Source organism: Mucilaginibacter sp. P5_A6 (assembly GCF_056400585.1).
On record NZ_JBFUKZ010000022.1, the window covers coordinates 1 to 115,343 of the forward strand.

Below are 115,343 nucleotides of genomic sequence, written 5' to 3' on the forward strand. Positions count from 1 at the left end.
ATTTACTTCTGATACAAAAACTGAAACTCCATCTAATCAAAGTACGGCTTTCACCGGTGGCCCGAAAAAAGACTTAGGCACTGCTGACTTTGCTTTCACCGGCGGTCCGAAAAAAGATTTAGGTACTGCTGATTTCGCTTTCACCGGCGGTCCGAAAAAAGATTTAGGTACTGCTGATTTCGCTTTCACTGGCGGCCCGAAAAAAGATTTAGGTACTGCTGACTTCGCTTTCACCGGCGGCCCGAAAAAAGACTTGGGTACTGCTGATTTCGCTTTCACAGGTGGTCCGAAAAAAGATTTAGGTACTGCTGACTTTGCTTTCACCGGTGGCCCGAAAAAAGATTTAGGTACTGCTGATTTCGCTTTCACTGGCGGTCCGAAAAAAGATTTAGGTACTGCTGACTTTGCTTTCACCGGTGGCCCGAAAAAAGATTTAGGTACTGCTGATTTCGCTTTCACTGGCGGTCCGAAAAAAGATTTAGGTACTGCTGACTTCGCTTTCACTGGCGGCCCGAAAAAAGACTTGGGTACTGCTGATTTCGCTTTCACTGGTGGTCCGAAAAAAGACTTGGGTACTGCTGATTTCGCTTTCACAGGTGGTCCGAAAAAAGATTTAGGTACTGCTGACTTCGCTTTCACAGGTGGTCCGAAAAAAGATTTAGGTACTGCTGACTTCGCTTTCACTGGCGGTCCGAAAAAAGATTTAGGTACTGCTGACTTCGCTTTCACTGGCGGTCCGAAAAAAGACTTAGGTACTGCTGACTTTGCTTTCACTGGTGGTCCAAAAAAAGATTTAGATACTGCTGATTTCGCTTTCACTGGCGGTCCGAAAAAAGACTTAGGTACTGCTGACTTTGCTTTCACTGGTGGTCCGAAAAAAGACTTAGGTACCGCTGATTTTGCAGCATAATAAAACTATCTGCAGCCAACAATTTCAACAACGTACTAACGCAACATCATCATGAAAAAGATCATCATCGCAATAGTCATCATATTAACTTCGGGCATAACTGCTTATTCATTAAGCACTAAAGAAAATACCAATACAAACTCAAAGGTAAAAACCGAAGCCGAGTCATTTACAGCCAAAGCAGGCCACGGCCCCAAAGCTGACCTTGGCACTGCCGATTAATTTTAGCATGTAGTAAGCTGCAGGTTGATGTGTTCTTCAACCTTTAACGGGCACCGGTGCGCTATGAAGCGCTAACACCTTTCTCTCTTAACAGCCGGCAAATACATCAAGCTCCCCCCTGGTTTATACGGTGTTACCTTTCATGATGGAAAAATACAAAACAAGCCCCGCCTTTAACGCGTTGTTTACCTATTTGGAAATTGTGCCGGTTGGCATCGTGATATCTTTAATAGCTGCGCTCATACTTAAAAAAAATCGAAACCAATTAACGTAAACGCATAGATCTAAACATAATTGATTAAATATGAAAAAAGTAACGGGCCTGGGCGGCGTATTTTTTAAATGCGATGACCCAAAAGGTATGAACGAATGGTACGCCAAAAATCTTGGATTGCCTGCCAGTGAATACGGAACTACATTTGAGTGGCGGCAAGCCGATGATCCGTCGAAAACAGGATCCACATCCTGGTGCACGTTTCCGCAGGATACCAAATATTTCAATCCCTCGACTAAGCCATTTATGATTAATTACCGGGTGGAAAATATCGCTGCGCTGGTAGATGAACTAAAAAAGGACAACGTGACCATTATTGATGAGATTGCGGAATATGACTATGGCAAATTCGTCCATGTGCTCGATCCGGAAGGGAACGTTATTGAGCTTTGGGAACCAAAAGATGAGTTGGATCAGGATAACGTGGCAGAGTAAACATAGCTCACATATCGAATACAGCGATGCTTTTGCCCCCATCGCTGTACTCGATATAAGGGGGAGATAATCCCTTTAAGATTTGCCTTTATCCACTGTTTGATTTTCTTTAATTCGCCTCCGGGGACTCGTCCCGACGGTACTTTTCCTGTTTGCAGATATAAACCGCCCCCTTTTTACCTGACCCGCACTAACGTCGAATGCTGCCAGGCTATCCTGCCAGGTAACATTTTCCGGGGCGGCTTTTTAATCCCACTACACCTTATATATACAGCACATAAAGCAGCCCTGTCAATTCCTGCCACCTAAATCAATAAACATCAATATATTTGCCGCAAACTTGATAATATGCAGCACATAAAGCAATATGTTGATGAGCACAGGCAACGTTTACTCGACGAATTATTTGCCCTATTGCGTTTCCCATCGGTTAGCGCCGATCCTAAATACAAAAACGATGTATTAAATACTGCCGACTATGTTGCGCAAAAACTACGCGATGCCGGTGCCGATAATGTGGAGATATGCCAAACGGCAGGCTACCCTATAGTTTATGGCGAAAAAATAATTGATGCCGGCAAACCCACCGTTTTGGTTTACGGTCACTACGACGTGCAGCCTGCAGATCCGTTGGAGCTGTGGAAAACTCCCCCCTTTGAGCCTACCATTCGCGATGGCAAAATTTATGCCCGTGGCGCCTGTGATGATAAGGGCCAGTTTTACATGCACGTAAAGGCATTTGAACTGATGATGCAAACCGATACCCTGCCCTGCAATATCAAATTCATGATTGAAGGAGAGGAAGAAGTTGGCTCATCTAACCTTGAAATTTTTGTAAAAGCAAATAAAGAAAAGCTAAAGGCCGACGTGGTGCTGATATCTGATACATCGATGATCAGTATGGAGCATCCATCCTTAGAAACCGGCTTACGCGGGTTATCATACCTTGAGGTTGAAGTAACCGGCCCCAACAGGGATTTGCACTCGGGCGTGTATGGTGGTGCAGTGGCCAACCCAATCACCATCTTATCAAAGATGATAGCCTCTCTTCATGATGAAAACAACCACATCACCATCCCCGGTTTTTATGATAGCGTAATTGAGCTTACACCTGCCGAACGTACCGCCCTTAACAACGCGCCATACGATGAAGCAGCATACAAAACCGACCTTGATGTGGCCGAACTTTGGGGCGAAAAAGGATATACCACCTTTGAACGCACCGGTACGCGCCCTACTCTTGAGGTTAACGGTATATGGGGTGGCTACATTGGCGAAGGCGCCAAAACTGTATTGCCATCAAAGGCTCATGCCAAAATTTCGATGCGCCTGGTGCCAAATCAAACATCAGATGCCATAACCGAACTATTTACCAAACATTTCCTAAGCATAGCGCCGGCCAATGTGAAGGTAAAAGTAACCCCGCACCACAGCGGCGAACCGGCGGTAACACCAACCGACAGCATTGCTTACCGGGCGGCCCAAAAAGCCATTACCGAATCGTTTGGTAAAGAGCCAATCCCCACCCGCGGCGGGGGCAGTATCCCTATTGTTGCCCTGTTTGAGGCTGAGCTTGGCCTTAAAACTGTGTTGATGGGTTTTGGCCTGGATAGCGATGCCCTGCACTCGCCCAATGAAAAGTATGACATTTTCAACTACTATAAAGGAATTGAAACAATACCATTGTTTCATAAGTACTTTGCGGAACTGAGCAAGTAGTTGGCTTTGGACAAAATATTTTTAGATAAAGGAAATTACTGCCCCTAAGTTAATCCTGAACCCTATTTAGAGCCAATTTTGGATAATGATTGATAAGATTTATTATCTAAAATTGCCTCTATAGCAGCTGCAATGTCATAGACATTTCCTTGCCGTTGGTTAGTGAGGATAATGATCGTTCTATCTTTGCTGGTCTTAGTTAACTCCAATGCCTGGTAATGCAACGCCGTGCCGTCATGTATATGGTTAATTACTTTATCGCCCTCCATACTACCTCCACCCAAACCGCATTGCCTGTCGGGCTCTACGGGTGTAATTATTTCATGAGTCGATGCAGCATTGATTAGGCAAAATTTAGTAATACATTGCGACCATTTATAAAAATCATCTACCGTTAAACAGGTCCAACCAGATATTGGCACTTCAAGGCCGTCCTGTTTAAAGTCGTTATTAAAAGATTTAGCTACTAATAAATAACTATCAGTCGGATCAATCACACCATTGTTAATACCGGCTGCTTTTAGCATGTTTTGTTGCACAAATTGGTTAAACGATATACCTGTTACTTTTTCAATTATCCTTCTGCGTAAGAAAGTGTTGTTGTTATTATAAGCATAGCTACTTCCAGGTTCAAAATCCAGCCGTTGTAACAATTGAAGATCTTTCCAGTTATCTGCATCGCTATGAACTGTCTGCCATTTTATTTCAGGTAGTCCGCTGGTATACTGCAATAAATTTTTGATGCTTATTTTTTCGGCCCATGAAGGCAATCCAGGAAAAAACTTAGATACTTTATCGTTTACACTTAGTTTGCCCTGCTCTTGAAGCATCATGATTCCTACTGCATCAAATTCTTTAGCTATTGATCCTATGTGAAAGCGGTATTCTATATTCAGAAGATTTTTCTTTGATGCATCTGCATATCCTATTGCTTTCCTGATAATTACTTTTCCGTGATCAGCTATCAATATATTACCATTGAAAAGGCCTGATTGATGTGCTTCGTATAGATACTTATTTATTAAGGCTAAATTATTATTTTGAGCACATGCCCGTATCCCTATTGATAAGGTAGCGAGAAAAATTAGTATACTGCTTTTATAAAATATGTTCATAACCCTTTTATTTATCGTTAAGACGCGGTATAATTTTATTCGTTACATCATTCATGAATTATAAACAGCCATTTTCCTGTCATCCAAATCGTTAGGCAGCATATCCCGCCTGATTAAAAAAAATAAGTTTCCTCTGCGTTCTCAGCGAACAAGCCTAGTTGTTATCTACAGATTTGGCAGCTTAGGTTTCATACTTTTTATTCTATTACCTTTTCCGTCCTTTTAATGTTTTTCAATCATTATGGTTTGAGGCCATKATAGCTGTGCTTATGATACAATGCGGCTTTGGTCTGCAAATCAATAAAATGAGCAATTCCTTTTTTCTTTGTAAACAGCAAGAGTCTCCAATGTTTTGTAAACCACCTTAAGCATCTTCAATTACTTGCTATTTCATAAATATCTTCGTTAATTATATATAAAGTACATTTTTATAAGCCCTGGTATTTTTAAATCATAAAACTTAGGTTAAAGAAAACTACCAAAGTTTTTCACGCAAAGACGCCATGACGTAAAAAAAACAAGCAAGTTGCTTTGCGTCTTCGTGTTTTTGCGTGAAACCTTTTTAATTTAATGATATTACGCGGCACTCCGCCGCAGAACATATCGCCATCATACATGTGGACTTTCGAAATAAATCATTTTTGTTTGAGTTAAAATTAAAAAAAATTAAAAAGCTGCCCGCCTTACTTAAAAAAAAATTTACCGTATTCTTCATGGTAAGCTGCCATGATTATTTATAGGCATATATTAAAATTCTTATTTCGGCCTTTGAATAATCGCTGCTTATTTATTATAGATTTTTATAATCAAAATACACTTATTTTTCCTCTTTTTATCGTATTTTATTATAACTATCCAGTTCCCCGTCAGTTTGACATATATACTCTTTCCAGCCTTTAAATTAATTATTTGAAAAAAAATTAATTTAAAAAACCGTAAATAGAATATTTTTAATTAAATTTAAGCAACCGATATAATATATTATTTCAAAAAGTTAATTGCATCGATTTAGCAATAATATGAAATCGATTGCGGAACATGTGTTTAGTGATAGCATAAAACATTAGCCTAAAATTGTGTCGGCGACGAATTTTGCAGGGGCCGAACGCATAATAATACCTTTTATTGCTTCATGACAATAAAATGACAATTATATCCTACTAATTAAAAACAAATTAACCCTTAGATAACGTATAAGAGTAAACACTTTAAAACCTGCTATTATGGAAACCACAGAAAAAACTAAAACTGAAGCTACTAAAGAAATGCACGACCCTAAAACAACTAAAAAGGGCCAGACTCCGAAAGTTATTAATAAATGGAAGAGGAAACCTCTGCTATAAAGAATAACGCGTCGCAAAAAGTTCGTTAATAAATTTCGCGAGCTTTTTGCTTTAGCTCCGCAAATGTTCTGCGGAGGGAAAGTTTCAATTGCAGGGGCTTTAAAGTTCGGCTGTATGCTAACTTATGCACACATCTTCTTTCTTAGGAATAAAGATTGGTGCATAGGTTAGATTTATTGTGAAGTAGTATCCAACCCTACCCGCATTTCTACCATGTGCTTCTGAAAGCCGGTTTTTTCATACGCTTTTACAGCAGCCCCGTTATCACTATACACCTGTAACCTCAATTCGGTTAATCCCTGTTTACGCGCCCATTGCTTTAGCTCCCCAATAATCATTTGGTTAATGCCCTTACCCCTGTGCTGTGGCGATACATACATAAAACCCAGGTAGGCATAATCCGAATAATTAAAATAAGGTTTCTCACTTTTTTTGATCCTGGCATAGCCGCTGCCAACCAATTCGCCATCCAGCTCGGCCACTAAAAGTTCAACATCAGGAGAGTTAATAAACATCTCCAGGTCGTAGTACTTAATTGCACCCGCAACAAGTGTGCTGTCAAAGGGGCGTTCGGCGGTAATCACACCCTGTTCAAATTGCAGCAGCGTGGGTATATCGTTTAATGTTGCTTGTCGTATCAGCATAAGCAGTATTATATTAAATGCGAAAATGTTCGCAGCTTTTCAAAAATTCATTATCAGCATCAGCACCTATACCTGGGCTATCATCAATGTTTAGCTTATACCCATCATAGGTAACGCCACCAATGCAGGGATCCTGCAGATGGCCCAGCATACAGGTATCCATATCATAAAACCGGATATTAGGACTTGCATATACAAAATGCAGCTTGGCACTCAAAGCAATACGGCTTTCCAGCATCCCTCCCATCATGCATGCAATGCCCTTTGAGGCCGCTTCGTCATGAATTTGCTTAGCCTCAAACAAGCCACCCGATTTTGACATTTTGATATTGATGAAATGGCAGCTTAAGCTATTGATCTGCTTACGGGCATCGTGATGATTGTATACACTTTCATCAGCCATAATTTTCACCGGCGATAACTGCATCAGCCCGGGCAGCAAATCGTCGTACCAGGTACGCATAGGCTGTTCGCAAAATTCAATATCATATTGCCCCAATGCCTGCAGGGCAAAAACAGCATCGCCAAAACTCCAGCCCTGGTTGGCATCAATGCGAATCGTCATCCCGGGACCAACAGCCTCACGGATCTGCCTGATGCGCTCCACATCCTCTACTGCATTTTTACCAAGTTTTACCTTCAGGATATTTGCCCCCGACGCCTTAAAATCCAAAGCCTTCAAAGCCATGGCCGCCGGCCCGGCAATACCTATGGTTATATCTGATTCAATTACCCGCCGCTCGCCACCTAATAACCGGTACAAAGGTAAACCTGCATTTTTGGCGGCTATATCAAATAAAGCCATATCAAATGCACTTTTAATGGTGGTGTTACCAGCGGTAAAACCGTGCAGTTGCTGCAGGCGCGCAGGAATATCCAGTGCATCCTGCCCTATCCATAGCTTTGCAAATTCGCGGGCCATTACCAGGCAGGTATCCTGCGTTTCGCCCACTATCATGGGGAAAGCCGAGCATTCGCCAACGCCGTAAAAACCGGCGCCGGTATGTACCCGGATAAACACATTTTGCGCATGATCCATTGTGCCGGTTGCAATAGTGAACGGCTCCATAGGGATACTGAAACGGTAAATATCTATATGGGTGATGGTTGTTTTGTTTTGCATGACATAAATAGCCTCACCTAAATGGCGTAGCTTCATGAGTACAATAATATAAAATACATTGCGAATAATCCTCTCCAACAATGAGGACTTAACATACAAGGCGGATTAAACTGAAATACCAATCTCCTTATTAAACTTCCTTTTAAAACCCTCCTCAGTTGGAGAGGGTTGGGTGAAGCCATAAATTTTATTTGCACTTTAATACTATTACGTTATATTTGCGTTACTACAATACAGTTACAATTCAATTTTAGCCTCCTGGGCCCTCAATTATGCAGGGAAAAGACGCATGGCTAATTTAAAACTTTCTTAATACAGCAATTACATGGCACAAGAAAACACGCCTGCAACATTTGATTATAACTCAACCAGGAATAAACTTATCCTGTCGGAATATGGCCGCAACGTACAAAATATGGTAAAATATATTGTAGCGCTGCCCACTAAAGAAGAACGCAACCGCTACGCCCAGGTTGTAATAGACCTGATGGGTTTTTTAAACCCTCACCTGCGCGATGTGGCCGATTTTAAGCACAAACTTTGGGATCACCTGCATATTATATCTGATTACCAGATAGATGTAGATGCGCCCTACCCAAAACCAACACCCGAGGCCATCCACCTTAAGCCACAGCCTTTAAGGTACCCGCACCAGCGTATTAAATATAAGCACTATGGCAAAACCATTGAGCTGATGATTGAAAAAGCAAAAAGCATTGAAGAGCCCGAGCGCAAACGCCACATGGTGCAGGCCGTTGCCAACTTCATGAAAATGGCTTACGTTCAATGGAACAAGGATTCTGTAAGCGACGAAAGCATTCTTGCCGATCTGTATGCCTTATCAGGCGGTACCTTAAAATTGGAAGAGAATATCAACCTTAACCGTGTTGAGTTTCGTCCCAACAACCATCCTCAAAACAACAACCAAAACAACCGCGGGCGTACCAACAACCAAAGCAACCAAAACAATCGCGGGCGTAGCAATAACAACCAGAACAGCGGTCCGCGTAATAATCAAAACAATCGTAACCGTAACCCGGGAGCGAAGAAATATTAAGATCCAGGGATCTTTATTTAATTGATCAGATAAAATCAAAATATACAAAAGCCCGGTTTTTCCCGACGAAAAACCGGGCTTTTTTTACAGGCTTTTTCAGAACTTTTTAAACCAAAATAATTATTGATTTTTCTAAATTAATCGTACATTTTTCTACAATTATTGTGCATTTTTTATTGCTTTATAAGCATTTAAGAAGTGATTTCTACTCAAAACCGGCGCTTTAAAAAGTTTTCGGCGGTAATTATCCAATCTTACAACTTCAAACAACATCAATCAATAAGTAAACTAATGAACTGATGAACAGTCAGGAAATTTTATAATCTTTGCCGGGAATCAACGCTCATTTAAAAATTGAGTATTAACGGCATTGAATTATTGATCTATCAATTATAACCACCTATGACTAACGCATTTGTGATAAACGGCGGGAAACCGCTAAAGGGCGAGATTACTCCACAGGGAGCAAAAAACGAAGCATTACAGGTAATTTCGGCGGTATTACTTACCGAAGAGAAAGTAACCATCAGCAATATACCCGATATTAAGGATGTTAATAAACTCATTGAGCTACTGGGCGATATGGGGGTTATCACCGAAAAAACCGCTCCCGACACTTATACCTTTATAGCCAAAGATATCGACCAGGACTTTTTCCAGTCGGAAGCCTTTAAATCCAAAGGTGGCGGTCTGCGTGGGTCTATCATGATCGTTGGGCCGCTGCTGGCCCGGTTCGGTAAGGCGTCTATCCCTAAGCCCGGTGGCGATAAAATAGGCCGCAGGAGGCTGGATACCCACTTTTTAGGATTCGAGAAGCTGGGAGCCCGGTTCGATTATAACCCCGAGGATGGCTTTTTTAATGTAGATGCCTCCAACCTGCAGGGCACTTACATCCTGTTAGATGAAGCTTCGGTAACCGGTACGGCCAACATTGTGATGACTGCTGTACTGTCAAAAGGAATAACTACGATTTACAACGCCGCCTGCGAACCCTACCTGCAACAGCTGTGCAAAATGCTTAACCGCATGGGCGCTAAAATTAGCGGTATAGGCTCAAACCTGTTAACCATTGAGGGTGTTACCAAACTGGGCGGTACCGATCATCGCTTACTGCCCGATATGATCGAGATAGGATCGTTCATCGGTCTTGCTGCTATGACAGGGTCTGAGATCACGATAAAAGATGTTCATTATAAGGAGCTGGGCATGATCCCCGACGTATTTAAACGACTGGGAATCAAGCTTGAACTACGTGGAGATGATATTTATATCCCAGCACAGGATCATTATGAGATAGAGACCTTTATTGATGGTTCTATCATGACCATTGCCGATGCGCCATGGCCTGGGTTCACCCCAGACCTGCTGAGCATCGTTCTGGTAGTAGCCATACAAGCTAAGGGCTCGGTACTCATCCACCAAAAAATGTTCGAGAGCCGTTTGTTCTTTGTGGATAAGCTGCTGGATATGGGCGCCCAGATCATCCTTTGCGACCCGCACCGTGCAACTGTTATCGGGCTCGACAAACAGGTACAGCTTCGCGGGATCTCTATGACCTCGCCCGATATCCGCGCCGGGGTATCCTTGTTAATAGCTGCCCTATCAGCACAGGGTAAATCAACCATCTACAACATTGAACAAATTGAACGTGGCTATCAGCATATTGATACGCGTTTAAAAGCTTTGGGCGCCGATATAACACGAATTTGAGCTAAATTTGAGGTAAAAGGTTAAAGGCGAAAGGCAAAAGGTTGCCATTGGCAGCGAAAAAAACTTCGCCTTTAACCTTTCTTTTCACCTCTTCTTAAAAACTTTGGTCTTTAACCAAAATCATTACCTTTAGCTTCTGTTAAACCACATTATAACCAATGACCTACAAAAACCGGAAGTCGACATACGTTTATTTCATATTGATTTTTGTATTTATTAAGGTTATTTTAAACCTGTTTGCCATAAGTCATTTCGGGTTTCACCGGGATGAGTTTTTGCACTTGGTGCTTGCCGATCACCTGGATTGGGGTTATAAGGAGGTACCACCATTGATAGCCCTGCTGGCCAGGCTGTCTATTACACTGTTTGGTGATTCGGTTTTTGCAGCCAGGCTCTTCCCTACTATTTTTGGTGGTTTAATTATCTGGTTCACCGGGCTTATCGTAGTTGAGTTTGGAGGGCGCAGGTTTGCCATTACTTTGGCCTGTTTAGCCATGATATTTTCGCCTGCATTTGCAGCCAGCGACTATCTCTTTCAACCCGTGGTATTTGATCAGTTTTGGTGGGTTTTAACAGTTTGGCTATTTATTAAATACCTCAACACAACCGATGTAAGATACCTTTACTGGCTGGGCGCAACCGTTGGCCTGGGGATGCTTACCAAGTATACGATGCTATTTTTTACCATAGCCCTTATAGTTGGTATACTTATTAGCAAACAGCGTAAACTACTGTTTAACCGGCACATATTGGGAGCAATGGCCCTGGCCATGCTGATATTTTTGCCCAACTTTATCTGGCAGGTGACTCACCATTTCCCGGTAATTACCCACATGAACACACTGCGTAAAGAGCAACTGGATTACATTACCCCCGGCGAGTTCATTAAGCAACAGCTTACAGTTCATGGCATTGCGTTATTTGTTTGGCTTACCGGTTTAGCATTTTTGATCTTCTCGTTCAGGCTGCGTAACTTCCAGTTTCTGGCTATTGCTTATGCGCTCATCTTCATTTTTTTGTTACAGATGGATGGCAAAAACTATTACCTGTTTGGGGCCTATCCAATGCTTTTTGCCGCCGGTGGCTTTGGTTTCGAACGCTGGTTAAAAACAAGCGGTTATGTCCTTCGTACATTAACTATAGCCCTTTTTACCATACCCAACATGATCTTATTCCCGTTGGTATTACCTATTTTGCCGCTGCAGCAAACATTGGCATTTTTCAGGTTCACCAGCAAAAACATCCCTGCATTAAAATTTGCCGTAACCTGGGAAGATCAAAAAGTACACGCTACCACACAGGATTATGCCGACATGTTCGGCTGGGATGAGATGGCCAAAAAAGTGAGCGATGTCTACCATAGCCTTACACCCGAACAGCAAAAACAAACCCTTATTTATGCCGATAATTACGGCGAGGCGGGGGCCTTGCACCATTATCGCAAGCAATATAATTACCCCGATGTAGTATCATTAAACAGCAGTTTTACGCTGTGGGCTCCGGACTCCCTTAATTGTAAATACATGATCCATGTGGACGACAGTGGCGGCGAAAACATCCGTGAATTTGTAGCCGGGGGCATGATTGGCAGCTATAAAAAACTTGGTGAAATAGTAGCTCCCTACGCTGTGGAGAAAGGGACGGGTATTTACCTTATTACCGATATTAAGTTTCCGTTACAAGAAAGGTACCGGAAAGAGTTGATGAGAAAAAGGATGCAGTAATAGTCTCCTAAATCTACCTTAAGGAGGAGACTTTAAAGCTTTTAGCCGTAATGCAAGTGTTCTACCTGAATACCATTTACAATAAATGCCCAGCATTTATTGTAAATGGTAAATCAACAACTATCACACCGGCTTTAACTTTTACTATGCTCCCAAAATGGGAGTGGAGGAAGACCATAAACTGGTAAGAGCTCTAATCATGATTTATTTCTCTTCAATTAATGAGTAACGCTTTTTAGTTTGAGATGACATTATTCCTGTTGATGAAAAGTCGATCAATCCATTATAACTTACCCACTTACCTTTTTCTACAGAAAATTCAGCTAGCCCCTGAAAGTTCATAGCCATGGTTGTTTTTATCGGTGACTGCCCCATTGGTGAGTTAAAATCTCCTTTAATGTATTCAGCAACATCGTATTGGAGTGTTACAATATGCTCACCTCCCCTATTTTCGATTTTAAGCACCTTTACCCGGTTTTTATGGTAAGAACTATCGCAGATAAAGCTTTGATCAGCAGTAAGTAAATTTACGGTTAGCGAATAGGTATCGCCTTGTTTAACAGCCTTTCCCGGCAACTCAAACAACATTGCTATCATGTTCTTTTGCTCGCCTTTAGTGTAAAAACTTTCAATAGTTCCATCCTCATATATCGCCCCACGCAGCATTACACCTGCCGAAAACTGGTTCATCAGCTTTTGCATTTCAGTTAGATTACCAACTTTACTATCCTGAGTCTTTGATTTATCGGGCTTTGATACCATTGCAATATCAATAATACCTTTTCGGTTTTCGGTTAAGCTGGTCACTAAATTAGTTTGCTGCATAACTGAGTTAAGTTCCTTAAATATCTGCTGCATTTTATCGGCATTTGCCGAATCGATACCCATAGATTTAAACATCCCATTCACCCCAAAATTCACCCGGCTGGCAGTATCTATTTCTTCCATGACGGTTTTGTAGGATAGCACTTCGTTAGGCTTCAGCTTCCATTTCAAAAACACATGGTCGGCTGTTTGTGCAAAGGAAGATGAACTAACTGTTATAAAGACACTTAGAAAAAGGAATTTAATTTTGGTCATAGCGTTTAGATTAAATTTAAATGTAGGTATTTAAATTTAACTAAAAAAAGGTGCCATGCCACAGCACAACACCTTCTGTCTTTTATCCAAAGATCCTTTATCCTTGCTCCAAACTAAGCTGATATCGCGTTTATAATATCGTACTGCGTAATAATCTCAATTTTACCGTCTTCGCTCTCCGCAAGTACGGCGATGTTATCCTTGTTTATCATAGTCGAAATCTTATCGATCGACGTATTCAGGTCAACAAAGGGGAATGGCGCTGTGGTGATATTTTTGATCGGTTGAGATTTGATGGATGGGTTTTCAATCAGCGAAGCAAGGATATCACTCTCGGTAATCTTACCTATCACCATACCTTTTTGAGTAACCGGAATCTGCGAGATGTTGAGTGATTTGATAGTATTTATAGCTTCCAGTACCGATTTTTCGCAATCAATGGTAATAATCTCCTGAACCTCTTTTTTACTGATAATATCACGGGCAGTCAGTTTTTCATCTTTCAGGAAACCGCGATCGCGCAACCAGTCATCGTTATACATTTTGCCAAGGTAACGTGTACCATGGTCCGGGAAGATGATCACCACCACATCGCCTTCTTTAAACCTGTCTTTCATCTGGATGGTACCAGCCACAGCCGAACCTGTAGAGTTACCGGCAAAAATACCTTCCTTGCGGGCTATTTCGCGGGTCATGAGGGCAGCATCCTTATCGGTCACTTTTTCAAAGTGGTCAATCAGGCTAAAATCAACATTCTCGGGCAGAAAATCTTCACCAATACCCTCGGTAATGTATGGATAGATCTCGTTCTTATCCATAATACCCGTCTCTTTGTATTTTTTAAATACCGAACCATAGGTATCAATCCCCAAAACCTGGATGTTTGGATTTTTCTCTTTTAAATATCGTGCAGTACCAGATATGGTACCACCCGTGCCCACCCCTACTACCAGGTGCGTGATCTTGCCTTCGGTTTGCTCCCATATTTCGGGACCGGTTTGCTCATAATGCGCCTCGGAGTTGCTCAGGTTATCATACTGGTTAGGTTTCCATGAATTTGGCACCTCACGTTCCAAACGCGATGAAACCGAGTAATAAGAGCGGGGATCTTCCGGCTCTACATTGGTTGGGCAAACAATTACCTCGGCGCCAAAGGCGCGCAGGGCATCAAACTTTTCTTTCGACTGTTTATCGGTACTGGTAAAAATACATTTGTAACCTTTTATCACAGCCGCAATAGCCAGGCCCATACCGGTATTGCCCGATGTACCTTCAATAATGGTTCCGCCAGGTTTAAGCTTTCCGCTTTTTTCGGCATCCTCAATCATTTTAAGGGCCATACGATCTTTTATGGAGTTGCCTGGATTGGTTGTTTCAATCTTGGCCAAAACTGTTGCAGGTATGTCTTTAGTTACCTTATTTAACTTCACCAGCGGCGTATTGCCAATGGTTTCTAATATGTTATTATACCACATAAATTTAAAATCTACTAACCCGGTGTACTAAGCGGGATTACAGCTCAAAAATAGTTTTTATAAAGCGATATTTCTTTATGGAAAAGTAAATAGATGTGCATCTTATAAAAGTACAGGCACAAACATTATATTTAAACCAGGAGCTGGGCTCCTAACTCAACCTATAACATGTTATCATATTATAAAAACGTATCCACCCTTTTATTGTTGTTAACCTTTTGCTTAAGCACCGCTTTTGCTCAAAAGCTCCTGAAGCCCATCCGAAAGAAGGAATGAAGAAGGTGATTATTGGTCATTAGCTTAACGGATACCTGGTTGATTGAATGGGATTATTAATGGTAAGATTCAGTGAAACTTTGAAAGGGGAAATAACGTAAAAAAGACTGTCATTCTTGAGCATAACGGAGAATCTGTTTGCAGACTATACAGGGCAAGAAGCATGGTGGATAATAGGTCCTTCACTACCACTCAAGAATGATATATTTTTTTTAAACACGTTCATAGGTAAAATCCTGGATCCTGAAGAAGGAATGGCAGTGATAGAAAAGCAAACCCCAAAAGGCCTGTCAATCTGAACCCTTCGAAGCATAGCAGGTGAACGCCCCCGCGCAACCCTTCGACAGGCACAGGGTGACAGGCCAATTACGCGCATAAGTAAACACGTCATCCGCATTTTTTTCCAGGATTACCTTGGTGTATACTCCCAACGAAGCTTTTTTTCTTTACCTCTTACGGATTCTTGGTAAACTCCTTCTGGTACATCAGCGGGCTTTTGCCGGTTACCAGTTTAAAATGTTTGTGGAAGGTTGAAAAATTATTAAACCCGCTATCGTAACATAACTGTTTGATATTGAGCTTATTTTCTATCAGCAGTTTACAGGCATGGCCAACTTTTATTTCGATAATGAATTGCGAAAAGGTTTTGCGGGTTTTTGATTTAAAATACCTGCAAAAAGAGTTGGAGCTTACGCCGGCAATTTCGGCTATCTCATCCAGGTAGATCTTTTTTCTGAAATTCTGCATCGAATATTCATAAATATTATTCAGGCGGTCGTTTTCAGAATCATCATGATCATACTTAAAACCAATGGATGCCAGGTAGTGTGAGGGAACGCTGGTAGCAATAACATTTAACGCTTTTAGCAGCATAACAATGCGTTCGGCGCCATCTGTATTTAGCATTGCTGCCATTTGGTTTGTTACCTGCTCCTTGGTACTGCCAAAAATTTGTAAACCACGCTTTGATTTTTCGAGCAGAATTTTTATCAGCTTATTTTCTGGCAATTGTAAAAACTGCTCGCCCCAGAAGTTTTCGCAAAAATGTATTACAAAAACTTCAACCCCGGCAGTTTCATCCTGGCCAAAATACGTATCGTCAAAACGCCAGTAGTGTGGTAAGTTTGGCCCTACCAAAACCATATCACGGGCTTTAAACTGTTTAATGCTATCGCCTATAAACTGGGTGCCACTGCCCTTTTTAAAATAAATAAGTTCCAGTTCGGGATGGCAATGCCAGCGATTATTGATATCGGGTAATACATCGTACCTAACACTAAAAGAATGTGCAGGACCAGAAGAAACTTTTAACAACAGCGGCTTCATTCAGCTTAATTTACAATTGATAAGGTAAATATAATCAATATTTGTAAAAAAAGCTGATTAACTTACAATTTTATACTGTTAACAAATGGGTTGTTATAATTTTAGAATAAGATTATATAATTTTTATATCTTGTTCCTCAATTAAACCTTATCTCTCAAAATGAAATATTCCTTCAAATTATTGATGCTATCAGCACTGCTGCTGCCACTTTTTACTTTTGCACAAAGCAATTACAAACCCGCCTATGTTGTTACTACTAACGGCGATACTATTCGTGGTGAAATAAACCAGAAAGAATGGTTTGGCAACCCAAAAAGTGTAGAATTTAAAGGCACTACCGGAGTTAAAACTTACACGGCAGACGATATCAGCTATTTTGAACTACTTAATTCGTCCATTTACCAACGTTATTCCGGCGAGATCAGCATGGATGAAACCAATCCTTCAAAATTGCAAACAGGAGTTGATTCAACTAAAAAGCAGGGTGTTGTATTTTTAAGAGTGGAACAAAATGGCCCTAACGTAACCTTATATTCTTATATCGATGCAAAAAAAACCAGGTTTTTTATCGCCGACAACAAAACCGGCCAGGTTAAGGAACTGGTTTACAGGATTTACTATTTGCCAGATCATGGCGTACAAACCCGGAGCGAAAATATTTATATACCACAACTATATGACCTGGCCATTAAATACAACCCGACATCGGAGAAATTAAAAACTGAGATAGAAAATGCTACTTATAGTTTCCCCGACCTGAAAAGCATCTCCCAAAAAATTAACAATCTGACTGTTGACAAGAAAACCTATGGTGGTAAGCCGGCATGGAAATTTTTTGCCGGAATAGCTGCCAATTCAAGCGTGTTTACAAGTGATGGACGGGCTAAATTTCGCAGCACCAAAACTACCAATTCGGTAACTCCGGCTATTGCTGTTGGCGTAAACTTATATCCCAATCCAAGTGTTGGCAAGCTGATAGTGAGGGGCGAAATAATGGTTACCGGAGCAACTTATAAAAACTCTGTAGAGTTGTATTTCAATCAACCTGAAAAACCGAAGGCCGATTTTAATGTGAAAGAGTTTTTGGTAATTGTTAATCCACAGGTTATCTACAATATTTATAATACCAAAACCTTCAAATTTTATGCTGATGCAGGTTTATCCTACACGTTTGTAAAAACTACCGGTAATTCTATCTATAACGGCTATCTGAAATCAACTACTGATAACTATCTTTCCCTGTCGTCGGGCCTTATAAGTTTTCCGTTGAAGCTGGGCATCGTTGTAAACAAGAATATAGATATCTATGCATCTTATTCAAGTCCGGCCGCTATTACCAACAGCAGGGATTATACCATTAATGAAACCAGTATAAAGGCAGGCATCAATTACCAATTTTAATAAAATAAAAGCGTTCCGGTATCTCAACCCCGGAACGCTCGGTTATTGCCTTAAATCAATAACATCAACTAAATCAAGATCAACCTCATTTTTGATCTTTTCTTTCCATCTTTCTCAGGGATGGCAAGGTTTTAAATATCATTTACAAGTTCACATTATATTAAAACGGAGGAGGACCGCCAGGACCCGGGCCGCCACCCGGAGGAGGGCCACTGCCCGGACCACCCATATTTGGTTTTTTGCCTGCGAATTTCTGCAGCTTAAGTGTAAAGCTTAGCAGGTAATACCTGCCCAGCCTGTTACTGCTGGTTTGTGTTACATAACTGCCGCTTTGGGTGCTGGTATAACCGGTATTTTGGTTAAAAACATCCATTGCCGATAAGCGGATAGTACCCATATTCCCTTTTAAAAAGCGGCGCTCAACGTATGTGTTCAGTATATTAGGATTGGTTGCCCCGGTATAACCATAGTACAATACTTTTGAATAATCGTAACTAAGTGTCCAGTCTTTCCAAACATAGTTTTTACCATTAATGCCTAAGGTTAACGAACTGAAGTTATTGTTGATATTAGCCTGGGTAAGCGAGTTATTTGACTTATTTACGCTATACGTTGTACTGGCTTCGGCATCAATAACATTTTCGATACTTACCCGAAATTTTACCCCCTGGGATAGCACCAGGTTTTTAGCTATATTTTTTGCTGTGGTCATTAAATAACTTGCCGAATCAACATTACTTATGTAAGAGATGTTATTATTGTAGGCAACGTTGCCTATAAAGAATAAATTATATTTACGTTTTGCCCATGGCTTGGCAAAAACATAAAATCCCTGCGCCGAATAATATCCGTCGGCATTTAAATAGCGGGTTAAAATACTTCCGGCAAGTTTACTGTTGGGGGCATAGTTTTTGGGATATGTGATGCTGTTGGCTACTATTTTATTATCGGTAGTGGTGAAGGATAAATTACTGAAAAACACATTTCCGGTCTCGAAATTGAACTTGTTATACCTGATAGACAGGTTGTTATTAAACTCGGGCTTCAAACCGGGATTACCTTCAACCGGGTATGATGCATTGCTGAAATCGGTAACGGGCTGCAGCTCGGTATAAGTTGGCTGGTTACTGGCCCCGTTATAGTTTAAGCTTAATGATTGGTTGCGCGAAAAATTGTAAATAAACCTGGCATTGGGCGCAAAATTAAATGTGTGGCTATCGGTTGGCTCACTTGCCGCGCTCATTAATGACCTGCCGCGTAATATGGTTGGCTGGGCAACCACACCCAGGGTATAGTTATATTTTTTATCGATAAAACGATAGTTTAAGCCAAACCTGTTGGTAATAAAAGTAGAGGTGTAATTGTTACTCAGCAAATCGTATTGATTCCTGGTTACCCCGTCGGCACTAAGCGTGTCTGTCAGCTTATCGGCAGTGGTGTAGGCATAGTGGTAGGCATAAGTAAGTTCCAGGTAACCTTTTTTACTCACCGGTTCTAACAACGACACGCTTGTACCCACACTATCTGTACGGCTATCGGTATTGATGAATTGGTTTAAAGGCGCGTTTGCAGCCCCTTCTATATATGTGTATACCGGGTTTTGGTATTTGTTGATGCTATATGAACCTGCCCCAACATTGATACTCAAATTACGGCCACGCTTGCTAAAACGGTGGTTAAATAAAATGTTGGCCCCATAATTTGGTTCGCTTTGGTTGCTTAGGGTATTAAAGTTATAGTTTGATACCGTTTCGGAATTATTTACCAGCAAACTATTACCTATTTGTGTAGTATTCACCTTTGCATAAGCAAACGATGGTGTAATTTTTATGTAGTTAACCGTATCCGGCTTATACTCAATATTGAAGTTAAAGCGATGGTTCAGTTTTTCGTCGGTTTGGGTATTGTTATTGGTATTGGTGCTTGGGTTTGTTGCCGATATATTGTTTTGAATGGTATTGCTTATGGTAAATATGGAGTTATTGGCAAAGCTATAGCTACCGTAGGCGGTAATTTTTTTACCCCAGCTATCGCGGTAATTAAGCCCGAAGGAGCGTGCGGTTGTTATACCATTGGCGCTGCTGCTGTTATTACCCGGACGGCCACCCGGACCACCGCCCCTTGGCCCCCCGCCGTTAAAAGTAAACAGGTTGGTATTGGTATTATTTAAATTACCTAAAAAAGCCAGCTGCCTGTCGCCGCTAAAACTAAAAACATTTGCAGAGGCTACATAGCGGCTGCCTTCCTGGCTGTTTGATATACCGGGAATGGCATCCCTGCCGCCACCTAAACTGGCCTGCCCAAAATAGCCGTAGTTTTTACTTTCTTTAATGGTAATGTTCAAAACCTTTTCGGGCTCACCGCTTTTTACACCGGTAAGGTTGGCCTGGTCGCCGTAATCATCTATTATCTGTATATTTTGTACAATATCAGCAGGTAAATTTTTTGTTGCCGATTTTACATCACCTCCAAAAAAATCCTTGCCGTTTACCCTTACTTTGGTTACGCTTTTACCCTGGGCGGTAACATTACCGTCTTTATCTACGTCAACCCCTGGCAGTTTTTTAATTACATCCTCTACCGGGGCATTATCGCGCACTTTATAGGCGCTTGCATTAAACTCAATCGTATCCTCCTTTAGCTTTACCGGGTTTACATCGGTAATGTTAACGGTGTTGAGCATATAGGTATCATTTTTTAATACGATGGAATTAAGTAAAACAGGTGTGGCGGCTTTATCCAAAATAAACCGGCGCTTTAATGGCTGGTAACCTATGGAGTTTAAAAGCAGGCTAAACTGGTTAACTTTTACATCGTTAAATGTAAATCCGCCAGTGTTATCCGTCATTACCGTACTGCTATCGGTTCCGGTTAAAAGCTTAACGGTGGCGCCCGGTAAAGTTACCCCTGTTGAATCTTTTACAAAGCCTTTTATCTGCCTGCCAGTTTGGGCGTAGGTGCTAAGGCTAAACATTATAGCCAGGGTTATTAAGTATGTAGATTTAAGTTTCATAGTTGCGGCTTTCTTTAACAGCCACAAAACAATAGCATCGGCATTACTATAAAAAACAGAATAGACCGGGATAAAGCAAACGTAGACGAAGGCATGCTTTTTACCTATAAACCTATGTATTTGCCCATCGTAGTAGCAGAGAGCCTATTTAACGGTCAATTTTCGCCCTTTGTCGGCAAGTTCTGCCTGTTAGGCGATTATGGTTACTTGATAACGATATGGTTTAGTAATATTGAAAGATTATTAAACCGCAATCGAAAATCTCAGGTCAAGATTTTCTGTCGAAAAATAATAAACACAAATAGTCTTGATTCTCGTATCTTGACTCCTGATTATAACCCAAAATGAGTCTCAAATCAAAAAGCACTACTATCACTATTCTAATCCACGTACTAACATGGGCTGTACTCATTTTTGCACTGCTTTTATACCAGCCCCTTACCTGGAATATTGTGTTACCCTACCAATTCTGGATAAAACAGGGCTTGGTTATCATTATGCTGGTAGCGGCCTTTTATATCAATTCTGTTATACTTGTGCCGTTATATCTATTGAAAAACCGCACCGGAATGTACTTTCTGATTATAATTGGCCTGATAGTAGCGGTATATTTTTTAAACAATCTTTTTGACAGCGCGCTAAATATGCACCAATTAATGGATGCAGCTACGCACAAACACATCAGGCCGCCAAAACCGGGAGGGAAAAACCATATTTTTGATTTTGTAATTGTATTCATCATGGCCCTGGTGTTGGGCATCAGCACCAGCATTACCGCCATACAAAAATGGCAGGCAGATATCAGGCTGCGCGAGGCTTTGGAGCAGGATAAGATAAGCTCTGAACTATCGTTCCTTAAAGCGCAGATCAACCCGCATTTCTTTTTTAATACGCTCAATAATATTTATGCCCTTACGCATGTAAATGCCGATACATCGCGGAAGGCTATCCACCAGCTTTCGCGCATGATGCGCTATGTGTTATACGATACACAGCATGGTACCGCTTTACTTAGCCAGGAAATAGCCTTTATAAAGGATTACATCAGCCTGATGGAATTACGGCTTACCGACAAGGTGACCGTAACATTTAATTCGCCGGCCAAAGTAAATGATATGAGCGTAGCACCTATGATATTTTTACCTTTTGTAGAGAATGCTTTTAAACATGGCATAAGCGCCACCGCGCCCAGCAGCATCCTCATAAGCGTTGAGCAGCATGCCGAAAAGCTTGAATTATGTGTAGAGAACAGTATTTATAAAGACCAAAACGTTAATCTTGAAGAAAATAAAGGCATTGGTTTAACCAATACCCTGCGCCGGCTTGATTTGCTTTATGCCGGCAAATATACTTTGGATATTCAGGAAGATCCTGTTGCCAATGCGTATAAAGTTCACCTAACGCTCAACCTGTCATGATATTAAATTGTATAGCCGTTGATGATGAGCCACTGGCCCTTGGCCTGGTTTGCAGCTTTATTGAACAAACGCCATTTTTGAAACTAACAGGCCGGTACAGCAGCGCGGTTGAAGCACTGGTAGGCTTGCAGGATCAAAAGGTCGACCTCATATTCCTGGATATTCAAATGCCCAATTTAAATGGCATTGAACTGGCACGGGTACTGGATAGCCGCGGCGCCAATAAACCACGCATTATTTTTACCACCGCCTACAACCAGTTTGCACTTGAGGGGTACAAAGTTGACGCTTTGGACTACCTGCTTAAACCTTTCAATTATGAAGAGTTTTTGCACGCGGCAAACAAAGCGCTTAGCTATGCCGAATTGCTGCAGCGCTCAACCAATACTGCACCCGTATCCGCAGCTGCCGATGAACACCGCATTGAAGACGATTACTTGTTTTTAAAGATTGAATATCAGCTGGTGCGTATAGCGTTAAAAGATATATTGTACATTGAGGGCTTAAAGGATTATGTAAAAGTATACCTGCAGGGTATCGAAAAGCCCTTACTTTCGCTCACCAGCTTAAAAGCGCTGGAAGAAAAACTGCCGGCAAAACGTTTTATGCGGGTACACCGCTCGTTCATCGTATCGCTTGATAAAATCAATTCCATCACCCGCAATGCCCTCCAAATTGGCAAGGTGAACATCACCGTTGGCGATCAGTATAAAGAAGCCTTTGGGGTGTTTTTGAGTAAGTGGGTGTAGAGCCTCACCCAACCCTCTCCAAAGGAGAGGGCTTTTGATTTGCATGACCGATATTTTTTTACCCGACTTATAGAACCCTCTCCTTTGGAGAGGGCAGGGTGAGGCCTTTACCCCTGATTTCACCTTATTGCAATTTTTTCCCCTTCCATTCTACTATTAAATAATAATCCCTAATTTTATTTTATGCAAAAGGTAACCGTGTCCTGGCTTAAATCGCTTGAGGCTTTAATAAATGTTCCGGACGATCAGCTGCAATGGCTGATAGATGTTAGTGAAAACCAGGTATTTGAAAATGGCACATTATTGAATGAGCCGGGGAAACCCATGACAGGCCCTCATATAATTGTGGAGGGAAGTTTGCGTTTTTATATGCTGCAAAACCGGGGAGTCCGGGATTTTGTAAATGTGGGGCCGGGTAGTATTACGGGATACCTCCCCTTTTCCCGTGGAATGATAGCTAAAGGTTATGCGGAGGCCATAGGCGAGCTGCACGTACTTAGCTTCCCAACCGAACGCATAAACGAAATGATAAAAAATCATTTTGAGCTTACCCAGGCGCTGGTACATATCATGACCACCCGCGTGCGCGATTTTACCGCCCTGCAGCAGCAAAACGAAAAAATGATGGCATTGGGTAAGCTGTCTGCCGGATTGGCACATGAGCTTAATAACCCGGCATCGGCCATTGTGCGCGATTCTATATCTTTAAGCAAGCACCTGCGCCTTGTGCCTCAAAATCTTAAAAGCATATTCACCGTAAAAATGGATGCTGACCAGATTGATGGGATCACAAATGAATTATTTAAGGTATTATCAAACAAAGACCATACCCGTTTAAGCCTTAAACAACGCACCCAGCTGGAAGATGAAATAAGCGAATGGCTTGATGAGAACGAGATTGAAAACAGCTATGATATTGCTGAAAGTTTTGTTGATTTTAAATTTAAAGCCGATAACCTGGAGACTTTTAAAAAGTATGCACCAAAAGAATTTTTATCAACCTTAATTAACTGGATAAGCAGCAAGCTGATAGCCGAAAAAATGATAGAGGATATCCAGGAATCATCAAAACGGATAGCCGAACTGGTAACTTCTGTTAAAACCTTTACCCATATGGACCGCGGGCAGGATAAGCAGTACGCCGATATCCACATTGGTATTACCAACACGCTTACTATGCTGGGGTACAAAATAAGAAAAGGAAATATAGCCGTTGTTGAAGATTTTGACCGAACTTTGCCCGAAGTTAAGGCGCTGATAGGCGAACTTAACCAGGTATGGACAAACCTGATAGATAATGCCCTTGATGCCATGGAACCGGCAGGCAAAGGCACACTAACTATAAAAACCCGCCGCGACCGTGAATTTGTGGAGGTTTTTATAATTGACGATGGCCCGGGCATTCCCGAAGAAATCCAGGGCCAGGTATTTGATCCGTTTTTTACCACTAAAGAGATGGGCAAAGGTACCGGGATGGGCCTTGAGGTGGTACAACGGATAGTAAAACAGCACCGCGGATCGATCAAAGTAAAATCGAAGCCCGGGCATACCGAGTTTAGTGTTTGCTTCCTGATTGATGGGTAGTAAACATTTTTTAGAATAAAGCATTAAAAATTTACCTGTAGCATTCCCTATGAGCCGACCTATTATATTTTCAATTGATGATGACCCGCAGGTACTCCGGTCAATCAGCCGCGATATGAGATCGCATTACGGTAAAGAGTACAAAATACTAAGCACAACATCAGCAAATGAAGCCCTTGAAAGCCTTACCGAACTAAAAAACAGTTCGGATGTGGTAGCGCTGTTCCTTTGCGACCAGCGCATGCCCGAAATGGAAGGCGTTAAGTTTTTAGAGAAAGCAAAGAAAATATTCCCTGATGCAAAGCGTGTACTGCTCACCGCTTATTCAGATACTGAAGCCGCCATTAAAGCTATTAATGATGTGCAGCTTGATTATTACCTCATGAAACCATGGGATCCACCCGAAGAAAAACTTTACCCGGTAATAAACGATCTGCTGGAAGACTGGCAAAACAACTATATCCCCGAATTTGTGGGTATAAAAGTAATTGGTTATCAATTTTCGCCGCAATCACATGTAATTAAAGATTATTTGGCCGGTAACCTGATACCCTACCGTTGGCTGGATATTGAAAGAAACGTTGATGCTGGTAGTTTATTAGCCCTTAACAGCCTTACAACAGATTGCCTCCCTACTGTTTTTTTTGAAGATGGCAGCTTTTTGCAAAAACCATCTATACAAGGGATAGCGGCAAAACTCGATAAAAATCCGCAAACCCTTACCGATGTTTACGATGTGGTAATTATTGGTGCAGGCCCGGCAGGGCTTGCAGCCGCAGTGTATGGCGCATCCGAAGGATTAAAAACCTTACTGATAGAACGCAAAGCACCCGGCGGACAGGCAGGAACCAGCTCGCGGATTGAAAACTATTTAGGATTCCCGGCAGGTCTGAGCGGGGCCGATCTTACCCGCCGTGCCATTAGCCAGGCCATGCGTTTGGGCGCCGAATTCTTATCGCCGCAATCTGTTAGCGATATCAAACAAAAGGATGGCTATAAAACCATTATACTGGATGACGGTCCCGAGATCATCAGCCGTACCGTGGTTATTACCACGGGTGTTGATTACCGCAAGCTTGATGTTAAAGGAGTTGAAAACTTTACCGGGGCCGGCATTTACTACGGGGCCGCAACTACCGAAGCTTCGGCCTGTACCGGTAAAGATGTATATGTAATAGGTGGCGGAAACTCTGCCGGGCAGGCGGCTATGCACTTGTCGAAGTATGCCGATAAGGTGCATATCGTTATCCGGCGCGAGGACCTGGTATCAACCATGTCGGCCTACCTGATAACACAGATAAGCGAAACGCCTAATATTGAGGTTGTACCCGATACCGAAATTACTGAAGCTCACGGGGGTAACTGCCTTGAAAAACTAACATTAAAAAACTGTAAAACGCAGGAAACAGTTACCAATAAAGCCGCTGCCTTGTACATATTTATAGGCGCCAAACCTTATACCGACTGGATAAAACTCGACATTATAAAAAACAATAAAGATTTTATTGAAACCGGCCGTGACCTGCGCACCTATGAACACTTCAACAAGATCTGGAAGCTTAAACGCGATCCGTTTTTATTGGAAACCAGTTGCTCGGGCATATTTGCTGCGGGTGATGTACGTGCAGGGGCTATGAATCGCGTGGCATCTGCCGTGGGCGAAGGCTCAATGGCAATTAGTTTTGTACACAAATATTTAGCTGAAGTTTAAAATTACCCTCATGCAGGAAGATGAAATATGCCGGCACCTGGAAGCCGTTACTGATATAAAACAACCAAAGGAATATGTATGCGAAGAATGTATGAAAACACATTCAACGTGGATGCACCTGCGCACCTGCCAAACCTGTGGAGTAACACTTTGCTGCGATAGCTCGCCCAATACCCACATGACCAAGCATTTTAAAGCCACAAGCCACCCGGTAGTGATCTCGGCCGAACCCGGCGAGCGCTGGCTTTGGTGCTATGTGGATGACCTGGCGATAGGGTATTGATTAGATGTGCAGATTTCAGATTATAGATGTGCAGATGATTCTTCCGCCTGAAATTGTCTGAACCGGAATTAAACGAATTAAGGAATTCTCAGAATTTTTCCGCTGCTTGTGTCCTCACAAGCAGCGCTTGTTCCCGTATTGCCTGAACCCGATTAAACAGATTAAAGGATTACCGCGATTTCTGACTAAATTGTGTGGCAATTTTACATACCACTCACCACTCACCACTCACCACTCACCACTCACCACTCACCACTCACCACTCACCACTCACCACTCACCACTCACCACTCACCACTCACCACTCACCACTCACCACTATCTATACCCCGCCGCCTGCAGATCGAATAACCCGGCATAACGCCCGCCTTTAAGCAGCAACTCTTCGTGACTGCCAATTTCTACCAGTTCGCCCTTTTCCAATACAAGAATCCTGTCGGCCATACGTACCGTACTAAAACGGTGCGATATCAGCACTGCCGACCGGCCCTTGGTAAGCTCGGCAAAGCGTTCAAAAACGTTAAATTCGGCGCGGGCATCAAGTGCCGAGGTTGGCTCATCAAGTATCAGCAACTGCGCATCGCGCATGTACGCACGGGCAAGGGCAACCTTTTGCCATTCGCCGCCCGATAGTTCAACACCATCGGCAAAGCGTTTACCCAATTGCTGGTCATAAGCGCCGGGTAATTTGGCTGCAAGCACATCAGCAAGACTTTGCCTGGCCGAATTCACTATCAACGGCCTGTTATCCTGCTCGCTTATTTTACCAACAGCTATATTCTGCGCAAAACTCATCTGGTAGCGTAAATAGTCCTGGAAAATGATCCCTACATTAAGCCGCAGATCGGCAAGGTCATAATCACGCAGATCAATACCATCCAGCAAAATACGGCCTTCTGTGGGGTCGTAAAGGCGGGATAGTAATTTTACCAGGGTGGTTTTCCCAGCTCCGTTCTCGCCTACCAGGGCAAGTTTTTCGCCGGGATAAAGTGTAAAATTCAAATGCCGGTTGGCCCACCGGTCGGTATTTACATATCTGAAACCCACATCCTCAAAAGTAAAACCCTGTTGTATGGTTTTAGGGAAAGGCAGCGCGTTTTCTGTCCGTTTTATTTTAGGTTCTATCTCAAAAAATTCAAAAAAATCGCGCAGGTAAATAGCTCCCTGCGATACCGCGGTAAAACGGGTAAGGATGCCTTCTAATAAAGCGCGCAACTGACGGAATGAGCCTGCCAGGAAAGCCAGTTCACCAATAGTTACGCTACCCTGCACAGCCCTCATTATAATAACCACATAGGCCCCATAATAGCCCAAACTACCCAGCATAGCAAAAAATGTTCCCCATAATGAGCGTTTAACAGCAAGGCGCTTATTATCGTTGTAAAACTTGCCCGATAGCTGTTTAAAGCGATTGATAATAAAATCCGAAAGATCAAAGATCTTTACTTCTTTGGCGGTTTCGTCGCTGGCGCCAAGGTAGCGGATGTAATCAAGCTCACGGCGTTCGGGTGTCTGGCCCCGGGTGAGGGCATAACTTCTGTCGTTAAAGTACGATTCGCCCAAAAAAGCCGGGATTATGGCAATTAACAACAAAACAATGAGCCATGGATTAAAGGTCATTAACCCTACGGCCAAAAAACCCATCGTAATGAGGTCCTGCACCTGGCTCATCACCTGCGATAGTAATATAGTGCGACCTACGGTTTGTTGCCGGGCGCGTTCCAGTTTATCATAAAACACCGAATCTTCAAACTGGTCAAGGTCAAGCGTGGCGGCATGCGCCATGATCTTTACCGAAGTATGGTTGCTAAACAAGTCGCCAAGCAGGCTATCCATGAGGGTAATAGCGCGGCTTAGCGCATCGGTTAAAATTGCCAGGGCAAATTCCAATCCTACCAGCTCCCAAAGTTCGGTCATGTCTTTAACCTGGGTATGGCTTATAGTAACCACCTTATCAATAATGAGCTTACCAACATAAAGTAAACCCAGGGGCATAGCCGAGCGAACAATACGCAGCAGGGCATTAACCACTGTCATCCATCGGTTGGTTTGCCATACCAGTTTAAAAAAGGCGGGCAGGTTGCGTAACGCGTCGAAACGCTCCTTTAAAGTTACTTTGGTATTTATGGTATTTTTTGGCGGACGGTCGGTATTCAATATAAAGTCTTTCTTTGTTTAATGTATTTAAACAAATTTACTTAATTGTTAATGGATTAGCGGGGTGTAGAGGTATTTGTGAGGAGTGAATGACAAAAGATAATAAGATGTAGCCATCCCCCCTAAATTTCCACCGTCATGTTTCTCTAAAAATCACTTATTAGGCAACTTCATACTTTGCAATTGCCTTTTTAATTTTAACAGCGGTTATTTTTAATTCTAAGATTAATGCTGCTATTGGAAAAATTAGTAATAGAGCACCGATGATAAAATTTTCAAAATTCTTTTCTCCGGATAATATTATACTCCATAAACCGAAGAGAAAAATACAATAAAAAACAAAGGGAAATATTGCAAAGCCAAATTTATAATAAGCATCCGTCTGTTTTTTAGGCAGGCTAAATATGATTTTTGGCAAAAAGAATTCTACAGAACTTTTTATTCGGGTAAAACTTAAAGCATTTTTACCGTCATGACCCAGAAAATATTTATCTGATCCGATGTCAGATTTGGAAGAAACCCAATCAAGTGAGCGTTCGCTCTTAAGTGAGACTTTGCGTAAGGCTGCTTCAATATTGGCTCTATCGTCATAATTAAAATACTCTTTTTTAAAATAGATCATCGTTCTGTAATTTCAGCCTAAAATATAAATTAGCTTTCAATACTATTGTTACACCAAAAAATAAACTATTACTTTTGCCGCCATTATGGCTACTTCACTAAAAAACAAATTCGACAGTATAATTTTCGACCTGGATGGCACTCTTTGGGATAGCACCGCCAACGTGGCGCTGGCATGGCAACATGCGCTTAACCAGGTTGATTATTTGAACGAAGATATGACTGTTGACCGTGTAAGATCCATAACCGGGATGACCTATGATGCCATTTTTGATAAACTTTTCCCTACCCTTAATGCCGGTCAGCGTAAAGAGGTGCAAAGCCTTTGCGCGGTAAGCGAACTGGAAATTTTACATACCAAAGGAGGCGAGCTATACCCACAACTGGAAGAAACCCTAAAATACCTGGGCGCCAACTACAAGCTGTACATTGTGAGCAACTGCCAAAGGGGTTATATAGAAGTGTTTTTGGATTTGAACGATATGCACCCTTACTTTTTGGCCCACCAGTGTTTTGGCACCAAAGGCAACCCTAAGGCCGATAATATTAAAGATATTGTTAACGATCATGATCTTAAGGCGCCCGTTTACGTTGGCGATACCATGGGCGATTATACGTCAGCAACAAAAGCAGGTGTACCCTTCATTTTTGCCAGCTATGGTTTTGGCGTGGTGCCTGACGGAATGGTTGCTACCGTGGATAACTTTAGCGAGCTGATGGAATTATTGTAATTAATGCCTGCTTCTGTTTTTCACCCAGTTACTTGGTTCCGCAGTACTAACCGATGATACATTAGCTTTTTTATGGCTAAGCAATAATTCCATCAATATGGCCGCAATCCGGGCCTCATCTTTGTTATCCGTTTGTAACACATCCGGGCTGAAATACTTTTTTACAAAGTGGGTATCAAAATTACCAGATGTAAAAGCTTCATGCTGCATCACAAATTTTCCAAAGCCTAAAGTAGTTGTAATACCGGTTATCTGGTATTCATCAATAGCCCTTATCATCCGCTCTATGGCTTCCGTACGATCTTTACCGTAGGTTATAAGCTTGGCTATCATCGGATCGTAATAAATGGGGATCTCCATGCCTTGTTCAAAACCATCATCAACCCTTACACCAGCTCCTTTTGGGGTAATGTATGTTTGCAGTGTACCAATATCCGGCAAAAAATCATTAGCGGGGTCTTCGGCATACACCCTAAGTTCTATGGCATGGCCACGCATCTGCAGTTCTTCCTGTTTAAAGCTTATAGGTAAACCGCGGGCTATATTTATCTGCTCTTTCACCAGGTCTACCCCTGTTATCAACTCGGTTACAGGATGCTCTACCTGCAAACGGGTGTTCATCTCCAAAAAATAAAAGTTAAGCTCATCATCCATAATAAACTCTACCGTGCCTGCGCCGCTATAATTTACAGAGCGGGCAACATCAACGGCGCATTTACCCATTTGCTCTCTTATTTGCGGGGTAAGCACTTTTGAGGGAGCTTCTTCTATTACTTTTTGATGGCGGCGCTGCACCGAGCAATCCCGCTCAAACAGGTGCACAATATTCCCATGGGTATCGCCTAAAACCTGAATTTCGATATGTCGGGGAGATGAAACGTAACGCTCAATAAAAACAGATCCGTCGCCAAATGCCGAGGTAGCCTCAGATACGGCCAGCTGCATTTGTTCGTCAAAATCACCGGCGCCTTCAACTATGCGCATGCCTTTGCCGCCGCCGCCGGCCGCAGCTTTTATCAGGATGGGGAAACCCACTTCAACCGCGCGCATTTTTGCTTCGGCAACATCGGTTATGGCTTCCACCGTACCCGGAACCATCGGGATGTTGTATTTTAGTGCAGCAGCTTTTGCCGATAGCTTATTCCCCATTACTTCCATAGCCTCGGGCGATGGACCAATCAGGATAAGCCCGGCCTCGCGTACCTGCCTGGCAAACGAGGCATTCTCGCTCAAAAAACCATAACCGGGATGAATACCCTCTGCCCCGGTTTTGATACAGGCCGCAATAATTTTTTTGCCAACAAGATAGGATTGATTTGAAGGGGCGGCACCAATATGTACAGCTTCATCTGCGTAGCGAACATGAAGCGCATCGCGATCAGCATCCGAGTAAACTGCAACAGTTTTAATACCCATTTCGCGTGCCGAACGCATTACCCTTAAAGCTATTTCGCCACGGTTGGCTACCAGTATCTTTTGCATAAAACAAATGTAACCGAATTACCGGATAGCAGGCAGGAAAAATTCTACCCGGAAATCAAAATAACAAAATACGATAATGCAAAACTTACTACGCCGGTAATTTACATTTTTACCTGGCAGTTCTATCCAGTCGGTAAGTTTTACTATTACAACGATAGCAAACATATCGCCTAACCGGTAACCAAAATAAAAACGTTTTAACCAGCGAGCCGCGTTTTATACGGGATAAGTTATTATTGCATGATCTGCAACGCACCGCTTTTTGGACACCCAATTGTTTTATTTGGGCATTATTATCGATATCTGATTTAGTTAATTCGGCAGTCATACAATTTAATTTATTAAGGGGAATTAAAATCAATTAAATTTAGCACTAAATCATGAATATAACGTGAAGATTTTAACAACAAATTAAAAAAAAGGTGTTTTTCAGCCTGCCTTAACACCTTTTTTTACCCTTTTCAGACAAAACGCCCCTAATTTTTAGTTAAGGGCGTATTAAATATAGGTTAAATTAAAAATTACTCTTTTTTATCGGGAACCGGAGTACCGGCAGGCGGCGGACCAGGCTGACCGCCGGGACCTTGAGGCGGACCACCGGGGCCACGACCAACAGGAACAGTAACTTCCGGATGGGCGGCACCTCGGTGGCAGCTGTTACAATTAACACCGGCTTTTAGTACCATACCCAATGAATCTTTTTTTGCATGAAAATATTTTCCGTTAATCTTGTTCATCATTTTGAACATATCGCGGGCCATTTGCTTTTCAGGTTTGGCATCGCTTACCCAATCCATCTTTTTAGCAGCTTCATCTCGCACGTGGCAAAAATTACAATGTACGCCTAATGAATGCTCCCATTCGTCCATTACTGCATGGAGCTGATCTTTTGTAATGTTCTTCGGCAGCACTTTCAGGTTTTTAAACCCTTCATCATCTGCGGCCTTTGGTGTCATCGATGTCATGGCACCTAATACCACAACGGATATTAAGGCCAGTGTAACTAATAATTTTTTATTTACCAGCATAATTGTCATATTTAAGTCATCTAATGTATCGATTAACTTTTAATGTTACAACTTTTAGGCTCCACTTTGGAAAGTAACTTTTTGGATACAGATTTCAAATGTGCAGATTTCAGATTTCAAATGTGCAGATGAGGCTTTATGAATGTGCAGATTATGCTTCAAATGTGCAGATTTCAGATTTCAAATGTGCAGATGAGGCTTTATGAATGTGCAGATTATGCTTCAGATGTGCGGATTTCAGATTTCAGATGTGCAGATTGTTTAAAAGCAGATGCGCAGATTGTTTTACCGCACATTGGAGTTTCATCTGCACATCTGAAATCTGCACACCTGCACATTTGAAATCTGCACATCTAAAAAGCACATCTAAATCCTTACCAGTTTTTCACTTATAGCCCAAAGCTTATCGCGGGCAGCGGTATCAGTTGCAATGGCTGATGTTTTGGCGATCTTTTTGTTTTTAAAATACCCACCGTTGTATTTATCAAGGCGGGGGGCAGTGGCAAGGAATACGGAAGTTTCGGCACCTTGTTCAGGCTTGATCATAAACGGACGGATCAAAATCCCCATCAGTTTCTCGGGCCCTTTAAAGCCAACCCAAAAATTGGTGTTTACCACACCCGGATGCAGCGAAAACGCAAGGATGCCGGTATTGCCATATTTTGAAGCAAGTGATTGGGTAAAATAAATATTGAATAGCTTATTCATACCATAAGCTTTCCAGGCGCCATAGGATTGTTCCCATTGGAGATCATCAAAACGCGGGTTACCCCTTTTATGCGCATTTGAACTCACATTGATAATACGCGCCTGCCCTTTTTGCAGTAATGGCATTAACCTGGTGGTGAGCAGAAAATGTCCCAAATGATTGGTGGCAAAGGTCATTTCAAACCTATCCTTACTCAACTCCCGCCGGGCAAAAATTCCACCGGCGTTGTTGATGAGTATATTAATAGCAAACAGTTTTCCTGATAATTCGGCAACGGCATCGCGTACACTTTGCAAATCGGCCAGGTCGCATTTAATAACACTGATCTCTTTATTACCTGTTTGCGCTATTAATTCCTCTTTAAGCCGATCACCTTTTAGCGTATTGCGCACCAGCAGATAAAGCGCATGCCCCTGTCTTGCCAATGAAAGCGCTGTCTCTTTCCCAATGCCCGATGTGGCGCCGGTTATTACGGTTGTTTTTAATGCCATAAGTGCAGCGCCCTCCGCCCCCCTGAAGGAGGGTACTTTTTTATTTGCCTGTAAGATAGTAGTTATATGTTACACTTTAAACAAAAGGATAATAGCATAAGATAATTTCACGCAAAGAAGCAAAGACGCAAAGCCTTAAAGATTGTTAACTATTCGTGTTAGCCCGTCTTTAATAAAAGACTCATTAAAGCTTATTAAAATTCCAGGTTTACAGCCAGATAATTTTAAATAAGTTAACACTTGTTTGGAATGAACAGTAGCTATAGATGCAATTGATTTTAATTCTACAACAACTTTATCTTCAATAATCAACTACATAAATCGCTGTTTTCAAGTACTCTTTTTGCAGTTTCGTCAGTTCCATCTTCAATCTCAATCAGCGACGGATGTTCTGCAAGCTTCCTTAATGCATCGATTAAAATTGGGTCAAGTTTAGTTTTGGAACGAGCAATTAGAATATTAATTAGATAACTCTTCCACATGCTGTCGTCTGAATTTAAGACAAAAAGTAATTCGTCCGTTATCTCATTTATGTAAGGTAATAGATATTGTGCGATTTCCCGGGCAACGTCCCAATGGGTATCCTGCATCCACTCTAATAATATTGGAACATCTTTCCTGACAGTTTCTAACGGTAAACGTTTAAGACGTTCAACTGCTGCAACGTCTGTAGTGCTTTTCGGAATGTAGTCTCTCATTATCTAGTGTATAGTCTTTATTTTTCTTTTCCGTAACTTATTCTAAACCTCTAACAGATGCTTGGACCTTTTTCGTGTTTATATGAGAATTTCCCGTCCCCGCAGGGTCTCTCCAATTCTATTAAGTTAATGAATTTCTCCCCCAGCGGGGGAATAGCTTTGTAGCAAAAAAGCAAAATGAAGCTCCGTGCCAGAGGTACGGAACCTTAGGTAGCGTACCTCTGGCACGCAAAAGATTGGTTATTTATTTGTGCTACAAAGCTTTCGCTCCCCTGGAGCAGCCTATCAGCCTCTTAACTTAATAGCATTGGAGAGACCCTGAGGGGACAATAGCTGTATTAACGATTATTTTGGATAGTTCATTTTCCTCCATACGCTTTGCGTCTCTGCGTCTTTGCGTGAAAAACCTCTTAACTTAATAGTATTCAGGGGAAGTTTGGAGGGCCTACTTCTGCATCACCATTACACCATTCATCAACAGTGTACTGCCGCCATCTGCTACAATGTTGTATACTTTTTGGATACCGCCGCCTTGTTCTGTTTTTTGCAGTACAGTAAAGGCCTCGTATTTGCCGGTTTGCTCGTTAAGGCAAAGCACCTCCTGCCCTTGTGTTATCTCGCCCATTTTAAGGTTGCCCTGTTTGGTGAGCATCGGGTGGTTTGGCGTAGCCTGCAATACTTTTGAATTAAGGTTTATCAATTGACCCGCATTTGTATTTTTCACATCTGCCGATACCAATACCAAACGGGTTAGTGCATAGTTTTTAGCACTATGAACCGTTAGTGCTTTCACTTTAACTGCCGAACTTTTATTGGTAGCCGGATCAACAGTGATCACCTCATCGCCGCTTTTTATCGTTTTCAGCATCTTTTTATCGCCATTAGCCATGGTTACCATTTCATCGCCGGGGAAACAAATATCGTTACCATAGGTGGCCGATTCTTCCTTCATATCCTTACCACCATTCAACAGCTTATATTGCTGAAAGCTCATTTCCTTTGATAAAATGTATGATAGCTTAAGGATGAAGTTAGTTTCGGCCTTATTAATGTTATCAATATCCGTAAAATACTTTTCCCACACCTTACCACCGGCGGTAAAATCGGGCACAAGGGCCTTGTATAATTTACCCTTTTCGTTGGTATAAAACACCATCAGCCCAATTTCCTGCATACCCTCTTTGGCAATCAGTTTGTACAGGTCGATGCGTTTTTTTAAACCATCAGATCCGGTAACGAAATAAGGTTTGCGGTTCTCATACCTATCGAGCACATAAGCGTTCTCGAATTTAACATAGGTATCCTTATCCAGATCGGCTATAGCAAAGGTTTGTGCCTTATTATACTCGTCCATAGTAAGCGGACGAGGATTTGCCGCAGTTTGCGCCTGCCCTAAATAAATAGAACCTGCTAAAAGTAGTGTTAATGTTAGTTTACGCATAAAGCCCCCTTTAAATACCCCCCCGCTGGTTGGCAGGGAGATTTTATTTGTTAGTTGTTATTAATTAAATATTCTTTTCGTCTCCTCAGGGTAACGCAAATTGTCCCGTCATTGCGAGGCACGAAGCAATCCCCTACCTACAGAGTAGCTGTGCAAATCCGCTCTGTGTAGTTTGGGATTGCTTCGTACCTACCGATGACTGTTTGGTTTTACACAAACATTCGCTTGAACGCTAGCAACGACTCACCCCGGCTACGTTATGCTGGCCGACCCTCTCTCCGGCTGTGCCGCAAAGAGGGTGAAGCTCAATTTTTGTTTTATTGCCCCTCTATGCGACGCAGTCGGAGAGAGGGGCAGACGTCCGTTAGCTAACGGATCGTCGGGGTGAGTCGACTATCCGCCATGCGATATACGTCATTTCACCCTCAGATTTTGCGGATTTTACAACTCGCAATGACGGCCTGTTTTTTTAAGCCCTCCCGTTTGGACTCGCCCCCTAACTCAGCTGCTTAAACGCCTCGGCAAAGGCTTCCATTTCGTCCATGCGGCCAATGCTTACGCGACACCATTGCTTGTTATCAAATTGCCAGCTGCGTACCCCTACGCTGCGCTTCATCATTTCGCTTACAAATTTTTTGCTATCCATTTTTAACGGGAACATCACAAAATTGGCCGATGAAGGAATGTAATCGTAACCTTCCTTTTTAAGTACTGAGTATAAATATTCTTTTGAAGCCAGTGTTTTTTGTAATGCCTCTTTCAAAAAATCCTCTTCGCGGTAAGCAGCTATGGCAGCGGCAATTGTGGTAGCCGAAAGTGAGAACCCGGTACTGTAAATAGACAATGCTTTAATGGTTTCGGGCTGTGCAATTATATAACCGCAGCGTAAGCCTGCAAAACCATATAATTTGGAGAATGTGCGGGCCACAATGATATTGTTTCCGGCTTTAACCGAGCTTATCATACTGCTGCCTTGCGGATCGGGCAGGTAATCGATATAAGCCTCGTCAACAAATACGGTTACCTTTTTAGATACGCGCTCACAAAAGGCCTTTAATTTGGCGGTATCTAATATTGTTGCAGTGGGATTATTAGGATTACAGATATAAACAAGGCCGGTGTTAGCATCAATTTTTGCCTCCATAGCATCCAGATCAAGCTTATAGTCGGCAGTAAGCGGAACTTTCACCCATTTACCATCAAATTGCTGAGCACGCGTTGGCAAATCTTCATAGGAAGGATCGCCGGTAATAATACTTTTTCCTCCTTTACTGAACAACAGGGCGGCGGCAAGCAACAGCGGAGAAGAACCGGATTCTATTAAAATATTACCTTCTGAAATCCCCTCATAAGTGGCTATTTTATTGTAAAGAGTACCCATTGAAAACATAGGATACTGGTAGCTAAGACTAAGGGCATCCTGGATAGCTTTTTTTGCTGCAGGCGAAGGGCCAAACGGGTTTTCATTGGCTAATAACCTTGCCTTTAGCTCGAAGCCTGCATTGACAATTGCTTCCTGGTCGTTTAAATTCCTTGCGGCTGGTTTAAAGGCCCTGGCAACAGGCATAGCTGCCAGTTTATTGATAGTTCCCGAAAAGAAGGCCAGTCCCCCGGCCATAATTGCGCTGGATTTTATCCAGTTTCTGCGGTTGAGTAAATTTGCCATGGTGGTTTGGTTTTAGTATCAAGTAGTTAGTATCAAGTAGTCAGTATCAAGTATCAAGACAGCTCCATGCTTTTTGTATCAAGTAATTAGTATCAAGTATCAAGACAGCTTCATCCTTTTTTGTATCAAGTAGTTAGTATCAAGTATCAAGACAGCTCCATCTCTTTTTGTATCAGGTAATTAGTATCAAGTATCAAGACAGCTTCAAAAAACCTATCCTTTATCCTTTTGTCCTTATCTTTTTGTCCTTTGTCCTAAAATCCTTTGTCCTTTATCCTTGCTCCCTTATTCTCTTCATTTCTGCACGGGGTAGCTCGCGCGTCCATCGGTTACCCTTGCGTGCAGGGCGGCCACAGTGCTCCTGGCCGATTCAAATGCTCCGGCCATCCAGGCATTTAAATAGGTTAAATGTTCACCTGCAAAATATATTTGCTTATCGGGTTTTAACAGTGCCGGGTATTGCGTTTTACGGGTATCGGTATTGTAAACAGCCCATCCGCCTAAATTATATTTTGTTTTATGCCAGCTTACCGAAAACGCCCCTTCAAATTCCTTATCATACTGTGGGTGGATAAGTCTGCCTTTTTCTAATGCAAATCTCTCCCGGTTTGCATAATCTAAGTTACCTATTTTTTGAGCCTTTTCGTTAAAATTGTAATAACCTATTAAGATACCCTTTTTTCCTAAATAATCATAGGATGGATAAAAAATTTGAGTTAAATCGTTGTTGGTGTGGGTAATACCGCCGTAAATATGCTCATCTTCCTCCCAAAATCTCCGCTTAAACTGCAAGCCTATCTTGCCGGTTTGTATGTAACCGATATAATCAATAGCGCGACTAACATCACCCGAAAAATTATTGCTGATATTGCTTAATACCGGCAGCGGCAATGTACAAATACACATATCTCCGGTAAGTTGATGCTCGCCAAGCGCATCCTTGTAAGTTATTTTAACACCATCGGCAATGTTATTTATCGCTGTAACCTCGGCTCCCCTTTTTACAGATGGGGCAACTTTTTTTTCTAATGCTTTTGCAATCTGGTCCATCCCGCCCACGGCCTGGAACATGGTCATCTGCAGCTCGTAAGTGTACTCGGCAACGTTATAAAAATCAGGATCCATCAAGCCCGAGTGCAGGATATCTGCCAGTTTGTGCACATCGGCAATTTTCCCGGGCTTATCACCCGCACCCGGCGATTCGGTATACCCGCGCCTTGCAGATGCTTTATACAGCTTATCCACATCAAGGCCGCCTTCGGCCTGCAGGTATTCGATGATCTTTTGGCCGTCCTCTTTGGTAAGGTTAGCATCAAGGCTGCCATGATCAATGCTTTTGGCCAGCATCTCGGTCATGTAACCACGGATATCGTTATGAACTTCGCGTACGCGGACTTTTTTGTTTGATAGCGGGCCTTTGCCTTCGGCAAAGTAGTAAGCGCCTTCGTTTACGTTGTTATAAACCTGGATAGGTACACCCAACTCCTTACAATAATGCAAAGTAAGCTCATGGTTATGAGGGATGCGCGACGGACCAGCATTAAAGTACAAGCCATCATCAAACTTTGCGGTAGCGGCAGGCTTATCAATCTCCTGGTTGGTACTGCCATTACGGATGCTCCAGCAGCGGCCGCCGGTACGCTGGCGGGCCTCAAGAATAGTGCATTGGTAGCCCAGTTTATTAAGTTCATAGGCACAGGTCATCCCGGCCAGGCCTGCACCTAATATAATGATATGTTTTCCTTTCCCGTCTCCCTCTAAATTAAAGGCATGAGCCGGGGCAGGGCGTAACAAGCCTAAAGCCATCATGGCTGGGTAAGCACCACCGGCCAGCATAGCGCCTTTACCAAGAAAATCCCTGCGTGTAATAGTTTTCAATAAGACTAATTTTACGTTTTACAATAATGCCAGCCTTAAAGATAGTTTTTTAAATGATTTAATAAAAGATAAGCCATATTTTTTTAAATATGATAATATCTACAGGATTTGTATGCATTATTGAAAATGGGGGAATATTATGGAGAAGAAATGAAGCTTTCGGGCCGGATGCAAAACAACACATCCATATTTATATATATTTCTTTGTATTTCTTTTTATTTCTCTCAAAATGATAGCTACAAATAGTATAATTTTTGATTAAAGAGGCTTAAAGCGGAGAATATATTACCAATTTACAGAAGAAGATAAAGTGTTGATTGTCAGCGACAATAGTGTTCCATCCCTTATTTTTTAGAAACCACAACACGCTGACTATCAACACAAATGCATTCCACAGCGTTCCATGTGTACCAGGCGTTCCGATGGAACATCTGCACACTCACAAAATGAACTAAAAGATCAAAAGCTCGCTCTTCAGGGAGCCGCCGGGGCATGCGATGCTGCTACTTTATTAAAATATTCAACGAGCTTATCCATGCTCTTAAGGCTGAATTTATGCTCTTTGATGCTATCAACCACCGGCTCTTCATCGCCCATGATCTCTACCATAATATCTTCAAAGTTTTCATCGGTAATCCGCTTCATATCAGCCGTGCTTTCGCCAAAGTAGTAAACAGCTTTGGAGCTTTTCCCACGACCGCCGCCTCCACCACCACCAATGGAAACACCTACGCCACCGCCAAGTCCGCCACCGTAGCCGCCGCTGCCGTAACCCGCCGATATTCCCGGCGAAAAACGCACGCCGCCACCGCCGCCCGAACCAGCTTTTGCCATGTAAAGTTTCAATGGCTCATCAAGCACTACCTGCACAAAATCGGTTTCCTCCAGGCTCCAGGTTTCGTTGCGGGGAGCATGGGCAACCACAAAACTATCCTTACCGGCCACAAACGACCGTATATCACTTGCACTCAGTTTATAGGGGTTTGTTTTGGGGTCATCCTTAAATTCAATAAAGCCCTCATCTTTTATGGGGCTTTTACCGCCAGGGTATAGCCTTATAAAGCCGGTTGTGCGGTTGCCCTTTACATCGGTAAAATTACCGGGCTGCCATTTTTGCGATTTTGCTGATACAAAGCACAGCATAAAAAATAAAATGATTAAAATTGAGCGCATAACAAGTATAATAATACAAAGAACGCAATTTTTACATATTTAATATGATGACTGTTGATTTACGCAGCGATACCGTAACAAAGCCTACCCCCGGCATGCTGGAAGCCATGTGGAGTGCAAAAGTTGGCGATGATGTGTTTGGCGAAGACGAAACTATAAATGAACTGGAGCAAAAGGCAGCCACCATGTTTGGGATGGAAGCGGGTATATTTTGCCCATCGGGCACCATGACCAACCAGATTGCCATTAAATGCTTTACCCAGCCCCTGGATGAGTTAATTGCCGACCAAACCGCACATGTTTACCGCTATGAAGGCGGCGGCATAGCTTTTAACTCCGGCGTATCAACCCGCTTATTGAATGGTTACCGGGGCATCATCACCCCCGAAATGATAGAGCCGGAGATAAACGCCGAAAACATTCACTACCCGCATACCAGCCTGGTTGTTTTAGAAAACACCGTAAACAAAGGCGGCGGCAGTTGCTATACACTTAACGATATTAAACCCATTGCCGAACTATGCCAGGCCAAAAGCCTAAAGCTTCATTTGGACGGCGCACGCATATTTAATGCCCTCGTTCATACCGGTGATAAGGCTGCCGACTATGGTAAATATTTTAATGGCATCTCGGTTTGCTTATCCAAAGGGTTGGGCGCTCCCGTTGGCTCGGTTTTATTGGCCGATAAGGATACTATTAAATATGCCCGGCGCATCCGTAAAGTATTGGGTGGCGGCATGAGGCAGGCGGGCTTTCTGGCCGCGGCTGGCATCTACGCCCTAGACCATCATGTAGAACGCCTGAAAATAGATCATACCCATGCCCGCATCCTGGGCGATGAACTAAGCAAGCTATCATGGGTAAGTAATGTATTGCCTGTAGAAACCAACATTGTATTATTTGATACTATTGACCCTGCAACCGCCATATTGGCCAAACTTGTAGCTAAAGGCATTAAAGCAATTGATACCGCCAAACACCGCATCCGCTTTGTAACCCACCTGGATGTACATGCAGAGCAGGTGGAGTATTTGGTTGATGTGTTGAAGGGGATGTAACTGTGCATAGTGAAGTGATGAGCGGTGAGTAGTGAGTAGTCAATGGAAATTAGTGAGGTGTGGCAAATATTCTACTCACTATCTGCCAGACCGGATCTTCTTTCTCCCCGAAGCTTGCAAACAACATCCATTTTAAGCCGATGATATAAGCATCCTTACTCACAATCCTACCTACCCAAATATCTGTTTAAACACCAATACAGTACTTTTGTCGAATTAAATTCATTTTATTAAAATTATTTTGAATTTAATTCACATAATAACTAATATTACTGTATGATTAGCGAAACAGAAATAGTTTTAGACAAAACCGATCTGCATATTTTACGATTGATGCAGGAAAATGCCCGCATATCAAATGCCGACCTTGCCCGCGAGCTTGGGATGGCCCCATCGGGTATATTGGAAAGGGTAAAAAAACTGGAACAGAAAAACGTTATCCAGCAATATACCACGCGCATTAACCCGGTGGCACTACAGCAAAAAATGTTGGCCTTTATTTTCATGCGTGCTGCGGATGGCCCGGGCTGTAACGATACTTCGCGGGAGCTTGCCAAAATACCCGAGGTACAGGAAGTACACCATATTGCCGGCGATGATTGCTACCTGGTAAAGATCCGCACATATGATTCTGCCTCGCTGATGCAGCTGATGCGCACTTACTTTAGTAAAATCCCCAATATTTTGAGCACCCGCACCACCATAGTGCTCGAAACTGTTAAAGAACAACAACAATTAGTTATACCCGAAAAATAAATACTGCCATGACTACAACTACACAAAAAACTGCTTCTCCCCTGTTGGTTATCATAGCTTTTGCTACTGTTTACCTGGTTTGGGGTTCTACCTATTTTTTTATAAAAATGGCTGTTGATGGTTTCCCGCCGTTTCTGCTGGGAGCTCTGCGCTTTTTTACAGCCGGTATTTTAATGCTGATATGGTGCGCCATTAAAGGCGAACAGGTTTTTGTAAAGCGCAACATCATTCATGCCGCGGTAAGTGGCTTTTTATTACTTGTAGTAGGTAATGGCGCTGTAATATGGGCCGAGCAAACACTGCCAAGCGCCATGGTAGCCATTATGGTATCATCCCCCCCAATATGGTTTGTGTTATTGGATAAGCCAAACTGGGGTACCAACTTTAAAAGTAAAAGCACCATTTTTGGGCTTATAATAGGCTTTATAGGCGTAATATTATTATTCAGCGAACAGATAGGAAGCATGGTTGGCCCATCAACCGGTTCGTCAAAACTACCGGGAATGCTGTTATTATTGGCGGGCACACTGGGCTGGGCATCGGGGTCATTATACTCCAAGCACAATAACACAAAGGGATCCGTATCTGTTAACACCGCGTGGCAAATGCTGGCTGCAGGTATTGTATTTATCCCATCAAGCTTTTTTCATAACGAGATACAAACCCTCAACTGGCACACTATCCCGGCTCATAGCTGGTATGCGTTGCTTTACCTGGTAGTTTTTGGTTCGATAGCTGCTTTTAGCGCTTATGTATGGCTGTTGCAGGTTCGCCCAGCCACGCAGGTAAGTACCTACGCTTATGTTAACCCGGTTATAGCCGTTATATTAGGGGTGCTTTTTGCTCACGAAAGCGTTACCTTATTACAGGTTGGCGGCCTGGTGATTATATTAGGCAGTGTGCTGCTGATAAATTTGAGCAAGTACCGAAAAGAGAAGGTATTGAAGGAAGAGGAATTAGCAATTAGCTAATTATATCAATCAACAGCTATTGCCTTCGCATCCGTTATATGAAGGGTAAAACCTGGGGATTCTGAAGAAGAGAATGACAAACCGGCGAAAGACTTACGAAGTAATTAAAACTTCGTAAGTCTGGGGTTCTCCAACTTGTCTCGTAGGTAGCTTGTCTGAAAACACCCTGATTCTTATACTCTTCTCAATTCTCCCACTTGCCAAACTCAAAGTATTTGCTGATTTTGATACTTATTTTATTGCCCGATTTATATTTGCCCCTTTTGTAATTCATGACGCGCAATATAACCCCGGAATTTTCGATGATCAGCTCTTCGTAAAAGCCTTTAAACAGCACTTTTTGTACTAACCACTTTTTACCCAGCGGCGTAATTTTTACATGCTCGGCATATATTACTATGACACTGCGCTTGCTTTTTATGCCGCAAACTTTGGCCTGGGTTGAGTTAAGCTTGCTGCCACTTGCCAGGATCTGCGATGTGTACAATAATTTTGGCGAATGATATAACTCATCCGGGGGACCATTTTCAACTATTTCCCCTTCTTTTATTACAATAAGCTCGTCGGCCATGGATAATATCTCGGCCGGATCATGAGATACCAGCACTACCGTAGTTTTCCACTCCCGAACAATTTGCCTTATATCATGCTGTAAAGCCTCACGGTACGAGGCATCAACCTGGTTAAAGGGTTCATCAAGCAATAAAACTTCAGGCCGGCTTATTAATGCTTTGGCTATGGTTACCCTTTGTTTTTCGCCACCGCTTAGTTTACCAAACGGGTAGTCTTTAAGCGGATAAATATTCAGCATATTGAGCGCTTCGGTAACCCTTTTTATTTCGTGGCTCAGGTCTTCTTCGGGCAGACCATCACGTACGGTATCCCAAACAGATAACCGGGGGTCCATATCTATACCGTTTTGGGTTACCATACGCATTACTTTATGAGCATGCTGAATGCCGTGGTCGCGGCTCAACACCTGTTCTTCCTTAAAAAAAACTTCGCCATGGTCGGGTTGCAAAATGCCAAATAACAAATTAAGCAGGGTGGTTTTGCCGCTGCCGCTTTCGCCAACAATGGCAGTAATTTTGCCCTTGGGCACAAATATGGTTATATTGTTAACGCCTGATGACTTATCGCCAAAGAAGTTTTTGGTAACGGATATGGTTTCCAGTATCAGATTGTCTTGCATCCCTGTGAAGTATTTTAGTACATTAAGCAGGCTAATTATCAAGCCACCCAGTAAGGCCTAAACTATAAAAAGTTTAGTCGCCAAAAAAGCCCCACAGTATATTTAATGAAAAGGCAAACAAATTTCATCCTATAGTTATTGTTATTGCAATAGTAAACGTTAACAAAAATCATCATCCTATGAATAAAGGTATTGGCATATTACTCATTGTTATAGGTGTAATAATGCTTATCTGGACTGGTTTTACCTACACCAAAAAAGAAAAAATCATTGATGCCGGCCCAATCCAGGTATCTGCCGACAGGCAAAAAACCGTAAACTGGCCACCCTATTTAGGCGGAGTATTGATTATAGGCGGTGTAGCCATAGTTATTTTTTCTAAAAAATAAGCTTTACTTATTGTTTGATGCTTTAAGTACGCTGATATTCTTTGTTGCCAATAATTGCTGATAATTAATCATACGGAATTTTTTTCCTTCCATACTCCTGAACTCGGGCGACAGCAACATATTCAATTCCGTTTGGCGGTGCAGGCTGGTTAGCGGTTTGCCATTTTTGGCGTTCATCATATTGCTGTTCATATCTACCAATGCATCCATTTCGGGGCTTGGCGTAGCGGTATGAATCACAACCAGGTTTGGCCTGTCGGCGTCAAGTTTATTGCTCACATAATCCAGGAAAACTTTCTTTTTGGTAGCAATAGGTTCGCCCCACATTTCCATATAGGTTTCACCAAAGTAGGTAACACTGCTTAATGTTGATATGGCTAACTTATATTTGTGGGCCAGTTTTTCTGTAAGTGAACGTAACTCCGGGGTCGACAATGCAATGCCCATATGCGGATCGATATAACTTATTTTCAATCCCGATGCCAAAGCCCTTTCAATTTGTGCCGATAATTCGGTTTCAACCTCATCCAGCTTATAACCGCTTTTTGCAAACGCCGATGTGGAATGTGGAAAATAGCCAACCTCATCAACCAAACTTGGCACGGCTGTGCGGCCTGTAACCGGTCCCCAGCGGTAATTTTTCCACTCCGATGTAAGTGTTAAATGAACCCCTATACTTACATTGGGATATTTTTTCAGAATCTCCACCGCTTCCTGGTACCATGGGCAGGCAAACTGAAGTGATACCGAAAATGGCAACCCTGTTTTGGCCATTTTTTCGGCAGCCATGTTTACAGAGTGGTTCATCCCAATATCATCAAGCCTTATCATTAGTTGCGGCAATTTATCGGTTTTTTGTGCCGATACCGGGTTTACTTGTGTAAATATTATCAGCAGAAATAAGCAAAAGACATGTATTTTTTTCATAAAGGGCAACAGATTTATTGTTTCGACAAAATACAGTTAAAGCTTAAATTATCCAATAATTTAGTAAGACGTATAAAATAAGTTACATTAATGGATCTGTGATGTTTGGTGTAGATAACGCACAGATCTGCATCCGATTAGCAGTATAACGATAATTCAGAAAAATTACTCCAGCAGCAGGGCATCTTCATCATCGGTTAAATTTAGCTGAATGCTATCGCTGCCCGCGATGCCTTCAATACTGCCTTTAATATGGGCCGCGTTCAATAAAACCTTATCCAGCTGTTTCTCGCGCGATTTCCACATTTTCTCCATGGCGTCACGCTCCTTCTGGATAGACACGCGCATACTCATATACCCTTCGCGGATGGCTTTCCATTGTTCAGAGAACTCGCTGCTGGTTAAATAATCATACAGCAGGTGCATTTTATCCCCCTTATTATCCTGTGATTTTACCAGGTTCGAGAGCTTGATAATCCCATCGCGCAGGATGTAGGATACCGCTTTCACCTCATCGAAGCTACAGATCCAAACGCCATCCTTCTCTCCAAAGCAATCCATCCCTTTTGGATAGCATTGGGTAACTATTACCGCAACATCAACCCCGATGCCGCGCATATCTTTTTTAAGCTTATCTATCCAATCGGCACCAAATGTTGCCGTGCGCTTGCTTTCGTAAATAATACGGCCGCACTCCTGTCCAAACTGGTTACGTACCGTTTGTACACAATCGGCGCCGCGTACCCCCTTGCCCACTTCGCTTATCACATCAAACGGAAAATAATTACGCAGCAGTTCCTCCAAAATCAATTCCTGTGCCTCGCCCTGCAACTGCATCGATCCCTGCTCGGCTTTCCGCTTCATTTCTTCGGCCAGTTTTTTCTGGTCGTCCAATTGTTTTTCGAGTTCTTTTACTTTTAGCTGGTATTCGGTATCTTTTATACTGTGCCGTTCGGCTTCCTGTTTGCGAATCTGTTCGCTCAGCTCATTACGCTGCTCTTGCAATTTACGCTGCAGGGAAAGTTCCATTTCTTCTTCTTTTAGCTGCAGTTGTTTTTCGCGCTGTAAAAATTCAAGTTCCTTGTGGCGGGATAGTTTCAGTTTCTCCTCACTCTCCTGCGCCGAATTTTTTAGCATCAGCACCTGGTTTTCGAAATCCTGGCTGATAGACCGGCGCAGATTTTCTTCAAGCGAAAGCTCCAGCTGTTTTTTTTCGGTGTTAAGGCGTTGCTCAAATTCGGCCTTTTGCTGCCGTTCTTTGTTTAAAAATTCTTCGTCTTTTTTTCGGTATTCTTCTTCTTTTTGGCGGGTATAATCCTGCATTTTAAGCCGGAGCTCTTTTTTATACTCCTCGGCCATCACCTCCTCTATCGGGAAACCAAAACCACAACTTGGACATTTAACTTCTGTAGCCATACTTATTATAATACGAAAAACATTTTCGCACATCAAATATAGGGATTTATATACCGTCAAAAATTACGCAAAATGCAATAGTTGCAGTTACCAATTAATATTACTACATTACATCAATGCAAATTTTACAAATTGGCAAAGCCATGTGGAGCTATGATTATGAAATTGCATCGCTCACATTAATTGACGAGGCCGGGTCTCTTTTTTCCATGCCTCCACCACCCCACCACCGTGAGGGTGAAATTATATTGACCAATAACAGCCTTGTTATTGATGGCTATAACTACCTTAATATCCCCCTTAACCGGCTGGAGCAAATATACCTGGGATTTGACGATATATATAAAAGGTCGTTAGTTAGAAACAATGGGATGTTTTGGCAGCCCTTAAGGTTGCGCTATAAAGAAGGCGACAACATCAATATTATTTACCTTATTATAGACCATCGTTTCTTCGGCACCAAAAACCAGCTGTGGTTTGATACTTTAAAGCAGTTATTGTCCGACTAAAGGTTACTTTCAACCCCTTTCATTTTAAATAGTTTACTGCGTAAGCAGTTTAACACACCACATTCGGGGTGTTTTTTATTATGCCGCAATCTGCTATATTTGAAACCGCGAGCCATTACTATACCAATTTAACCTAACGGTCATTCTTTAGATCGGTCATTTGCGGTGAGGCTTACCTAAACGTTAACTATTTTATGAAAAAGTTCGGACTTTTAAGGCTATTTACTTATTTACCACTCATTGCAATCATCATTCCCAATATCACCGAATCATTAATAAACCCCGATTACAAAATACCGCTTATACATGTTATTGCTGCTGCCGCATTGGTTGCAGTAATAGGCATTTGCAGTGTAATTATTTATTATTTACAAAAGCGGCAGTTAAAAGCGCAATACCAGCGCAATAAAAATTAGCCTAAAAACAAACAGCGCACCCATTTGCATGAGCGCGCCGCAGCGTTAATATGTGTTTTTTAATTATTTAGCTTTAGCAAATTCGCCGTTAGCTTTAATAGTTACTTCGTCGCTTAACATAGCCGAACCAAATTTGCTGCCGAAATTAAAATCAGCACGCTTGATAGTACCGGTTAACTGGAAACCTGCATCATCGGCTTTGCTCATTGGGTTGGTGATGGTACCACGGTACCAAAGGTCAAAAGTAACGGGTTTGGTAACACCTGCTAAAGTAAGGTTACCGGTAACAGCATAATGTTTTTCAGATGTTTTTGAAATACCTGTGCTTGTAAAAGTAAGTGTTGGCTTATTTGCAACATCAAAAAATTCGGCGGATTTTAAGTGATTGTCGCGGTAATCGTTATCTGTGCTTATAGAAGCAGTTTGCACTGTAAATGAAACTTTAGCATCGCTAAAATCTGGTTTTGCAGTTATGATGGTAGCATCGTAAGTTTTAAAAGTACCATCAACGTCATTTACCAATAAGTGGGTAACAGTAAATTTAACGTTTGAGTGCGCTTTGTCAACCGTCCAGGTAGTTTGTGCCGATGCGGCAGTGTACAAAAATGCTGATGCTAACAGGATAAAGATCTTTTTCATTTCGTTTTGAATTTTTTTTAGATTTAATTTTTTCTATAACCCAAAAGTATACAAAGAATTTGATTTTTCATCCAATAAATGTTTAAACATCTTTTTATTAAAATTGGATGACAAATCACGACTGATTTAGTGGGGTATGTTATGGAGGTATACTAATATTTCCTCTTTATTAAGCTAATCTGGATTTTAGATGCGGGTTCAATTTGGGATAATTTAGCAACTTTGCCTTTTACAAGGTCATATTCAATTATACCAGCACTTTTTAAAAACGCCAGAGCAGTCTCCTTTGACACGTTCGCTTTAGAAGTGACAGCCTTTATAGCGGCAATTTGTTCTTGAATACTTTTAGTTGTCACGAAGAAAAGTTTAAAGACAAATATATCAATATTCTTTTTCCAGAACTACCCTATCTTCTCCCACTTCCCAGAGTCGAGGCTGCGGTAAATGGCGTCAACTACCCTCATATCTTTCAGACCTTCCTCACCGGGTACGCGGCTTTGTATATTGCGGGCTACACAGGTTGCAAAATCATCCATTTGCGCGGCCTGCTGCACTATCTGAGGAAAATTCATTGGTCCATTGCTGGTAAACCCATCAATGCCTCCATAGCCATAAGCAGGTTCAAGCTGAAATTTACCCCGCTCAGCCTGTACTTTCAAATAGCCCCAATCATGATTATAACTCGATTTACCGATAACCTTTTGACCGCCTGGAAATTTCAGTTCCCAAAAAACAGTTTCGTCAACTTCCTTAAAAAAATCCGGCCGGGTTTTCTCCTGTGTGGCTTTTACTGCCAAAGGCTCCTGCCCTAAAGTATAGCGTGATCCCTGGATAGCATAAATACCCATATCCATCAGTCCACCGCCACCGGCCATCGCTTTCTTTAAGCGCCAGGCGTTAGGATCACCATTATAGGTAAAGCCGTTACCGGTATCGATACTGGTTACCTTACCAAAAATTTGCTTTTGCCCCAACCTCATCAGCTCGATAGTATGTGGCTCAAAATGCAGGCGGTAACCTATAGATAATAAACGTTTGGCCTTTTTACAGGCGGCTATCATTTCTTCACATTCTTTGGCATTAAGGGCCATCGGCTTTTCACAAATCACATGTTTGCCTGCCTGTGCCGCCCGTATGGCATATTCTTTATGCATAGATACAGGCAATACTACATACACAATATCAATAGCCGGGTTTTGGGCTATTGCATCAAAATTCTGATAGTTATAAATGTTTTTTTCGGGGACGTTGTATTTTTGACTCCAGGCTGTTGCTTTTGATGGTGTGCCTGTAACAATACCTGCCAGGTAACAGTTCTGCGTTTTTTGCAGGGCTGGCGCCAGCTGTCCTCCGCTATAGCTTCCTAAACCAACCAAAGCAATTCCCAGCTTTTTGCCTGGTTTGGCAATAGCTAATTGCGACAACATTGGACCAAGCGCCAAAGCGCCAAAACCTACGGATGCATTACGGATAAAACTCCTGCGTGATGATTTAATTGAGGCCATTTTTGATTAAGTTGAATTAGGTTAATTGAGCCAGATGGGGGTATTGCTCCCTAAAACAAGTTAATCCGGGGTTTTGTTTGGTGAATTTGGAAAGGCAAATAATTTATAATGGATAGGTAAGATGCTTACCTATCCATTATAAAACTACCTTTAACTTATTTACCAAACGTATAGAAAACAGAAATTGAAAGGTCGTTTGAAATTAATCTGAGATCTACACTGTCACCGGTAGTACTTTGCTGATTGTTTGGGTCTTTAGATTTGTAATGGTTATAGTTAAGGTTAGCCAATGTGGCCGATACCCCAACTTTTTTTGATGGGTAGTATACCAAACCAAGGTTCACACCTGCTATATAAGTATCTGTTTTAATATTAGTATTACTGCTGTATCTAGGATCCTCAAAAGTATACTTATAGTTACTCCTGTTATAGCCGATATAAGGGCCGGTACGTATTCCTATTTTATCGCCATACATAAAGTACTTTCTCAAAAACAGGTTAGCGATATACTCTGTTGAATGCTGCTTTGTAGCCATATTGCCGTCATTGCTTTGATTGCCAGTAGCATAATACAAGCGCGTGCCAATATCCAGCTTATCAGCAATAAAATAACTGTAACCGGGGCCGATAAGAAAACTTGTGCGCTCGTTACTTGAAACTACAGTACTGCCCTGGGCAGTATAAGAGTTATTTGAACTCGCGTGACTGAAACCTAAATCGAGCCCAAGAGTTTGTGAGCCTTTTTCGGTTTGAGCTTTTGAAATTTGAAAAGCCAATAAAAATGCAGCGATTAAAAACAGGATTTTTTTCATGTGGATAATAGTTTATTTGAGCAGTAGAAACGGTATTTATTAACCGATATTTTGCTAAAATAACTATTATTAAATAAATATTTATTTTAATAAATCAGAATAATATAAGTTAAAAAGTGGCGTTTTTAACAATCCTGTTTGATAGAGATTAAACACCGGTCTATCAGAATCTATCTCCCCTCCAGGTTATCCCTATATTCTTTCAATGATCGTAGTATCGATCTGGCAATTGCATTTTGTCCATCGCTGGAGTTCAGGTAATTTTCGTCAGCAGGGTTGTTTATAAAACCTGTCTCAACCAAAACTGCCGGCATTCCGCTTTGGGCCAGCACCAGCACACCCTGCTCTTTTACGCCATAGCTATGGCGACCATCGGTCTTTTTAAATTCGCGGTTTATCAGGTCGCCAAACTGGATACTTTGTTTACGATATTTTTGCTGAAAAGCGTTCAATACGATAGTATTCACTACGGCATCATCACCATAACCATTATATTTATTTTTATAATCCTTTTCTATGTAGATGGCGGCGTTTTCGCGCAGGGCCTCGCGCTGTTCCTGGCTGCGGTGAAAACCATAAACCAGTAATAAAGTACCATGCTCGGTGGCCCTTTTTTGCGGGGATGAGTTGCAGTGGATAGATATAAATAAGTTTCCGTTATTACTATTGGCTATGTCGGTACGTTTATGTAGTTCAATAAAAACGTCAGTACTGCGCGTCATAACCGTTTTTACCTCGGGCATTGCATCATTTACCAGGTCGCGCAGTTTTTTGGCAATGCTTAGCGCCACATTCTTTTCTTTTGAATAAGCGCCATGGGCACCGGGATCTTTACCACCATGCCCCGCATCAATAATTACCGTTTTAAATTTAAAGCGGCGGGAAGCCGGATTAGCGCTATCATCCTGTTGCCCAAAACAATTACTGCTGATAAATAAGCTGATAAAAACACCAAGGAAAGCAGGTATAAGAGTATTTTTTAGGCGGTTGGCAGGCATGCAGAATATAAATATATAAGTGTAGGTACGGTAAACATTTTATCTATAAAAGTTATTAGTTAAGATATTGTTTGGCGTACATGGTTTAAACGTACGATTAATTTAATTTCGCAAAGGTAGTATTAGTTAGCAAGTTAGCTTTGCATTGTTTCATAAATTGTTAAAATAATAGTAAATGATAAAAGCAAAACTATTTTCTTTGAGCCTTTAATTTTATATTTATAGCTTAAACATAACCCGCTAACTATAAGTTATTATGCAATTAAAGAAGCTGTTATTTACCCTTGTCACATCTGTTGCCTTTATTCAAATTGCTTACAGCCAAGAAAAAACACTGCCATACGGCGACAATGCCGCAGCAGGTAAATATTATGATGTACGGGGCATAAAACTATATGCCGAAACTTATGGCAGTGGCAAACCCCTGCTGCTGATCCATGGAAACGGTGATAAAATAAGCGCGTTTAAAAACAATATACCCTATTTTGCTAAAAAATATAAAGTGATAGCTGTTGACAGCCGTGCGCACGGCAAATCTGTCGATCCGCGCGACTCGTTAAGTTTTGAGATGATGGCCGATGATTTTGCCGGACTATTGGATGTAATGCACATCGATTCGGCCTACGTAATAGGCTGGAGTGATGGCGGCATCAACGCGCTTGAACTGGCCATGCGTTACCCTAAAAAAGTAATAAAGCTGGCCTCAACAGGTGCAAACCTCTGGCCCGACTCTACGGGGATAGTTCCGAAATATTGGAAAGGGGAACAGGTGCACTACAACAAAAACAAGAATACAGTTTGGAAAACTGCCAAAGAAAAAAACGACTGGAAGATCTTCCTGCTTGATTGGTTTCAGCCCAACATCAAACTTTCTGAACTAAAGAAAATCCAATGCCCATCGCTCATTATAGCCGGCGATCATGATGTGATCCCCACAGAACATACGGTTATTATATCGCAAAACATCCCCAAGGCATACCTGTGGATAGTACCCAACTCCGGCCATCCAACGCTCCAGGAACATAAGGATGAATTTAATAAACTGGTTGACGACTTTTTTGAACAGCCGTTTAATAAAAGGTAAAGGACTGAACTAAATAATTTGTTAAGGCTATAACCTGATATTAATAATTATTATTTAAGGTTATAGCCTTATTTCCGTTGTTAGGCGAAACCTAAACAGCCTTAATCTTTTCAAAAGTGAAGGGATACAACCTCGGTATACCTTCTCACGCCCCCCTCGCAGCAACTCATGACAGTCCATGACAGTTCCTGTATTACTATTCCCTAAATTAGCTTCACCAATTTAAACTAATTATTATATGCAAATTATTTTTGGAGTTTTTTTCCATTTTATCGGCGGTTTTGCCTCGGGGAGTTTTTACATTCCCTACAAAAAAATTAAGGGATGGGCCTGGGAAAGCTACTGGATAGTAGGCGGTATTTTCTCCTGGTTCATTGTACCCCCGCTGGCTGCATGGTTAACTATTCCGGGCTTTGCCGATATCATTAGCCATACCAGCACATCCGTTATCGGGTGGACATATTTGATGGGTTTACTTTGGGGCATCGGGGGGCTTACCTATGGTTTGGGGGTTCGCTATTTGGGGGTTTCGTTGGGCAGCACTATTATACTGGGTCTTTGTTCGGTATTTGGCGCGTTGATACCCTCGGTTTATTATGATTTTTTTCCTAAAACGGGCAAAGATACCTTTAGTATGCTGCTGCATAACCAATGGGGGCAAATGGTATTGTTAGGGATTTTGCTTTGCGTGGCGGGCATTGTTATCTGCGGCAAGGCCGGCATGATGAAAGAAAAAGAACTATCCGCCGATAAAACCATCGCCCAGGAAAATAAAGATTACCGGTTTGGCCTGGGTATCCTGGTTGCCATTGTATCGGGTATATTAAGCGCCTGTTTCAATTTCGGCATAGAGGCAGGTAAATCAATGGCCGATACGGCTAACCAGGTTTGGCAGGTTGCGCATCCAAACCAGGGTAACTTCCTGTTTCAAAACAATGTAACTTATATCATTATACTTTGGGGCGGGTTAACCACCAATTTCATCTGGTGTATGGTGCTAAATGCAAGCAACAAAACGTTTGGTAACTATACCGATAAAAAAACACCGCTGCTTAAAAACTACCTGTTTGCAGCATTGGCCGGCACTACATGGTTCCTACAGTTCTTTTTCTACGGCATGGGCGAAAGTAAAATGGGCAACGGCGCCAGTTCCTGGATCCTGCACATGGCTTTCATTATACTAATAGCCAATATGTGGGGCCTGGTGCTCAAAGAATGGAAAGGCGTAAGCAAAAAGGCCTTCGCAACCGTAATAACCGGCATAGCAGTAATCATATTATCGGTACTAGTAGTTGGTTACGGCAATTCCATTAAATAACTTATAAATTAAATAAATCATTAATTCTCTAACTCAATAATTCATTAATTAAACATATGTCTGTCAAAACAACACAATTTAAGCACGTAAGCTACCTGTGGGATGATGCCAAAGCTGCCGACCTTATAGGTGATGAAGTAGCATTATTAATATACCGATCCAACTTATTAGGTGCCGATCTTAGGCTTACAAACTACGGCGGTGGTAATACCTCCTGTAAAGTGACCTCCAAAGATCCGTTAACCGGCAGTGATGTTGAGGTAATGTGGATTAAAGGTTCGGGTGGCGATATAGGCACACTAAAGAAAAGCGGGTTGGCAGCCCTGTATGTAGAGCGCCTGCGGAGCCTCAAAAACGTTTACCGCGGTGTGGAGCATGAAGACGAAATGGTGGAATTGTTTAACCACTGTATTTATGACCTAGCCTCCAAAGCGCCGTCTATAGATACCCCCCTACATGGCTTTTTACCCTTTAAACACATCGACCACCTGCACCCCGATGCGGCTATAGCTATTGCGGCAGCTAAAGATGGCAAAAAAATAACCCAGGAATTGTTTAACGGCACCATCGGCTGGGTTGAGTGGAAAAAACCAGGCTTTGAGCTGGGCTTACAGCTAAAGCAATGTTTAGACGAAAATCCGGGCATCCGTGGTATCATGTTGGGCTCGCATGGTTTATTTACCTGGGGTGATACCGCTTACGAAAGCTATATGAACACGCTTGAAGTTATTGAGCGCTGTGCCGAATACCTGGAAGAAAACTATGGCAAAAAAGGCCCTGTTTTTGGCGGGCAAAAAATTGAAAGCCTTGATGAAGCTGGTCGCAAAAAGCAGGCTGCCGCCATTGCCCCTATTCTGCGTGGTTTCTGCTCCAGCCAAAAGCACATGATCGGTCATTTTACTGATGATGCCCGCGTGTTGGAATTTATTAACTCCAACGATCTTGATCGCCTGGCACCATTGGGTACCAGCTGCCCCGATCACTTTTTACGCACCAAGATCAGTCCGTTGGTATTGGATCTTGAACCGGGCGAGGATTTAAGTGATGTAAAAGCATTACAGGAACGCCTTACGCCGGCTTTTGAGGCTTACCGCCAGATGTATACCGATTATTACAATACCTGCAGGCATGATAACAGCCCGGCCATAAGAGATACCAATCCAGTGATCATCCTGTATCCGGGAGTTGGCTTGTTCTCGTTCTCCAAAGACAAACAAACCGCCCGTGTAGCCGCCGAGTTTTATACCAATGCCATCAACGTAATGAAGGGCGCCGAAGCAATATCAGAATACACCTCATTACCACGCCAGGAAGCATTTGATATTGAGTACTGGTTGCTTGAAGAGGCAAAATTACAGCGTATGCCAAAACCAAAGGCCCTATCTGGCAAAATAGCCCTCATTACAGGCAGCGCGGGTGGTATAGGCAAAGCCATAGCCAAAAAATTTGTTGACGAAGGTGCAGTTGTAATACTAAACGACATGAACACCGAACGTTTAGACAGCGCAGGCGAAGAATTTAAAAAGCTATACGGCAAAGATTCATACACCACCGCGATGCTTGATGTAACTAACAGCGAACAAATCAATGCCGCTTTAGAAACCGCCGCTTTGGCGTTTGGCGGGGTTGATATCGTTATCAACAATGCAGGCTTATCTATATCAAAATCAATTGCCGACCATACTGATAAAGATTGGGACCTGCTGTATGATGTATTGGTGAAAGGCCAGTTTTTTATAACCCAGGCAGCTGTTGCTGTGATGAAAAAGCAGGCCATCGGCGGCGATATCATCAATATAGTAAGCAAGAATGCCCTGGTTAGCGGACCAAACAATGCGGGTTATGGCTCGGCAAAAGCCGCGCAATTACATTTGAGTCGCTTAAATGCAGCTGAATTAGGCGCCGACAAAATCCGCGTGAACGTGGTAAATCCCGACGCGGTAATAAGTGACAGCAACATATGGGCCGGCGGATGGGCCGAAGGCCGTGCAAAAGCTTATGGCATTACCGTAGCCGAACTGCCTGCTTACTATGCCAAACGTACTTTACTGAACGAGATCATATTACCTGCGGATATTGCCGACGCCTGCTTTGCCTTCACCGGCGGGCTGCTCAACAAATCAACCGGCAACGTGTTGAATGTTGATGGCGGGGTAGCAATGGCTTTTGTGAGGTAAGAGCCCCCTCTAAATCTCCCCCTGAAGGGGGAGACTTAAAAAAGAGCATCTAAGACAGATAAAGTTTTAAAAGGCGCAGCCCTCAACGATACCGCTAAAAAAGCAGGTTCATTGAGTTAAACTTCGCATGTCTGAAATAGCAAATAAACCTCCTCTGAAAACGGGAGAATTGAACTGTCCTTTTTAAGCCCTCCCCTTCAGGGGAGGGTTTGGGTGGGGCTTAACCAATATAACAATGCAATTAGAGAAGARCATAATCGAAGAATATAACCATCAGCACAAAGCAGCGCACCAGCGTAAGTTTGATTTTGTTGCGGCTGATGTAAACGGATTGGATACCATCCTAAAAAAGTTAATTGATTTTAACATAGCCATACCAAGCTGGGCTTTGGGTACAGGGGGCACCCGTTTTGGTCGTTTTTCTGGTGGTGGCGAGCCGCGTAGTTTGGAAGAAAAAATTGAAGATGTGGGCCTGATCCACGCTTTAAACAGGAGCAGTAACTCCATTTCCCTGCACATTCCATGGGATATCCCAAAAAATGCTGCCGATATTAAGGCGCATGCCGCCCACTTAGGTTTGCATTTTGACGCGGTTAACTCCAACACCTTCCAGGACCAGACATCGCAGGAACTGAGCTACAAATATGGCTCATTGCACCATGTAGATAAGGCTGTACGCAAACAGGCTATCGCCCACAATATCGAGGTTATAAAATACGGTGTTGAGCTGGATTCAAAAGCATTGTCTGTTTGGTTATCCGATGGATCAAACTTCCCAGGGCAGTTAAATATGCGCGGTGCTTTTGAGCGCACGCTGGAAAGCCTGCAGGAAATTTATGATGCCTTACCTGCCGATTGGAAAGTTTGGGTGGAATATAAACCTTATGAGCCCAATTTTTATTCGACTACGATAGGCGACTGGGGGCAATCATACCTCCTTTCTTCAAAATTGGGTAATAAGGCACAAACACTGGTTGATCTTGGTCACCATTTACAGGGTGCCAATATCGAGCAAATTGTATCTCTATTGCTGATGGAAGGCAAGCTGGCGGGTTTCCACTTTAATGACTCCAAATATGGCGACGATGATTTGACCGTTGGCAGTATCAACCCATATCAATTATTCCTGATATTTAACGAACTTGTAGAGGGCATGGATGCCCGCGGCATGAACCACGCCACGGCTATCGGCTGGATGATAGATGCATCGCACAACATAAAAGACCCTATTGAGGATTTAATCCAGTCGGTAGAAGCCATTAAAATAGCCTACGCGCAGGCATTATTGATTGATGCGACGGCTTTAAAGCAGGCCCAGCAGGATAATGATGTGGTACAGGCCCAGGAAATTTTACAGCATGCCTACCGTACAGATGTTCGATCATTACTGGCAGAGGCACGTTTACGTGCAGGCGGCGCATTAGATCCGCTGGCATTGTACAGGCAGCAGGCGGTACGTAACCAATTGATAAAAGAACGCGGAGCTAAAGCAGTATCAACCGGATTATAATATGGCGCAAATACCCGTTATAGCTGTTTTTGATGTGGGTAAAACCAATAAGAAGCTATTCCTGTTTGATGAAAACTATAAGATAGTTTTTGAACGGACGGCCCGCTTCATGGAAACCCACGACGAGGATGGCGACCCATGCGAAAACCTCGACAGCCTGCGTTTATCCGTATTTGATTCGCTGCGCGAGATCTTTAAGCATAAAGAGTTTGATTTAAAGGCCGTCAATTTCTCTACCTATGGGGCAAGTTTTGTTTATGTAGATGAAGATGGCAGGCCCTTAACCCCATTGTATAATTATCTTAAACCATATCCACCAGAGTTAGGCAGGCAGTTTTACGAAACCTATGGCGATGAAGCCCGATTTGCCCGCGAAACTGCCTCGCCTGTTTTGGGTAACCTCAACTCAGGTCTTCAATTGTATCGGCTTAAATACCAGCAGCCCGAAGTTTTCAAAAAACTTAAATACGCCCTGCACCTGCCGCAATACATGAGCTACCTGCTCAGCGGCCAGATGGTTACCGATCTAACCAGCATAGGCTGCCATACTGCTCTGTGGGATTTTGGGAGCAACAATTATCATCATTGGGTTAATGACGAAGGCATATTGCCCAAAATGGCGCCCTTAAAACCTGCCGACAGCGTGCTGCCTTCTGTATTTCCGGGCAGTACTTTTTGTGTGGGAGTTGGCTTGCATGATAGTTCGGCGGCGCTTATCCCCTACCTGGTGAGCTTTAATATGCCCTTTGTGCTCATATCTACCGGCACATGGTCTATCAGCTTAAACCCTTTTAATCAAACGCCACTTACTACCGATGAGCTGAAGAACGATTGCCTTAACTACCTGCAATACAAAGGCAGCCCGGTTAAAGCATCGCGGCTTTTCACCGGCTACGAATACGAGCAGCAGGTAAAACGTATTGCTGCCCACTTTAACCAGGACGAGATAAGTTACCGCACCCTCAATTACGATCCGGCAATAGCTGCAAAGCTCAATACACAAACTACACTACACAGCCAAAAACAGGAAGGAGAATTACAAAAATCTGTTTTTGAACAGCGCAATCTAAGTGACTTTAGTACTGATATTGAAGCTTACCATCAATTGATGATAGATATAGTTAACCAACAAACCATATCAACCAATTATGTGCTACAAGGATGCAAAGTACAAAGGATTTTTGTTGACGGTGGGTTTAGTAAAAACAGTGTGTTTATGCACCTACTGGCACTTGCATTTCCGCAGTTAGAGGTTTATGCGGCTTCAATGGCACAGGCTACGGCTGTAGGCACCGCACTGGCCATTCACCAATGCTGGAATAGTAAAGCGCTGCCGCATGATTTGATTGAGTTGAAGTATTATTCGGGGGTGCAAAATGAGGTGGTGTGATCTGCTCATTGTCATTGATATAAAGGCATGGAGCAATCGCAAACTGTGCATACAAGTTCGCTATGCTTTTCTTACATAATTACTTCGTAAGTCTGGGATTCTACAAGTTGTCATGGGTACACAAGGCACATGATTGCCATGCTGCACTCCATGACATTTTTTGATTAAATCCCTTTTACCAAACCCACAATATCTCCAACAACTCCGGTATCCTTAATGATTCGATCATGTCCGGGACCGGTATATTCATGTGTAATAACCTCAGGATTAACGCTCAAAAATTCCTGGAGGTAATCATAAGGCGAAACTTTATCGTCCTTATCAAAAGCCAGCCAATGCTTTAATGCGGCATCGCCTATATATTTATCATTAATGTCAAAATAAGACGCATCCATTCCAAACAGTTCTTCAAAGCTTTCAAAAAACTTATTCTGTGCCAATACAGGTACTTCTGCAGCATCCATGGTGGCTATAAAGTTTTGTTTAAGCTTAATAAGCGGCGCAATACTAATCTGCAATGCAGGCTTAATACCGGTTTCGTTAATGGCAATTACATTAGCCATGGCCCCAAGCGAATGCCCAATCATTATATCAGGAGCACCATATGTTTTAATAACCTCTTCGGCAGCTTTTGAAAAAAGTATCAGATTGGATAGCTCTCCTTCAGAACTGCCATTACCCGGCGCATCAAAAGCAATAATCTGCAAATCTTCAACGGTTTTTAAAGCTGCTATCATTTCATCAAAATCCATTGCTTTTGAACCCCATCCATGTGTAATAAGTACTTTTTTACTGCCATCCCCCCATATAAAACCGTTAAATTTTAATGCCGACCTGCTAAAATGAGGATCATAAACCTCAAGGCTAAACTTAGTGGCTTCATCCAGCAAAGTTTGTTGCTGCAACCTTGCCTGCATTTTTGGCGGATAGCAGATGAGCTGCCAAAGCATATCGGTAATATCCTGATTTTCTTTGTTCTCTAATGCCAGGATATGCTGGTGCAACAATTTTAGTTTCTTCATGAAGCGGGTAGTATGTTAGGGAGGCTAAGGTAGGGAAGTATCGTTATATTAAAAAATTGTCATGCAGGGCATCGCAAAGAATCTATGCGTGACCTATGCAAGTAGGATTTGTATGGCGTACAATAGATGCTTCACTTGGACAGCATGACAAAAAAATCAAAAACCACCTCCTTTGGAAAGGGTTTGGGTGAGGCTACCTACCCAACCACAACAAAGCATTTATAAGTAACTGGTTCTGCGTGTCGTTATCAAATGTTTGGGATAATGACTTGTCTGTTCCGCCATCATAGTCAATATCATTGTGGCCCATGTTAAAATAAACCATACGATATTTTTTATTGGTCCATACTACAGGATAGTAACCACTGTGCCAGACTTCATGCGGCTTTGGCCCGGTACCCAACGGAAAACTGGTTGAGTCGATAGATAATAAGATATCAATATCCGGATTTTTACGCAGGTCATGCTCCCATCGGTACCACTCGTTTGGCTGTGTTTTGAAGGTTGCTGGCAAACCTTTGGTTACGGGATGTTTGGCATCCGCTACCCGTAAAATAGCCGATGTAGGGTGCCAGGTATTACTTACATACTGACCCGATCCCAGGAACTCATTATGGTACCAGTCCCAATTTTGCGGATAATCCGACGGCGTAAGCGCGAATGCAGAGAAATGGAAGCCCATCCAGGCGCCGCCATTTTTCATGTATTGCTCAAATGCAGCCCGTTGTGCAGGATTATCCGGCCGGGTATCTAAAAACAGCACCACCTGGTATTTGGCCAAAAAATGCAGATTCATGTTGCTCCAGTTATTGGTAGAATCGTAGGTGAAATTGTATTTTTTGCCCATCTCCGGGAAACGCTTATTAGCTTCGTGCACAAAACTGATATGCGCCCTATCATTACGACCGGTGTAAAAGGCTATCACTTTAAAAGGTTTTTTGTTTTGTGCAGCGGCAGTGTAAAAGTTTAAACAAATTATACAAAACACAATTACCGGCGCTGTAATTTTTGAAATGCGGGTGGTCATGGTTATTGGTTGCTGATTGTTGTGTAAAACTAAACCATTTTAATTTAATGTGGGATGTGGGATGAGCGGTAAAGGTCCATAGACCATTGTCCATAGCCAAAATCATCGTAGTAAACCAAAAAAACACACCAATCGGTGAAATCATAATCAATCGGCGAAATCCATTTAAAAAAAACAGCCGCTGCATTACGGCAAACGGCTGCTCCTAAGTTACTGTCCCTGATTACATAACTTATTATTCAAAAGTATAGCAGCAGAATTATAATAATGCAAGGGATATTACTGAATTATCATTCGGGATTTACTTGTTTTATATTGAGGATTGTACGCGCCAGGTTACTCCTACTATAAAAACTACAAGCCTATTATTTATTGATTTTAAACCATATATATCCAAATGAAAATGCCCGGTTCAAAGCACCGGGCATAAGTATTAAATATAGGTACATAAATTGGGTGCGAATAGATAAGCCATATCACAGGCTTTTTTTCACTGCCTTAGAGTGAATATCCTTAAGCAGCAGAGATGTTATTGACTTTTTGCTGCTTTTGATTGTACCAGATGCCAATTGTACAAATAGCTATACTCAGCAACAAAAAAAACTCAATGTAAATATGGATAAAAGGGATGCCTTTCCAGGTAGATACAAACATCGAAGAAAGATCTGGCAGCAGTAAACCTAATAAAGGGAAGCCGGCGAATATTCTGAAAATTTTTAACTCTTCCATATTTAATCATTTAATAAGCACAATCTACAACTTCAGAGAGTAAAAAGCAAATATTATAAGCAAAAAGAAAGTATTATTTTCTTTACGATTAAATTAATGCAAAAAAACTTTAGTTGGGTATATTATAAATAAGCTATAAACCTAAGTGATCTTCARTGCCTTTGCCTATTTGCTGCAACGGTATTTGATGATCACCAAAACGGTGTTCAATAACCTCCCAACCACGAAAACTTGTTTTGGTGATGATATGAAACGAGGAGTGGTTAAAAACATTATAGGTAGCTTTACCCGTTGTTGCCCTGATAATCTTATATGTTTTTTGATTAACTGCTAACTCAAAAGATTCCATAATAATGTTTGCACAAACATATATGGTAATATACTTATAAGCAAGCACTAAACTACCCGTATTTTAACCCATTGTAAACCCGGTGTTTTAACGGATACAAAACCGGTAAATTAAAAAGGCATAGCCCTAACCAGCTCAAGCATATTTTGGCGTACTGCCGGGTCGTTATCTATAATTTGCTCCAGTTCGGTATCTGATGCTACATATACAATTACAAAATTGCGACCCTGGTTCCAAAAGTCGCCGCGTAATAATACTTTACCTATTTTTTTAAGATTTTCATAATAGCTAACGCGCTCGGCAATACAGGGTTCACTATAGTTAGTTTCTTTTTCTTCAAAAAACAGCATCACATGATGCGGATTTTTATAGGCTGATGCTGGTATCATAACAGGATGATTATGTATTTAATACTTAATTAGTTATTGCAGGTTACCTCGGTAAGTATATTACCCGGTGCATTAAAATAAAAACCATAACCACCACGCATATTTGCAGGGGCTTGTTCGGCAGCAAAGCCACCGGCTAAAAGGCGGTTATATACATCGGTAACATCCTGGCGGCTCTCAAGCAGGAAACCAACGTGAAATGCATCCGGGAAAGTACCGTTGCCATTGCGGTTAAAATTATTAGCCATTAGTACAAGGGTAAAACCATCGGTACCCTGTAATATGGCAATTAAGTTATCGCCCTTTTTTTCGGTACATTTAAAATTAAAGTACTGTTCAAAAAAACTGCTGCTGGCCGCAACATCGCTTACCGGCAGGTTGATATGGTTTAATTTCATAATTATATATCTTTAATAAATAAAAGTTTGAATTTATAAATTCAATTTTTTAAGGTTTTAGTGCTTTTATAACCAATTGCAGGGCTTGCATCATCAGGTCGTCATTCAATTCAAAGTTTCCGTTTGCATAACTGCGGCCCTGGTAGTGAAATTTTATAAGCTGGTACAAGGGCGCAAAGGCTATTGACCAATATACTTCAAAAGGCAATTGAATTAATTGATTTTTCTCCATGGCATTTTGCACAAATGGCCCCAATATCGACCCAAAATTGTTGGTAAGCATTTTACTTACCTCTTCGTAATAATGGGTGTATCGCATAATCTCAATAAATTCCATTTCCAGCGGGAAACTTATAAAGTATGTCATTCGGTTACGCCATTGCATTTTCAGCCCATCGGCAAAGTCCATTTCGGGTGAAAAATTTTTAAAGCTATATTCCATCATTTTATTTGCCACTTCTATACACAATTTAATGATCAGGTCGTCCTTATCCTTATAATATATATAAATGGTAGCCGGCGAAACACCAGCGGCTTTCGCCAGCTTGTTAACGCCAAATCCGTCCAGCCCTTGCGCTGCTATCATTTCAATGGCTTTTTGGCGTATAAGCAGCTCTTTATTTTCGTCGCGTGGTCGCATAGTACAAATATAAGTGAGCGTTCGCTTATTTAAAAATAAATTTTGCTTTTATTTTTTCGCCACGGGTTATTGGTCTTAATACCTCTTCTTCAAAACCAGTTGCACTTAAATTTTGATACAACTTTTATTAACCGGCAACCAGATTTACTAAAGATTCTTTTCCCTTTTTAGGCCGATAAAAAAAGTAACCAAAAAGAAAACAAAGCAACCTTAAATTTGTATTATAGTTAATTTTGATTTTTTATATAAATTATAACAAAATAATACCTACCTTAGCATAATCATACTAAATGTTAATAATTATGGAAAAATTAATAATATTGAGAATGTTTTTCTGCTTCCCTTTATTTGGGTTGCTGCTTCCGGATGCCGGAATTTTCCTTTCAAGCAATTCGGGGAGAATTCCCCCAATCCGTCTTGGCATTGAAATTGGATTAATCCTATGCATTTTGATTTGTACTGCTGCTATTACTTATGGCAAAAAACGTAATCAAATTATGCAGGACAAAGAAAACGGGGCATCATATTCGTAGTAGGCAACATCTTTACTTAAACTCTCCGGCCCTACTTAATTGATGATGTTTGATGCAAATGGGGCTATTATGCCCCAAATTTCTACTGCCACTTTTTTCAATTTGCATTATAACGTATATTAGGGTGCCTTTCCTTTCGGTATGGCCTTTGCTATAGCAGTATTGGTTTTTTATTGATATTGATCAACCGCTATTTCATAAATGAAAAAAATCTTATTCCTTATACTTTTTCCACTATCTACCTTTGCCCAAACAGCAAGTACCTATATTCAAAACGGAAATGCAAAGGCCACTATAAATGATTACAGGGGTRCTATCGAAAACTTTACCCGGGCCATTCAGTTAAATGACAAAAACAGCGATGCATACTTTTATCGTGCAAATGCCAATGGAAACCTGAAAGATTATAAAGCGGCTATAGCGGATTATTCCAAAACATTATCGCTTAAACCCGATTTCACTACCGCCTACTACTATAAAGCCAACGCCGAAAGCAGCATACAGGATTACCAGGCGGCCATTACCGATTTTAACCATGCCATTGCACTCGGCCCGAAAACTGGCGAGATGTACCTGTACCGCGGTAACGCAAAATCAAATTTGAACGATAATGCAGGCGCAATTTCCGATTTTACCCTTGCCTTACAATTTGCGCCTGATAATGCCGAAATTTATGAATATCGCGGGCTTGCCAAAAATAACAGGGGTAATTATGCCGCAGCTATCGATGATTACAACATTGCTATCAAGCTAAATCCGCAAAAACCGGCAGTTTACCAGTACCGTGCAGGTTCAAAAGCCAGCATGGGCGATAAGGAAGGGGCTATAGTCGACTATACTACAGCAATTACCATGAATCCGCAAAATGCCGAAGCTTATCTTTATCGCGGAAATGCCAGGGCTGATATCCATGACTACAAGGGAGCGGTTGATGATTATAAAAAAGCAGCATCCTTAAATGCCAGGCTTAAAAATGTATTCTTATACCTTGCCAATGCCGAAAACAATATGGGCGATAGTCCTGCCGCACTCGATTATTTTAATAAATTAATTAATCAGCACCCGCAACTTAGCGAACCGTACCTTTATCGTGGCCTGGTTGAAAGCAATATGAGGGAGTATGATAAAGCAACGGCAGATTTTAATAAATCAATATCGCTTGGTAACAAAACTTCAGAAGCTTACCAAAGCCGCTCCTATGCAAAACTCTCAATGAAGGATGCTCCCGGAGCTAAGCTTGATGCAGATACTGCTATTTCTTTGAATCCTAAAAGTTTAAATGCATATATAGGTCGCAGCAAGGCAAAACTGGCCATGAAGGATACAACCGGCGTAATGGCCGATCTGGCTTTGGCTATAGCAATCAACAATAAAAGCGACGAAGCCTATTTAGTACGCGGCGATACCCATCGTGACCTTGGCGATATGACAGCCGCTATTAACGATTATACCAAAGCCATACAAATAAATCCCTATTATACCTATGCTTACTTAAACCGCGCTATAGAAAGAGATAAAATGAATAATAAGGCGGGTGCAGTAGGTGATTTTGAAAAACTGATATCTATTGCCCCTAAAAAAGAGGAAGCATATATCCGTTTAGGTAAAGTGGATAATTTTTATAAATACACAACAAACGGTGTGCAGTTATTTACCGCAGCCATAGCGTTAAACCCGGCTAACTCAAATTTTTATCTTTATCGCGGCGAGGCGAAAGCCAATGCTGGTGATACCAAAGGCGCCATGGCCGATTATGATACAGGTTTAATTAAAGACCCTAAAAATACTGCTATATTATTAAAACGAGGATTACTCAAAGTTGGAAATGATGATTATACAGGGGCCCTGGCCGATTATAATGCGTTTATTAAGATCGATTCAGTATCGGATGTTTCAGCATTAGCTTACCAAAACAGGGGTTATTTATTATCAAAACAAGGAAATTATAAAGCTGCTATGCAAGATTTGGATAAGGCCGTTTCTATTTTCTCAAATGATGAAACCTTTTTATTCAGGGGTGATGTTAAACTGGCTTTAAAGGATTACGCAGGTGCGGCGGATGACTACCATAACGCTATTTACCTTAACCCAACTTATGCAAGAGCTTTGGCACACAGTGGCATTGCCAAAAGCTATTTGAGTGATGTACAAGGCCTTACTGATGATTTTGCAGCTGCCCTAAAAGCCGATCCTAACAGCGCGGATACTTATATTGACCGTGGCGCTGCAAAACTAAACCTGAAAGATGCAGCCGGCGCTGTTGCCGATTGTAACCTGGCGTTAAAGCTTAGTTTAAAAAACTCAAGGGCCTATTTACAGCGGGGACTTGCCAAAATAGCGCTTAACGACAAAGCCGGCGCCTGTGCCGATATGAACAAAGCTGTTGAACTGGGCTCAAAAGAAGCCCCCGCTTCTATTGCAAAATATTGCAAATAGGAGTTTCAGACAAAGGACAAAGGATTTTCGGATAAAGGACATAGAAAAGAATATTGCAAAAAAGGAGGTCTGGCTTGTTACGAGCCAGACCTCTTTTTTTTGCAATATTTAATCTTTTGTCTGACAGTCCTTCGTCCAAAAATCCTTTGTCTGAAAATCCGAAAATCAATCAAACTGCTTTCCTGTCGCCGCCGCTCTGTAATTGTGCCTTAAGTTCTTTAAGTTCCATTTCATAGGCGCGCATGCGGGCCTGCAAAATATCTACTTCGGTACGCATCATTTGTATTTCTGTTATCAGCTTGGCCGACTCGGGTTTGTTGATCTTTTTTTCGCCGCTGCCAAGGATAAGCCACTCTGGTGAATATTTGAGCTGGAAGCAAAGTTTACGGATAAGATAATAACTGATGTCCTGCTTTTTATTAATCACCTTGCTAATAAAACCCTGATCAACACCGATAGCACCGGCCAAACCCAACTGGCCTCCGTGCTCCTGCACAATTACTTTTAACCGTTTTATTATTGCTTCATCAGACATATGTGGCTGCAATAATAATCATTTTGTTTAATTGTTTATTGGTTCACTTGCTCATTAGTTCATTAATGCCAATTGATATATTATATCAATAATCTACCAAGCCCCGAAACCTGATTAAGCTATTTTTCCGGGCTTTATTAAATCAGAAATGCTCAAACAGTCATTATCAAACACGGAAATCCTGTTCCAATAACCTAATTAATCCCCGATGATGAATAAATTACTTTTGTACGGCCTCTGCCTTGCGCAGTAATTCGTTAAGGTGTTTGTTGAAAATGTCGATGCTGATACGGCCGGCTTTATAATCGGCTGTTGATTTATGAAATTGCTGTTCTATGTTCGCGTCAGCATTACTGAGTACTTTATTCAATTTATCTAATTTTTGCCCCATGCTTTGCATCATCAGTAATGGTTCAACATCACGGGTCTTACTTAGTGTTTTTTTTACTTTATTACGCTGCTGTTTATCAAAGTGTAATATCAAAAACACCGCAACCGATCCAATAACTACAAAAAAATAAAAAGAGTCCATAAAATTAACTTAAAGTTGTTTACAGTATCGTTTATTACGACGCTTGTTGATGATAGGTTACAGCTATTTTTAAACATAACCATCAATACAGTTACCTAAAACATCAATACAGTTACCTAAAATTAACACTGCATCTGCCTTTTTGATAAAGTCGACAGCGATCTTCCTGCTCACCACATTGTAATTTATACTTTTGCACTTTTAAATTCCGGTTTAAAAAGCGGTACTTTGTGGTACATTAATTGGCATGCAAAACCAAACACCGCTTTAAAACACATTTAATATTATGAAACCAGGAGACAAGGTAATTTGCATTAACGACAAGATAGATCCGGAAAAAAGCGAAGAAATACGACGCGACTTTGAGATCTGGATCACGAGGGATAAGGAATACACCATCCGCGAGATATTAGATAACAATGGCATTGTTACCGGGGTATTATTAGATGAAGTGCACAATTTCCCTAAGTTTTTTAAACTAATTAACCGTTTCCAGGAACCGGCGTTTGCTCAATGGCGTTTCCGCAAGCTTAATTATGCCAGCCAACCTGCAGAAGCCATAAGCGAAGTAGAAGAACTGGTGGAACAACTGGAGCAGGAAAAACAGCAGGTAAAGGTAAAGTAGACTATCTTTTTCCTGCAAAGACGTAAGCTTAACCGTATTTCTTTCTTTGCAACTTCAGGATCTTTACATGAAATGCTTTAAACTGCAACCTTTGTTTGGTTAAAATAAGTTAAACACTTGCACAAACAATTTCGGCACCGGATATTTATACAATTATAAACCCGATGCCGAAATGAAAAAATCTCCTGCCTTAATCCTGTTTTCAATTTTTATAGCTGCAATATCAGCTTGTAATAGTCCGTCAAAAAGCCCTTCATCCGATCCCATAAAATTGCAAAGCAATGGTGTTAATGTTGCTTATACTGATAGCGGCAAAGGCGATACTACTCTCCTGTTTGTACACGGATGGTGTATTAACAAAAGCTATTTTACAGACCAGGTTGATGCCTTTGGTAAAAGATACCGGGTAGTTACTATTGACCTGCCAGGCTTTGGAAATTCGGGTAAAAACCGAACTTCATGGACCGTTGCTGACTTTGGGAAAGACGTTACCGCCGTAATTACCCAATTGAATTTACAGCATGTAATTCTCATTGGCCATTCCATGTCGGGCGCTATTGTGGTACAGGTTAAATTAGATGCGCCGGATAAAGTTATCGGACTTGTGGGTATCGATAATTTTAAAGAATATAGTACAGAACCCGAAAGCCCGCAATCAAAAACAGAATTTGCGGCAGTTATAACCTCGCTTAAAAAGGATTTTAAAAAAGTAGTTTCCGGCTATTTTATTAAATACCTGTTTTACAAAACTACAGACACCGCCCTGCGTAAACGCATACTTAATGATGTTACCCATACCGATAGCACTATTGCTATTGCCTGTATAGAAGATAACAACAGCTTTAACACGGCAGCGAAACTAAAAGAGGCCAAAATGAAAATTCACCTTATCAATAGCGATAATACGCCTAATGATACCACCGGTTTTATTAAAAATGGCATCCCCTATCAACTATTGGTTGTTCATACCACCGGCCACTTCCCCATGGCCGAAAAACCAAAGGAGTTTAATGAGCTTTTGCAAAAAGCAATTGATGATATGAAAAAGTAATTAACAGATAGATAGCTATGACCGAACATGTTTCGGTAGGATTTGAAGGTTGAATTTAATATGCATAAAATGCCATTTAGCATACATCATTCATAACTTCCGGCTGCCTCAGTTTCTACAAGCTGGGTAAGTATAGCTTTTAAGGTAGCCTCACGAGCCCATTGCTGCTCTACATTTGATGCATCTTCCTGGTACCATTTAAGGGGAGTATTTATTTCGATACGTGCTCTGTAAACAAAATTTTTGGTTGGATGCATTTTACTCCCCTCATAGCTGTTAAGATTTTCGCCTTTAATTATTTTGGCAAACTCGCGTGCTTTGATATCCAGTTGCAGGCATTCATCAAGCGAATTTTTAAAATCCTGTTTGTCCTCCAGCCAAAGTGTGAGGATTTCATCGTTAAGGTCGTGGTCTGCAATAGCTATCCGGCTGTAATCATAATCAACAGAGATAATCATCCACCAAAGCTGGTCTTTTAATTTTTGTGCGATTTTCATTTTATTAGTTTTCTAGTTTATTTGTTCATCGGTTTATTGGCCTCAACAAGGGGCAATCCTTTAACCGCCTGCGTACCGGCAAAGCTTACCTAAAAGCGGGCATCCAGCCCGGGAGGTACTTTTGTATTGCAACAATCTCTTTATCAAGCTTTTTGCAGGCGGCCTGGTAAGCATAGTAGCGCAAAAGTGGCTCATGCTGGCTGGCATCATCATTGGCCATACATGAATATTGGGCACTGTTAGTTTCTTCCTGTTGAATGGCTGAGTAAGCTATATGCATTTTTTTATGTAATTAGTTAAAGCGTTTTTCTTTATTCTTGTATACAGTATCTCTGTATTAATTTTCTTTAAATTCTATGTAATAAAATTTGTTTTTTACTAAATTTGCATTACTTTAGTAAATCCCAACAGGACAAATATAAAGAATAATCTTTATAATAATCAAGAAAAATCTTTAATTAATTATTATCATGGATAATGCATCAAAACCCGGTAAAATCAAAACCATCCGCCCGGAAACCCTGGAGTTTATTATTCTTTATAACCAACTCAGGGGGAAGGCTTTTACGGGTAACGCACAACTTGCCGAGGTGCTGGGTTTTAATTCACCCAGTTCTATTACCGAAATTGTAAAAAGCAGGCAAAATATCGATCCGGAAAAATTCAGAACTTTTAAAGAAAAATATAAAGATTTTTTACACGCTAAAAAAAACACAACAAATCAAGAAAATAATACAGTAAATAAAGCAGAGGAGGGGATTCCGATGTTCGAAATTATAGCCACCGCATCGGGTGTAGAAGTGTATAATGATATAAATGATTCGCACCCGGTTGGGCGTATGAACTTTCCGGGTATTGAAGATTGCGATTTTGCCTTACCTGTTTGGGGGCACTCGATGTACCCTTACCTGGAGAATGGCTGTTGGGTAGCCCTAAAGATCATCCACGATAAAAAGATATTGCCCGGGGAAGTTTATTATATTGAATGGGGCGATTACCGCATGTACAAACGCCTGCTTGCCGGCGATAGCCCGGATGAAGTAATAGCACACTCCGATAACACTACCGAAATGGTTGGCAACCGCCTTAAGTATGCCCCCTTCCCTATTAATGTAGCCGACATAAAAAAACTTTGCCTGGTTAAGGATATCCATAAAAAACACAACCATTAGTCCCCACTCCTCTAAAGGGGAGTTTCTTTGATTAGCATAAAAATAGCGTTTCCATCCAATTACTCCTCCCTAAGGGGGCCGGATGGATTCTCTATTCTGAATATCATACAATCTATATCTGTTTTTAAGCTCTCAATAAGCTCTTCTAATTCGGTTTTTGATAAATCATCCCTAAAGTCGCGCTGCCTGGTGTTATTGATATATTGCAAATAGGTGCCGATCATGAGGTTATGTTTTTTATTAAGGCGATCGCCATCATATGCAATCATTTTAAACAAATGGTCAAGGTGCGCGTAATAATTGCGCTTAGTCAGGCTTTCAATATCAACCGATTCCCCCTTAATTTTCCTCAAAAATTCGTCGGGGCTCATAATTTATTATTTATGTTAAAAATTTGCTGCATATACACCTACGTAAATATATGAACAATAGGAAAAAACACCCACTATTTGCAAGCTATTTTATAATAATTACAAATACTATCGGTTGAAGAAATAAATAATCCTAAAAATTATAAAGTATCTTAATATTTAAAACACCTTAATTATTTTTGTTGTTACTAATAAATATTCACAACATATGGCAATCAACGTTCTACACTTCGTTACCCGCCAGCTAAGCGTTGGCAATACGCTACAGAATATTGTTTTTTACGCAATGTTGTTATTTTTATTTTGCTTAATAATTGCACAACTTCAAACAAAACATAAGCATTCAAAACAACGTTCAATCGCCAAATAAGCTTTATTCTGTTTTGCAAATTGTACCCGCTGTTTTAGGCAATAAGATCACGGTGAACATTATCAGCACTAATAAAATAGCTCAGCAACCCTCATTTGCCTGATATTTATTAACATTTTGCCATTTTATTAACAATGCATTAAATTTTTACAGTCAATATCCTTATATTTAGTACAACCAAATGCCGCAGCCAACTCGCACACTGCGCCTAAATTATAAACGCTGAGAAAGAAATAAGATGGAACCTGTAATGACGCTTGTAATTGCCGCAATTGTTGCCGCTATACTTTTAGTTATGTTTAATAAACAGCAAGCAAACAAGGTAAGTAATAACCTGTACGCCGATGATGTGCAGCAACTTTACCTGCTTACTGCAGCAGAGTATAAAATTAATGCCTTAGAAAAGCTGCAACAACTAAACATTGACCATGAGTTGGCCAAATTAACCGCCGCATTCAAAAGCGGGGAGATCCAGTTAAAAGAACTTAATAAAGGGCTCGACTATTTATTAAATGAATTTAATATACCAGACCTTGCCCAGGCCTGTTAAATCTCATGTATTAAATCACCCGGCAGCTTTGTAAAGCTGCTTGGTTTAGTTTAAGGTAAAACCTGCCACTGCGAGGTACAAAGCAATCTCTACATAGGCAGAACAGGCCTGTAGAGCCCCTCTGTACAGTTTAATGGTTGCCTAGCGAAGGCTATGACGGTCTGTTTATCATTTTAAACAGCTTCGGGTAAATTTCCAGCCAACGTTAAAAACCCAATTCCCGGGCATAAAAAAAGCCGGGCATGCCGGCTTATACTTAAAGAATAATAATTTTTTATTCGTTGTTAGTTACGTCTGAAACCGCCTTTGCCACCGCCGCTGTTACCACCGCCGTTAAACCCAGGACCTTTATCTTCGGCTATGTTAACCGTTATCCTGCGTCCGTAATAACTTGCACCATTCATGCACCTAATCGCCTCTTTCGCTTCGTTATCGTTCACCATCTCCACAAACCCAAAACCCTTACTCTCTTTTGTTTCGCGGTCTTTAATGATCCTGAGCGATTTTACCGGCCCAAAGTCACCAAAAACAGCTGTTAATTCGGCCTCATCTACTTCTAAAGGAAGCCCTGCAATAAATACTTTCATCAATGTCTTTAAAATTTGGATAAAGGTACAAAAAATTGGGGGCATTTTAGCAGCCGCCGGAGTAAATAGACCGGTTGCAACGGATTTTTTACCTTTAAATTACGCAATGGGTTTTGGCTTATAAAGCAGGTTAACTGCCAATATGTAAAGGCATTTTTATTTAAGCTGAAGCTCAAAACTACCTTCAACCCTGTAAAACGGAGAGTTTTCTTTATCGTCTTTAGCTAAAAAAGTAAAGAAGCTTCCTTTAGCTATCGTGTTATCCTTATTGTATTTATCCAAAGTTATTTTCCCCGATTCGTCCTTTCCAACAAACTGGGTTAAAGTGTACTGCAGTAAAGGTTTTTTTTCGTCAACCGTAAAAAGAAACTGGCTTCCGGCTACCTTGCTGTTAATATTGGCAGATGCAAACCCTTCGGAGCTTATTCCAAAACTCATGGTATGCGCCTTATTAATGGCGGTAATTCCAAAATACTTATTATCGCCATTGTGCACATTGATAAAAGCTATTGAATCTGTTGAAGCATCAAATGTATAGGTCGAATCTTCAATAGTTACTTTCAATATACCTTTCCCGGCTAAGAAGTTTCCGGGAGCATTTTTAATACTTAATGATGCACTATCGGCGACAGTGGCGGTTTTAGCAGTTTCCATACCTTTCACACTCTCATCTTTCTGACAGGACGAAACCATCACCGAAATGAGCAAAATGAATGAAATGAACCACTTAGTAAACCTTATACTGTTCATATAGTATATTGTATGGCTAAAGCTAATAATAAAAACTTTAAAAATTTATCAACACAATAAATTTAATAAACATTTAACACTTTTTAACCACTGTGGATAAATACAGCCGAAATATTACTGTTAGGTTATATTTCACAACAACAGTAAATGAGGTTAAAGAAAATACTAAAAATTTGATTTCGCGCAAAGACGCCAGGACGCTAAGAAAAAACTTGCAAATCAATTGCGTCTCTGCGTCTTTGCGTGAAAAATCTTAACGTGCTACCGGTTTAGCAATATCCGCGTTAAAATACCTCACCCACATTGATAAACAAGCCGCGTGAGCCTTCGCGGCCAAAACCATAATCGATAGCTATATTGGTTTTTGATACTTTGTTAAGTTTAACACGCAGGCCCGGGCCAAAGGCGGGTTGTATCGCCTGTAGCCTGCTGCCCGGCGCTGCCGAAAAAGATTGCCCGTTCACAAACAGTACACCTCCTAATAAGCCATTCCGGCTTATTTTAAAACGGTATTCGCTTTCAAGGTATACCATTTGCGCGCCTCTGAACCTCCCTTGTATATAACCCCGTCCGGTGGTAAAACCAGGATCGTGCCCGGTAGCCGGCAAATCAAGGTAGGCCGGCCGGCCGCTAAGCACCAGCCAGTTGTACGACCAAAAGGCAATTACATTATCAGAGTTTGCAGGCAGCCGGTAATACTTTCGTACATCAATAATTAACGATCGCCATGGCGTAGTGCTCCCCAGAAAGGTAAAGTTATCACGATAATTTATTAACGTATAAAAACCGCGCGATGGATTAATAGAGTTATCGCGGCTATCAAACAAGGCACTAAACGTTCCCCCGGTTGATATGGCACGGGATACAGGTCCATACCGCTCATAATCTGATACACCTCCATTTAACTGCCCTTTTTCGGCCATGTTCCAGCGATCATCAAAAATATACCCAAGGCCTGCAAAAAAGTTGCCGCCAATATTCCGTAGTACAGTTTCATTAAACCTAAAAAAAGAGTAAACAAGCGGGTTCTCATTGTGTATATCTGATTGAGAGCCAAGGCCAAAACTGCTTTGAGGGTATTTGTAAAACCTTAAATCGCCAATGAAAGCGTATTGATTACCTTTTGTATAGATATTGGATTGCAGCGGAATGATCACCTGCTTTTTTTGAGTATAGGCAGGATTTATGGTTATGGTAGATATGCGCGCCTCCGGGCTGGTGCGAAAAGCTATATTGCCCGAAATAGTAGCGGCAAGGCCTGTTTGCAATGTATAACCAACAGCCGGCAAAATCGACATAACAGGCTTTGTGGTAATTGAATCAACCTTTACCTGCTTATCTGTTTTAACAAAAGCAGCTTTTATAACATCAAATATATCTTTTTCATAAGCCGTATCCGCAGGGGCGGCAACAAGGGTATCCTTTAGCTTCGACTTTCCAATGGGGATGTATTTTTTTTCCTGCGCGTACAGTTTTGTAAAACCAAACAACGAAAAAACAAACCATAAAAAAATTACTTTTTTGCCAGGCATTATAAATTAGCAATTTGTAAAGGATTGGTATGGAACTGCAATTATAAAATAATTATTCCATTAATTTTTACCACAATCCTATTAAGCCAGGGAAATAGCTTTTAAAATGAGCAGCCGGTACACCAGCTATGGGGGAATTTAAAAGTGATTTCCCGCCTATTAAGCTTTTAATCGCGGATCAAAAGTGAACTTGTTTACATCCGCAATTTTTATCTTATCATAATCAGGATGTGCCGGGTTAAGCAGGTAGTTATACTCCAGGTCGATAATAGCCGATGGTACTTTTAAAACCGCGGTTTCCATTTTACGCAGCCAGTTATCGCCCAATTGCTGGGTAATTGGGTAATTGATTACCTTATGCCAGTTGGCATCAAGTTTTGCAAGTTGCCTTATGGTGATTTCGGCGATAGGCAGTTTATCCGGAATTTCAATAATGGTAACCGAAAAAATACCGCTATTTAAAGATGTACCTACGGAATGCGCCAGTTTTTCGAGACAGGACAGAGCAAGTGACCCACCGGTATAAATTACATACTGCCCCAGCGTGTTCCATCGCCCGTCTATTCCTGATCCTTTACGGTCATGGGCATACTTGGTTTGACTGATACGGTAAACGTGCAAGGTGTGGTGAGTTGTGAATAGTGAGTGGTGAGTGGTTATTAATTTTGGTTTAGACTGGTTTATAAGTAATAATAGTGCTTGAGCAATTAAAAATATAACCACTCTCCACACACCCAATCAACCATTCTCCAATATTAAGCCAAAACCCCGTAATCAATACGGATAAGCTGGGTTAATACGATGCTGATGCCGGTAAGGGTATCAAGCAAATCAAAGGGTACGGCATCAATGCCGGGATTATAATGCTTAAGCCAGCTTTTAAACTCATCAAGGGTGCCAAAGGTATCAAGCCCCTTATCAAAAAGTTCAAAAAGCTGAATAATGTGCTCGCTAAGGCCCTGGTTTAACTCACGGGAACTTTGTATATGCTTGCGCAGGGTTGGCTCGGTGATATCAAGCCATTTGGCAATATCAATTTGCGTAGCGCCGGTAACCTGTATTAAATCGGTGATGGCGGCGCTCCGTAGCCCTTGCTTTATTGCCCCCAGCTTGGCCAGCGGCGATTTAAAGTAAGTTTCATAAGGCACCAAAAGATCATGCAGCATAAATGCCGCAGAGTTATCATGCTCAACATAGGGCCTTGAAGCAGTTTGCCCGGCCCCGGTTACTACAGCCTGCCTTTTAATTACTTTGCTCATACACAAATGTAATTATTTTCTATTTAAATAGAAAATAATTTTGTTTATTATTTTTTGACCGTTCTGGTGACCGTCATTGCGAGGTACGAAGCAATCCCAAACTGTACATAGCAGCTATTTGGGTGCTAACTTTACTTTGTGATAACCGATAACATCGGCCCGCTCAATTGCCGCGGGAGGGCTGTTACTTTGAAGCCGCAAAGTAACCAAACGGCTGTCAGCAGAAATGCTTCTTTGCGCTCGGGGCCTCTGCCCTGCAAAACAGCCAAAACCTGGGCTGGAATTATTTTGCCCGTGCCCGCCTGGCTTCCGCACATGCAAAAACTTCCTATGCCCTGCAGCCACACAGCCCCGCATTGTTTTGCCCGTTTTCGCCCGAAGCTGTTCTGCTGACACTTTAGGAAAAACGAAAGCTTTTGATTCCTAATAAAATAAGTATCGTCATACGAGTACCCGCCGGAAAAATCCTGGAAACAGTAATGACGCTGGAGATCTGTTTCAAGAACGTATAAAAACATCATTGAATAAAATTCAAACAGCTCCTAACAAACAAAATAACCAGCGAACTTTTTTTACCAAAAAAATTAGCATATCTCAAAAATAATTCTTACATTTGATCCCACTGTATGCCAATCGGCATTTAAAACATAAATATGAAAACTTCTTTTAAATTCAAAACCGCTCCACAGTTGGTGCGGCTAATCGACGAGTATTTTTTGCACATCAAAGGCGAGTACAAACTTAAACAGGCAAGAGGAAAAGCCGAAGAAAGCAGTCGTAAGGTTTGGATCCGTGAACCGGAACCACCTACTATTTGTAGCCTGGCTCTTTTCCTGGGGTTTAACAATATGGAGGAATTTAAATTATATGAACAAAAGTCGAGGTATTTAAAACCTTTTAAATACGCAAGGTTACGACTGGAAGCCGCCTATGAGCAGCTTCTTTTTGAAAAGCCTACCGGGGCAATATTTGCTTTAAAAACCATGGGATGGAATGATAAGCCAGAAACAAACAAACCATCTGCCGAAGCCAACAAAACCCTTAAAGTACAAATAACCAACACCGGCCCTGTACCCGCCGGCAATGAAAAGGAGGTGGATGTTTTGATTTGAAAATTTGATGATTTGAAAATTTGAAAATTACTTTATCCCCTCTCCCTCCTCCTATTCCTCCAATGACTAATGACCAATGACAGCAAAGCGAAATGACCAACTAACCAATGACCCCAAATTCGAGGTCTCTATCCTTTTTGAGCAAAATTATAATACCGATGCACACATTGTGGTAAACCAGGGCGGCACAAGCTCGGGTAAAACCTATTCTATCGGGCAAGCCTTATTTTGTATAGCATGCCAGGCTGATAAGCAAGTGATTACCATTGTAGGCCAGGATATCCCTAACCTGAAAGCCGGTGTGTTGCGCGATGCCTTAACCATTTACAATAGCAGCGCAGCACTGCAAACAGCAGTAAAAAGCTATAATAAAACCGACCGTATATTTGAATTTCATAATGGTACTATTATCGAATTCAAAAGCTACGCAGATCCGCAGGACGCAAAATCGGGTAAGCGCGACTACCTGTTCATCAACGAGGCCAACGGCATAACCTACGCTATTTACCAGGAGCTGGCGCTGCGTACCCGTAAACGGATTTATATTGACTACAACCCCAACAACAGCTTTTGGGTGCACGAGCACCTAATAGGCCGGCCAGGTGTACAACTTATCATCTCGGATCATCGCCACAACCCATTTTTGGATGATGGCACGAGAAAAAAAATAGAAGGCTTAAAAAAAGAGGACCTGGAACTATGGAAAGTGTATGCCCGCGGCCTCACCGGGAAAATTTCGGGTCTCATTATTACCAACTGGTATGTTTGCGATCAAATTCCACCGGATGCCAAACTGGTTGCCACCGGTCTTGATTTTGGCTTTACCAATGATGAAACCGCCTGCCTGCAGGTGTACCTGCAAAACGGCGAACTGTGGGTAAACGAGCTGTTTTACCAAACCGGCCTAACCAATACCGATATAGCTGTAAAGTTAAAGGCAGCAAGCGTAAGCCGCAAAACCGAGATCATTGCCGATAGCGCCGAACCAAAATCGATTGAAGAATTTAAACGTATGGGCTGGTATATTACCGGTGCAAATAAAGGCCGCGATAGCATCAACAACTCTATCGATATTCTTAAACGCTACAAAATAAACGTAACCCGCGCCAGCGTTAACCTGCGCAAAGAGCTCGACCGCTATAAATGGCGGGTCGACAGATCGGGCAAAACCATCAATGAAGCAGTTGATTCCTATAATCACCTTATCGACGCCTTGCGGTATGTGGCTTTAAACAAACTGAGGGTAAGCAGCGGAAGAAAATTAAGGTCGCGGTTGCCGTACATTCCACGGGCTGCCAGCCGGGGAGTTTTTGATGAGCTGATAGGTAACTATGGATTTAGAACCCGACAATAACTATGTGGGGTATCCACCAGGGTAATCCCTGGAAAAAAACAGTAATGACATTGCTGCAAATGGGGCTGTTGTAGAGACGCATAATTGCGTCTCCCGCAGGACATTCAGGATTTGCAAGGCCGATTTGCAAGATCAATTTGCATGTGTGATTTGCACGCGGAAGACGCAATTATGCGTCTCTACGTTGAAAACTCAAAAAACATATTTGATCAACAACTTACAATCATGAACAATTGCGTCTCAGCGTCTTTGTGCAAAAACTGTATCAATATATAATACTACTATCCCTGTGTAATTACAACAACCAAAAAACTCTCCGCCAACCGGCGGAGGCCTGTAAATTATATCATGATCGAAAAAACACTAAAAACAACCCACGGAAAACTGCGTGTTGCAATTCCCTCGCAGTTAAGCGATGTAACAATGGGACAAATGATGGCCATGCAGGCCAAACCAAATTTGAACGATATTGAGGCTATCAGCATTCTTTCGGGCATTGCCATTGATGACCTGTATTCGGTTAAGGATGCTAACGATTTCCTGGCCTTTGGCGATGCTGTGCTGGCATTATCATACCAGATTAAACACCTGTACAACAGCGATGCCATACCTAAGCAGGTAAGCTTTACGCTACCGCAGGCAAGTAGGCCCAAAACAGTAAAGGTGATGCAAAACCTATCGGTTGAACCCGCTGGCGCATTTATGGCAGCAAGGGATATTATTGCCGAAGAAATAAGCACCCATATTAAACAATTTGGCGAAGACGACTGGAAAGAGAACTTTAACCCATCATTAAGCGCATGCTGCCAGGTATTGGCCCACTACTTTTATTGCCGGGCAACCGGCGAAAAATACAACGAATACCAGGCCGAAGAATTTACAAACGAAATAAAAAAACTACGGGTAACGGAGGCACTGCCCATCGCAAAGCATTTTTTTACCTGCTATCCGGGCTTATCGAAACCGAAAACAAACTTCTGGCTTCGCCTCCAACAGTCCTGGAAAAACGCGCGGGGATTCAATCGTTCGAAAAATTTAAATACATCAACACCATAAACGCCCTTGCCGGCGGCGATATTACCAAATGGGACACCATTTTAAATATGTCCTATGAGCGCATCCTTACCAAACTGCTGCTCAACAAAACAGAGGCAGCGTACCAGAAAAGGTATGGCGATTTAGCCCCTTAACCCCCTGAAGGGGAAACTATAGTGCAAGTTTTACATAAAACATTAAACTGCCGATCCCTGTAAGGCAATCAAACATTTAAAACTCCCCCTTCAGGGGGCCGGGGGGCCAACTTTTTATGCGTAACCAAATAGAAGCCATAGTACAAACACTCACGGGAAGCCCCGCGTTTGCATATGGCACACAAAACGAACTTAACACATTGGCCGATGACACGGCTTTTCCGTGTGTATTTATGTACCCGCTGCAACCCATCGAGGTATCGCCGCAGGTAAACGGATCAGTCGATAATACCTTTACCATTTACCTGGAGTTTTTGTTCAAAACCGATTTCGGGCAATTTACGGCCGATAATGAAACTTATGTGCAGCAGGCCTTGCAAATGGCCAACCAATTTATTGTAAAGGCATCCAGGTACCGCGAAGGCGAAGGCCGGTACTTTCGGATTAAGGCCGGCATCAAGGCCAAATGCCTGCCTGTTTACAATAAGTTTGATGTAAATACTACAGGGATAGGGCTAACTATCACGTTGCCAACCATGTACTTTGATACATTTTAACCGGCCGAATAATGTCTTTTAAAAAAATCAAAACAATAAAAATATGGCTATAGTAGCAAACATCACCCTTACCAACATTAACAGCCCCACCGACGAACAGGTTTATGCCGATGGGCACATTTTTTTAACCGATTCTGAAACCAACCAGCCGGTAAATGGCAACAACGTTATTGTAACCTTTACACAGAATGTTAACGGTAACATTTCCACACGATCTGTTGCCATACCGGGGCAGAGCATTAAAATATTTTCGGGCCTTGTTGCCGATAAAACAACGGGGTATTTTGTAACGTTTAGTACACCGCAGCTTGGTACCGTTCCTGATCCGCCGCCACCAGTTAACACCTGCGACCTGAAGATCAATTTCATCCATGTAGATAGACCCGAGTCGGCGCCTGGCGCCGGCGATGCGCAAATTACCGTTAACGCGTCATCAACCTATGGCCCTATCCTATACAGTATTGATCTGGGTGATACGTGGCAGGCTTCGCCAACTTTTACCGGCTTAAGCGGTGGCGTATTGCAGGTAATGGCTAAGGATAGCAACACTTTGGGCTGTACAGATCAGGCATCAATCAATATCCATACCGTTTCAGATTTGCTGCTGAGCGATCCGTCTGTAACACGCACAGACGGCAAGGTTTCCCGCTGGAATGCCGCATTTAATCCTATAGTTTTTACTTACCAGCGTAAAGACTTTAGTATTACCGGCGTTACTGCCGATAATGATGCCGGCCACGCCAATGTTGGGGTAAATACTACTTTCATCAACCAAACCACTCAAAAATCTGTGGTAAACACGGGCGACAAGGTATACATAAACGCCCCGCCATACCAGGGCACCTATGTGGTTGAAAAAGTAACCGGCGACAACCACATTGTAATAAATACGCCTTATACAGGCAATGCCGGCGGTTTTATCAATATAAACAGCATGCGGCCTTATTACAAGGTAATTACCCAAATAAGCTATATGGATAAGCTTACCGGCAGACAGGAAACCATCACATCAAACAACCGGCCCGATGGTACAGGACTGGTAAAGGCCGACCTGGCGAACTTTTTGCAAAGCCTGCTGCGCCCGGCCGATAACAGCGATTATACCCAAAGCAATTTCAGGGACGACAACCTGAGCGCCAGTTACCAGGTACAATATGCCCAGCATTGGGATGATGGCACAACCGATGGCCATACATCGGCTTTTGTAACGCTTACCAATCCTTATTACGTGGTTTATGCGGCCAAACAATTAGGAGAGCGCTATGCGGGCAACCTGGCAGCATATGTTCCTTTTGCCCAGGTTAGCGATACTGATCAGCTGGCCCGCTGGGTTAATGATTTTGCCGAACCGGCCTATTCCATAGGTTATCCGTTTGATATTGGTTTTATTTACAGCGAAGAGATGGTTGGCCTGCAATTATATTGCGAATTAACCTTGCTGGATATTAACCGCCAGCCATTAGCCGGCGGGCCACAGGTAAGCAACCTGCTTAACGAAGATGGCTCGTGGCTGCTAAACCAGGACGGCGGCAAATACGTTATTGCCGATCAGAATTTAATGAGCATACCAGTTCCCGGTCGGCTGGGTTTAAACAGGCTGATGATAAACGCCAGTTTTCCGCGCGAGGCATTTTATTTTAATATCGCCCTGAAGTATGACGATGAGCATACTACACATACAATAACCCAAACGCAGACCATAAGGGTAGACGATGCGGTGGATGACAGATCGGTTTACCTGCGTTGGATAGGTTTAAGCGGCTCATGGAACTACTACCGTTTTGTTTTTAATCAGGAATTAAGTCTTGATGTACAAAACGCAACCATCATTAAAAACTATGTACATGATTGGGAAAACCAGCAGGGTATTGAAGACGTGATAAGCAAAACCGCCGGGCAAAAAATGAAGGTGATGGCCGAGGACCTGTCCATAGCCGATATTAAAGGATTACAATCTATCAAATACTCGCCCAAAGTGCAGATGCTGGTAAACAAAAACCCGGTAAAATGGCAAACCATTGTTATAAACACAGCCACCTTCAGCGAATACGAAACCCGCAATGGCCAGGCGCCTTTCAGCATCACATTCAATATGCCATCTATTAATATACAAACGCAGTGAGCGTTCATTAGTTCACTGGTTCATTGGTTCATTGGTCTTGTCTGGCTGGATAAGGCGGGGCTAATGGATCAAAACTAACGGCTATCGCCCCAGCGTTTACCAGTGAACTAATGAACTTTGCACTAATGAACCAGTGAACTAATGAACCAACAAGATGAACGAATTACAGTTATATATTAATAACCAACTGGTCGATTTGAGCGAGGATAGCCCAATTGCCCTCAGTTTCCAGATCAATAACCTGGCCGAGGTTAAAAACCAGCAGGGCAATACCAGCAACCAGTTTAAGTTGCCGCTTACCCAACGCAACCGGCAAATATTGGGCTTTGCCGATGACGTGGCATTTACAACCAGTTTGCCCTATGATTATTACGATGCCCGCATTATACAGGATGGACTGGAGATTGTGCCATACGGCATTGCGCAACTCAACAACATCGAACAAAATACAGCCAGTATTACCGTACTAAGCGGCAACGTTGACTTTTTTGATGCTATTGAAGGAAAGCTGTACGATATGGGCGATAGTACAACGCCTTACGGCATTAACAAACCGTTTGATAGCTATCAGCATAAGTGGAATGTGGAGAATGTTGCTGCATCGCAAATAAAAACCGATGGCTGGATATGGCCGGTTGTTGATTATGGCAACCTGGTTTACAACTTTGCGGGTGATAACGAGATTAACGTACGAAATTTAAGGCCTGGCTTTTTTATTAAAACAGCCATTGATCTGATGCTGGCGGCCAATGGCTATAAGGGAACCGGATCATTATTAAACAACCCGGTTTACCCGCTGCTGATAGCCCAGTTCAGTAATGATAATTTTGTACATGGCGCCGATTATCAAAATCAACCGGCTACTAATGGCAGTATTGTTTATAACGGCTTAAACATCAGTATATCGCGGGCGAAAAATTCAGGTTTACAGCCTGGCGGCGAAATCGGTTTTAGCAATATCCAATCCGACCCTAACAGCCATTACGCCAACAACAGGTACACCGCAAAGGAGATCATCACTGTTGATGCTGCGCTCACTATACCCACATTCTATTTTTATGGCCGGGCCTCCGGCGATCATAAAAGCAGCGTAGATATCAGCATTGTTTTGGATACGCCGGGCTTACCGAGGCAATATTTAGCAACCACTACATTTAATTTTAACGATGGTTACGACGCCCCGAGGGATAGCGGCAGCGGCGGATCGATACAGGCCCACAAAACCTATTTAAACACCGCGATAAAAGCTACAGATATTGAAATGGGTGTTGGCCAGCAGTTATTGGTTGAATATGATTTTCACGGCGATGCGCCTTACAATTTCACCATTTACGCCGGGGCAACGTTTGCCATTACCGCACAAAATGAAACGGTATTATACGGGCAGGAAATCCAATGCGAAAGGATCTTCCCGGATATCAGTCAGAAAGATTTGCTGAAAGATGTTTTACAGCGTTTCGGCATTATTTGCCAAACCGATAATACCACGCGTGCCATCAACTTTGCATCGTTTAAAGATATTGTGGGCAATATGCCGGTGGCTAAAAACTGGACCAGCAAATGCCTCGACCAGGGTAAAACCATATCCTTCCAGTTGGGTGGTTATGCACAGGTAAATTATATGAAATACAAAGCCGACGATAATGTTTTACCCAAAGGCTTTGCCGACGCGCAGATTAAAGTGACCGATAAAACCCTGCCTGCCACGGCGGATCTGTTCGAAAGCCAGTTTGCCCCCACCCTGAACCGGCCCTACATTGGCGGAACCATTGCCCAAATAAAAATGATTGATGAAACATCCGATAGTAACGCCTTTAGCATCGGCGTTTCACCCCGGATACTGATAGACAACAAGCTGCTGTTAAAAGGCAAAACCGTTAAATTTACAGATGGAGACACCGCGAACGATCAATTGGTTAACGACTTTATATCGGTACCCTATTTTTACAAACCCGATGGCGAATATAACCTGTGCTTTGCCGATATGCCTGGAAGCGGCAACGGAAACATACTCCCAGGTTTAAAAACCCTTTATTACCCTGAACTGCAAAAAATACTGCAGCAAACCAAAAAGGTAGTACGCTACTTTTTGCTTACCCCTCGCGATATCCTGGAACTTGACCTGCTGATACCCATTTACCTGGAGCAGGATAGCTGCTATTATTACATTAACAAAATTGACAGCTGGCGTAAGGGACAACCTACTAAGGTGGAGTTGGTGAAGCTGGGGTGATCCAGGCCCTGGCCGGTGTTTTTACTGTACCAACTCTCTCATTTTTAATTTAAAAACCAACAAATTTAATTTGTTTTAGATAATTCAATTTATTATTATTGCCAATAAAATTAGCAAACCTAAGCAATATGGCAGATTTTAACGATATTAGAGATTACGCAGAAGAACGCGGCATTTACAGCCTTTTAAGCCGCTTTTTTGGAACAGGTGATACCATGGGCAAACTATTCTGGACGGCACTCTCTGTAGTGATTGGTATTTTTATTTTAATTTGGGGGTTTAACTGGCTTTTTAACGTTGGTGCTGATGAAACCTGGGGGAAGTTAAAATTAAATGACAGCGTTTATATTGACCGAAGTTATTTTAAGGATACAATCAACAATAATTCTGTTATATTTAGATTAGTAAGGCCCATTGCAGCAGGCGATATTGATACGATGAAGATAGAAAGCTGGAAAAAACTTCAGATGAAAAACGCCTTGGACACTACATTAAAACCTCAGCTTATTAGATATAATCGGGCTTTCAGTGTTGATAGCATGTATAAAAATCACTCGGCTGCTATTGGCACATATCTTGGTCGTGATAGTATTTTAGAAGATGGCTGGACTCACAAATGGTATATTCTTAAACCTAATTTTAAAATTATCATCAACGTAATTCCACCGGATGAAATACCAAAGGGTTATATATTAGCAAACAACGACTGTTACTTTGATGCTTCTCTTACAAATCTTGAACAGCCAAAAGTTTTCGGAAAGAAATAAAGCCACATCAACCTATTAGTTTAAAGATGTTATTTGGGTGTATGCCCTCATAACTATCTTTTATTTTCTCAAATATGCCATTTAGCATAAAAAACATATTAAAAATGTCAAACGAAATAAACAAGCAAATCATATCGGACGTAAATACAAGCACCGATCAGCTTAAAAATCAAGCAATTGAAATAAACAAATCATTAGATGATTTATTAAAGCGGCAAAAGGATTTAGTTGCAGCCGGCGAAAAAAGCGGGAAAGCCTACCAGGATGTTGCGACACAGGTACGTGTTGCAAAAGATGCCATCAAAGAAATTACCGCGCAAATTGACGAAAACATCAAATCCCTCAACTTATCAAAAAACTCTTTACAGCAAAATAAAGGCTTCTTGCAAGCCTTAATGGCACAATACGATGAATTAAGCAAAAGTCAAGGAAACAATTCAAAAGAAGTTAAAGCTTTAAATATCCAAATTGGTACACTTAGCAATACAATAGCAAATCAGGAAGAGAAATTAACAAAAAGCAGGCAAGTATTTGATGCGCATAAAAGCACAAATGAGGCCTTTAAGGAATCATTTGATAAGCTCAATAAAGTATCCGGTAATTTTGGTCCGAGTTTACAAGAAGCATCCGAGGGGTTCAATGCACTAAAAAGTGGGCTGGAAACTGTTAAAACAGGTTTTCAGAGCGTTGGCAGCGCTATAAAAACTACTGGTTTTGGCTTATTAGTATTAGTACTACAATCGCTATTTGAGTACTTTACAAAAAACGCAAAAGGTATCAAGCAGCTTAAAGGCGGATTAGCCGTTGTTGGCCTTGTTGTCGAGAACGTAAAAGGAGCTTTCCAAAGCTTAGGAAAATTCATAGTCGACGCGGTTTCTCATCCTATTGATAGCATAAAAAACCTTGCAAACCTGATAAGGGATAATATTATAAACCGTTTTAAATCTTTCGCTGTAATACTTGATGGTATTATTCACCTGGATTTTAAAAAGGTGACAGATGGTGTACTGCAAAATATTACCGGCGTTACGCATGCAACTGATAAAATTAAAGTAGCATTTGATGCCACTAAAAAAGCCGCGATAGAAGCAGGTAGTGAAATAATCAACACTTATAAAAAAGCTCACGATGGTGCAAAAAAAAATGATGCAACTGCCAATGCATCTCATAAACAAGCTAAAACACGCCACCTGGAAAAAATGCAAATGCACAAGGAAGAAAATAACGCGGATAAACGTGAACCTAAAACCGATACTCATACCAACGAAAAAGCCTACCAGGACTCCCTCATCAAACAAATGCAAGCCACCGCCAATGGCCTGGCTAAAAAGGCAGAGCTACAGCACAACAGCTATACAGAAGAGCAGGCCACGTTAAAACGCCTTTACGATAATAAGCTCATCAGCCAGGAGCAATACCAGCAGGAAAGCACACAACTGGAAGAAAAATATCACGTCGGCATCGGCGAAATCATCAAACGGATGAATGCCGAAGACCTAAAAAAAGTAGAAAAGCAACAAAAAGAACTAGTTGAAGCTCAACAACAAAAGGACCTTATTAGTAAAGACCAACACGATGTTGACAAAGCCATCCTTCCCTGGAACAAACTGGAAGCCGAAAAAAAACTGATAACAGACAAATATAACTTCGAGATCCAAAAGGCAGCCGAAGCGGGGAAAGACACAGCTGCACTGCGACTTCAATACCAGGAAGAGATTACAGCCGCCACCAAAAAATCAGAAGAGCAGCGCAAGGCTCTTGCTATACAAGCCGCCCAGCAAGTATCCAGCGCCGCTTTTTCCCTCATCAGCAACAGCATCAAATCGTCTAGTGATGCCAAAATAAAAGGGTTGGAAAGCGACAAGGCCAAAGAGTTAAGCAACAGCAACCTCACCAAGAGCCAGAAAGCAGCCATCGAGGCCAAATACAAAAAAAAGGAAAACGACGAAAAAGTAAAAGCTTTTAAAGCCGAGCAAAAAATGCAAATAGCCCAGGCGGTTATTAACGGAGCCATTGCCGTAACAAAAACATTGTCGACCATGGCCCTGCCCGCTGCCATTCCTTTTATAGCGGCAGATGTAGCCATGACGGCTATGCAAATAGCCACCATAGCATCGCAAAAACCACCAAAATTTGCACGAGGAGGCCAGTTTATATCAGATGGTCGGGGCGCCTTATTGCCAGGCTATAGTCGTACCGATAATACCAATGCCTACCTGCGTTCGGGCGAGGCGGTTGTGGTATCCGAAGCCATGCGCAACCCATGGGCCCGTAACCTGGTAAGCGCCATAAACGTAGCCCATGGCGGCCGTGATTTTTCGGCCCCCAACACCGGCAATGGCTACGCTATAGGCGGCATATTTACCGACGGCGGCAATGCCAACCGGTACTATAATCAACCGGTGAATGACGTAAAAGAACTTGCCAACACGGTAGCCTACCAGATGATCAACAACTTCCCCCCTATTTATGTGGACGTGAAAGACGTTAACAACCAGCAGAATATACTGGCGCAAACGGTGGATAGGGTTAACTTATAGTAGCAGGTAGTTAGTATCAAGTAGCAAGATTTTTTTGTTATGTGGATACTTGACTTACGCTCCACAAAAGAATACTTGCTTTCCCATTCCCGACACTTGATACGCTCTACCTGCTACCAAAAACCTGTCTTGATACTTGATACTAACTACTTGATACTAACCCAATGAACATTAAAACAGCAAACACATTATTTGACGATGGCGTATTTTCGGCCATGTACAAGGCGGGGTTTATCACCACAAAAATTTTCACATACCGCGAAATTTACCTTTGGATCCACGCCCAGATGCAGATTCGCACTATCACCAAAAACCAGGCTGTGCTGGAAGCCGAGGTAAAATTTGGCAAAGACGAGCGTACGATATGGCGGGCGTTGAATTGTTTTACAGACGACGCAGATACCCATAATTAACTTATATCAAACTGTAAACTCAGGCTTCTGTTAGCTATATTTACGCTACAATTTATTTCATGGCTACTACAGGTTATCATACAGAAGAAACAATATCAAAAAACAGCATCAAACATTTTTTTATCAGTGAAGGATACAAAACTATTATCAAGGTTGTTGCTTTTGATGAAGTAGGTACAATGCATAATAAAAAGGTTTTCAACCTTGGATTTGGCGATTATGAGGTTGTAAATGATACTGTTGATGATTCATCCAATTCTGATAACGGAGATACTTATAAAGTTTTTCATACGGTGTTGAATACCATACCCAAATTTTTCCAGGCATTTAGTGACGGAGTTATAATGGTTGAGGGTAGCGACAGCACTCCGGAATTTGTTGAAAACTGCAAATTAACCTGCAGAAAAAAATGTATGGAAGCTTCCGTTTGTAAAAATCAAAACAGGAGAATAAATGTCTACCGAAATTATGTAAATAAAAACTATGACGATTTAAAAGTATTGTACCGTTTTTTTGGAGGTTCAAAAGCCAAAAACCTCATTGAACCCTATGTTCCGGAGGAGAAATACGACTCAGTATTTGTAATTAAGAATAATTAATGTATAAATTTGTATTATGAAAACTAAAGCAGAAAAACAAGAAAAACTGGTCGAGGTACCGGAATCTGTCTTATTATCTTTAGTTGCAAATAAATTAAAGGATAAAACGCTATTTCCTGAAAAAGTAAAAAGCGCCAAAAAATATTTAAAGCAAGTTAAATTTAGTGCTCTTTAATTACTAAAGATAATACGTTAAGTAAAGTATGCTCGTAAGCAATACTTTACTTAATTTGAATTTCTACAAAGAATTCGGTTAGATTACTATTTGCTTAAAAAAAAACGAACCTGATTTACTGACAAACTACTGTCACCATTGCATTAAAACATTGTTCCGATATTTGTATAGTTCAGTTGTCTGAACCGGAATTTGTCGAATTCAAGAATTAACAGAATTTCTAAAATTCGAAAAATTCAACTAATTTGTTTAATTCCGGTTCAGACAAAAAAATCAGCTTACTGACAACGTAGTGTCACCATTGCATTGAAACATTGTACCGATATTTGTATAGTTCAATCATCTGAACCGGAATTCATCGAATTAAGGAATTAGCAGAATTTTAAAGAAATTACAAAAATTCAACTAATTCGTTTAATTCGGGTTCAGACAAAAATCAACCACTGACAAACTACTGTCACCACCAAAACAAAAACTAATTACGACCTTTGAATTATGCCAATCGGCATTAAAAACATCAATCGGATTTCATTCTGAAAATTCTAAAATCCTGAAAACGGCGTAGCCTTCTTGAACGCCCCTTAAAAACAAACAAAAGGTGAAAAATTCTGATTCAGAAAAAAATCTCAAATCTCATATCTAACATCTCAAATCTAAAAAAGATGAGCTACAAAATCTACTTATACGATACCGAAACTGATTGCATCGGGTCGGGCAGTTTATCATCGGCATACATACAAACGCAGTTGCAGGAAGCCGCCGGGCAGGACCTGGAAGTGCACATCAGCTCGGTAGGCGGCAGCGCGTTTGATGCCATTGCCATATATGATCTGCTTAAAAAATATCCGGGCAAGGTAACTACCTGCATTGATGCCCTGGCCGCCTCGGCCGCCTCTATAGTGGCTATGGGCGGCAAAACCATTATCATGAGCAAATATGCCCTGCTCATGATCCACAAACCAATGGTTGGCAGCGGCGGCAATGCCGATGAACTTTTAAAAGATGTGCAGATGTTGAATGTAGTACAATCGCGCCTGGCGCAAATCTACATGGACAAGTCCGGGTTGGACGGAGTAACAGTAAACAGTTTAATAAACTCCGTCACCTGGATGACTGCCGACCAGGCCCTTGATATGGGCTTTATTGACCAGGTGGAGGATTACAGCCTGGATATTACCAACAGCGCCCTTATTAAAAAATACACCAGTACCGCTCCTGCGGTTTACCAGCGATGCATTAACAAAATCTTAAACAATAAAAACAACATGAACATCGAAAACAAAGAACTTATCGAAAAAACCACGTCGGTTTTGGATAAGATTATGAACTTCTTCAAAAAAGTGGTCAACAAGCAAACCATTACCGACAAAGGCACCCTGCACCACGCTGGTGAGTTGGGCGAAGGCACGGAAGTGTACAACGACGAAGACATGAGCGCCCCGACAGCAACCGACACTTACACCACCGCCGATGGCAAAAAGATTGACGTTAAAGAAGGCCAGGTGCAAAAGGTAGCCCCTGCGCCCGAAGCCGACCCACAGGCCGAAGATGAGGACGATAATGTACCAACAAGCAAGATAAACCCGGCAAAAAAAGCTACCGAAATTCAAAACCGCCTGCAGCAACTGAAAGCACGCCTGCATGCCCAAAACGCTTTACTAACCGAAGCCCGCACAGCCCTTGAAGAGGCAAGTAACCGCCTGCAAAAAACCCGTACCGAGGTTAAAAACGAAATAAAATCAACCTACAGCCCCGAAGGCTCCAAACGCAGCAACAAAGCAAAAACCGAAACCACACCCTTCTTCGCCCCGCAAAGCGAGCTGGCTAAGAATGCGGTGAAAAAAGCAATAAGTAAGTAGCAAGTAGTTAGTATCAAGTAGCAAGATTTTTTATAAATAATCTAATGACCACTTCAGCCCGAAGCTGTCTTGATACTTGATACTTGCGACTTGATACTAAAAAACAAACGATAGAACTCCCAAACAAAAACATGGCTCAATTTACATTCACCAACAACACCTATGCCGGCGAAGCGCTGGCCGGGTTCATGGCAAGCACGCTGCTGGAAGCCGATTCTGTAAAGCGTGGACTGCTCACCGTTATTAACGACGTTAAAGCACGCAAGGTTATCCTTGATGTGGACGACGATGTGGTACTACAAGATCCCTCAGGTATTTTCCACGATCAGGGAACAACCACACTACAAACCGAGAGCTACCTTGACCCGGTAGTGTACGAATTTATGAAACAGGAACAATGGGACAAACTGGCCCAAAGCTGGGAAGCCCAATCCCTTAAACCAGGCGCCTTTATGGACTATGAAGGCATTGTAGACCTTTCCGACTTTATGGTTCAACGTTATTTAACCAAGATCCAGGTAGCCAACGAGCGCCTGTACTGGCTGGGTAAAGGCTCAACCAAAGAAGCAACCTTTAGCGCCGCATTCCCCGGCTTATTGCCAACCATTGCGGCAGCATCGGKCGTATACAAAGTAGGCCTGGGCAAACCAACAACATCTATGAGTGCTACCGCAATTAATGCATCGGGCGTAGTAACCGTAGCAGATACATCAACTTTAGCTGATGGCGATGTAGTAACTGTTACCCAGGTTACAGGCACCAGCAAGGATACTACCAACGGTGCGCCGGGCATTGACTTGACAGGTCAATCGTACTTTATCCAGGTATTAACCCCCACTACATTCAGGCTGGTACGCAACTACAACGAGGTTAACAGCCGCAAGCCGGCAACCTTTTTAAACACATCATCCGGGGCAACCATCAGCTACATTAACGTAAGCAACGTGTTGCAGGTTTTGGGCAGCGTTTACGCCCAACTTGACCCGGCCGACCGCATCCAGGAAGATTTTAATCTCCAGATCCCTTTACACGTAGGTTACGCTTACGCACAGGCACAGGCCAATAAAGCCCTGAACGTTATTAACGCCTTTACGGATATGAAGAAAATGGATTACCTGGGTATTCCATTACAGATCATGAACCACTGGCAGGCCAATACCATACTGGGCGCCCGTTCATCAAACCTGTTTTTAGGGGTCGATCTGCTGGGCGATGCTTCAGAACTATCAACCGTTTACATGAAGCCCTACACTAACGATAATGTAGTACGCATGAAAGCCCGCATGAAAGCAGCCGTAAACTTCAAGTTTGCCAATGAGCTGTTTTACTTAAGCGCGTAAGCCCCCCCAGCCCCCTGAAGGGGGAGCAATAGTTACCACAATTAATTCATTTTACCAATATGCCCAATTCCCCCTTTAGGGGGTTAGGGGGCTAATCAACAAAACAATCAATGTCAATTTACAATAAAATAAACGCGGGCTTTAAGCTGGGTGCAGACGAGCCTGTAACATCGGGGATAGAAGATGTGATCTACATTTTTAACCAGGATGATATTACACTAACTTATGATGTAGCCAACCCGCTTATCATAACCGGTTTAACAGCAGTAGGTACTGCAAAGCTCTACAAATTTGAGGGCACCAATAACAGTTTCAATACCATGAGTAAACTCACCAAAACACAGGTGGGGCCACGTTATACCGAGGAGATAGACTTTAACATTGCAGGCTTATCTGTGGATATTAAAGCGCAATTAATGGCGATGGGTTACGGCAGATTGCGCGCCATAGCGGTTAACAACTACAAATCAAGCGATTCGGCAGTTGAACTGTTTGGCGCCGTGAACGGATTGATCCTTACCGATGCCGAACGTAACGCTGCCGACGAAACACTGGATGGTGGTTACAAACTAAAATTAACCAACCCGGATAAGCTGAAAGAGCCATACCCACCACGCGCCATTTCTATAGCACCCGGATCAGGTTCGGCAACATATGCAAGTACTATTGCTGCCATTGAGGCGCTTGTGGCCGCATAGGTATAGTTAGGAGTAATAAGTTTTGAGTAGTGAGTTTACACCGCTTAAAACTAAACTCAACATTTAAAACTCAAAACTGTGAACTCTAAAAAATACATTCTAAAGCCCGGCAAGCATCAGTTCGCCCCGGGCTCGCCGGCAGTGCATAGCAATGATAACCTGAGCGACGAGGAAGCCAAATGGTACCTAAACAAATATCCGCATATAGCATCGCTGTTTGCCCCCCAGCCCCCCGAAGAGGGCGTTTTTATAATCAAGAAGAAAAAAATGGAAAATAAAACTGAAAGAAAATTAAAAGAGGTTAGTACGCTAACTCCCCCTTTAGGGGGTAAGGGGGGCATATGAAAACCTACTTACCGCAAATTGAGCGAAGAATACTGGTAAGGCCTAATCAAACGTATGGCATCCTTAACTACGACCTGGATAATGCCTATCCGCAGCGCATGCTGGAATTGGTATCGGGATCACCTACTGCCAAAGACTGCTGGAATAAGAGGGCCAAATTTATAGCCGGTAACGGATTTGAAACAGAGGGTCTGGGTAAACAGGTGATAAATTCCAAAGGTTTAACATTGGCAAAGTTATTGAAAGCTTTGGCAACCGACAAAGCCTTGTTCACTGGCTTTGGGGTCCACGTAAATTACAACGCCAATTTCAAAATAGCTTCGGTTAACTATGTAAAGTTTGAAGACATCCGCATGGGCGATACCGATTGCCCGCAAACTGCCGGTAAATACGCGATCTATAATGACTGGGGCCGTAAAACCTGGAAGAATATTATGCGCAGTAAGATCACCTTCCTTGACGGCTACAACCCAGATCCTGTAGTGATTCAACAACAGGTTACCGATGCCGGCGGATGGGACAAATACAAAGGCCAGCTGCTTTATTTTAACCCCGAAGTTGATGATTATCCATTGATTGAAGCTGATTCTGTTTGGGAAGATTTTGAGACCGAAGCGGGCATTAAGGTTTTTAATAACCGCGAGGTAACAACCGGCTTTTTACCTTCAACCATGTTGTTTATGCGGGCCCGCAGGGAAGAAGCCGATAACAGCAGGCCCGATGCCGATGAGTTTGCCGGTGTAAATACTACATCGCAATTGGAGCAAGATCTTGGCGCATTCCAGGGAACTAAAAGCGCACAAAAAATCATTGTGATTGAGTACGAAGATGAAAACTCTAAACCGGAGTTTAAGGCCTACCCTATCCAGAACAATGATAAGCTGTTTGAAACAACGGAAAGATCAGTTGAAGCACGGATCATTAAAGGGTTCTCAGTACCGAGGGAACTCATCAATGCCGAAAAATCATCAGGCTTAAGCAATGGCGGTGAAAAAAAGCAGGCCATCATCGAGTTTAATGACAACACCGCGCCCGACAGGCTGGAGCTTGCCGAAACACTGGCCGAAGTATTTAGTCACTTTTACACCGATATTAACCCGTCCGGAAACTGGAATATTATAACCGTACCGGCTATAGCTGCCGACGATAATGCAGGTATAAAAGCAGGTAAAAGCATCAATGAGTTGCTTGCATCGGCCATTCCGTTGCAAAACAAAATAGCAGCCCTGGTTTATGCCTACGGCTTTAAACAGGCCGAGGCTGAGGCAATGTGTAATTAGCAAGCCAGCCCCTCCTAAATCCTCCCCGGAAGGGAGGACTTAAAAAACTTGCTAATCAAAAACCTTTCTCCTTCCCAGAGGAGGTTTAGAGCAGGCTTTGCACTTTCAAAAACAAATATTAACCGACCAACCCAAAAGTCTCCCCTACCGGGGGAGATTTAGAGGGGGCTTACGTTTACAATTAACTTATCCATTAACATAATCAAAAAGTCTCCCCCTTCAGGGGGAGATTTAGAGGGGGCTTATGATCTATCTCATCAATCAAACCACATTTCAGCAATACGAGGATATTACTGTAAATATAAAACCCGAACGCCTGAAGGTATTCATCAAAAAAGCCCAGGAACTGGACTTGAAACCATTTTTGGGGCATGCTTTATACTACGATTTTTTAACCCATTTTAATGAAGATGGCACCTTAAATGAGGATGCACCGCAGCACTATAAAGACCTGTTAAATGGCAGCGAATACCTGGATCAGTATGGACACATTGTTTTATACGAGGGCCTGGCGCCAACCATGGTTTATTTCACCTTCGCCCGCTTTATTGAAAACGACGCGGTGCATTATACGGCAACCGGCCCGGTAATTAAACGCCACGAAAATGGCGATCCGCTTACATCGCCCGAAGTTGTAAAGCTGGTACAACAGCAGCGCAGCATAGCCAATGCCTATGCCAACGACGTTGAAAAGTTTTTGTGGGACAATAAGACCGACTTCCCGCTTTGGAGATATAATGCAAAAAACAAAAGCAGCAGGCAGGCTGGTCCGCGCATTAGGGGTGTTGATAAAACAGATTTCAACTACCCGGGCAGCTACAACAACTATAATTTAACCATTACCGAATTTTTAAACTGATGGCAACTGATAAAAAAATAAGCGATCTGCCCGTAGCATCCATTATCAGCGCAGCCGACAATTCCATCCTGATAAAAAGCGGCACCGATTACCAGTTTGCCTTTAACACGCTGCTGCAGTTTATCGGGTCGGAATTGCCGGTAGGTGCGAATATTTCTTTTGGTGATACACTGCCCCAAAACATTACCGGTAAACCTGGCGACGTTTTCATCAATACAGCTACAGGTTCTATAGCGCAAAAAATAGCTGCCGTTTGGACAGTAGTTTATACCTTCCCCACAGGCAATGCCGCTGACGGAACCGTTTTATACGGCACCGGTAATCCCGGCAGCTCCACAGGTAAAAACAACGATACCTACATCAACACCCTCAGCGGCATTTTTTACAAAAAATCGGCAGGCACATGGAGCCAGGTATTCTCGATGCAAACCGGTCCGGCCGGCCCAGCCGGACCGCAAGGTGTAGCTGGCCCCGCAGGAGTAAATGGCAAAACTATCCTAAGCGGCACGGGTAACCCGTCCAATTTGTACACCGGTACCAACGGTGATTATTATATCAACACAACAACCTCTCACTTTTTTGGCCCGAAAACGGGCGGTGTATGGCCTGAAGGGTTTTCCCTGGATAACTCTGATGAGGAAGCTATTGCCAATGAAGCAAGTTTAAGGAGTGCAGCGGATGAGGAGTTGCAGGGGCAGATAGATGAGTTGGCCAGCGAAGTAAGCAGTTTTAATATGACAGCGTACATACAGGCAGCACCGATATATGCAACTGAGGCAGCGGCGCTTGCCGGAACTTTAGTGCCCTATACATTTTACAAAACACCAACCGGTGAATTAAGATACAAATTACCAAACCCAGCAACAACAGAAGCCCCAACCAATGGCATAGTGAATGATGAGGCTGACACTTTTACATATACAGGAGGCGAAGCATAATGAAACGACCATTAACAGACCATGAATATCAAGTGAACAACGGTACATGGATACCGTGTACACTATCAAACACTACGGATAACGGGGATGGTACATATACGATCACTGATGGTTTAAGTATAGAAATACCAATAGGTTCCTTAAAGGTTCGCGTTAAAGCATTGGGGATTAATCCGGCCAGTGCGGCATTATTGAATACTATTGCCTTTAATGCCCCTCACGTAGGCGATATACCTTTATTCTATATTAATCCTGTTAAAACAATGGCAGTAGGCGATGCTGATCAATTGTTGAGCTTTGTATCAAGCAGCCCTGGACCAGTAACTTTTACTTCCTCAGACACATCAAAAGCTACTATTGTAGTTTCGGGCGGCAACTCTTATTTACGCGCAATAGCCGATGGCGATGTAACAATAATGGCAGATCAAACAGCTGGAGGCGGCTATACAACGGCGTCCGACAACAGTTTAGCGACGATCGTAATTGCTACCACCGTTGATGACATAACCTATAGCACTTTAGCATTGGGTAAAGCAGCAACGGCCGACGGAAACATGTTTAATGTACCTGATAGCACTACTTATACGTTAAGAAAATATTTGATGGTTAATGGTAAGGCGGTTTACCAAACAACTATTCCATCAACGGTTTTAACAACTGCCAAGGCAGTAAAGGAAAGGATTTACAGCGGAGTACTAGGCACTATGCCAGGCTCGCCAACAGTAGATATTGATAGCAGTTTCGCGGCTTACCATTGGAATAAATTTAAAATTATAGGTGATACTTCGGTTTTAGATAACAACATAGCACAGTACAATAGATTTTCTAAAGTAATTGAAGGAGGTACTTTAAATATAACATTGTCTTCTGATGTTGTTACCCAAATTGATTGGGTCAATGCAGTCGGYAGTGGCTATGCACCTGGTGCAATTCCTTTAAAAGGAATTTATTACCCAGCTGGAACGTGGAATGTTAGCATGGAGATAAGACTTTTACCGGGCGATAGTGGTAAAAGTGTTTTTGCTGGCCCTGCATTAGATGGTGGTGGCACTTCCTATGTTGAATGGGCTTTAACGGATGCAGATCAAACATTCGCACTAACGATAGAAAATACCATTGATACTGATAGCAATTGGGGCTTTATATTGGCGGCGGCAAGAACAGCGGCTGTATCTGCAATAACATCATTATCTATAATAGTATCGAACTTAAGATTTACACCAGGAGTAACGACTGCAGCCCCGTCACAATTGATAAAGGACCCTACCTTAACAATCAGTAGCGATTATTTGCCAAAAGGATTAAAAAGTGATCTAAGCTTTAAAATGAAAGATGCTATTAAGGTAAATGGTAATTCATTAATTCACAGAGACACGACCCCTATACCCATTCCATCAATGTCATTTATGTGCGCGATGAATATTCCTTCTGTAAATCCTGGAGGGTATAATATTATGCTCGCCTATGAAAACTCATCTGTAATTACCTACTTTGAAAATGACGGTTACTTGCGTGTTCCTACAAATTGGTTTAATAACATTGCCGAAAATTCTTTCCATTTTTTTAGAGACGAGTGGTTTATTTTAACTGTAACCACTGATGGGCAATTTAATGACATCTACATAAATGGCTTTAAAGTGATGCATACGGATAAGGGCAGCATTCAAGCGGTAACAAGCTACTCCAGGTTAGGGATCCTAGGCGACATAAATAATGAGTTTGCTACATGGGGTAAATTCTCAGGATTTACATTATGGAGAAGTAAATTAAATGATGCTGATACATTATCGGCCGCAAACTTAATGAAAGAACGTATGCGGTTAAAAAACCACTTTGTCGATAGCAGCCCTTATTATTATATTTCCGAAGGCGATAGTATAACACAGGTTTTAGGCTCATATCAAAGACTACTGAGAGATGATTTTACGCCTCAATTAATGGGTAGCAGCCCCGCCGAAGGTGGAGCCGTTTTAGGAACTCTAGGGGATGTCTTACCTGCAAATTCCTTATTTGCCCGTCAAAGTTGGGTTAACCAATCAATTACTGATGCTAGAGCAGCAGGAAGAAAAGTTGTTATGACTGTTTTAATTGGCACCAATGATATGACCACAATCATGAACAATTCTTCAAATACTATTACTTATTACAACAGATTATGTTCCTATGTGGCAACAGCCAGATCTTTAGGTGCAAAGGTCGCAATGTGTACAATTTTAGATATTAACCATAGTGGTTTTATGCCAGAAGCAAACAGACCATACTTAGTACAGCTTAATGATCTGATTAGAAGTGATAATTCAAAATATGATGCCTTAATTGATTTTAACATTGATCCTGCTTTTAATATAGCAACAACCACTTATTATAATAGTGACTTGGTCCATCCCAACCCAACCGGGTACGCGAAAATGCATGACATCGCGAAACCAGTATTAGATAACTTATTAAAAATGTAATATTTAGCCAACTGAAATTTGACTGAATATCCAAGGCTAACAAAAAAAAATCAAAAAAAATTTTGATCACTAATAATCATGGTTAATAAATTTAACCATACTACTTATAAAATGTTCACCCCCTCATCATGGAAAAAAAATACACGTTCTGGCAACGTATCACCAGTGATACGCCCTTATTTTTTAAAAAAGCACAGATTTTAGGTGCTGGGTTGGTAACCCTTTCGGTTTCGTTAACCGGAATTTGGGCTATACCACCAATCATTACCGCCGTAATGGCCACAGTTGGTACCACTATAGCTGCTGTTGCACAGTTTGCAGTAAAACAATCCGAACCTGGTAATACAATTAACAATGAAACTAAGCAATAACGGAACTAAACTGATTAAAACGTTTGAAGGTTTAGTATTACATCCATACAAAGATGTAGCCGGTGTATGGACTATTGGATACGGTTCTACCAGTTATGCTGATGGCAAGGCTATAAAAGCAGCCGACAAACCAATTACCAAAGCACAGGCAGATGAGCTTTTTGGTAAAACGCTTGAGCAGTACGAAAACGCCGTAAACAAATCTGTGCATGTGCCGCTTACTCAAAACCAGTTCGACGCGCTGGTTTCCTTCACTTACAATGAAGGTACCGGGGCCCTAAAACAATCAACCCTGTTAAAAAAACTCAACCTTAAAGATTATGCAGCCGCAGCCGAATGCTTTTCGGCCTGGAATAAGATCACAGATCCGCTTACCGGCAAAAAAGTGGTTTGCGATACTTTAACAAAACGCAGGGCAAAAGAAATTAATTTATTTAAACAGCTATGACAACGCTTGAACAACACGAAATAAGGGGCATTACCCTTAAGAACATCACGGTAACTATCATTAGTACAATAAGTATTGTTGTATCGGTTATGACAACCTATTTCCAGCTAAAAGGTGATATAAAAGATGTACGAGCAACCCAGGAAACTCAAAACCGTGTCAACGAGATAAGACTGAAAGTCCTCGAGGGCGAAGTGGCTATATTGCAACAGGAAGTACGGGAACTGAAAGACAACAAAAAATCCTGAAAAAATATAAAATGGACATAAAATTAAGATATGTTCATTTTTCAACAAAAAAAATGAACATATCCTTACCTGCTAATCCAACTCCAGGTTATCCAGCCTTGAATAGATCTCAAGCATGGCAGCCTGGTCAATTAATGATTTTACTTTTTTAGGGCCCAATAGGTTTTGATCATCTTTTTCTTCGGTCCAGGTGCGGTTGGCATCATCTACCAGGAATTTTAATTGAGCCTTGTTTTTATCAACCTTAAACAACTCAATATATCCCCGAAGCAATACCGCGTTAAACCAATAGTTACCGGGTAATCTGCCGTTTTTATAAAAATGCTTTTCGGCGGCTTTGGCTACGCTCTGCGCATCATCCAAATAGTTTTTGTCTTTAGTAATGTTGTACAATATCACACCCGATTGCAGCATGGTACCCGCGTTATATAAATAATAAGCTGAATCAACTTTCATCGATGGTACCCTTATCGCATCATAATAAATGCCTTTGGGCGATAACAGGTGTTGTTTTGTCCAGTTGTAAGTTACAATGGCAGTATCCAGGTAAGCTTTTTTATGGGTTGCCTGGTAAAGCTGCAGGGCAACCAGAATAGCCGGACCATTTGAACAGGTGTTCTTTCCCTTTTTGTTCCCTTCAACCCAGTAAAAACCGCCGCCGCCAACCATATCATGACCTGATAACAGGAAACGGTAGATCATTTCGGAAGTATGAAGGTATTCCTTTTTATGGTTACGGGCATAGGCATCCATCAAAGCAATGGCCACCCACTCGTTATCATCATAAAAACGGGAATCCACTTTTTCCTTTACCACCATAGCCTGGTAGCCTGGTACCGGTGGTTTGGCTGAGTAATACTGATCAATAGCTTTCATAACCGGGGCTATGTATGTTTTTGATGGGTGGCCGGCCTCCATTTCGTTAGCAGCCTGAACCAGGGCACACAATKGCCACAGGAACGAATGATTACCCTTATTGGTTACCGGATCATTTGTTTCAAAATACAGGTTTGCCTTTTTATCATAAAACTTATCATAAATATTTTTATTGATGATGGCAATCCGGCTTTTATAATCGGCAGTAGTTTGGGCGGTAGCATTTAAAACTATTGCCAGGCAAAAAGATATGGCTGATATAATGTTTTTCATAGGTATGGATAGGATCGGTAAAAATGTCTTCCGGGGATTAATGCCCGGAAGACATTTCAAATTTAAAACTTACCATCGGCCTTTAATACGGCGGCGGCTTCTATCATCATTACGCCACTCAATTGAGTAGTCAGATCGGTAGTTGCAGATGGCTGGCTCTTCCAGTCGGGACTCACAAAAAGCGCCGGGCGACTGATGCCTTTTGTATACAAGGTTTGCGCGTTATATTTCAAAAACTTAACATAGGCATCACGATCTGTGGCACCTACCGCGGATTCCTGGATCAACAAGGTAAGGTATCTAACCAAAATCCCTTTAAACAAGCCTCCATCGCCCTGCCCTTCTGATTTCAACAATCCGCCGGGAGAGATGTCGGTATCGTTTATAGTAGCAGTAGCATTGCGTACCGCATCGGCCAGGTAATCGGCATTATTGGTTGCCTTATAAAGCTCCAGAGCTGCGCCCATATAAACTCCCTGGTTATAAGTAAATTTATTTTTGCTGATCTGCCCGTCATGGTTACCGTTTATACCATCCCAGATGATGCCGCTTGCCGGATCAACCAATGTTGCCTTTAGCCATGTGTAAAGTTCTTTGGCTAATGTAAGATCGGCGGCATTGTTTTTTAAGCGATACAGCCGGCAGGCAAATATAATAGCCGGTGCATTGGCTGGCGTATTTTTATAATCAAGTTGCGATTTACGCCAGGCTATTCCCCCTCCCTGGTTATCATTCTTGCCAGTTTTTATATCCGTCCATAAGGTGTTGGCAGCATCCAGGTAATCATTATCATTGGTTGCTTCATAGGCGCGCAGACTTGCCAGGGCCAGCCATTCCATATCATCATAGTATTCGTTTTGATATTTATTACCGTTGGTGGCGCGCGTGCCGTTTAGTAATGATTTCATCCGCTGTTTGTAAACCTCATTTTTAGTTCGTAAAAAAGCATCGGTAAAAATATCAAGCGTATGCGCCTGTGGCCAGTAGTTGTAATTGGTGTTACCTGCATTATTCTGTATAAAATAATTTCCGTTGGCCGATAAATAGGTGCTATAGGTTTTATCCTGTAACGAATCGGCTGTGGCTGCAAACTTATAATCTACCGTAGCAGTTGGCTTGTTGCCATAAAGCGGAAAAGGTTTATCCTTAAAACACGAGGTAAGCATCAACGGAACCATGCCAGCCAATACTACCCGTTTTATATTGTGAGTTATGATCTTCATAAACTATAGTTAAATGTTTTATTGTTGTGCCCCTGCTGATAATCGCAGGTACACAACATATAATTTTTATTACTTAACAGTAACCTTGTGGGTATAGGCTTTAGCATCGGCACTAAAATCCACCACTATATCAGCCGTTTTATTATCGGCTGCTCCTGTAAATTTGAAACAGTAATCATATTGCGAACTGTTAACAGGTACCATATAATAAAATGATGCAGCTGTATTGGCATCCGGGCGGTTATTATCAGAATTTGTGCTTCCGTAAAACTGTGTGGTAGTTACACCGGCGGCATCCTTTAAAGTAAAACGGAATTTATAACGCTCATCCCTTCCCCATGATTCCTGGTGAAATACGATAGATGCATTATCAATTTCCCATTGACCATTACTTTTATAGGGCAGATCAAACCAGATCTTGTTATCGGCTGCAAACCATAAACCTACAGATACTACCTGTGTTATAGTTGCCGACGCTGTCGTAAAATCTACTACTACCTTTTCTACTTTGGTATCGCCTGTAACTGTAGTGCTGCCATCCTTTAATAACTTTACACCATCAATTGAATAAGTTGCAGGTGTGCCTGTGTTGCGTTCAGCAAAATGATATGTTCCGGCTTTTAAAGAGGTGTATGCTTCAAATACACCGGTAGATGTTTGCTTTAAGTGCACGGCTTTACCCAGGTCATCACCGCCTTCGGTAGCAGTTCCGGTTAAATAAAGATCGGCAGGAATTTCACTAAACCCGGCAGCACGCTCAACCTCAATTGTACGCGACAAGCTGCTTTTTTGTACGTTGATACCTTTTGACGACATTACCGTCCATTTTAATTTACCGGTTTCCTGTGGCTGGATTCCTGCCAGGTCGGCAATTTTGTTCAGGTCCTTAAATGAGATGGTTAGTTTGTTGTATAAGCCGTTACCATCTGATGGCATAATATATAAAGGTTTTGAGAAATCGCCGGTAGCTTTATCAAAAGCAACCTCATATACTACAAGGCCGTTATCTTCGGCTTGTGCCTGCTCCCACTCAAATGATGCTGAACCTGATGCCGGTTCAAGCTTTATAAATTTGTTATCGGCCGGGGCAAAAAAGTTATTTACTGCCGATACCTTTGTGTGGTTAAGGGTTTTATCTTTTTTACAGCCGGATACAATTATTAATGCCAATATGCCTGCCATAAGGCAGAAAGTAATTTTTTTCATGATCTTAATTGATTATAATTTTTTATAAATAATTATTGAACTACCACCCTGGATTTTGAGTAAGATTTGGATCAACAGCACGCTCGTCGCGTGGCACCGGCCATAAGTAAGCCTTACTTTTATCGAAGCTGCGCAGATTAGCCCTGATGTACCCGTTATCAACAGACAGCGGACCAAATTTTGCTCCATGCGCCCAGCCGTTCAGTACCACCTCGGCTGTTTTCCACCTGCGGATATCGAATATCCGCAGACCTTCCATAGCCAATTCACTACGGCGTTCGTTACGAATGATATTACGCAGATCGGCCTGTGCAGCGCCACTAAAGTTAAGTGCAGGCGCATCAGTAAACCCGGCACGCGAGCGGATGGCTTTTATGGTTTTATCCCAAACACCGGCATCCATCTGACCAAGTTCATTTTTAGCTTCGGCATACATGAGCAGCACATCAGCATAGCGGATCAGGATCAGATTTAAACCCGACTGGAAATTTACGGCAGATGTAGGGTCGTAATATTTGCGGATGTAGTAACCTGTCGGTGAGCTTACTTTGCCAGGTGCATATTCATCCAGTTTATCCGCACCGGGATCAGATCCGGGTTTGGTGTAAATGGTTTGGATACTGTTATCAGGCTTTTTCCATTTATATAAATTGTATACAACGGTATTAGTCATCCTTGGATCACGGTTTACATATGGATTATCCTCGTTATAGCCAGATCCGGCCTCGCTAATCTTTTTGCCATTATCCATCAGGTAACTGTCAACCAGTTCCTGCGTTGGGGCAAGGGCGTTTAAACGGGCACCGACGGCCAATGGTGCAAAATCAAAAAACTGGCTGTATGTTCTGTCGTTAGGTACAAACTCCAGGTCAAATATCACCTCGCTGTTATACTCGTTTTGCGGTAAAAACAATCCCTCATATGATGGGAATAAGCTGTAGGTACCATTGGTATTATCGTTGATCAGTTTTTCGCAGGTAGTTGCAACATCCTGCCAGCGGCTATCATAAAGGTAAACCCTCGCTTTGAGCGCAATGGCGGCTCCTTTGGTAATTCGGCCCTTATCGGCTACAGCATACGCTGTGTTAACCGGCAATGCCGCTGCCGCTTCATCAAGTTCTTTCAGTACAAAATCAATTACCTGGGCTTTTGGCGTGCGGGCAATTGTTTTTGAATCATCAATAGTGACGTCTTTATCAAACAAAGGCACATCACCAAACCAGGTAGCCAGTTGAAAATAATGATAAGCACGAATAAACCGGGCTTCGGCCTTCATCCTGCTTTTAAGGCCGGCATCCAAAGCTGCTACCCTATCCGCATTTTCCAAAAATATATTACAGGTTTTGATGCCTGCATAGTGGTATCCCCACTCCTCTTTAATACGCCCCAACGAAGGATCATAAGTTCCGGCTGCCAGCGACGCCACCCCATTGGCATCGCCGCGGCCGTTATACGCATTGTCGCTCATTCCTTCGTTATAAAAGAAATAATCGCTGCGGAACATTTGTGAATAGGCAGTATTTAATACGCTCTTTGCTTTTTCTGCAGTTGTCCAGAAATTGGCATCGGTAAATTTATTTACCGGCGCCAGATCGAGTTTTTTACAGGCCGAAACTATAACAGTTACCAGGGCCATAAAAAACAAGGTTCTATATGTTGTTAATTTCTTCATGTATAATAAATTATAATGTTACATCAATACCAAACCCATAATATATCGGCGTTGGGTAAGACCTGCCACTATTTGCACCGCCGCCTTGTGGTACATTGGCGTTACTGGTAAGCTCGGTTGATTCGGGGTCAAGAAATTTCATACCTGAGAAAGTGAAAATATTTTGACCAGACACATAAGCTCTAACCTTATGCGTACCTATGGCTTTGGCAACGCTTTGCGGTAATGAATATCCCAAAGTCACGTTTTTAACGCGCAGGTATGAGCCGTCAAAAATGTACATATCAGATCCCCGCCTGAAGTTGTTGGTATTTGACTGGCTGCCGGCGGCGGCAAGGCGCGGATAACGGGCATCAGGATTTTGAGGTGTCCAGTAGTCCAACTGGTGCTGATAGATCACCTGTGAGTAGTTAAAGTGGAATGGCTCAACCTGTTCGCCACGTACAAACATGCTACGTTTGCCTACCCCCTGCATAAACAGGTTAAAATCGAAGTTTTTAAAGGTAACATTGTAGGTAAACCCAAAAGTTAAACGAGGGAAACCGTTCCCTAAAACAAACCTGTCGTTATCATCAATAATTCCATCTTTATTAACATCCACATAACGGTTATCTCCTGGCGAAACAGTTAAACCGGCAGGTTTTGACCCGTTAACAATATCATTCAGGTTTTGGAAATAGCCATCGCGTTTTAACCCAACATATGAGCCAATTGGCAAACCAACTTTATTAATCAACTGCAATTCATCATAGGTTTTTATCTGGTCGCCGCCTTCAAGATATAATACTTTGTTTTTGGTATCGGCTACGTTGAAGGAGAAAGAGTGATTGAAGTTTTTGCCTGATAAACGGTAGTTAACGGTTAGTTCCCATCCGCGGTTTTGTACTTTACCGGCATTATAGTCAGGTACCTGCGCACCATACACACCAGGCACTATTGGTGGCAATAAAATATCTCTCGTCTCTTTATTAAAATAATCAACCGCAATATTTAATGTATTTTTCAGGAAACCGGCGTCAACACCTATATTCAATGTTGCAGCCCGTTCCCAGCGGATATCGGGATTAGCAAATTTAATCTCGGTACCGCCTACGCCAGAATTATTAAAACCGTACGCATTCTGAAACGGACCATAGGTACGCTGGTATTGATAATCGCCCACATTCTGGTTGCCCAAAATACCATATGATGCCCTTAATTTCAGATCGCCATAATTGTCCCGGTAATGCTGCATGAAATTCTCTTCAGTAATCCTGTAACCAACAGATCCGGAAGGAAAGAAAGCATTACGATTTTGCGTATTGAACTTTGATGAAGCATCTATCCTGAAATTAAACTCACCGTAAATTTTATTCTGGAAATTATAACCGGCACGACCAAAAGCAGAGTTCAGGCTACTTTCGGTAGTATTGTTATTGGTTGCCGATGATGATGGATCGATGATGGTTCCTGTAACAGGAGTACCAAGTTCCGGGTCGGTATATTTAAGACGCAGGTAATTGCTTTGATTGGTTGATGATTCATTAGCCACGCCTATCAACACATTAACATTATGCGATTTGTGGAATGTTTTGGTGTACTCCGCTATTACCTGCGTGTTCAGGAAAAGGTTTTTGTTGTTATCATCATTGGTATTCCTGTCGGCGCCATAAGTCCCTTTCGGGAAATAGTCAACCTCTATCACCCTGCCAAACATATGATTTGCTAAAAGCGTTCCGCCAAAAACACCTTTTAGTTTAAAATCTTTGGTAATGGCCAGCTCGGCGTTTAAATTACCAAATATGTTATCGTTATCGCGTTTACGGTAGCCACCGGCTTCTAATATTCCCAGCGGGTTAAACTCTGTTAACACATCATTGGTCAGGTACCTGCCCTGGTCGTCTTTTATTTTATAATAGGTGGGTGTTCTGCCCGCGTCAACTATAAGGGTTGATGTATTGTAGGAATGTTCTTTTATTTCGGTGCGTGAGTACGACAGGATACTTGTAAGCTTTAGCTTACCGTACTCGCTGCTTAAATTTATCCGGTAATTGTAACGGCGCAAGCCATAATTTGGTCCAACTAAATTGCTGCGCTGATCTGTTACCCCTGCCGATACAAGGTATGATGAGGTAGCATTACCTCCTGTTAAAGCCAGGTTATGGTTTTGCAGTACAGCATTCTTTAAAATAGCATCCAGGAACCATTGCTGATCGCCCTGCTGCTGAAAATTGCGGATATCCTGCGGACTATAGATAGGTTGCAAACCTGCATTTACAACGGCCTCATTCCTAAGGATAGCATTTTCATAACTGTGCACCGGCTTGTACCCTACATGCGGCTCCTGCACACCAGCCTGCCCATTGTAGCTTAATTGCGTATTTGAATTTTTCTTTCCCTTTTTAGTAGTAACTAATATCACGCCGTTTGCCGATCTTGAACCGTAAATGGCGGCGCTACCCGCATCCTTTAATACAGAAACGCTTTCAATATCCTGTGGATTAAGCAAATTGATATCGCCACCGGTTATACCATCTATAACCACCAGCGGACTGTTATTGCCCAACGTGCTCACACCGCGAATATTAATATTGGCATAAGCCCCCGGCTCCGAATTGGTTTGCTGAATGATAAGATTTGGCGACGTACCCTGCAAAGCCTGGGTTAAATTTACCGATGGCTTACCCTCGATAGCTTTTGATGAAATCTGATCGACGGCGCCGATAATATTGGCGCGTTTTTGTGTGCCGTAGCCAACCACAACAACCTCATTTAACGAAGTACGCTCCGGCGATAGCTGCACGTTTATGGTAGTTTGGCCGCCTACAGAAATTTCCTTTGATGTATAGCCAATAAAACTGAACACCAGGATCTCGTCGCTGCCTACATTGTTTAACGTAAAGGTTCCGTCGGTATTGGTAATGGTACCTGTTGTGGTGCCTTTTATTTTTACACCAACACCAGGGAATGGCAGGTTATTTTCGTCGGTTACCTTACCCGTTATTTTAATGGGGACTGGCGGGGCCTGCTGTATACCTCCCGGATTATTTTCCAGCTCGTTTTTTTCGTCGATAACAACTACATCATCAATAATTTTGTAGCTGAGGTTAAATGGAGTTAACACCTCATTAAGCACCTGTTTGATGCTTTTATTTTTGGCGTTTAAAGTCACCCTGTATTCCGGCTTTAGTACATTGTCTGCGTAAGCAAATTTTATATGTTTATCGGCCGAAATTTTATCAAGGGCATCAGTAAGCTTTGAGTTTTTAAACTTAAGCGTAACTGATACCTCTAAAAATTTCTGACCAAATGAATCATTTGCAACGGCCGAGAGGCACGTAAAGCAAACAACAAAGCAGGCGAGCGAGGTAAATTTCATTAATATTATTACATAACGAACTACTCCATTTGAAAATAGAGATATATTCATAGATTTGAGATAATTAAAGTGTTTGAAATTGAAGTGCTCTGTTCTGAATTGGACCTCGAAACGTTGCACTTATTATTAACCTGGCATTTTAAGCAACCCTGTTCAAATCCCTTTGATCAGGGTTTTTTTTATGTATTTATGTCATCATTCTTTTTTTAATTTAGGTTAGCTAATAATTGGTTATATTTTTTACTAATCGGTTTAATTTAACAGCCTTTACCCTTCAGGCGATAGCCGGATCCCTCCTGTATGGCTTTACCTTTCACCAGCTTAGATATGATCTTCATGATATTTACTAAGGATACATTGGTAAAATTGGCCGAGATAGAACACTTCACTAAATTGATATCGGCATTAACTTTCACATTGAAGCGGTGCTCAATGGTATTTAGAACTTCGGGCAGTGGCATATTTTTAAATACCAGGTCGCCGTTTTTCCAGGCTGTGAGCACCTGCACATCCACCATCTCTTTTTTTACCGCCTGGTTGTTATCCCTGTTAAATACTACTTCCTGGGCGGGAGTTAAAAAAATGGTTTGTGATCTTTTTGCGTTATTGGCCGCACCAATAACACCTACTTTACCGCTTAAAACATCAACTTTTACAAAATGGTCTTCGGGGTAGGCTTTTACATTAAAGCTTGTACCCAGTACCTGGGTACGGATGGCGCCGGTATGCACAATGAACGATCTTTCGGCGTTATGGGCCACATCTAAAAATGCCTCACCTACCAAAGTGATCTCTCTTTTATCGCCGCGAAATTTTTCGGGATAGATTAGCTTGCTGCCGCCATTAAGCCAAACTTTTGTACCATCTACCAGCGTTACGTTTATTATTTTCCCGTTAGCTGCGGCTATTTGTTTATTAGCGATGGGAGATACATAATCAAGAATGTTATTACGATAGATATATGCCGAGAAACATAAACCGGCAAACAGGGAAGCAGCAACAAGCCATTGCTTTTTAAAGGTTTTATTTTTGCCCGATCCATCAATTTGTGCGGTGATTCGGTTGTATACCTCATCGCTGTTAAATTCAACACCATGGTTGTTAACTTCGGGCGCATTGCCCAAATCAAGCTCATCAAAATATTGATTTACGATTTCTTCCTGCAAAGATTGGTCCTTCGCGGCGATCTGCTTTTTCCTGAAATTAAACTTTCTCATGGTTTATATATGCAGGATGCATCCAACATGCCCTACCCCCCAAAGAAGTTTAAAGTTTTTTTTAAGAAATTATTTAGTTGAGTTAGAAGCGTTCAAAATTGTTCTAAAAATTGACTTGCTGTTAATATTGGGATTTACCGAAACGGATGAAGGATTAACAAATCCTGATCCCCGGTAATAATACAATGAGCGGATTCAGAAATAGCAATTTCAAGAAATTTATTATCCTTGGGATCACGACATTCATCAATATTTATTGCAGGGTCAGCCATTAATGCCAATGATCTGAAATCGTCAATAATCTCAAGTCTGATTTCCAAAGGCAAATACTTATCAAACTTAGGTCTGACAAATACATCGGTAAATTCATTGGCTGTAGCTTGTGATAGAAGGATTATACCGTCTCTTCTTACCCTATTCAGTACTTTTCTTGCAGTTGAATTTGGCCACTGATTAAAGTATTAGTGTCAATAATAAATCTTTTAATCCTCTTCATTTAATAACGCATCCAGTTTTTCTTCTGTTAATCCGTTATTAGCCGCTATCCGGCCCGCTTCATCGAGTAAGCGATCAAATTCAACTTCCTTAAGACCTCTTAAAACTGCATTTATTTTTTCTTCATAACGCGCCCTTACAGAAGGCGTAACGTTACGCCATGCCCTTGCAAGAGTACTATCAACATCTAACACAATACGATCCATAGCATCCTTAAATTGATACTAACAAATTTACATAATAATTCTTCAAATAACTATGATCAAACCCAGGCACCCTAAATTCAATTCATAAAAACTGAGCTTGCCGGCACAACATCTGCATGCGAAAACGAACGGAGAAAGCCCGATTTATATTCAGCCAGTTTCTCTTTCTGGTTTTGTGCCTTGAGGCTTTGATACAAACCTAATAACGACCATCCGTTACCCGGATTATGTACCAGGTCTTCCCGGTAAACCTGCTCTGCCAAAGTATTATCATCGTTTTTTAAAAGGTAGGCGCCCAAAAATTGCCGCGCAGGGATAGGCCATTCAGCGGGCTCAGCATAAATCATATTGTCTTCCACTTTTACAGCCTTGTTAAGGTATGCAATACCGCTTTCATATTTGTTTTGTGCCAATAAAATTGCCCCGGCCAGTATATTTTCTGCTATCGTGGCTCCTTCTAAAGCAGTATTAAAGGGACTACGCCTGCCATTTAAAACAGGGTTGTTAATATTACTCTGCAACAACATTAGCTGCCTGCTGGCAGAATCCGGCTTGCCGCTATAAATAAAGGCCAATCCTTTTGCAAAATTTTTCAGTATCCGGGCATAAGTCCAACCGGGATCTGGTTCAACATTATCCTTCAGGATTTCATCCCATTTACCAAGGCGCACCATGGTAAGCACAGGCATCATATACAAATACTGCGAATAATTATCATCCGGCGCAGGCGAAACGCTATTCCGGCAATGTAAAGCAGCATCCATGCCTTTTGCATACATCCCCCCACTAAAAGCACAATAAGTTTGCACCGCGTACAGGTGCGGTATGGCTTTAGCAAGAGAAATGTTTTTTGCAATTGAATAATACGCGAGGACACTTTTATTGGCCTTGTCGTTGGCATCTACACCCTGAAAATACAATCCGTTTCTCTGGTAAACATGGCTCGCCATATGAACCATATGACCTACACCGGGGAACAGTCTTTTTAAAGGTTCGGCATTTGCCATAACCGCGCCGGGGTTACGGGATGCCTCTACCAGGTGAATATAATAATGCAAGGCAGCAGGATGCTCAGGGTTTGCTTTCAAAACACGTTTACAAAGATCAACCAGTTCTGGTGTCCATTCTTTTGACGATCCGTCTGTATTCCAAAAATCCCAGGGATGTATCAGCATTATGGCATCTATATACAGCATTTTTATGTCAACATCTTCGGGATACACCGATATCAGCTTCTTCATACCTTGCGCATAAGCCTTTTCATCATGTGTAGTTTGTTCCTGCACTACCGGATACCGCAGCTTCATAACCCTGATGAGTGCTTTTTCTTTTTCGGTTGCATTATTAGCATTCACGTTTAATTGTTTTAAAACCGCGGGCAACCCTTTTGGTATAATATACACGTTAGCATTATAGTAAGGGCCCATGCTTAATGCCTGCCCCCAATAGGTCATGGGCGAAGAGGGGGCAAACCGGGCCGCTTCTTTAAACGAGGCTAATGCCTCTTTCATATGATAACTATAGTACATGGTTAAACCCTGGTTAAAATAAAACCGGGCGCTGTCATTATGGGTTGAAATAGCGTAGCTATAATGCCCCCAGCCAGGTAATTTTACAATGAATTTTCCCTGAGCGGTAGTGTCCGCATCACCAATGGCCGAAGGTGAGCCGCAAGTGACCACATTGGTTCTCTTAACCTCTTTTTTGCCGGGTAACTTTTTGATTTGAAATGCAAACAAATATGTTCCTAACAAAAGAACAGGGAGTGCGAAAAAAAGCGATATCTTTTTCATTTTCAGCTTTTTAAACAGATTTAACGATAAACAGGCAACCGGCAATATTTTTAACTGGAGTTGGATGAAAACTACAAGCCTACATTGGTTTAACAAATTTAAACAATAGTTTTTTAAATAATCATAGGATAGAATTATCTCCTAAATTATCATATGCACCAGCAGCAAGGCAATCACAGATGGCAAATAATCTGTAAGCCCGGTACGCAGATAGCGCAAAGCTATAGTGATCTGATTTTCGACAGTTTTTATGGAGATATTTAAGCGGGAAGCGATCTCTTTATTAGATAGGTATTCCTTACGACTGAGGGTAAAGATCTGGCGGCATTTTTCAGGCAGTCGGGCAACATTGCTTTCCAGTAGCTGGCTAATGTCATTTTGAAGGAGTTTGCTATCGGCGGTATATTTTTCTATCAGCTCTTCAATAACTTCCAGGTTGAGCGTGGCTTTTTTGGTGCGGATATAATAGATAACCCGGTGCCTGATAGCAACTTTGAGGTAGGCTTCCACCGAAGTGATGTTTAGCTGGTTTCGTTTTGTCCACAAATCGATAAACAATTCCTGCACCAGGTCTTCGCAAACATCGCGGTCCCTGAATAGATTATAAGCAGCATGAAAAAGTTTGGCCGAATATCTTTTATACAGTAATTCAAATGCCTCACGGTCATCCAGCCTTAGTAAATCTAACAATTTAGCATCGGGCCACATTTGATATTCCTTACCTGGAAGCATAAATGGACTGTAAAACGGTTTCTGAATTGGATAGGCATAATTACAAGATTATTTTTAAATAAAAAACTTTTTTTGTTTCAGGCAAATTTTGCTCCCTCAGGAGGCAAAAAACAAACCCGGCAGCTTTAATAAAACTGCCGGGTTGATAAAAAGACAAATGCTTTTCTATACCACTCTTCCCATTAACGGGTCGCTAAAGCTATGTTTACCGGTTTCAACACGGCCTGCGTACCTTTTTTCGAAAGTGTGACTACCGGTTACTTTCACACTGAAATCGTACCAACCATGGCTTTTAGCCAGATCAAGCGTTAATGCGTTTTTACCCTTTTTATTTAATAATGTTTTATGATTGTTGGTTTTATAACCATGATCTATAACTTCAACAGTATAAGCCTTATCTGGACTTAAATTAAATAGTTTCAGGGCGATATTGCCGGTTAGTTTTCCGGCCAGTTCCTGGTATTCGCAGGCCACATCAACTAATGGATCGGCAGCGGTGCCTTTATATTCACGAAAGAAGCCGTTTGGCCCGTAAACACGCAGGTGGTATTCACCGTTCTCAAATTCGTGTATTGGCCATGTATCGGCCAGGCTATCGCCTGCGGTAAGCGCGTAGGCCCAGGTGCGCAAAGGCTCCATTTGCTGCGGATCATTAAAACTTGCATATTTACCGGGCGCATAAACATTGAATGCCGAGCCTAAAGCTTTATTACCAAATGCCTGTTTACTTGCATTAAATTTTATTTCGAAAGATTTTTTATCAGCACTTAATTTACCATCTGCGTACAACTGGTATGGCAGGGCCGATGACGGTTTTATGCCCTTTTCCTGTTGGGCCATATAAGGCGAAGCGTACGGATCTTTGTTGATCCCGGCTATTTCATCGGCAGTGAGCAGTTTATAGGTGGGCAGTTTTTTAAATTTGGCCATGTGGATACTTTCGTAAAAAGTATCTTTAACAACAAACTCAGGGTTGGCTATTTTTTCGCCGTTGTATGGGCGAAAAACAGAGGTTAGGTCACCGCAAACTGTGCGGCGCCAGTTGCTGATATTTGGTTCAACTACTTTTTTACCTGTTTTTTTACTTAAAAAATTCTCCAGGAATTGTAGGGTTGAGGTATGGTCAAAAACTTCGGAGTTTACCCAGCCTCCCTTGCTCCATGGCGAAGCAATTACCAAAGGAACACGATAGCCTAAACCAATAGCGCTTTCACGATCATAAACTTCGGGAAAATTGTCGCGGGCTTTTTCCTGTTCAAGGGTTACAAATTCAACACTGGTATCAATTCCTTTTGAAA

General features: G+C 41.9%; 110 protein-coding genes and 1 pseudogene (1 of these 111 running past the window's edge). 55 read left to right on the forward strand and 56 right to left on the reverse strand.

What is annotated here, in order from left to right; genetic code table 11:
* The 4 genes from AC1DO4_RS20650 to AC1DO4_RS20665 all read left to right on the forward strand — a co-directional run.
* The coding region (locus AC1DO4_RS20650; protein ID WP_477419299.1) for a hypothetical protein at positions 1 to 910 on the forward strand (910 nt) is incomplete at its 5' end.
* A gap of 51 nt (positions 911 to 961) precedes the next feature.
* Positions 962 to 1,132: a hypothetical protein gene (locus tag AC1DO4_RS20655; protein WP_477408050.1), complete on the forward strand. Its 171-nt coding sequence runs from the start codon at positions 962 to 964 to the stop codon at positions 1,130 to 1,132.
* A gap of 304 nt (positions 1,133 to 1,436) precedes the next feature.
* Positions 1,437 to 1,841, forward strand: coding sequence for a VOC family protein (locus AC1DO4_RS20660; RefSeq protein WP_477419301.1), 405 nt, complete (start codon positions 1,437 to 1,439; stop codon positions 1,839 to 1,841).
* A gap of 348 nt (positions 1,842 to 2,189) precedes the next feature.
* Complete coding sequence (locus AC1DO4_RS20665; RefSeq protein WP_477419303.1) at positions 2,190 to 3,560, forward strand: dipeptidase; 1,371 nt, start codon at positions 2,190 to 2,192, stop codon at positions 3,558 to 3,560.
* A 62-nt stretch (positions 3,561 to 3,622) separates the two neighbouring features.
* Here AC1DO4_RS20665 and AC1DO4_RS20670 read toward each other — a convergent pair whose 3' ends face one another.
* The 3 genes from AC1DO4_RS20670 to AC1DO4_RS20680 all read right to left on the reverse strand — a co-directional run bounded on the left by AC1DO4_RS20670 (position 3,623) and on the right by AC1DO4_RS20680 (position 7,821).
* Positions 3,623 to 4,675 carry a serine hydrolase domain-containing protein gene (locus tag AC1DO4_RS20670; protein WP_477419305.1) on the reverse strand — a complete coding sequence of 351 codons (1,053 nt, stop codon included), beginning with the start codon at positions 4,673 to 4,675 and terminating at the stop codon, positions 3,623 to 3,625.
* A 1,516-nt stretch (positions 4,676 to 6,191) separates the two neighbouring features.
* Positions 6,192 to 6,662: an N-acetyltransferase family protein gene (locus tag AC1DO4_RS20675; protein ID WP_477419307.1), complete on the reverse strand. Its 471-nt coding sequence runs from the start codon at positions 6,660 to 6,662 to the stop codon at positions 6,192 to 6,194.
* Between the two features lie 13 nt (positions 6,663 to 6,675).
* Positions 6,676 to 7,821, reverse strand: a complete 1,146-nt coding sequence (locus AC1DO4_RS20680; RefSeq protein ID WP_477419309.1) for a mandelate racemase/muconate lactonizing enzyme family protein — start codon at positions 7,819 to 7,821, stop codon at positions 6,676 to 6,678.
* A 289-nt stretch (positions 7,822 to 8,110) separates the two neighbouring features.
* On the opposite strand from AC1DO4_RS20680, the gene AC1DO4_RS20685 reads away from it, so the two are divergent.
* The 3 genes from AC1DO4_RS20685 (at position 8,111) to AC1DO4_RS20695 (ending at position 12,276) form a co-directional block, all read left to right on the forward strand.
* Positions 8,111 to 8,842: a DUF4290 domain-containing protein gene (locus AC1DO4_RS20685; protein WP_477419311.1), complete on the forward strand. Its 732-nt coding sequence runs from the start codon at positions 8,111 to 8,113 to the stop codon at positions 8,840 to 8,842.
* Between the two features lie 402 nt (positions 8,843 to 9,244).
* The gene (gene murA / locus AC1DO4_RS20690; protein WP_477419313.1) at positions 9,245 to 10,552 is read left to right on the forward strand and encodes a UDP-N-acetylglucosamine 1-carboxyvinyltransferase; all 1,308 of its coding nucleotides are present in this window, start codon (positions 9,245 to 9,247) and stop codon (positions 10,550 to 10,552) included.
* A 158-nt stretch (positions 10,553 to 10,710) separates the two neighbouring features.
* On the forward strand, positions 10,711 to 12,276 hold the full coding sequence (locus tag AC1DO4_RS20695) for an ArnT family glycosyltransferase (protein ID WP_477419316.1): 1,566 nt from the start codon (positions 10,711 to 10,713) through the stop codon (positions 12,274 to 12,276).
* A 204-nt stretch (positions 12,277 to 12,480) separates the two neighbouring features.
* On the opposite strand, the gene AC1DO4_RS20700 is transcribed toward AC1DO4_RS20695, so the two are convergent.
* The 3 genes from AC1DO4_RS20700 to AC1DO4_RS20710 form a co-directional block, all read right to left on the reverse strand.
* Positions 12,481 to 13,356, reverse strand: coding sequence for a hypothetical protein (locus tag AC1DO4_RS20700; RefSeq protein ID WP_477419318.1), 876 nt, complete (start codon positions 13,354 to 13,356; stop codon positions 12,481 to 12,483).
* A 113-nt stretch (positions 13,357 to 13,469) separates the two neighbouring features.
* Positions 13,470 to 14,831: a pyridoxal-phosphate dependent enzyme gene (locus AC1DO4_RS20705; protein ID WP_477419320.1), complete on the reverse strand. Its 1,362-nt coding sequence runs from the start codon at positions 14,829 to 14,831 to the stop codon at positions 13,470 to 13,472.
* Positions 14,832 to 15,560: 729 nt separating this feature from the next.
* Positions 15,561 to 16,433, reverse strand: a complete 873-nt coding sequence (locus AC1DO4_RS20710; protein ID WP_477419322.1) for an AraC family transcriptional regulator — start codon at positions 16,431 to 16,433, stop codon at positions 15,561 to 15,563.
* A gap of 160 nt (positions 16,434 to 16,593) precedes the next feature.
* On the opposite strand from AC1DO4_RS20710, the gene AC1DO4_RS20715 reads away from it, so the two are divergent.
* Complete coding sequence (locus tag AC1DO4_RS20715) at positions 16,594 to 17,835, forward strand: hypothetical protein (protein WP_477419324.1); 1,242 nt, start codon at positions 16,594 to 16,596, stop codon at positions 17,833 to 17,835.
* A gap of 160 nt (positions 17,836 to 17,995) precedes the next feature.
* Here the strand turns inward: AC1DO4_RS20715 and AC1DO4_RS20720 are convergent, their stop codons facing one another.
* Positions 17,996 to 20,848, reverse strand: a complete 2,853-nt coding sequence (locus AC1DO4_RS20720) for a TonB-dependent receptor (RefSeq protein ID WP_477419326.1) — start codon at positions 20,846 to 20,848, stop codon at positions 17,996 to 17,998.
* A 344-nt stretch (positions 20,849 to 21,192) separates the two neighbouring features.
* Between AC1DO4_RS20720 and AC1DO4_RS20725 the strand changes: the two genes are divergently transcribed.
* The 6 genes from AC1DO4_RS20725 to AC1DO4_RS20750 all read left to right on the forward strand — a co-directional run bounded on the left by AC1DO4_RS20725 (position 21,193) and on the right by AC1DO4_RS20750 (position 26,944).
* Positions 21,193 to 22,266 (forward strand): sensor histidine kinase, encoded by a 1,074-nt coding sequence (locus AC1DO4_RS20725; RefSeq protein ID WP_477419328.1) that lies wholly within the window; start codon positions 21,193 to 21,195, stop codon positions 22,264 to 22,266.
* Entirely contained in the window at positions 22,263 to 23,015 is a 753-nt protein-coding gene (locus AC1DO4_RS20730; protein WP_477419331.1) for a LytR/AlgR family response regulator transcription factor, read from the forward strand. Before AC1DO4_RS20725 ends, AC1DO4_RS20730 begins: the two co-directional genes overlap by 4 nt.
* Positions 23,016 to 23,198: 183 nt before the next feature.
* Positions 23,199 to 24,599, forward strand: a complete 1,401-nt coding sequence (locus tag AC1DO4_RS20735; RefSeq protein ID WP_477419333.1) for an ATP-binding protein — start codon at positions 23,199 to 23,201, stop codon at positions 24,597 to 24,599.
* 49 nt (positions 24,600 to 24,648) lie between these two features.
* Positions 24,649 to 26,310, forward strand: a complete 1,662-nt coding sequence (locus AC1DO4_RS20740; protein WP_477419335.1) for an FAD-dependent oxidoreductase — start codon at positions 24,649 to 24,651, stop codon at positions 26,308 to 26,310.
* 10 nt (positions 26,311 to 26,320) lie between these two features.
* Complete coding sequence (locus AC1DO4_RS20745; protein ID WP_477419337.1) at positions 26,321 to 26,593, forward strand: UBP-type zinc finger domain-containing protein; 273 nt, start codon at positions 26,321 to 26,323, stop codon at positions 26,591 to 26,593.
* Positions 26,594 to 26,785: 192 nt separating this feature from the next.
* On the forward strand, positions 26,786 to 26,944 hold the full coding sequence (locus AC1DO4_RS20750) for a hypothetical protein (protein ID WP_477419339.1): 159 nt from the start codon (positions 26,786 to 26,788) through the stop codon (positions 26,942 to 26,944).
* On the opposite strand, the gene AC1DO4_RS20755 is transcribed toward AC1DO4_RS20750, so the two are convergent.
* On the reverse strand, positions 26,912 to 28,750 hold the full coding sequence (locus AC1DO4_RS20755; RefSeq protein ID WP_477419341.1) for an ABC transporter ATP-binding protein: 1,839 nt from the start codon (positions 28,748 to 28,750) through the stop codon (positions 26,912 to 26,914). The two genes, AC1DO4_RS20750 and AC1DO4_RS20755, sit on opposite strands and share 33 nt — an antisense overlap.
* Positions 28,751 to 28,910: 160 nt before the next feature.
* On the reverse strand, positions 28,911 to 29,372 hold the full coding sequence (locus AC1DO4_RS20760; RefSeq protein WP_477419343.1) for a hypothetical protein: 462 nt from the start codon (positions 29,370 to 29,372) through the stop codon (positions 28,911 to 28,913).
* Positions 29,373 to 29,457: 85 nt separating this feature from the next.
* Here AC1DO4_RS20760 and AC1DO4_RS20765 point away from each other — a divergent pair, with 85 nt between their 5' ends.
* Positions 29,458 to 30,102, forward strand: coding sequence for an HAD family hydrolase (locus AC1DO4_RS20765; protein ID WP_477419345.1), 645 nt, complete (start codon positions 29,458 to 29,460; stop codon positions 30,100 to 30,102).
* Here the strand turns inward: AC1DO4_RS20765 and accC are convergent, their stop codons facing one another.
* From accC to AC1DO4_RS20815, 10 genes are all read right to left on the reverse strand, one after another.
* Positions 30,103 to 31,584: an acetyl-CoA carboxylase biotin carboxylase subunit gene (accC, locus tag AC1DO4_RS20770; protein ID WP_477419347.1), complete on the reverse strand. Its 1,482-nt coding sequence runs from the start codon at positions 31,582 to 31,584 to the stop codon at positions 30,103 to 30,105.
* 18 nt (positions 31,585 to 31,602) lie between these two features.
* On the reverse strand, positions 31,603 to 31,749 hold the full coding sequence (locus AC1DO4_RS20775) for a hypothetical protein (RefSeq protein ID WP_477419349.1): 147 nt from the start codon (positions 31,747 to 31,749) through the stop codon (positions 31,603 to 31,605).
* 356 nt (positions 31,750 to 32,105) lie between these two features.
* Positions 32,106 to 32,612 carry a c-type cytochrome gene (locus AC1DO4_RS20780; protein WP_477419351.1) on the reverse strand — a complete coding sequence of 169 codons (507 nt, stop codon included), beginning with the start codon at positions 32,610 to 32,612 and terminating at the stop codon, positions 32,106 to 32,108.
* Positions 32,613 to 32,978: 366 nt separating this feature from the next.
* Positions 32,979 to 33,812, reverse strand: a complete 834-nt coding sequence (locus AC1DO4_RS20785) for an SDR family oxidoreductase (RefSeq protein ID WP_477419353.1) — start codon at positions 33,810 to 33,812, stop codon at positions 32,979 to 32,981.
* A 135-nt stretch (positions 33,813 to 33,947) separates the two neighbouring features.
* On the reverse strand, positions 33,948 to 34,124 hold the full coding sequence (locus AC1DO4_RS20790) for a GxxExxY protein (RefSeq protein ID WP_477419355.1): 177 nt from the start codon (positions 34,122 to 34,124) through the stop codon (positions 33,948 to 33,950).
* The gene (locus tag AC1DO4_RS20795; RefSeq protein WP_477419357.1) at positions 34,121 to 34,510 is read right to left on the reverse strand and encodes a DUF5071 domain-containing protein; all 390 of its coding nucleotides are present in this window, start codon (positions 34,508 to 34,510) and stop codon (positions 34,121 to 34,123) included. The genes AC1DO4_RS20790 and AC1DO4_RS20795 overlap by 4 nt, the downstream gene beginning before the upstream one ends.
* A gap of 445 nt (positions 34,511 to 34,955) precedes the next feature.
* On the reverse strand, positions 34,956 to 35,951 hold the full coding sequence (locus AC1DO4_RS20800; RefSeq protein ID WP_477419359.1) for a Hint domain-containing protein: 996 nt from the start codon (positions 35,949 to 35,951) through the stop codon (positions 34,956 to 34,958).
* Between the two features lie 496 nt (positions 35,952 to 36,447).
* Positions 36,448 to 37,617: a pyridoxal phosphate-dependent aminotransferase gene (locus AC1DO4_RS20805; RefSeq protein WP_477419361.1), complete on the reverse strand. Its 1,170-nt coding sequence runs from the start codon at positions 37,615 to 37,617 to the stop codon at positions 36,448 to 36,450.
* Positions 37,618 to 37,911: 294 nt separating this feature from the next.
* Complete coding sequence (locus AC1DO4_RS20810; RefSeq protein WP_477419363.1) at positions 37,912 to 39,495, reverse strand: flavin monoamine oxidase family protein; 1,584 nt, start codon at positions 39,493 to 39,495, stop codon at positions 37,912 to 37,914.
* A 475-nt stretch (positions 39,496 to 39,970) separates the two neighbouring features.
* Positions 39,971 to 40,669 (reverse strand): hypothetical protein, encoded by a 699-nt coding sequence (locus AC1DO4_RS20815; protein WP_477419365.1) that lies wholly within the window; start codon positions 40,667 to 40,669, stop codon positions 39,971 to 39,973.
* Between the two features lie 44 nt (positions 40,670 to 40,713).
* Between AC1DO4_RS20815 and AC1DO4_RS20820 the strand changes: the two genes are divergently transcribed.
* The 3 genes from AC1DO4_RS20820 to AC1DO4_RS20830 all read left to right on the forward strand — a co-directional run bounded on the left by AC1DO4_RS20820 (position 40,714) and on the right by AC1DO4_RS20830 (position 43,454).
* Positions 40,714 to 41,727 carry a threonine aldolase family protein gene (locus tag AC1DO4_RS20820; protein ID WP_477419367.1) on the forward strand — a complete coding sequence of 338 codons (1,014 nt, stop codon included), beginning with the start codon at positions 40,714 to 40,716 and terminating at the stop codon, positions 41,725 to 41,727.
* A gap of 276 nt (positions 41,728 to 42,003) precedes the next feature.
* Positions 42,004 to 42,483 carry an Lrp/AsnC family transcriptional regulator gene (locus AC1DO4_RS20825; protein WP_477403308.1) on the forward strand — a complete coding sequence of 160 codons (480 nt, stop codon included), beginning with the start codon at positions 42,004 to 42,006 and terminating at the stop codon, positions 42,481 to 42,483.
* 8 nt (positions 42,484 to 42,491) lie between these two features.
* Positions 42,492 to 43,454: an EamA family transporter gene (locus AC1DO4_RS20830; protein WP_477419369.1), complete on the forward strand. Its 963-nt coding sequence runs from the start codon at positions 42,492 to 42,494 to the stop codon at positions 43,452 to 43,454.
* Positions 43,455 to 43,638: 184 nt separating this feature from the next.
* On the opposite strand, the gene AC1DO4_RS20835 is transcribed toward AC1DO4_RS20830, so the two are convergent.
* Positions 43,639 to 44,646 (reverse strand): ABC transporter ATP-binding protein, encoded by a 1,008-nt coding sequence (locus AC1DO4_RS20835; protein WP_477419371.1) that lies wholly within the window; start codon positions 44,644 to 44,646, stop codon positions 43,639 to 43,641.
* Positions 44,647 to 44,825: 179 nt separating this feature from the next.
* On the opposite strand from AC1DO4_RS20835, the gene AC1DO4_RS20840 reads away from it, so the two are divergent.
* The gene (locus tag AC1DO4_RS20840; protein WP_477419373.1) at positions 44,826 to 45,035 is read left to right on the forward strand and encodes a hypothetical protein; all 210 of its coding nucleotides are present in this window, start codon (positions 44,826 to 44,828) and stop codon (positions 45,033 to 45,035) included.
* A gap of 3 nt (positions 45,036 to 45,038) precedes the next feature.
* Here AC1DO4_RS20840 and AC1DO4_RS20845 read toward each other — a convergent pair whose 3' ends face one another.
* Entirely contained in the window at positions 45,039 to 45,962 is a 924-nt protein-coding gene (locus tag AC1DO4_RS20845) for a ChbG/HpnK family deacetylase (protein ID WP_477419375.1), read from the reverse strand.
* Between the two features lie 165 nt (positions 45,963 to 46,127).
* Positions 46,128 to 47,378 carry a DUF2130 domain-containing protein gene (locus tag AC1DO4_RS20850; RefSeq protein ID WP_477419377.1) on the reverse strand — a complete coding sequence of 417 codons (1,251 nt, stop codon included), beginning with the start codon at positions 47,376 to 47,378 and terminating at the stop codon, positions 46,128 to 46,130.
* A 116-nt stretch (positions 47,379 to 47,494) separates the two neighbouring features.
* Here AC1DO4_RS20850 and AC1DO4_RS20855 point away from each other — a divergent pair, with 116 nt between their 5' ends.
* Both AC1DO4_RS20855 and AC1DO4_RS20860 read left to right on the forward strand, forming a co-directional pair.
* Positions 47,495 to 47,887 carry a hypothetical protein gene (locus AC1DO4_RS20855; RefSeq protein ID WP_477403296.1) on the forward strand — a complete coding sequence of 131 codons (393 nt, stop codon included), beginning with the start codon at positions 47,495 to 47,497 and terminating at the stop codon, positions 47,885 to 47,887.
* A 194-nt stretch (positions 47,888 to 48,081) separates the two neighbouring features.
* Complete coding sequence (locus AC1DO4_RS20860; RefSeq protein WP_477419379.1) at positions 48,082 to 48,303, forward strand: hypothetical protein; 222 nt, start codon at positions 48,082 to 48,084, stop codon at positions 48,301 to 48,303.
* Between the two features lie 63 nt (positions 48,304 to 48,366).
* Here the strand turns inward: AC1DO4_RS20860 and AC1DO4_RS20865 are convergent, their stop codons facing one another.
* The 5 genes from AC1DO4_RS20865 to AC1DO4_RS20885 form a co-directional block, all read right to left on the reverse strand.
* Positions 48,367 to 48,942, reverse strand: a complete 576-nt coding sequence (locus AC1DO4_RS20865; protein ID WP_477419381.1) for a YceI family protein — start codon at positions 48,940 to 48,942, stop codon at positions 48,367 to 48,369.
* A gap of 152 nt (positions 48,943 to 49,094) precedes the next feature.
* Positions 49,095 to 49,298, reverse strand: a complete 204-nt coding sequence (locus AC1DO4_RS20870) for a hypothetical protein (protein ID WP_477419383.1) — start codon at positions 49,296 to 49,298, stop codon at positions 49,095 to 49,097.
* A gap of 45 nt (positions 49,299 to 49,343) precedes the next feature.
* On the reverse strand, positions 49,344 to 50,447 hold the full coding sequence (locus tag AC1DO4_RS20875) for a Gfo/Idh/MocA family protein (RefSeq protein WP_477419385.1): 1,104 nt from the start codon (positions 50,445 to 50,447) through the stop codon (positions 49,344 to 49,346).
* Between the two features lie 155 nt (positions 50,448 to 50,602).
* The gene (locus AC1DO4_RS20880) at positions 50,603 to 51,259 is read right to left on the reverse strand and encodes a hypothetical protein (protein ID WP_477419387.1); all 657 of its coding nucleotides are present in this window, start codon (positions 51,257 to 51,259) and stop codon (positions 50,603 to 50,605) included.
* Positions 51,260 to 51,429: 170 nt separating this feature from the next.
* On the reverse strand, positions 51,430 to 52,257 hold the full coding sequence (locus AC1DO4_RS20885; protein ID WP_477419389.1) for an N-acetylmuramoyl-L-alanine amidase family protein: 828 nt from the start codon (positions 52,255 to 52,257) through the stop codon (positions 51,430 to 51,432).
* A 256-nt stretch (positions 52,258 to 52,513) separates the two neighbouring features.
* Here AC1DO4_RS20885 and AC1DO4_RS20890 point away from each other — a divergent pair, with 256 nt between their 5' ends.
* The 5 genes from AC1DO4_RS20890 to AC1DO4_RS20910 all read left to right on the forward strand — a co-directional run bounded on the left by AC1DO4_RS20890 (position 52,514) and on the right by AC1DO4_RS20910 (position 59,736).
* Entirely contained in the window at positions 52,514 to 53,341 is an 828-nt protein-coding gene (locus tag AC1DO4_RS20890; RefSeq protein WP_477419391.1) for an alpha/beta fold hydrolase, read from the forward strand.
* 238 nt (positions 53,342 to 53,579) lie between these two features.
* Entirely contained in the window at positions 53,580 to 54,659 is a 1,080-nt protein-coding gene (gene rhaT, locus AC1DO4_RS20895; protein ID WP_477419393.1) for an L-rhamnose/proton symporter RhaT, read from the forward strand.
* Positions 54,660 to 54,715: 56 nt separating this feature from the next.
* Positions 54,716 to 56,836, forward strand: coding sequence for a bifunctional aldolase/short-chain dehydrogenase (locus AC1DO4_RS20900; RefSeq protein ID WP_477419395.1), 2,121 nt, complete (start codon positions 54,716 to 54,718; stop codon positions 56,834 to 56,836).
* Between the two features lie 235 nt (positions 56,837 to 57,071).
* Positions 57,072 to 58,346 (forward strand): sugar isomerase, encoded by a 1,275-nt coding sequence (locus AC1DO4_RS20905; protein ID WP_477419397.1) that lies wholly within the window; start codon positions 57,072 to 57,074, stop codon positions 58,344 to 58,346.
* 1 nt (position 58,347) lies between these two features.
* Positions 58,348 to 59,736 (forward strand): FGGY-family carbohydrate kinase, encoded by a 1,389-nt coding sequence (locus AC1DO4_RS20910; RefSeq protein ID WP_477419400.1) that lies wholly within the window; start codon positions 58,348 to 58,350, stop codon positions 59,734 to 59,736.
* Positions 59,737 to 59,900: 164 nt separating this feature from the next.
* Here the strand turns inward: AC1DO4_RS20910 and AC1DO4_RS20915 are convergent, their stop codons facing one another.
* From AC1DO4_RS20915 to AC1DO4_RS20945, 7 genes are all read right to left on the reverse strand, one after another.
* Positions 59,901 to 60,758, reverse strand: coding sequence for an alpha/beta fold hydrolase (locus AC1DO4_RS20915; protein WP_477419402.1), 858 nt, complete (start codon positions 60,756 to 60,758; stop codon positions 59,901 to 59,903).
* 193 nt (positions 60,759 to 60,951) lie between these two features.
* Positions 60,952 to 61,785: a ThuA domain-containing protein gene (locus AC1DO4_RS20920; RefSeq protein ID WP_477419404.1), complete on the reverse strand. Its 834-nt coding sequence runs from the start codon at positions 61,783 to 61,785 to the stop codon at positions 60,952 to 60,954.
* 513 nt (positions 61,786 to 62,298) lie between these two features.
* Positions 62,299 to 62,514 carry a hypothetical protein gene (locus AC1DO4_RS20925; RefSeq protein ID WP_477419406.1) on the reverse strand — a complete coding sequence of 72 codons (216 nt, stop codon included), beginning with the start codon at positions 62,512 to 62,514 and terminating at the stop codon, positions 62,299 to 62,301.
* 133 nt (positions 62,515 to 62,647) lie between these two features.
* Positions 62,648 to 62,863, reverse strand: a complete 216-nt coding sequence (locus AC1DO4_RS20930) for a hypothetical protein (RefSeq protein WP_477419408.1) — start codon at positions 62,861 to 62,863, stop codon at positions 62,648 to 62,650.
* Between the two features lie 110 nt (positions 62,864 to 62,973).
* Entirely contained in the window at positions 62,974 to 63,252 is a 279-nt protein-coding gene (locus AC1DO4_RS20935; RefSeq protein WP_477419410.1) for a YciI family protein, read from the reverse strand.
* A 29-nt stretch (positions 63,253 to 63,281) separates the two neighbouring features.
* A complete protein-coding gene (locus AC1DO4_RS20940) occupies positions 63,282 to 63,650 on the reverse strand; it encodes a VOC family protein (protein WP_477419412.1) in 369 nt (122 codons plus the stop codon).
* Positions 63,651 to 63,699: 49 nt separating this feature from the next.
* A complete protein-coding gene (locus tag AC1DO4_RS20945) occupies positions 63,700 to 64,290 on the reverse strand; it encodes a TetR/AcrR family transcriptional regulator (RefSeq protein ID WP_477419414.1) in 591 nt (196 codons plus the stop codon).
* 302 nt (positions 64,291 to 64,592) lie between these two features.
* On the opposite strand from AC1DO4_RS20945, the gene AC1DO4_RS20950 reads away from it, so the two are divergent.
* A complete protein-coding gene (locus AC1DO4_RS20950) occupies positions 64,593 to 64,823 on the forward strand; it encodes a hypothetical protein (protein ID WP_477419416.1) in 231 nt (76 codons plus the stop codon).
* Between the two features lie 201 nt (positions 64,824 to 65,024).
* Positions 65,025 to 67,259, forward strand: a complete 2,235-nt coding sequence (locus AC1DO4_RS20955) for a tetratricopeptide repeat protein (RefSeq protein WP_477419418.1) — start codon at positions 65,025 to 65,027, stop codon at positions 67,257 to 67,259.
* A 169-nt stretch (positions 67,260 to 67,428) separates the two neighbouring features.
* Here the strand turns inward: AC1DO4_RS20955 and AC1DO4_RS20960 are convergent, their stop codons facing one another.
* On the reverse strand, positions 67,429 to 67,794 hold the full coding sequence (locus tag AC1DO4_RS20960; protein WP_477419420.1) for a hypothetical protein: 366 nt from the start codon (positions 67,792 to 67,794) through the stop codon (positions 67,429 to 67,431).
* Between the two features lie 220 nt (positions 67,795 to 68,014).
* Complete coding sequence (locus AC1DO4_RS20965) at positions 68,015 to 68,326, reverse strand: hypothetical protein (RefSeq protein ID WP_477406672.1); 312 nt, start codon at positions 68,324 to 68,326, stop codon at positions 68,015 to 68,017.
* 286 nt (positions 68,327 to 68,612) lie between these two features.
* Here AC1DO4_RS20965 and AC1DO4_RS20970 point away from each other — a divergent pair, with 286 nt between their 5' ends.
* Entirely contained in the window at positions 68,613 to 68,951 is a 339-nt protein-coding gene (locus tag AC1DO4_RS20970; RefSeq protein ID WP_477419422.1) for a hypothetical protein, read from the forward strand.
* A gap of 172 nt (positions 68,952 to 69,123) precedes the next feature.
* Complete coding sequence (locus AC1DO4_RS20975) at positions 69,124 to 70,002, forward strand: alpha/beta fold hydrolase (protein ID WP_477419424.1); 879 nt, start codon at positions 69,124 to 69,126, stop codon at positions 70,000 to 70,002.
* Between the two features lie 86 nt (positions 70,003 to 70,088).
* On the opposite strand, the gene AC1DO4_RS20980 is transcribed toward AC1DO4_RS20975, so the two are convergent.
* Together AC1DO4_RS20980 and AC1DO4_RS20985 are read right to left on the reverse strand one after the other, a co-directional pair.
* Positions 70,089 to 70,499 carry a hypothetical protein gene (locus tag AC1DO4_RS20980; RefSeq protein WP_477419426.1) on the reverse strand — a complete coding sequence of 137 codons (411 nt, stop codon included), beginning with the start codon at positions 70,497 to 70,499 and terminating at the stop codon, positions 70,089 to 70,091.
* 85 nt (positions 70,500 to 70,584) lie between these two features.
* Positions 70,585 to 70,779 (reverse strand): hypothetical protein, encoded by a 195-nt coding sequence (locus tag AC1DO4_RS20985; protein ID WP_477419428.1) that lies wholly within the window; start codon positions 70,777 to 70,779, stop codon positions 70,585 to 70,587.
* A 190-nt stretch (positions 70,780 to 70,969) separates the two neighbouring features.
* Here AC1DO4_RS20985 and AC1DO4_RS20990 point away from each other — a divergent pair, with 190 nt between their 5' ends.
* Positions 70,970 to 71,671 (forward strand): S24 family peptidase, encoded by a 702-nt coding sequence (locus tag AC1DO4_RS20990; protein ID WP_477419430.1) that lies wholly within the window; start codon positions 70,970 to 70,972, stop codon positions 71,669 to 71,671.
* 59 nt (positions 71,672 to 71,730) lie between these two features.
* Here AC1DO4_RS20990 and AC1DO4_RS20995 read toward each other — a convergent pair whose 3' ends face one another.
* A complete protein-coding gene (locus AC1DO4_RS20995) occupies positions 71,731 to 72,042 on the reverse strand; it encodes a hypothetical protein (RefSeq protein ID WP_477419432.1) in 312 nt (103 codons plus the stop codon).
* 314 nt (positions 72,043 to 72,356) lie between these two features.
* Between AC1DO4_RS20995 and AC1DO4_RS21000 the strand changes: the two genes are divergently transcribed.
* On the forward strand, positions 72,357 to 72,515 hold the full coding sequence (locus AC1DO4_RS21000) for a hypothetical protein (RefSeq protein ID WP_477419434.1): 159 nt from the start codon (positions 72,357 to 72,359) through the stop codon (positions 72,513 to 72,515).
* A 135-nt stretch (positions 72,516 to 72,650) separates the two neighbouring features.
* The gene (locus AC1DO4_RS21005) at positions 72,651 to 72,962 is read left to right on the forward strand and encodes a hypothetical protein (protein ID WP_477419436.1); all 312 of its coding nucleotides are present in this window, start codon (positions 72,651 to 72,653) and stop codon (positions 72,960 to 72,962) included.
* A 284-nt stretch (positions 72,963 to 73,246) separates the two neighbouring features.
* On the opposite strand, the gene AC1DO4_RS21010 is transcribed toward AC1DO4_RS21005, so the two are convergent.
* The 6 genes from AC1DO4_RS21010 to AC1DO4_RS21035 all read right to left on the reverse strand — a co-directional run bounded on the left by AC1DO4_RS21010 (position 73,247) and on the right by AC1DO4_RS21035 (position 77,611).
* Positions 73,247 to 73,549: an RNA recognition motif domain-containing protein gene (locus AC1DO4_RS21010; RefSeq protein WP_184548773.1), complete on the reverse strand. Its 303-nt coding sequence runs from the start codon at positions 73,547 to 73,549 to the stop codon at positions 73,247 to 73,249.
* Positions 73,550 to 73,705: 156 nt separating this feature from the next.
* Positions 73,706 to 74,299, reverse strand: coding sequence for a hypothetical protein (locus AC1DO4_RS21015; RefSeq protein ID WP_477419438.1), 594 nt, complete (start codon positions 74,297 to 74,299; stop codon positions 73,706 to 73,708).
* A 284-nt stretch (positions 74,300 to 74,583) separates the two neighbouring features.
* On the reverse strand, positions 74,584 to 75,831 hold the full coding sequence (locus AC1DO4_RS21020; protein ID WP_477419440.1) for a BamA/TamA family outer membrane protein: 1,248 nt from the start codon (positions 75,829 to 75,831) through the stop codon (positions 74,584 to 74,586).
* A gap of 159 nt (positions 75,832 to 75,990) precedes the next feature.
* On the reverse strand, positions 75,991 to 76,452 hold the full coding sequence (locus tag AC1DO4_RS21025) for an RES family NAD+ phosphorylase (protein WP_477419442.1): 462 nt from the start codon (positions 76,450 to 76,452) through the stop codon (positions 75,991 to 75,993).
* A 134-nt stretch (positions 76,453 to 76,586) separates the two neighbouring features.
* The gene (locus AC1DO4_RS21030; RefSeq protein WP_477419444.1) at positions 76,587 to 77,090 is read right to left on the reverse strand and encodes an antitoxin Xre/MbcA/ParS toxin-binding domain-containing protein; all 504 of its coding nucleotides are present in this window, start codon (positions 77,088 to 77,090) and stop codon (positions 76,587 to 76,589) included.
* Positions 77,091 to 77,221: 131 nt separating this feature from the next.
* Positions 77,222 to 77,611: a hypothetical protein gene (locus AC1DO4_RS21035; RefSeq protein ID WP_477419446.1), complete on the reverse strand. Its 390-nt coding sequence runs from the start codon at positions 77,609 to 77,611 to the stop codon at positions 77,222 to 77,224.
* A 132-nt stretch (positions 77,612 to 77,743) separates the two neighbouring features.
* Here AC1DO4_RS21035 and AC1DO4_RS21040 point away from each other — a divergent pair, with 132 nt between their 5' ends.
* From AC1DO4_RS21040 to AC1DO4_RS21145, 22 genes are all read left to right on the forward strand, one after another.
* Positions 77,744 to 78,202: a hypothetical protein gene (locus AC1DO4_RS21040; RefSeq protein WP_477419448.1), complete on the forward strand. Its 459-nt coding sequence runs from the start codon at positions 77,744 to 77,746 to the stop codon at positions 78,200 to 78,202.
* A gap of 76 nt (positions 78,203 to 78,278) precedes the next feature.
* Positions 78,279 to 79,556, forward strand: coding sequence for a PBSX family phage terminase large subunit (locus AC1DO4_RS21045; protein ID WP_477419450.1), 1,278 nt, complete (start codon positions 78,279 to 78,281; stop codon positions 79,554 to 79,556).
* 348 nt (positions 79,557 to 79,904) lie between these two features.
* Positions 79,905 to 80,612 carry a hypothetical protein gene (locus AC1DO4_RS21050; RefSeq protein WP_477419452.1) on the forward strand — a complete coding sequence of 236 codons (708 nt, stop codon included), beginning with the start codon at positions 79,905 to 79,907 and terminating at the stop codon, positions 80,610 to 80,612.
* Between the two features lie 250 nt (positions 80,613 to 80,862).
* Positions 80,863 to 81,303: a hypothetical protein gene (locus tag AC1DO4_RS21055; RefSeq protein WP_477419454.1), complete on the forward strand. Its 441-nt coding sequence runs from the start codon at positions 80,863 to 80,865 to the stop codon at positions 81,301 to 81,303.
* A gap of 43 nt (positions 81,304 to 81,346) precedes the next feature.
* Positions 81,347 to 83,425, forward strand: a complete 2,079-nt coding sequence (locus AC1DO4_RS21060) for a hypothetical protein (RefSeq protein ID WP_477419456.1) — start codon at positions 81,347 to 81,349, stop codon at positions 83,423 to 83,425.
* 154 nt (positions 83,426 to 83,579) lie between these two features.
* The gene (locus AC1DO4_RS21065; RefSeq protein ID WP_477419458.1) at positions 83,580 to 85,658 is read left to right on the forward strand and encodes a hypothetical protein; all 2,079 of its coding nucleotides are present in this window, start codon (positions 83,580 to 83,582) and stop codon (positions 85,656 to 85,658) included.
* Between the two features lie 128 nt (positions 85,659 to 85,786).
* On the forward strand, positions 85,787 to 86,425 hold the full coding sequence (locus AC1DO4_RS21070; protein ID WP_477419460.1) for a hypothetical protein: 639 nt from the start codon (positions 85,787 to 85,789) through the stop codon (positions 86,423 to 86,425).
* Between the two features lie 104 nt (positions 86,426 to 86,529).
* Positions 86,530 to 88,965, forward strand: coding sequence for a hypothetical protein (locus AC1DO4_RS21075; RefSeq protein ID WP_477419462.1), 2,436 nt, complete (start codon positions 86,530 to 86,532; stop codon positions 88,963 to 88,965).
* 164 nt (positions 88,966 to 89,129) lie between these two features.
* The gene (locus tag AC1DO4_RS21080; protein WP_477402719.1) at positions 89,130 to 89,378 is read left to right on the forward strand and encodes a hypothetical protein; all 249 of its coding nucleotides are present in this window, start codon (positions 89,130 to 89,132) and stop codon (positions 89,376 to 89,378) included.
* A gap of 59 nt (positions 89,379 to 89,437) precedes the next feature.
* Entirely contained in the window at positions 89,438 to 89,977 is a 540-nt protein-coding gene (locus tag AC1DO4_RS21085; RefSeq protein WP_477402718.1) for a DUF6934 family protein, read from the forward strand.
* A 16-nt stretch (positions 89,978 to 89,993) separates the two neighbouring features.
* The gene (locus AC1DO4_RS21090; RefSeq protein ID WP_477383669.1) at positions 89,994 to 90,152 is read left to right on the forward strand and encodes a hypothetical protein; all 159 of its coding nucleotides are present in this window, start codon (positions 89,994 to 89,996) and stop codon (positions 90,150 to 90,152) included.
* A 662-nt stretch (positions 90,153 to 90,814) separates the two neighbouring features.
* Positions 90,815 to 92,011 carry a head maturation protease, ClpP-related gene (locus tag AC1DO4_RS21095; RefSeq protein WP_477419464.1) on the forward strand — a complete coding sequence of 399 codons (1,197 nt, stop codon included), beginning with the start codon at positions 90,815 to 90,817 and terminating at the stop codon, positions 92,009 to 92,011.
* Positions 92,012 to 92,142: 131 nt separating this feature from the next.
* Entirely contained in the window at positions 92,143 to 93,351 is a 1,209-nt protein-coding gene (locus AC1DO4_RS21100) for a hypothetical protein (RefSeq protein WP_477419466.1), read from the forward strand.
* 110 nt (positions 93,352 to 93,461) lie between these two features.
* Positions 93,462 to 94,049, forward strand: a complete 588-nt coding sequence (locus AC1DO4_RS21105; protein WP_477419468.1) for a hypothetical protein — start codon at positions 93,462 to 93,464, stop codon at positions 94,047 to 94,049.
* 78 nt (positions 94,050 to 94,127) lie between these two features.
* Positions 94,128 to 94,394: a hypothetical protein gene (locus AC1DO4_RS21110; protein ID WP_477419470.1), complete on the forward strand. Its 267-nt coding sequence runs from the start codon at positions 94,128 to 94,130 to the stop codon at positions 94,392 to 94,394.
* Positions 94,391 to 95,674 carry a hypothetical protein gene (locus AC1DO4_RS21115; RefSeq protein ID WP_477419472.1) on the forward strand — a complete coding sequence of 428 codons (1,284 nt, stop codon included), beginning with the start codon at positions 94,391 to 94,393 and terminating at the stop codon, positions 95,672 to 95,674. Before AC1DO4_RS21110 ends, AC1DO4_RS21115 begins: the two co-directional genes overlap by 4 nt.
* A 244-nt stretch (positions 95,675 to 95,918) precedes the next feature.
* Positions 95,919 to 96,533: a DUF6712 family protein gene (locus AC1DO4_RS21120; RefSeq protein WP_477419474.1), complete on the forward strand. Its 615-nt coding sequence runs from the start codon at positions 95,919 to 95,921 to the stop codon at positions 96,531 to 96,533.
* Positions 96,533 to 97,471, forward strand: a complete 939-nt coding sequence (locus AC1DO4_RS21125) for a hypothetical protein (protein WP_477419476.1) — start codon at positions 96,533 to 96,535, stop codon at positions 97,469 to 97,471. Before AC1DO4_RS21120 ends, AC1DO4_RS21125 begins: the two co-directional genes overlap by 1 nt.
* Positions 97,471 to 99,927: an SGNH/GDSL hydrolase family protein gene (locus tag AC1DO4_RS21130; RefSeq protein ID WP_477419479.1), complete on the forward strand. Its 2,457-nt coding sequence runs from the start codon at positions 97,471 to 97,473 to the stop codon at positions 99,925 to 99,927. The genes AC1DO4_RS21125 and AC1DO4_RS21130 overlap by 1 nt, the downstream gene beginning before the upstream one ends.
* Positions 99,928 to 100,055: 128 nt before the next feature.
* Complete coding sequence (locus tag AC1DO4_RS21135) at positions 100,056 to 100,298, forward strand: hypothetical protein (protein ID WP_477419481.1); 243 nt, start codon at positions 100,056 to 100,058, stop codon at positions 100,296 to 100,298.
* A complete protein-coding gene (locus tag AC1DO4_RS21140) occupies positions 100,282 to 100,746 on the forward strand; it encodes a lysozyme (protein ID WP_477419483.1) in 465 nt (154 codons plus the stop codon). Before AC1DO4_RS21135 ends, AC1DO4_RS21140 begins: the two co-directional genes overlap by 17 nt.
* Positions 100,743 to 100,994 (forward strand): hypothetical protein, encoded by a 252-nt coding sequence (locus tag AC1DO4_RS21145; RefSeq protein WP_477419485.1) that lies wholly within the window; start codon positions 100,743 to 100,745, stop codon positions 100,992 to 100,994. The genes AC1DO4_RS21140 and AC1DO4_RS21145 overlap by 4 nt, the downstream gene beginning before the upstream one ends.
* Before the next feature lie 72 nt (positions 100,995 to 101,066).
* Here the strand turns inward: AC1DO4_RS21145 and AC1DO4_RS21150 are convergent, their stop codons facing one another.
* The 11 genes and pseudogenes from AC1DO4_RS21150 to AC1DO4_RS21200 all read right to left on the reverse strand — a co-directional run.
* Positions 101,067 to 102,143: a glycoside hydrolase family 76 protein gene (locus AC1DO4_RS21150; RefSeq protein ID WP_477419487.1), complete on the reverse strand. Its 1,077-nt coding sequence runs from the start codon at positions 102,141 to 102,143 to the stop codon at positions 101,067 to 101,069.
* 62 nt (positions 102,144 to 102,205) lie between these two features.
* Positions 102,206 to 103,366 (reverse strand): glycoside hydrolase family 76 protein, encoded by a 1,161-nt coding sequence (locus AC1DO4_RS21155; protein ID WP_477419489.1) that lies wholly within the window; start codon positions 103,364 to 103,366, stop codon positions 102,206 to 102,208.
* Positions 103,367 to 103,435: 69 nt separating this feature from the next.
* Entirely contained in the window at positions 103,436 to 104,572 is a 1,137-nt protein-coding gene (locus tag AC1DO4_RS21160; RefSeq protein WP_477419491.1) for a SusE domain-containing protein, read from the reverse strand.
* A 40-nt stretch (positions 104,573 to 104,612) separates the two neighbouring features.
* Entirely contained in the window at positions 104,613 to 106,244 is a 1,632-nt protein-coding gene (locus AC1DO4_RS21165; RefSeq protein ID WP_477419493.1) for a RagB/SusD family nutrient uptake outer membrane protein, read from the reverse strand.
* Positions 106,245 to 106,254: 10 nt separating this feature from the next.
* Complete coding sequence (locus tag AC1DO4_RS21170) at positions 106,255 to 109,653, reverse strand: TonB-dependent receptor (RefSeq protein ID WP_477419495.1); 3,399 nt, start codon at positions 109,651 to 109,653, stop codon at positions 106,255 to 106,257.
* Positions 109,654 to 109,859: 206 nt separating this feature from the next.
* A complete protein-coding gene (locus AC1DO4_RS21175; RefSeq protein WP_477419497.1) occupies positions 109,860 to 110,819 on the reverse strand; it encodes a FecR family protein in 960 nt (319 codons plus the stop codon).
* 134 nt (positions 110,820 to 110,953) lie between these two features.
* A pseudogene (locus AC1DO4_RS21180) lies at positions 110,954 to 111,253 on the reverse strand (putative toxin-antitoxin system toxin component, PIN family); the annotation flags it as partial.
* Positions 111,254 to 111,301: 48 nt separating this feature from the next.
* Positions 111,302 to 111,520, reverse strand: a complete 219-nt coding sequence (locus AC1DO4_RS21185; RefSeq protein ID WP_477419499.1) for a hypothetical protein — start codon at positions 111,518 to 111,520, stop codon at positions 111,302 to 111,304.
* A gap of 77 nt (positions 111,521 to 111,597) precedes the next feature.
* A complete protein-coding gene (locus tag AC1DO4_RS21190; protein ID WP_477419501.1) occupies positions 111,598 to 113,313 on the reverse strand; it encodes a tetratricopeptide repeat protein in 1,716 nt (571 codons plus the stop codon).
* 141 nt (positions 113,314 to 113,454) lie between these two features.
* Positions 113,455 to 114,045 (reverse strand): RNA polymerase sigma-70 factor, encoded by a 591-nt coding sequence (locus AC1DO4_RS21195; protein WP_477419503.1) that lies wholly within the window; start codon positions 114,043 to 114,045, stop codon positions 113,455 to 113,457.
* A gap of 165 nt (positions 114,046 to 114,210) precedes the next feature.
* Positions 114,211 to 115,343: the end of a phosphocholine-specific phospholipase C gene (locus AC1DO4_RS21200; RefSeq protein WP_477419505.1), read on the reverse strand. 1,420 nt of this gene lie beyond the right edge of the window; only the last 1,133 of its 2,553 coding nucleotides appear in the window; its start codon lies beyond the right edge, outside the window; its stop codon occupies positions 114,211 to 114,213.

Coding starts and splice junctions, on each gene's coding strand:
- AC1DO4_RS20655 (WP_477408050.1), top strand. CDS start 962: ATGAAAAAGATCATCATCGCAATAGTCATCATATTAACTTCGGGCATA.
- AC1DO4_RS20660 (WP_477419301.1), top strand. CDS start 1,437: ATGAAAAAAGTAACGGGCCTGGGCGGCGTATTTTTTAAATGCGATGAC.
- AC1DO4_RS20665 (WP_477419303.1), top strand. CDS start 2,190: ATGCAGCACATAAAGCAATATGTTGATGAGCACAGGCAACGTTTACTC.
- AC1DO4_RS20670 (WP_477419305.1), bottom strand. CDS start 4,675: ATGAACATATTTTATAAAAGCAGTATACTAATTTTTCTCGCTACCTTA.
- AC1DO4_RS20675 (WP_477419307.1), bottom strand. CDS start 6,662: ATGCTGATACGACAAGCAACATTAAACGATATACCCACGCTGCTGCAA.
- AC1DO4_RS20680 (WP_477419309.1), bottom strand. CDS start 7,821: ATGAAGCTACGCCATTTAGGTGAGGCTATTTATGTCATGCAAAACAAA.
- AC1DO4_RS20685 (WP_477419311.1), top strand. CDS start 8,111: ATGGCACAAGAAAACACGCCTGCAACATTTGATTATAACTCAACCAGG.
- murA (WP_477419313.1), top strand. CDS start 9,245: ATGACTAACGCATTTGTGATAAACGGCGGGAAACCGCTAAAGGGCGAG.
- AC1DO4_RS20695 (WP_477419316.1), top strand. CDS start 10,711: ATGACCTACAAAAACCGGAAGTCGACATACGTTTATTTCATATTGATT.
- AC1DO4_RS20700 (WP_477419318.1), bottom strand. CDS start 13,356: ATGACCAAAATTAAATTCCTTTTTCTAAGTGTCTTTATAACAGTTAGT.
- AC1DO4_RS20705 (WP_477419320.1), bottom strand. CDS start 14,831: ATGTGGTATAATAACATATTAGAAACCATTGGCAATACGCCGCTGGTG.
- AC1DO4_RS20710 (WP_477419322.1), bottom strand. CDS start 16,433: ATGAAGCCGCTGTTGTTAAAAGTTTCTTCTGGTCCTGCACATTCTTTT.
- AC1DO4_RS20715 (WP_477419324.1), top strand. CDS start 16,594: ATGAAATATTCCTTCAAATTATTGATGCTATCAGCACTGCTGCTGCCA.
- AC1DO4_RS20720 (WP_477419326.1), bottom strand. CDS start 20,848: ATGAAACTTAAATCTACATACTTAATAACCCTGGCTATAATGTTTAGC.
- AC1DO4_RS20725 (WP_477419328.1), top strand. CDS start 21,193: ATGAGTCTCAAATCAAAAAGCACTACTATCACTATTCTAATCCACGTA.
- AC1DO4_RS20730 (WP_477419331.1), top strand. CDS start 22,263: ATGATATTAAATTGTATAGCCGTTGATGATGAGCCACTGGCCCTTGGC.
- AC1DO4_RS20735 (WP_477419333.1), top strand. CDS start 23,199: ATGCAAAAGGTAACCGTGTCCTGGCTTAAATCGCTTGAGGCTTTAATA.
- AC1DO4_RS20740 (WP_477419335.1), top strand. CDS start 24,649: ATGAGCCGACCTATTATATTTTCAATTGATGATGACCCGCAGGTACTC.
- AC1DO4_RS20745 (WP_477419337.1), top strand. CDS start 26,321: ATGCAGGAAGATGAAATATGCCGGCACCTGGAAGCCGTTACTGATATA.
- AC1DO4_RS20760 (WP_477419343.1), bottom strand. CDS start 29,372: ATGATCTATTTTAAAAAAGAGTATTTTAATTATGACGATAGAGCCAAT.
- AC1DO4_RS20765 (WP_477419345.1), top strand. CDS start 29,458: ATGGCTACTTCACTAAAAAACAAATTCGACAGTATAATTTTCGACCTG.
- accC (WP_477419347.1), bottom strand. CDS start 31,584: ATGCAAAAGATACTGGTAGCCAACCGTGGCGAAATAGCTTTAAGGGTA.
- AC1DO4_RS20775 (WP_477419349.1), bottom strand. CDS start 31,749: ATGTTTGCTATCGTTGTAATAGTAAAACTTACCGACTGGATAGAACTG.
- AC1DO4_RS20780 (WP_477419351.1), bottom strand. CDS start 32,612: ATGCTGGTAAATAAAAAATTATTAGTTACACTGGCCTTAATATCCGTT.
- AC1DO4_RS20785 (WP_477419353.1), bottom strand. CDS start 33,812: ATGGCATTAAAAACAACCGTAATAACCGGCGCCACATCGGGCATTGGG.
- AC1DO4_RS20795 (WP_477419357.1), bottom strand. CDS start 34,510: ATGAGAGACTACATTCCGAAAAGCACTACAGACGTTGCAGCAGTTGAA.
- AC1DO4_RS20800 (WP_477419359.1), bottom strand. CDS start 35,951: ATGCGTAAACTAACATTAACACTACTTTTAGCAGGTTCTATTTATTTA.
- AC1DO4_RS20805 (WP_477419361.1), bottom strand. CDS start 37,617: ATGGCAAATTTACTCAACCGCAGAAACTGGATAAAATCCAGCGCAATT.
- AC1DO4_RS20815 (WP_477419365.1), bottom strand. CDS start 40,669: ATGCGCTCAATTTTAATCATTTTATTTTTTATGCTGTGCTTTGTATCA.
- AC1DO4_RS20820 (WP_477419367.1), top strand. CDS start 40,714: ATGATGACTGTTGATTTACGCAGCGATACCGTAACAAAGCCTACCCCC.
- AC1DO4_RS20825 (WP_477403308.1), top strand. CDS start 42,004: ATGATTAGCGAAACAGAAATAGTTTTAGACAAAACCGATCTGCATATT.
- AC1DO4_RS20830 (WP_477419369.1), top strand. CDS start 42,492: ATGACTACAACTACACAAAAAACTGCTTCTCCCCTGTTGGTTATCATA.
- AC1DO4_RS20835 (WP_477419371.1), bottom strand. CDS start 44,646: ATGCAAGACAATCTGATACTGGAAACCATATCCGTTACCAAAAACTTC.
- AC1DO4_RS20840 (WP_477419373.1), top strand. CDS start 44,826: ATGAATAAAGGTATTGGCATATTACTCATTGTTATAGGTGTAATAATG.
- AC1DO4_RS20845 (WP_477419375.1), bottom strand. CDS start 45,962: ATGAAAAAAATACATGTCTTTTGCTTATTTCTGCTGATAATATTTACA.
- AC1DO4_RS20850 (WP_477419377.1), bottom strand. CDS start 47,378: ATGGCTACAGAAGTTAAATGTCCAAGTTGTGGTTTTGGTTTCCCGATA.
- AC1DO4_RS20855 (WP_477403296.1), top strand. CDS start 47,495: ATGCAAATTTTACAAATTGGCAAAGCCATGTGGAGCTATGATTATGAA.
- AC1DO4_RS20860 (WP_477419379.1), top strand. CDS start 48,082: ATGAAAAAGTTCGGACTTTTAAGGCTATTTACTTATTTACCACTCATT.
- AC1DO4_RS20865 (WP_477419381.1), bottom strand. CDS start 48,942: ATGAAAAAGATCTTTATCCTGTTAGCATCAGCATTTTTGTACACTGCC.
- AC1DO4_RS20875 (WP_477419385.1), bottom strand. CDS start 50,447: ATGGCCTCAATTAAATCATCACGCAGGAGTTTTATCCGTAATGCATCC.
- AC1DO4_RS20880 (WP_477419387.1), bottom strand. CDS start 51,259: ATGAAAAAAATCCTGTTTTTAATCGCTGCATTTTTATTGGCTTTTCAA.
- AC1DO4_RS20885 (WP_477419389.1), bottom strand. CDS start 52,257: ATGCCTGCCAACCGCCTAAAAAATACTCTTATACCTGCTTTCCTTGGT.
- AC1DO4_RS20890 (WP_477419391.1), top strand. CDS start 52,514: ATGCAATTAAAGAAGCTGTTATTTACCCTTGTCACATCTGTTGCCTTT.
- rhaT (WP_477419393.1), top strand. CDS start 53,580: ATGCAAATTATTTTTGGAGTTTTTTTCCATTTTATCGGCGGTTTTGCC.
- AC1DO4_RS20900 (WP_477419395.1), top strand. CDS start 54,716: ATGTCTGTCAAAACAACACAATTTAAGCACGTAAGCTACCTGTGGGAT.
- AC1DO4_RS20910 (WP_477419400.1), top strand. CDS start 58,348: ATGGCGCAAATACCCGTTATAGCTGTTTTTGATGTGGGTAAAACCAAT.
- AC1DO4_RS20915 (WP_477419402.1), bottom strand. CDS start 60,758: ATGAAGAAACTAAAATTGTTGCACCAGCATATCCTGGCATTAGAGAAC.
- AC1DO4_RS20920 (WP_477419404.1), bottom strand. CDS start 61,785: ATGACCACCCGCATTTCAAAAATTACAGCGCCGGTAATTGTGTTTTGT.
- AC1DO4_RS20925 (WP_477419406.1), bottom strand. CDS start 62,514: ATGGAAGAGTTAAAAATTTTCAGAATATTCGCCGGCTTCCCTTTATTA.
- AC1DO4_RS20935 (WP_477419410.1), bottom strand. CDS start 63,252: ATGATACCAGCATCAGCCTATAAAAATCCGCATCATGTGATGCTGTTT.
- AC1DO4_RS20940 (WP_477419412.1), bottom strand. CDS start 63,650: ATGAAATTAAACCATATCAACCTGCCGGTAAGCGATGTTGCGGCCAGC.
- AC1DO4_RS20945 (WP_477419414.1), bottom strand. CDS start 64,290: ATGCGACCACGCGACGAAAATAAAGAGCTGCTTATACGCCAAAAAGCC.
- AC1DO4_RS20950 (WP_477419416.1), top strand. CDS start 64,593: ATGGAAAAATTAATAATATTGAGAATGTTTTTCTGCTTCCCTTTATTT.
- AC1DO4_RS20960 (WP_477419420.1), bottom strand. CDS start 67,794: ATGTCTGATGAAGCAATAATAAAACGGTTAAAAGTAATTGTGCAGGAG.
- AC1DO4_RS20965 (WP_477406672.1), bottom strand. CDS start 68,326: ATGGACTCTTTTTATTTTTTTGTAGTTATTGGATCGGTTGCGGTGTTT.
- AC1DO4_RS20970 (WP_477419422.1), top strand. CDS start 68,613: ATGAAACCAGGAGACAAGGTAATTTGCATTAACGACAAGATAGATCCG.
- AC1DO4_RS20975 (WP_477419424.1), top strand. CDS start 69,124: ATGAAAAAATCTCCTGCCTTAATCCTGTTTTCAATTTTTATAGCTGCA.
- AC1DO4_RS20980 (WP_477419426.1), bottom strand. CDS start 70,499: ATGAAAATCGCACAAAAATTAAAAGACCAGCTTTGGTGGATGATTATC.
- AC1DO4_RS20985 (WP_477419428.1), bottom strand. CDS start 70,779: ATGCATATAGCTTACTCAGCCATTCAACAGGAAGAAACTAACAGTGCC.
- AC1DO4_RS20990 (WP_477419430.1), top strand. CDS start 70,970: ATGGATAATGCATCAAAACCCGGTAAAATCAAAACCATCCGCCCGGAA.
- AC1DO4_RS20995 (WP_477419432.1), bottom strand. CDS start 72,042: ATGAGCCCCGACGAATTTTTGAGGAAAATTAAGGGGGAATCGGTTGAT.
- AC1DO4_RS21005 (WP_477419436.1), top strand. CDS start 72,651: ATGGAACCTGTAATGACGCTTGTAATTGCCGCAATTGTTGCCGCTATA.
- AC1DO4_RS21010 (WP_184548773.1), bottom strand. CDS start 73,549: ATGAAAGTATTTATTGCAGGGCTTCCTTTAGAAGTAGATGAGGCCGAA.
- AC1DO4_RS21015 (WP_477419438.1), bottom strand. CDS start 74,299: ATGAACAGTATAAGGTTTACTAAGTGGTTCATTTCATTCATTTTGCTC.
- AC1DO4_RS21020 (WP_477419440.1), bottom strand. CDS start 75,831: ATGCCTGGCAAAAAAGTAATTTTTTTATGGTTTGTTTTTTCGTTGTTT.
- AC1DO4_RS21030 (WP_477419444.1), bottom strand. CDS start 77,090: ATGAGCAAAGTAATTAAAAGGCAGGCTGTAGTAACCGGGGCCGGGCAA.
- AC1DO4_RS21035 (WP_477419446.1), bottom strand. CDS start 77,611: ATGATGTTTTTATACGTTCTTGAAACAGATCTCCAGCGTCATTACTGT.
- AC1DO4_RS21040 (WP_477419448.1), top strand. CDS start 77,744: ATGAAAACTTCTTTTAAATTCAAAACCGCTCCACAGTTGGTGCGGCTA.
- AC1DO4_RS21045 (WP_477419450.1), top strand. CDS start 78,279: ATGACAGCAAAGCGAAATGACCAACTAACCAATGACCCCAAATTCGAG.
- AC1DO4_RS21050 (WP_477419452.1), top strand. CDS start 79,905: ATGATCGAAAAAACACTAAAAACAACCCACGGAAAACTGCGTGTTGCA.
- AC1DO4_RS21055 (WP_477419454.1), top strand. CDS start 80,863: ATGCGTAACCAAATAGAAGCCATAGTACAAACACTCACGGGAAGCCCC.
- AC1DO4_RS21060 (WP_477419456.1), top strand. CDS start 81,347: ATGGCTATAGTAGCAAACATCACCCTTACCAACATTAACAGCCCCACC.
- AC1DO4_RS21065 (WP_477419458.1), top strand. CDS start 83,580: ATGAACGAATTACAGTTATATATTAATAACCAACTGGTCGATTTGAGC.
- AC1DO4_RS21070 (WP_477419460.1), top strand. CDS start 85,787: ATGGCAGATTTTAACGATATTAGAGATTACGCAGAAGAACGCGGCATT.
- AC1DO4_RS21075 (WP_477419462.1), top strand. CDS start 86,530: ATGTCAAACGAAATAAACAAGCAAATCATATCGGACGTAAATACAAGC.
- AC1DO4_RS21080 (WP_477402719.1), top strand. CDS start 89,130: ATGAACATTAAAACAGCAAACACATTATTTGACGATGGCGTATTTTCG.
- AC1DO4_RS21085 (WP_477402718.1), top strand. CDS start 89,438: ATGGCTACTACAGGTTATCATACAGAAGAAACAATATCAAAAAACAGC.
- AC1DO4_RS21090 (WP_477383669.1), top strand. CDS start 89,994: ATGAAAACTAAAGCAGAAAAACAAGAAAAACTGGTCGAGGTACCGGAA.
- AC1DO4_RS21095 (WP_477419464.1), top strand. CDS start 90,815: ATGAGCTACAAAATCTACTTATACGATACCGAAACTGATTGCATCGGG.
- AC1DO4_RS21105 (WP_477419468.1), top strand. CDS start 93,462: ATGTCAATTTACAATAAAATAAACGCGGGCTTTAAGCTGGGTGCAGAC.
- AC1DO4_RS21115 (WP_477419472.1), top strand. CDS start 94,391: ATGAAAACCTACTTACCGCAAATTGAGCGAAGAATACTGGTAAGGCCT.
- AC1DO4_RS21120 (WP_477419474.1), top strand. CDS start 95,919: ATGATCTATCTCATCAATCAAACCACATTTCAGCAATACGAGGATATT.
- AC1DO4_RS21125 (WP_477419476.1), top strand. CDS start 96,533: ATGGCAACTGATAAAAAAATAAGCGATCTGCCCGTAGCATCCATTATC.
- AC1DO4_RS21135 (WP_477419481.1), top strand. CDS start 100,056: ATGGAAAAAAAATACACGTTCTGGCAACGTATCACCAGTGATACGCCC.
- AC1DO4_RS21140 (WP_477419483.1), top strand. CDS start 100,282: ATGAAACTAAGCAATAACGGAACTAAACTGATTAAAACGTTTGAAGGT.
- AC1DO4_RS21145 (WP_477419485.1), top strand. CDS start 100,743: ATGACAACGCTTGAACAACACGAAATAAGGGGCATTACCCTTAAGAAC.
- AC1DO4_RS21155 (WP_477419489.1), bottom strand. CDS start 103,366: ATGAAGATCATAACTCACAATATAAAACGGGTAGTATTGGCTGGCATG.
- AC1DO4_RS21160 (WP_477419491.1), bottom strand. CDS start 104,572: ATGAAAAAAATTACTTTCTGCCTTATGGCAGGCATATTGGCATTAATA.
- AC1DO4_RS21165 (WP_477419493.1), bottom strand. CDS start 106,244: ATGAAGAAATTAACAACATATAGAACCTTGTTTTTTATGGCCCTGGTA.
- AC1DO4_RS21170 (WP_477419495.1), bottom strand. CDS start 109,653: ATGAATATATCTCTATTTTCAAATGGAGTAGTTCGTTATGTAATAATA.
- AC1DO4_RS21175 (WP_477419497.1), bottom strand. CDS start 110,819: ATGAGAAAGTTTAATTTCAGGAAAAAGCAGATCGCCGCGAAGGACCAA.
- AC1DO4_RS21185 (WP_477419499.1), bottom strand. CDS start 111,520: ATGGATCGTATTGTGTTAGATGTTGATAGTACTCTTGCAAGGGCATGG.
- AC1DO4_RS21190 (WP_477419501.1), bottom strand. CDS start 113,313: ATGAAAAAGATATCGCTTTTTTTCGCACTCCCTGTTCTTTTGTTAGGA.
- AC1DO4_RS21195 (WP_477419503.1), bottom strand. CDS start 114,045: ATGCTTCCAGGTAAGGAATATCAAATGTGGCCCGATGCTAAATTGTTA.